We start from the raw sequence: 113,684 nt of genomic DNA, 5'->3' as shown, positions 1-113,684 counted from the left end.
AGGGCGCATAAAGCGGAACGCTTTATCCGCCATGCCCTCCTGCAATTACTTCATCGGCATCAACGAATCCGCCTCGCTGATCACCGCGTTGCCGGTCTTGCGCTCGAACAGGCACAGCTCGCGGCCCGGTTTGCCCTTCATGTGCTTCTGCGCATAGGTGCCACCAATCATCAGCGCCGTGTAGCCCACGCTGTCATCGAACAGCACCGGGGCGCCCAGCACCTTCTTGTTCTGCAGATGGCTCAGCGCCAGGCAGGCTTCGCGCTGCTGCTTGTCCTGCGCCTGCCAGGCCTGATCCGACGAGGCTTGCACGCTGCCGGCGAAGAGCGCGGCGAGCAGGGCGATGCGGGTGACTTTCATGGGGTTGCTCCTTCAACGAACGGGACCGAAAAGCGTCGATGGCCATTCTGACCACGCCAGGACGGCGAAAGTCTATGGCCTGTACCGACCACCAGCCTTTCCCTGGCGGCAAGGGCCGGCGTAGAATCCGGGGCATTCCTGCCATTTATCCCCCGGCGGGCCTGTGAGCCCCGGCCGAGCAGGCGGTGACCCCGCCAAGCCCCGCGCCGACCTCGCCCATGCAAGGCCATCTGCTGTTTGCATCCGGTGCGTACCGCGCTCACGATACGACTTAGAGTCCGCTCAAGGTCTCGCCGGCCAGCCCTACCCGCTGTACGCCGCCGCATAGAAGACCCGGATCGACTCCCACCGTGACCTGATGCGCAGGAACCTGTCATGCCCGATTACCGCTCGAAAACCTCCACCCACGGCCGCAACATGGCCGGCGCCCGTGCCCTCTGGCGCGCCACCGGGATGAAGGACGAAGACTTCAAGAAGCCGATCATCGCCATCGCCAACTCCTTCACCCAGTTCGTGCCCGGCCACGTGCACCTGAAGGATCTGGGCCAGCTGGTCGCCCGCGAGATCGAAAAGCACGGCGGCGTGGCCAAGGAATTCAACACCATCGCCGTGGACGACGGCATCGCCATGGGCCACGACGGCATGCTCTATTCCCTGCCGTCGCGCGAGATCATCGCCGACTCCGTGGAATACATGGTCAACGCCCACTGCGCCGACGCCATCGTCTGCATCTCCAACTGCGACAAGATCACCCCCGGCATGCTGATGGCCGCCCTGCGCCTGAACATTCCGGTGGTGTTCGTCTCCGGCGGCCCGATGGAAGCCGGCAAGACCAAGCTGGCCAGCCACGGCCTGGACCTGGTCGACGCCATGGTGGTGGCCGCCGACGACTCCTGCTCCGACGAGAAGGTCGCCGAGTACGAGCGCAGCGCCTGCCCGACCTGCGGCTCCTGCTCCGGCATGTTCACCGCCAACTCGATGAATTGCCTGACCGAAGCCTTAGGGCTTTCCCTGCCGGGCAACGGTTCGACCCTGGCCACCCACGCCGACCGTGAGCAGCTGTTCCTGCGCGCCGGCCGCCTGGCCGTCGAGCTGTGCCAGCGCTACTACGGCGAAGGCGACGAGTCCGTGCTGCCGCGCAATGTCGCCAGCTTCAAGGCGTTCGAGAACGCCATGACCCTGGACATCGCCATGGGCGGTTCGACCAACACCATCCTGCACCTGCTGGCCGCTGCCCAGGAGGCGGAGATCGCCTTCGACCTGCGCGACATCGATCGCCTGTCGCGCAAGGTGCCGCAGCTGTGCAAGGTCGCGCCGAACATTCAGAAGTACCACATGGAAGACGTGCACCGCGCCGGTGGCATCTTCTCCATCCTCGGCGAACTGGCCCGTGGCGGCCTGCTGCACACCGACGTACCGACCGTGCACAGCCCGAGCATGGCCGACGCCATCGCCGAGTGGGACATCACCCAGACCCAGGACGAGAAGGTCCACACCTTCTTCAAGGCCGGCCCCGCCGGCATCCCGACCCAGGTCGCCTTCAGCCAGAGCACCCGCTGGGACACCCTCGACGCTGACCGCGCCGAAGGCTGCATCCGCAGCGTCGAGCACGCCTACTCCCAGGAAGGCGGTCTGGCTGTGCTGTACGGCAACATCGCCCTCGACGGTTGCGTGGTGAAGACCGCCGGCGTGGACGAATCCATCCACGTGTTCGAAGGCCGCGCGAAGATCTTCGAAAGCCAGGACGGTGCCGTGAAGGGCATCCTCGCCGACGAGGTGAAGCCGGGCGACATCGTGATCATCCGCTACGAAGGCCCGAAAGGCGGCCCGGGCATGCAGGAAATGCTGTACCCGACCAGCTACCTGAAGTCCAAGGGCCTGGGCAAGGACTGCGCCCTGCTCACCGACGGCCGCTTCTCCGGCGGTACCTCGGGCCTGTCCATCGGCCACGCCTCGCCGGAAGCCGCCGCGGGCGGCGCCATCGGCCTGGTGCAGGACGGCGACAAGGTGCTGATCGACATCCCCAACCGCAGCATCAACCTGCTGGTCAGCGATGAAGAACTGGCCACCCGCCGCGCCGAGCAGGACAAGAAGGGCTGGAAGCCGGCTCAACCTCGCGCGCGCAAGGTGAGCACCGCACTGAAGGCCTACGCCCTGCTGGCCACCAGCGCCGACAAGGGCGCGGTACGCGACAAGGCGCTGCTGGACGGTTGAGTCTGGCGGTGACATGAAAAAGCCCGGCATTCGCCGGGCTTTTTTATTGCGCTCGGATCAGGACTTCGCGCATCCCCCTGTACCGGGCTTGATGCCCCGGTCTTCGTTGCAGATGGTGCCTGAAACCTCCCAGATCAGGTTCGCCTTGGTTCCGTCCTTGGGCTTCATTTCCAACAGCAGTTCTTTGCCGTCGCTATCGGTCGCGCGGGTGGTGACCTTGATCAGGCCGTCCTTCACTGAATATTCACCCTTGATGTTGCTGGTCTCATCGAAGTCTTTCGGGATTCCATAGGCTCCCGCGTCGCAACCGTTCACCGAACCCACATCAGCAACGCACAGTGCAACGGCCGTCTTCACGCTGGAGATCTCTGCCATCGCCGCTGCGGCTTTCGAGCGGGAGGAGTAATCCGAATACAGCGGCAACGAAACCGAAGCCAGAATCCCGATGATCGCCACCACGATCATCAGCTCAATCAGGGTGAAACCTTGTTGTTTGCGCATTTGCGTGTCCCTCGGGATTGAGCCGGAACCCCGAATGGCTCCGGATGCCTTCCAGTGAAGCCACGCCAGCGGGCCGACACACTCAGACGCGTCCGCGCACCCTGTTGAAAATTCAGCAGTTTTTTCCAGGCCGAAAGCCGCCGGGGTACCGCCACAGGGAGACGCCGTAGGAACCCTGCCTTCCCCATTCATCCCGACTTGCCTCATGGCACTGTGCGATCCCGCCACGGGCCAGTAAAATCGCGCTCTTTTTTCCCGGACCGCCGCCCATGAGCTCCCTCGAGAACCCGTCCGCCGCCAAGGACCAGCCCGACCTGGTCTACGGCCTGGAAGACCGCCCCGCCCTGCCCATCGCCCTGTTGGCGGCGCTGCAGCACCTGCTGGCGATCATCGTGCCCATCGTCACCCCCGGCCTGCTGATCTGCCAGGCGCTGGGCGTGTCGCCGCGCGACACCAACCTGATCGTGTCGATGTCGCTGGTCATCTCCGGCATCGCCACCTTCGTCCAGTGCAAGCGCTTCGGGCCGTTCGGCGCGGGCCTGCTGATCGTCCAGGGCACCAGCTTCAACTTCGTCGGCCCGCTGATCGCCGGCGGTGCGCTGATGGTGAAGAACGGCACCCCGGTGGAAGCGGTAATGGCAGCCATCTTCGGCGTGGTCATGGCCGGCTCCTTCGTGGAGATGGGCGTGTCGCGCATCCTGCCCTTCGTGAAGCGCCTGATCACCCCGCTGGTCACCGGCATCGTGGTGCTGATGATCGGCCTGACCCTGATCAAGGTCGGCCTGATCAGCATGGGTGGCGGCTTCTCCGCCATGGCCAACGGCACCTTCGCCAACGGCGAGAACCTGATGCTGTCGGGTCTGGTGCTGGCGATCATCGTCATCCTCAACCGCATCCCGGTGGTGTGGATGCGCAGCGGCGCCATCGTCATCGCCCTGGCCGTGGGCTACGCGCTGGCCGGCTACCTGGGCCGCCTGGACTTCACCGGCATGCACGAGGCGCCGGCCTTCCAGGTCCCGGTGCCGCTGCACTTCGGCCTGGGCTTCTCCTGGAGCCTGTTCATCCCGATGCTGGTGATCTACCTGGTGACCTCGCTGGAAGCCATCGGTGACGTCACCGCCACCAGCAAGATCTCCAAGCAGCCGGTCGAAGGCCCGCTGTGGATGCAGCGCATCAAGGGCGGTGTGCTGGTGAATGGCGCCAACTCGCTGCTGGCCGGTCTGTTCAACACTTTCCCCAGTTCGGTGTTCGCGCAGAACAACGGCGTGATCCAGCTGACCGGCGTCGCCAGCCGCCACGTCGGCCTGTGGATCGCCGCGATGCTCGTCGTGCTCGGCCTGTTCCCCAGCGTTGCCGGGGTGATCCAGGCGGTGCCCGAGCCGGTGCTCGGCGGCGCGGTGATGGTGATGTTCGGCGCGGTCGCCGCCTCGGGGATCAACATCCTCGCCGGCACCCACCTGGACCGTCGCGCACTGCTGATCATCGCCGTCAGCCTGGCGCTGGGCCTGGGCATCTCCCAGGTACCGGAGTTCCTCGCACACATGCCCCACGCGATCCGCAACGTGCTGGAGTCCGGCGTCGCCACCGGCGGTATCTGCGCCCTGCTGCTCAACTGGTTCCTGCCCGAGTCCGACGCCGTCAGGGCGTCGCACAACGACTGAACCGCCACGACGCCACCTTCGGGTGGCGTCGTCGTTTATGCTCCCCGGATGACCACTTCCCTGCGCATCGGCGTCATCGCCGACACCCACGGCCTGCTGCGCCCCGAAGCGGTGGCGGCACTGCAAGGCTGCGAACGCATCCTGCACCTGGGCGACATCGGCCCCGCCGCGCTGCTCGATCAGCTGCGCGAACTGGCGCCGCTGGACGTGGTGCGCGGCAACAACGACACCGACGACTGGGCTGCCGCCTTACCAGAAACGCTGCGGCTGGAGCTGGGCGGGCTGCGCCTCTACCTGATCCACGACCTCAAGCAACTGGCCATCGATCCGCTGGCCGAAGGCATCGACGTGGTGCTGGCAGGGCACTCGCACAAGCCGCTGAACGAAGTGCGCGACGGGGTGCTGTACCTGAATCCGGGCAGCGCCGGGCCGCGGCGGTTCAAGTTGCCGATTGCCTTGGCGATCCTGACCGTTCGCGAGGGTGAGGCCGAGGTGGAGATGGTGTCGCTGGTCTGAGCGTGACCTTGTAGGAGCGGGCCATGCCCCCGATCACGGGCATGGCCCGCTCCTACAGGTTGATCCTCAAGGCTCGAGCAGATGCGTGGCCAACTGCGCCACCGCCTCCTGCCGCTCACTCTTCTCGCCGCGCCGGCGGCCATTGAGGGCAGACCACTCCGGATGCGCCCGCGCCTTGCGCAGGGCCTCGGGCAACTTGCCCTCGCGCCACTGCTTGTCTTCGGGCGACTGCACCTGGATCGCTTCCACCGCCGCATGCCCGCGCGTCTGCAGGGCCGCCAGCAGTTGCCTCTGGCGCAGCGCCAGCAGGCGCAGCACGCTGTCATCCACCGACAGCTCGCGGCTGCCCTTGAGCTTGCCCAGCAGGCGCTGGCCGTAATGGCCGACGGTCTGCCAGGCGCCGCCGGCGATGGCGCCCAGCGCGGTGGCCGCGCCGAGGGTCAGGCCACCCACCAGCAGGTCGATTCCCGCGCCCGCCGCTGCGCCGGCCGCAACACCGCCACCGAGGCGAATGCCCAGCTGGCGCAGGGTTTCCGGGTTGAACAGGTCATCGCCCCAGCGCCCATCCAGCAGTGGCAGATCGGCAGCGCGGGCGTCGTCCTTGCGGAAGGCGTAGAGGCTGAGCAGCGCCTTCACGCAGCTGTCTTCGCGCTTGCGCACCTGATTGCGCAGCGCTTCGGTGGCGTCGCGCACCGCCGCGTCACCCGCGGGCACCAGCTGGCGGCAGGCGGCGACATCCACCAGCAGTTCGGCGATCAGTCGCGCCCCGGCTTCGCGGCGGGCGACGGCCTGGGCCTCGTGATCGGCCACCAGCCGGTCCAGCCGCGGGCGGGCGCGCTCCAGCAGCAGCGCCAGGCTTTCGTACAGGCGCCGCTCGCCATCCAGCGGCGGCGCCACGCTGTCGAAGCGCACCAGCGCATGCAGGCCCAGGCGGGACAGCGCCTCGCGCCACTGCTCCTCGCGGTGCTGCGGGCTGGCGACGAAATTCAGCACCGGCAGCAGCGGCCGCGCGCAGGCGGCAAGCACCGCCAGTTCGTCGCGGTACTTGGCCAGCACCGGCTCGCGGGCGTCGATCACATAGAGGCCGGCGTCGGAGGCGAGCAACTGGCGCAACACCTTGGCTTCCTGTTCGAAGCGGCCACGGGCTTCGCTGCCCTCCAGGAAGCGGCGCAGCTTCTCCGGGCCGTCCAGCCGTTCACCGGGGCGCTCCAGGCCGTCGAGGAAGTCACGCAGGGCGATGGCATCCTCCAGACCCGGTGTGTCGTACAGCTCCAGCAGCGGCTCGCCGTCCACCGACAGCCGCGCGCCTTCCACATGCCGCGTGGTGCTGGGGCGATGGGATACCTCGCCGAAGCCCACGTCGCGGGTCAGGGTGCGCAGCAGGGAGGTCTTGCCGACGTTGGTGTGGCCGACCACGGCCAGTTTCAGCGCATCAGTCATGCCCGGTCTCCAGCCAGCCCAGCGGCGACGCCGAGGTGTGCGGCAATTGCAGGCGCTCGATGCCGGCGTGCCAGTCGCCCAGACGCTCGGCGTCCAGCGCCTCACCGGCCGGCGCCTGCAACAGCCAGACGCGGGTGGCGGCGGCGCAGCGCGACAGTTCGGCGATCAGCGCCAGGGTGCCGCGATCCGGCGAACGCCGCGGGTCGCAGGCGATCACCAGGCGCGCCGGCGGGTAGCGGGTGAGTTGTTCCAGCAGGCGGCGGCGCTGAGCGCCGTCGTCGAGGTCGCCGGCATGGGCGATGCTTTCCGCCAGCTTCGGCGGCCAGCCGGGCCGGTCCAGCAGTTCGATGGACACCAGCACGGCGCCATCGGCGGTGGTCGCCGGGGCCTGCGCCTGCGGTTCGATCAGTTCGTCTGGCGCAGCATCGCTGACACCCAGGCGCTCGCTGGCCGGCATCAGACGTTCGCGCAGCAGGGCGTAGCCGGGCAGCGAGACATCCAGCGCCAGCTGCGCACGCCCGCGCTTCCAGCGCCACAGGCAGAGCAGCCACAGCGCGCCGCGCAGCATCACGCCGTACACCAGCAGGATGCCCACCAGCCAGCCGGCCCAGGCGTGGCGGGCGTTCTCGCTGGCCACCAGGGCGTCGCCGCTGGCTCGCACCAGGTCGGCATCCGGCTGCGGGAAGCCGAGCAGCGACGGCAGCGCGCCGAGGCCGTGGGTCAGGGCGATGAAGGTATCGCCGCCGAGGATGGTGGTCTCCCAGACGAAGCCATAGCGCCGCGTCGCCAGCAGCGCCAGCATCACCGCCAGCGCGCTGGCCAGGGCAACGAACCAGAGGCCGTGGACCAGCAGGCCGAGCGCCCAGCGCGAGAGCTTCTGCCGGTCCAGCAGCACCAGCAGCGCGGGCGCCAGCTGGGCGGCGTGGGCATCGCGGGCGAGCTTGCCGCTCAGCCACAACCACAGGCGACCGAGCGCACCGGCGGCCTCGCCGCCAGCGAAGAAGGCCATGGTCCAGCCGATCAGGGTTATCAGGTGCAGGCCAAGCAGGCTGGCCAGGGCCCAGAACACGTTGACCGGGCGCAGGCCGTCGCCGAGGGCGGCGAAGGCCAGGCCGCCACCGCTGCACAGTGCCAGCGCCAGCAGCAGGTACAGCGCCAGGCGCGAGCCCTGCACCCAGGTGCGCAGCGCGGCGCGCTGGCCGTCGCGCTCGGCGAGCAGCAGCGCGCGCTGTTGCAGGCGGCGGGCAAGGTCGCCGCCACTGACGATGGCGCGGCGGTTGGCTTCGCTGTCTTCCAGCGGGCCGACCTGCTCCTCGCGCAGGCGCACGGCCTCGCACAGCCACAGGGATTCGAGGGCGGAAGCGGGGGTTTCGCTCACGGGGTCTCCGACAGTCGGTACTCGGCACCAAGGATAACCGCTGCTCGCCGCTGCGTCCCGGCACCGCCGGTAACACCCGCTGGCGTCAACCAAACCAAGGGGGGGCTCTCGCCGTGCCCGACCAGCCTCACACTCGGAAAAAACAACAAGAATGAGGCCTCGCCATGCTGCGCTCGATGCTCAGTGCCTTGCCCCTGCTGCTGGCGGCCGCCAGCGCTGCCGCCGTGGAAACACCGCCGGTGCGTCCCTCCGACTGGGGCCCGGATACCCCGCTGATGCAGGCGGTGCCGCCGCGCGTGCTGGACGCCAACGTCAGCGCCCGACAGTCCGACAGCAACACCTCGCAACTGTGGATCAGCCACACCGACTTCCGCCTGCACGACGACATCGGCTTCTTCATCCGCAGGATGCTGATCCAGATGAGCCCGGTGGCCGGTGCGGGCACGCCGCTGATGCTCGACGACCCGAAGTCCATGGTCGCGCGCATCCAGGCCGGGGACATCTTCGTCGCCGACGCGACCCTCGCCAGCCTGCTCAACGAGGAGCTGCGCAACGCCAACGCACCGGTACGCAACCTCAGGCTCAGCACCCGCGCCGACGGCCAGGAGGTCCACGGCGAACTGCTGCGCAAGGGCCGCTGGCGGCCGCTGCGGATGGTCACCGGGATCGAGCAGGCCGGGCCGCTGAAGGTGGCGCTGGTGCCGCAGCGGATCTTCGTCGACGGAGTGGATGTCACCCCGTCGCTGACCGCCGCGTCCATCGAGATGTCCGAGGTGCTGCAACTGCACACCGCACACATGCAGCTGATCGGCAACCGCATCCTGGTCGACCTCGACGGCCTGTTCCCGCCACCGCGCCTGGACTTCACCGTCAGCCACCTGAAGCTCGCCGACGGCGGCATGGACCTGCTGCTGGGCAGCGACCTGGCCGAGTTGAAATGGCCACAGCTCAAGGCGCCGCAGAGCTACATGTTCATCGAGGGCGGCGACATCAAGATGGCGCGGACCATCCTGGTGAAGGCCTACGCGCTGTTCACCAGCCTGAGCCCCGACGCTCCGCTGCTGTTCAACCTCTACGACTACCGCCGCCAATTGCAGTACGGCGAAATCCGCCTGCGCGAGGACGGCATGGTGCACATCGCGGTCTCGCCGGTTAAGGCGCCCGCTCCGGAGGAGAAAGCCCTATGAGAACCCTCCTCGCCTCCCTGCTCTGCCTCGCACTGGCCGGCCAGGCCGTCGCCGAGAGTGCCATCGACAAGCAGCAACGCGAACTGGGCGTGCTGCGCCAGGGCTGGTTCCAGCAGACGCCGCCGGCGCCGGATTTCAAGGCCAGCCGTCCGGGCGGCCTGCGCGATTCCGGCCAGGACGGCGTGGGCATCCTGCTGAATAACGTGGACATGTACTTCCAGGGCAACATCGGCTTCCACAGCCCGCTGCTCAAGGGCTGGCTGGTGCCGCTCAAGGCCGGCGCGCCGATCGACTTCGATCGCCCGCAGGACATGCGCATCAACGTCTCCGAAGGCGAGGTGATCCTCAGCCCCGAGCAGCTCGGCAGCCTGTTCAACCAGCACATCCTCGCCTACCCGGAGACCATGCTGCGCGACTTCAGGCTGAGCATCGAAGGCGACCGCCTGCTGGTCTCCGGCGAGGTGCAGCCGCTGGGTGTCGGCCCCTGGCTGCCGCTGCGGCTCTCCGGTACGGTGAAGCTCGACGGCGACAACCTCGACTACCAGCCCGACAGCGTGAAGGTGCTCGGCGTGCCCAGCTACGGCGCCATGAGCCTGGTAGGCCTGCGCCTGGATTCGCTGGTGACCCTGGAGCGACCGGGCGCGGTGCTGCAGGACAACGTCATGCACCTGAACTACCACCAGGTCTTCCCGCTGGTGGGCATCGACGGCCGCGTCGAATCCACCTGGCTGGATGCCAAGGGCCTGCACCTGAAGTTCGCGCCGAAGGACGGCGCCGCCTCGCTGGCCTTCGAACCGCCGCGCCAGGCTGGGCAGTCCTACATCTGGCTGCAGTCGGGCGACCTGAAGATCTTCGAGATCCTCATCACCTACTCGCAGGTGCTGCTCAAGGCCGAGCGCGCGGACCAGACGCTGGCCTTCAACCTCAAGGACTACCGCAAGGTGCTGGCCACCGGCATCACCCAGGTCAACGAAGACGGCACCTTCTTCATGCGCGTTCCGCCCCCCGCCGGCCCCGCCGACGGCGAGCGACTGGTATCCTCTGGCAACGGGAGTTCCCGCTGATGTTCACCACTGGAGTCGAGATGACCCAAGCACTGCCCCTGGCGATGATCGCCGCCCTTGCCGAGAACCGCGTGATCGGCGTGGACAACCGCCTGCCCTGGCACCTGCCGCAGGACCTCAAGCACTTCAAGGCGATGACCCTGGGCAAGCCGGTGATCATGGGCCGCAAGACCTGGGACTCCCTCGGCCGGCCGCTGCCGGGCCGGCTGAACATCGTGGTGACCCGCCAGGCGGGCCTCACGCTCGAAGGCGCGGAAGTCTTCACCAGCCTCGACGCCGCCCTGGAGCGCGCCGAGCAATGGGCCAGGGACGAGGAAGCCGACGAGCTGATGCTGATCGGCGGCGCCCAGCTCTACGGCGAAGCCCTCGGCCGCGCCGAACGCCTCTACCTGACCCGCGTGGGCCTGAGCCCGGCCGGTGATGCGCACTTCCCCGAAGTGAACGAAAGCCAGTGGCACCTGGCGTCGAGCATCGAGCACGATGCCGAAGGCGAGACGCCGGCCTATGCGTTCGAGGTGTGGGAGCGCGCCTGAGTCCCAAGCCGCGCAACGAAAAACGCCGCCCCGGTTCCCCGGCGCGGCGTTTTTCTTTACTCCCGCATCAGAACGCGAAGTGCTCCGCGTCCAGCGCCATCAGGCAGCCCGCGCCGCCCAGCAGGGCCTCGCGGTGCATGCTGGCGCGCGGCAGGATGCGCTTGACGTAGAACTCGGCGCTGGCGAGCTTGGCGCGGTAGAAGTCCGCGTCACCCTCGCCGGCCGCCAGCTTCGCCTGGGCCACGCCAGCGGCTTGCAGCCAGAGACCACCGAGCAGCACATAGGAGCAGTACTGCAGGAAGTCCACCGAGGTGGCGCCGATTTCCTGTGGGTCGCGCTGGCAGGCGGCGATCACTTCGCTGGTGAGGCTGCGCCATTCCAGCAGGCGTTGGCGGACGGTTTCCGCGAGACCAGCCAGTTCAGTGCGCGCGCCGACGGTTTCGCAGACCGCCGCCAGTTCACCGATCAGCGCGTTCAGCTCGGTACCACCATCGCCCAGCAGCTTGCGGCGGATCAGGTCGAGCGCCTGGATGCCGTTGGTGCCTTCGTAGATCTGGGTGATGCGGCTGTCGCGCATCAGCTGTTCCATGCCCCACTCGCGGATGTAGCCGTGGCCGCCGTAGACCTGCACGCCGAGGCTGGAGACCTCCTGGCCGACGTCGGTGAAGAACGACTTGACGATGGGGATCAGCAGCGCCGCGCGCTTGCTCGCGGCCTTGCGGCCGTCCGCCTCGGGGTGGCCGTGCTCCAGGTCCAGCTCGCGGGCGCAGAGTGCGGAAATCATCCGGCAGCCCTCGGTGAGGGTCTTCTGGGTCAGCAGCATGCGCCGCACGTCCGGGTGGACAATGATCGGGTCGGCAGCCTTTGTCGGCTCGGCCGCACCGGTCAGCGCGCGCGATTGCAGGCGCTCGCGGGCATAGGCCAGCGCGCCCTGACAGGAGCGCTCGGCTATCCCTAAGCCCTGCAGGCCGACCTGGAAGCGCGCGTCGTTCATCATGGTGAACATGCACGCCAGGCCCTGGTTGGCCTGGCCGATCAGCCAGCCGGTGGCGCCGTCGAAGTTCATCACGCAGGTGGACGCGCCCTTGATGCCCATCTTGTGCTCGATGGCGCCGCAACTCAGGGAGTTGCGCGCACCCGGCGTGCCGTCGGCGTTGGCGATGAACTTGGGCACCAGCAGCAGGCTGATGCCCTTCACCCCGGCCGGTGCATCCGGCAGGCGCGCCAGCACCAGGTGGACGATGTTCTCGGAGAGGTCCTGCTCGCCGCCGCTGATGAAGATCTTGCTGCCGCTGACGCGGTAGCTGCCGTCCGCCTGCGGTTCGGCACGGGTGCGCAGCAGGGCCAGGTCGGTGCCGGCCTGGGGCTCGGTGAGGCACATGGTGCCGCTCCACACGCCGCTGACCATCTTCGCCAGGTAGTCGCGCTGCAGCTCCGCCGCGCCGTGCTTGTACAGCGCCAGGACCGCGCCTTCGGTGAGACCGGAATAGACACGGAAGGACAGCGAGGCGGCCATCAGCATCTCGTGGAAGCTGGCCGCAACCATCTGCGGGAAGCCCTGGCCGCCGAACTCGGTCGGGCCGGTCATGCTCGCCCAGCCGTTGTCGCAGTACTGCTGGTAGGCCTCGCGGAAGCCATCCGGGGTGGTGACTTCGCCATTGAGCAGGGTCGCGCCCTGTTCGTCGCTGTTGCGATTCAGCGGGGCGACCACTTCGCCGGTGTAGCGCGCGCCTTCTTCCAGCACGCCGTCGATCAGCTCGCGGTCGAGGCCATTGCCCAGCAGCTCGCAGTGGGCGCTGACGTCGAACAGCTCGTGGAGGACGAAGCGCATGTCGCGCAGGGGTGCCTGGTAACTCATGTTCAGTGCTCCTGTTTCACGTCGGCGAAGCGACCATTGGCGGCGGCCAGGCGCTCGATCAGCGCGGCCGGCTGCCAGTGCGCGCCGTGCTCGCCGGCCAGGTCACGCAGGCGCGCCAGCACGCTCTGCAGGCCCTGACTGTCAGCCCAGGTCATTGGGCCGGATTTGTCTTTCGGGAAGCCATAACCATTGAGGTAAACGGTGTCGATGTCGGCGCTGGTGGAGGCGATGCCTTCGTCGAGAATCTTCGCGCCTTCATTGACCAGCGCCAGCAGGCAGCGCTCGAGGATCTCCTCGGCGCCGATGTCGCGGCGGGCGTAGCCCAGACGCTCGGACTCGCGCAGCACCAGTGCGTCCACTTCCGGGTCGTGCTCAGCCTGGCGGCTGCCCGGCTCGTAGTGGTAGAAGCCGTTGCCGGACTTCTGGCCGAAGCGGCCCATCTCGCACAGGCGGTTGTCCACCTGCACGGTCGGCGCATCCTGGCCCTTGCCGGCCAGCTCGCGGGCGCGCCATTCGAGGTCAATGCCGACCACGTCGAACATGCGGAACGGCCCCATGGCGAAGCCGAAACCCTGGATCGCCGCGTCCACCTGATGCGGCAGCGAACCTTCGAGGATCAGCCGGCGCGATTCCTGGACGTACTTCTCCAGCATGCGGTTGCCGATGAAACCGTGGCAGTTGCCGGCCACCACGCTGACCTTGCCCATGCGCTCGCCCAGATCCAGGGCCGCTTCGAGCACGGCAGGAGCGGTCTTCGCGCCGCGCACGATCTCCAGCAGCTTCATGATGTGCGCCGGGCTGAAGAAGTGCAGGCCGAGCACCCGGGACGGCCGCGAGGTCACCGCGGCGATGGCGTCGACGTCCAGGTAGGAGGTGTTGGAGGCCAGGATGGCCGAAGGTTTCAGCACCGCATCCAGCTCGCGGAAGATCGACTGCTTGAGCTCCAGGTTCTCGTACACCGCCTCGATCACCAGGTCCACTTCGCGGATCGCCGCGTAGTTCGCCGCCTGGGAGATGCGCGCACGGCGGCGGGCGGCTTCAGCCTCGTCGATACGGCCCTGGCGCACATTGTGGGCGTAGGTGTCGGCCACCGCGCCAAGCGCCTGGGTGAGCATCTGCGGGTTGTTGTCCAGCCACAGGACCTGCACGCCGGCGTTCGCCAGGCACATGGCAATGCCCCGGCCCATGGTGCCGGCGCCGATGACGGCGGCGCTGGCGATGCGGATGTTCTGGCTCATGTTGTTCCTCTTGTCAGCCTGAAACGCTCGATTGAAGACCACACACCTTAGGGAAGGCAGTACTATTTTTGAAATTTTGAGTTGTGATAAGTGGCATTCAGCCGATGAATATGAATACGTTCGACCTCAACCTGCTGCGGGTGCTGGATGCGCTGCTGCGCGAACGCAACGTCTCGCGCGCGGCGGAACGCCTGTCGCTGAGCCAGCCGGCGGTGAGCAACGCGCTGAACCGCCTGCGTGAACTGCTCGATGATCCGCTGCTGGTGCGCGTCGGCCGGGCGATGCAGCCAACGCCACGGGCGCTGGAACTGGAAGCGCCGATCCGCGACGCCCTGCAGCGCATCGGCCAGAGCCTGGCCGGCGGCGACACCTTCGACCCCGCGCGCAGCCGCCAGCGCTTCACCCTGGCGCTGACCGACTATGTGGAAGCGCTGTGCATGCCGCCCCTGCTCGAAAGTCTGGGCAGCGCGGCGCCTGGCATGGGCCTGAGCATCCAGCACCTGACGCCGACGCTGCCGGCCGAAGCGCTGGACAAGGGCAATCTCGACCTGGTGCTGGGCCGCTTCGAAGAGCTGCCGGCGCGTTTCCAGCGTCGCCCATGGGCGAGCGAAACGCTGCGCCTGCTGGCCCGGCGGGGACATCCGCAGGTGGACGGTGGGATCGATCTGGAAACTTTCCTCGGCCAGCGGCACCTGTGGGTTTCCGGCGGGCAGACCAAGGGCATGGTCGACCAGTGGCTGGCCAGCCAGGGACTGAAACGGCAGATCGCCTACACCACGCCGAACTACCTGCAGGCGGCGCATCTGGTGGCGACCACGGATCTGCTGACGGTGCTGCCGACGCGGCTGGCGGCGCATTTCGCCCAACTGTTGCCGCTGCAGGTGCTGGAGCTGCCGTTCGACGTCGGGCAGTTCCACCTGGAGCTGGTCTATCTCGCCCAGCGCGAGCGGGATACGGCGTTGCAGTGGCTGATCGAGCGGATAGTGGATTCCGCTCCGGAATAACAGGAGGCACGCCATCCTACGAGGAGCAAAAGAAAACGCGCCCGGAGGCGCGTTTCATCGGGATCAGAAGCGATCGCGAACGATCGTCTCGTCCAGCGGCAGGCGGCCGATGCGCGGCCGGGCTTCCACCGCCTGTTTGCCCACGGCGATCATCAGGCCGATGGCATGGTTGGCCGGCAGGTTGATCAGCCTGGCCACCGCGTCGAAGTCGAAACCGACCATCGGCACGCTGTCCAGGCCGCGGCCGCGGGCGGCGAGCATCAGGGTCTGGGCCACCAGGCCGCTGCTGCGCATGGCTTCGTCGCGCTGGGTCTGCGGCTTGTCGCGGTAGTAGCCGTCGATGGCGCCGACCATGTAGTTCTTCACTTCCACCGGGGCGCCGTCCCACACGCGCTCGGCGTTCTGCTCCCAGCTGTCGACCTGCGCGCAGACGATCACCAGCATCGATGCGTCGGTCATCTGCACCTGGTCCCAGCCGGCTGCGCGAATCTGCGCACGCAGCTCGGGATCGCTGACCTCGACCAGCCGCACGTGCTGCAGGTTGAACGAGGTGGGAGCGAGCAGCGCCTGTTGCAGCAGGTCGTCCTTCTCCTCGCGGCTCATCACGTAGGAAGTGTCGAAACCACGAATGGAACGGCGGCTGCGGATGGCGTCTTCGATCAGCATGGAAAATCCTCTGGCTGGCATGGGCGGGAATGGCGCGCATGGTAAGCCGAGAGGCCGCCCCGTTGCAGAGCGGCGTATCGATAATGTTTATACGATTAGCTGATGGATCGAGCGCCCGCCGCCAATGACGGGCACTCCGAGGACTAGCTCTCCAGCGCTTCCACCGGTGCCGCCGCGGCCTGGCGCTGCCTGGGCGAGGTGAAGGCGAGATAGCCATCCTCGACCTTGCCGAAACGCAGCAGGGCGAGGTCGAGCGCGTAGTTCTGGTAGAGCTTCCAGGGCGTGCGGTCGCCCTGCTTGGGCATGCGGTCGGCGGCGCGCTGGATGTAGCCGGAATTGAGGTTGAGGAAGGGTTCTTCCTTCACCGACCCAGCGGTCTGGCGCGGCGTGCACTGGCGCATGCCGACGGCATCGAGGTGGTTGATCAGGCGGCAGAAGTACTCGCTGGAGAGGTCGGCCTTGAGCGTCCAGCTGGCGTTGGTGTAGCCGACGATGGCGGCGAGGTTGGGCAGATCGCGCAGCATGATGCCGCGGTAGCCCATGCTCTGGGTCACGTCGAACGGCTTGCCGTCGATGGCCAGCTCGGCGCCGCCGAACATCACCAGGTCCAGCCCGGTGGCGGTGACTATCACGTCCGCCTCCAGCACCTGCCCGGATTTCAGCAGGATGCCCTTCTCGGTGAAGCGCTCGATATGGTCGGTGACCACCGAGGCGCGGCCCTGGCGCAGGGCCTTGAACAGGTCACCATCCGGCACGCAGCACACGCGCTCATCCCACGGCTTGTAGCGCGGACTGAAGTGGCGCATGTCGAAATCCTTGCCCAGCTGCAGGTTCGCCAGCTTGAGCATCAACTTGCGCACCGCGCCGGGGAACGCCTTGGAGGCCATGAAGAAGATCATCTGCATGGTCACGTTGCGCGCCCGCGCCTGGCGGTACACCCATTTCTCCGGCAGGAAGTTGCGCAGGAAGTTGGAGATCGGGTCCTTCGCCGGCAAGGTGATCACATAGGACGGCGAGCGCTGCAGCATGGTGACGTGGGCGGCCTTGTCGGTCAGCGAGGGAATCAGCGTGACGGCGGTGGCGCCACTGCCGATCACCACGATGCGCTTGCCGCTGTAGTCGAAGTTCTCCGGCCACAGCTGCGGGTGGATGACCTGCCCGGCGAAGCTCTCGCGCCCAGCGAAGTCCGGGGTGTAGCCGGCGTCGTAGCGGTAGTAGCCAGTGCACATGAAGAGGAACTGTGCGCTCATGCGTACCGGCTCCGCCTCGTCGCCGCGCTGTACGACGAGGTTCCACCGCGCGCTGGCGCTGTCCCAGTCGGCCTTGAGCACGCGGTGGCGGTAGCGGACCTTGTCCTCCACGCGGTACTCGCGGGCGGTCTCGCGGATGTAGCTCAAGATCGACGGGCCGTCGGCGATGGCCTTGGGTTCGGTCCAGGGCTTGAAGTTGTAGCCCAGGGTGTACATGTCCGAGTCGGAGCGGATGCCCGGGTAGCGGAACAGGTCCCAGGTGCCGCCCATGGCCTCGCGGCCTTCGAGGATGGCGTAGGACTTGCCGGGGCACTGCTTCTGCAGGTGGCAGGCGGCGCCGATGCCGGACAGGCCGGCGCCGATGATCAGTACATCCAGATGCTCGGTGGACATGCGTGGGGGCTCCTTGCTGCAACGCCCGAGGGACTGTTGATGTTTCGGCGCGAGCCGCGTTGCCGCGACAAATCACGCCAGGCTAGACGCGGGACGCCGGCAATGGTGGTCCCTTGCCTAGTCCCGCAACGACGCATGGCGTGATTTGCCGCGCAACCCGAAGGGACGAAACCGAATTTTGCGCAGACCGCTCAACTCGGCAGGAAAAGGAAACACCACTACTGTAGTCGGCACTCCACCTGCGCGAAATTGGGTTTCGTCGCGGCCGTGGCGAAGCGTCAACAGTCCCTCACTCTAGGCGGGAATGCTCATTCCACACCCTACAAGGAGCCCCGCCGGCATCACGCCGACCTTTAGTCGTGCGTGGCGCCGGCGTCTTCAGGCGGTCACAGTTGCGCCTGTACCCAGTCGCGGACCTGGGCGTAGGGGTAGTCCTCCAGCGTCGCGTAGCCCGGCAGCGTGCGCGCCTTCATGCGGGTGAAGGCCGGCACGCTGATGCCGCAGAGGAAGCGCGTCACGCAGTCGGCGCTGGGCGCAAGGCCTCGGGCGCTGCGGTACTTCTCCAGGAAGGCGGCGCAGCGGCTGTGCAGCGACTGGCCGTCCAGCGCCGGCAGCGCGGGCGGCTCCGGCAGCCGGGCGACATGGCCGGCGCAGACCGAACAGTGCCCGCACTGGCGCGGCGCCAACTGGTCGCCGAAGTACTGGGCAAGGCGCCAGCTCAGGCACTCCGAGCTGCCCAGCAGCTCGAGCATGGCGCCGATGCGGGCGATCTCGCTTTCCTCGTGGCGCTTGAAGTAGCGGTGCAGCTCTTCGCTCAACTCATCCACAGAGAAGGAGGCATCGCGAACCGAGTAGACCTCGGTCATCTGCTTGCTCTCCAGCTCCACCCAACCGCGCTCCTGGAAGTAGTCCAGCGCCTTCACCACCCGCGCACGCTCGGCGCCGTGGCGGCTGTAGAGGGTGTCGAAATCCAGGGTCGCCCAGGTCCTCGCGCGGGCCGAGGTGGTGAGGATGGCGTCGACGAACTGCCGCCGCTCGCCCTGAAAATGACTCAGAAGCTCGGCGGAATCGATATTCAGTTTGTAGCGATATTCGGCGAAATAGGCGAAACGTGGGGCGATGATGCCGCGCAGCTCCAGCTGCACCAGCAGCGTCTTCAGCGGCAACTGGCGGATGTTCGACTGGTCCGACAGGGGCACCAGCATGGTTTCCCACTGGCCATTCGGCGCCTGGCGGATCTCTTCCAGTACGTTGCGGATACCCTCGCGCTCGGGCGTGTCGCCGTAGACGAAGTTCTCCAGCACGTTGAGGCTGTCCCGGTTGGCCAGCACCAGGCATTCCGAACGCTGGCCGTCACGCCCGGCGCGGCCGATCTCCTGGCTGTAGTTCTCCAGCGACTTGGGCAGGTCGTAGTGCACCACCTGGCGGATGTTGCTCTTGTCGATGCCCATGCCGAAGGCGATGGTGGCGACGATGCAGTTCAGCCGGCCTTCCATGAAGCGGCGCTGGATGCCCTCGCGCTCCGGGTGTTCCATTCCGGCGTGGTAGGCGCAGGCGGGAATGCCGCGTTCCGCCAGGTGCGCGGCGACTTCCTCGGCGGTCTTCTGCTGGGTGACGTAGACGATGGCCGGCTGCCCGGCGCGCTCGCCCAGCCACTGCACCAAGCGCGCGCGGCGGGCGGCGCTGGCTACCGGTTCCACCTGCAGGTCGAGGTTGGCGCGGTAGAAGCCGGTGGTGACCACGTCGGCTTCGGCGATGGCGAATTTGCTGCGCATGTCGGCGATCACCGCCGGCGTCGCGGTGGCAGTGAGCAGCAGCACCTGGGGGATGCGGAACTGCTTCTGGTAGTCCGGCAGCTTCAGGTAGTCGGGGCGGAAATTGTGGCCCCATTCGGAAATGCAGTGCGCCTCGTCCACCACCAGCAGGGAAATCGGCACCTCGCTGATGAAGTTGCGGAAGCGCTCGTTCTTCAGGCGTTCCACCGAGATCATCAGCACCTTCAGCTCGCCGCTGCGCGCACGGGCCATGGTCTGCGCGGTCTGCTCGCGACTCTGCGCCGAGTCGATGCTGGCGGCGGCGATGCCGTGGCGGGCAAGGAAGGCGAGCTGGTCCTGCATCAGCGCCAGCAGCGGCGAAATGACCAGGGTCAGGTGCGGCAGCAGCAGCGCCGGCAACTGGTAGCACAGCGACTTGCCCGAGCCGGTAGGGAAGATCGCCGCCGCCGAGCGCCCGGACAGCACCGCACTGACCGCCGCCTCCTGGCCAGGACGGAACTGGCGGAAGCCGAAGACGCGTTCGAGGGTGTCGTGCATGGGGATAACTCCTTTCATGGGCGTCCACCCAGCCTAGGAACTGCTTTTGTAGGAGCGAGCTTGCTCGCGAACCGGAGTTGGGCTGTTCGCGAGGCCGAACCCGTTCCCTACGGATAACGGCATTCCCTACATCCCTGTAGGTCACAAGCTCGCTCCTACGAAGAACACCTCAGAGCAGGACCGTTCCCAGGTGCAAATGAAAAAGCCGCCCGAAGGCGGCTCTTTCCAGAACGGACGCGCTTACAGCTGCGGGCCGGCGTTCTTGATGGCGTCGCTCACGTCGAACTTCTGGAAGTTGTCGATGAACTTGGTGGCCAGGCCCTTGGCGGCTTCGTCGTAGGCAGCCTTGTCTTCCCAGGTGTTGCGCGGGTTGAGCAGGACGGTGTCGACGCCCGGAACGGCCTTGGGCACGTCCAGGTTGATGATGTCCAGGTGCTCGGTCTCGGCGCCGATCAGAGCACCGCTCTGGATGGCGGCGATCACGCCACGGGTGGTCGGGATGTTGAAGCGCTTGCCGACGCCGTAGCCACCACCGGTCCAGCCGGTGTTGACCAGGTAGACCTTGGAACCGAAGGCCTTGATGCGCTTGATCAGCAGCTCGGCGTAGACGCCGGCCGGGCGCGGGAAGAACGGTGCGCCGAAGCAGGTGGAGAAGGTCGACTTGATGCCGCCGCCCGAACCCATTTCGGTGGAACCGACCAGCGCGGTGTAGCCGGACAGGAAGTGGTAGGCCGCCTGCTCATTGTTCAGGATCGACACCGGCGGCAGAACGCCGGTCAGGTCGCAGGTCAGGAAGATCACGGCGTTCGGCTCGCCGCCGAGGTTCTGCTCGGAACGCTTCTCGACGTTCTCCAGCGGGTAGGCCGCGCGGGAGTTCTGGGTCAGGCTGTCATCGGCGTAGTCCGGAGTGCGGTTTTCGTCGAGGACGACGTTTTCCAGCACGGCGCCGAACTTGATGGCTTTCCAGATGACCGGCTCGTTCTTCTCGGACAGGTCGATGCACTTGGCATAGCAGCCGCCTTCGATGTTGAAGACAACGCCTTCGCCCCAGCCGTGCTCGTCGTCGCCGATCAGGTAGCGGCTTTCGTCGGCGGACAGGGTGGTCTTGCCGGTGCCCGACAGACCGAAGAACAGGGTCACGTCGCCCTCTTCGCCGATGTTGGCGGCGCAGTGCATCGGCAGCACGTCTTTTTCCGGCAGCAGGTAGTTCTGCACGCCGAACATGGCCTTCTTCATTTCACCGGCGTAGCGCATGCCGGCGATCAGCACCTTCTTCTGGGCGAAGTTGAGGATCACGCAGCCATCGGAGTTGGTGCCGTCACGCTCGGGCACGCACTCGAAGTTGGCGACGTTGAGAACCTGCCACTCTTCGCGGCCGGCCGGATTGTACTGCTCGGGCTCGATGAACAGCGCGCGGCCGAACAGGTTCTGCCAGGCGGTGGCGGTGGTCATCTTCACGGCCAGGTAGTGGTCGTGGGCCGACCCTACATGGACGTGGGAAACGAAATGGTCCTGGGCGTCATTGAAGGCCTGGACACGGTCCCACAGGGCATCGAACTTGTCGGCCGGGAACGGACGGTTGATGGCGCCCCAAGCGATGGAATCCTTGCTGCCCGGCTCTTCGACGATGAAACGGTCGGCAGGCGAACGGCCGGTGCGGTGGCCGGTTTTCACCACGAGCGAGCCGTTGTCGGCGAGTTCGCCTTCGCCGCGGCGAATGGCTTCTTCCACCAGTTGGGCAACGCTGATATCGGTGTAAACGGCTTTATTGGCTTGCGTCATGTGGGTCCCCGTCGGCCGAAGCCGAGTCCTCCAAACATTGCGTAGTGACTTCTGATTCCCACTACCGCGGAAAAAAGTCGCGGGATTATGCCAGAAAAGAACTGTTCTCGTGCAGCCTCTGATCTGGCGAGAGCGCCATTGGTTCGGCTATCGGACAAATCGAAGCAATCAATGGCGGGTTTCTGACGGCGTCGCGCTTCCGCCGCCCGAGAACAACTGGGCGACGTCGGAGCCGTCGAAGCGATAGCGCTCATTGCAGAACTGGCAGTCGATGACGATCTCGCCATCTTCCTCGGCCAGCAGACGCTCGGCGTCTTCCTGCCCAAGACTGACCAGCGCATTGGCCGAGCGTTCCCGCGAGCAGCTGCAGCGGAACACCAGCGGCTGCGGATCGAACAGGCGCACGTCGTCCTCGTGGTACAGGCGGTGCAGCACGGTGGCGTTGGCCAGGCCCAGCAGCTCCTCGGCGGTGAGGGTATCGGCCAGGGTGCTGACGTGCTGCCAGCTGGCTTCGCGCGACTCGGCGTCGCGCTGGCGATCGGCCGGCAGTTGCTGCAGCAGCAGGCCACGGGCGCGACGGCTGTCGGCGTTGAGCCAGAAGCGGGTCGGCAGCTGTTCGGAAGTGGCGAAGTAGGTCGACAGGCAGTCGGCCAGGGTCGCGCCCTCCAGCGGCACGATGCCCTGGTAGCGCTTGCCGTTCTTCGGATCGACGGTGAGGGTCAGTACGCCCTCCGGCATCAGCTCCGGCAGGCCGGCGGTATCGCCGATGGCGTCTGCGTCGTAGCGAGCCAGGCCACGCACTTCGCGGTTGCTGGAGCATTCCACCATCAGCAGTGGCACGGCGCCGCTGGAGCGCGCCTGCAGCACCAGCAGGCCGTCGAACTTCAGGGTGCCGCACAGCAGCGCGGCGGCGGCTAGCATTTCTCCCAGCAACTGGGCGACCGGCTGCGGGTAGGGGTGCTTGGCCAGCACTTCGGCGAAGCTGCGGTCGAGCTCCACCAGCTCACCACGGACATCGGTGTTGTCGAACAGGAAACGCTGACTTTGATCGATCTGGGACATGCTGGGCACAACGCTGCGATAGGCACAAATAAATGACAAGTTGATGGCAAAGGCCTATAAAGCGCGCTTTGCAGCACCCACCCATATTCGGGTGGTTCCGTAAGGGGGTATCGATTTTATGGACAAAACCACGCCGTTCCAAGCCACCTGGTCCTGGAAGCCCTTTATCGCCTGCCACCTGATGGCGGTCGTCCTGCTCCTGCTGTGGCTCTGGGAGCCCACTCGCAGCGCGATGGACCTGTTCGATTTCAGCCTGTTCAGCCTGCTCAACCAGCCGCTGGCGACCAACGAAGCCTGGCGCCTGACCTGGGCGGTGGCGAGCACCCGACCGTTCGACCTGCTGGTGGGGGTGATCCTGCTGCTGCTGATGATCCGTGGCGACTGGATCTTCAAGGCGACCCAGGTCCGCGCGGCGACCTTCGGCTTTTTATGCGCGGCCGTCGTGCTGGTGGTGGTACGGATTCTCTATGCCAAGATCGCCCACAAGCTGGGCTGGCAGCACGCCAGCATCTCGACCCTGGCTCCGGACGCCGTTCGCCTGGAGCACTTCTTCCCGCAGTGGGAAGACACCCCCTTCGAGGTGAAGGACGAATCCGCCCGCAGCTTCCCCGGCGACCACGCCTCGGTGCTGCTGATCTGGGCGCTGTTCCTCACCCTGTTCGCCCGCACCGCCCTGCAGTGGGTCGTGATCTGGGGCCTGGCGCTGCTGTTCATGCTGCCGCGCCTGGTGGCCGGCGCGCACTGGGGCCAGGACGACTACATCGGCGGCGTGCAGATGGCCCTGGTGGCGCTGGCCTGGAGCTGCTTCACCCCGTTCGCCGCCAAGGGCAGCGCCGCGCTGGTGCGCTGGACCGACCCGCTGTTCCGCCTGGCGGCGAAGATTCCGCTGCTCAATCGCCTGAGCGTCGTCGCGGCCTGACGCGCGACCGATCCCGGCGAGGCGCCTGCGGCCCTCGCCGGTCGATCATTCCTGATCGCGGAAGCTGAACAGCTGACGGCGCTGTTTCTTGGTCGGCCGCCCGTCGGTCTGCACGCCCAGCGCGCCCGCCTTGCGCATGGCCGAAGCGTCCTCGCGGCGCTTCACGCTGTCGGTGGTTTCTTCATACAGAAGCTGTGCCTCGGGCGCGCCACGCCGCACCATGGACAGCGCCTTGACCACCACGGTGCGTTCGTCGAAGCCCGTGCGGATCACGTACTCCTCGCCGACCCTGGGCTCCTTGCCCGGCTTGCAGCGCTCGCCCCGGCAATGCACCTTGCCGCCGTCGATGGCTTCCTTGGCCAGGGAGCGGGTCTTGTAGAAGCGCGCCGCCCACAGCCACTTGTCCAGGCGAACCTTGTCGTCGTCTTTTTCGCTCACTTCACAACCTCGTCACGTGGGTCTGAGAGTGTACCCCGCGCCCCGCTGGCGGGGCACAAGCGGCCTGACTAGAATGCCGGCAAACGCCGGGGACACCAGCCTTGAAGACTTTCGACCAGCTGTCGGTAATTGGTCTGCGCGAATGGATCGCCCTGCCCGAACTGGGCATGGTCGGCCTGCGCGCGAAGATCGACACCGGCGCCAGCACTTCCAGCCTGCATGCCAGCGACATCGTGCCCTTCGAGCGCGACGGCCAGGCCTGGGTGCGCTTCGTCGCGCACCTGGGCACCCAGGTGCAGCGCCGCCATCGCTGCGAAGCACCAGTGGTGACGATGAAGACCATCAAGAGCTCCAACGGCCAGGCCCAGACCCGCTACGTGATCCGCACCCTGCTGGCCCTGGGCGACCGCGCCTGGTCGATCGAATTCACCCTGGCCTGCCGCAAGACCATGCGCTACCGCGTGCTGCTAGGCTCCAAGGCTCTGGTCCAGGGCCAGCTAGTGGTCAATCCCGGCCTGACCTACGTGCAAGACAAACCCCTCATCATGGTTCCCGCCACCCTTCCAGGTGATCAATGAAAATTGCTGTGCTGTCGCGCAATCCGCGCCTGTATTCCACCCGTCGGCTGGTAGAGGCCGGGCAGCAGCGCGGCCACGAGATGGTGGTGATCGACACCCTCCGCGCCTACATGAACATCGCCAGCCACAAGCCGCAGATCCACTACCGCGGCAAGCCGCTGGAAGATTTCGACGCGGTGATCCCGCGCATCGGCGCCTCGGTGACCTTCTATGGCTGCGCCGTACTGCGCCAGTTCGAGATGATGGGGGTGTTCCCGCTCAACGAGTCGGTGGCCATCGCCCGCTCCCGCGACAAACTGCGCTCGCTGCAACTGCTCTCGCGCAAGGGCATCGGCCTGCCGGTGACCGGTTTCGCCCACTCCCCCGATGACGTGCCGGACCTGATCGAGATGGTCGGTGGCGCGCCGCTGGTGATCAAGCTGCTGGAAGGCACCCAGGGTATCGGCGTGGTCCTCTGCGAGACGGAGAAGGCTGCCGAGTCCGTGCTGGAGGCCTTCATGGGGCTCAAGCACAACATCATGGTGCAGGAATACATCAAGGAGGCCGGCGGCGCCGACATCCGCTGCTTCGTGGTCGGCGACAAGGTCATCGCCTCGATGAAGCGCCAGGCCGCGGCCGGCGAGTTCCGCTCCAACCTGCACCGCGGCGGCAGCGCCAGCCTGATCAAGATCACCCCCGAGGAGCGCATGACCGCCATCCGCGCGGCCAAGGTGATGGGCCTGCACGTCGCCGGCGTCGACATCCTGCGCTCCAACCACGGGCCGCTGGTGATGGAGGTGAACTCCTCGCCGGGCCTGGAAGGTATCGAGACCACCACCGGCAAGGACATCGCCGGAGTGATCATCGAGTACCTGGAGAAGAATGGCGGGCCGCATCTGGCGCGCACCAAAGGCAAGGGGTGAGCCGGGGCTATTGCTTTTTGTAGGAGCGAGCTTGCTCGCGAACCTTCCCTCACTCCGCGCACCAAACGGCGGATAAAGCGTTCCGCTTTATTCGCCCTACGGGAGCGAGCCTCCTGTCTGCGTTGTCACGCTGAACCATTCGCGAGCAAGCTCGCTCCTAAGTTTTTCCTGATGTAATCGGAATCCATCCATGCCCGCACCCCGCCCCCACGCCGAACTCACCTGGTCGCCCATCGAGGGCCGCGTTGCGCTGGTTGCGCCGGCCTCGGCGATTGCCGAGGAGGTGCTGGAAGCCACCCTGCGCCAGCTGGAGGTTCAGGGCATCGACTACCACCTGGGCAAGCACGCCGACGCGCGCTATCGCTACCTGGCCGGCACGCCGGAGCAACGCCTGGAGGACTTCCACACCGCCTTCGAGCTGGATGACGTCAGCGCCGTCTGGTGCCTGCGTGGCGGCTATGGCTGTGGACAACTCATCCCGCAGCTGGACTGGCAGCGCCTCAGGGCCGCCTCGCCGCGCCCGCTGATCGGCTTCTCGGACATCTCCATCCTGCTCAGCGCCTTCCACCGCCAGGGCCTGCCGGCGATCCACGGCATGGTCGCCACCGGCCTTGGCCTGCAGCCGCTCGCCGCGCCCAGCGAGCAGCGTGAGCGCCTGGCGTCGCTGGCCTCGGTCAGCCATGTGCTGGCCGGCGGCCCCGGCAAGCTGGCGGTGCAGCATCTGGCGGGACCGAAGTCGGCCGTGGAGGGCGACCTGATCGGCGGCAACCTCACTGCACTGGCCTGCATGGCCGGCACCACGGGGGCGCTGTATGTGCCGGACGGCGCGATCCTGATCCTCGAAGACGTCGGCGAACCCTATTACCGCATCGAACGCAGCCTCTGGCAGCTGCTGAACAGCCTGGATGGCGCGCAGCTGGGTGCGATCTGCCTCGGCACCTTCACCGACTGCCCGCGCAAAGGCGTGGCCCACAGCCTGGAAGAAATCTTCGCCGAGTACGCCGCCCGACTGGGCGTGCCGCTCTACCACGGCCTGCCCAGCGGCCACGGCGCGCACAACCGGGCCTGGCCCTATGGGCGCCAGGCGGTTCTGGAAGGCAAATCCCTGCGCTGGGATTAGTGCGCGTCACGCGGCAGCAGCAGCCCCAACGGCAGGCAGACGCGCGCTTCCACGCCGCCGCCCTCGCGGTTGCGCAGTTCGATGCTGCCGCCGTGCTGTTCGGCAATACGCTTGACGATGGCCAGCCCGAGGCCCGTACCCTTGCCGCCGCGCGCTTTGTCGCCACGGAAGAAGGGGTTGAAGATGTTGTCCAGCTCCTGCGGATCCACGCCTGCGCCACGGTCCAGCACGCTGAGCACCACATAGGGCGCGCCACCGCCGCCGGCCACGTGAGCCGCGACTTCGACCTTGCCACCACCGTGGTTCAGGCCGTTCTCGATCAGGTTGCCGAGCAGGCGCTTGATCGATACACGACGGAAGCGGAACAGCGGCAGCGTCTCCAGGCACAGGCGCACGCGATTGCCGTTCTGGTTGAAGGCGTCGGCTACCTCGCGGATCAGGTCGGCGAGATCGCCCTCTTCCACCGATTCGTCGCGGCCATCGCGGATGAACGCGAGGAACTGGTCGAGGATGGCGTCCATGTCCTCGATGTCGCGGACCATGTCCTCGACCATCTCGCGGTCGCTGTCGGGCATCAGCTCCAGCGACAGGCGCAGACGCGTCAGCGGCGTCCGCAGGTCGTGGGAGACCCCCGCCAGCATCAGCTCGCGCTCGCGGCCGGCCTGCTCGACGTCATCGGCCATCTGGTTGAACGCGCGGTACACCTCGGCCATTTCGCTGGGCGTTTCCTGCCCCAGCGGCAGGCGCACGCTGCGCCCCTTGCCGAACTCGCGGGAGGCGAAGACCAGGCGCTTGAGCGGCTGGCTGAGCAGGCGCACGAAGATCCACGCCGCCGCAGTGGAGAGCAGGCCGATACCGAGGAACCAGCCCAGCACACTCCAGATCTGCTGGCCGCGCAGCGGATGCGGGTAGAGCGGTACGCCGATCCAGCCGTCACCCAGGGTCGGCGCACGGACCCAGAGCATCGACGGATGATGGATACGCAGACGGGTCTCGGTGTCGATGCCCAGCTCCATGCGCATCTGCCGCTGGAAGATCTCGGTGTACGGCCAGTGCACTTCCTCCGGCTGCCCCTGCTCGTGGGGCGCCCACTTCAGCCCAGCGGACTGGGCGATGGCCTCGCGCGATTTCTCGTCCGCCGCCCAGTAGGCACGCACGGTCAGCGCCGCGCCGTGGCTGTACTGGCGGTCGACCAGCATGTCTTCGTTCATCAGCAGGTAGACCAGGGTCAGCGCCTTGGAGAACAGCACGACGATGAGCACCAGCCAGAGGGTGCGGGCGAAGAAGCTTTGCGGGAACCAGAGGGGTGTTTTCAAAAAGGCGTTACCAGGAAGCACTGACCGTAGCAGGAGAGGTACCCGACTCTTGATCGCGAACCGAGCCGGCAGAGCCCCTCTCCCTAGCCCTATCCCTGAAGGGAGAGGGGACTGGATCGGCACCGGCTGAAACTGATGCGCCAGCCGGCACGGATAGCTCCCTCTCCCTTCAGGGAGAGGGCGGGGGGAGAGGGTATCGGGCTAACGCCGCCACTCTCCCCCAAGGGTTGAATCACTTGCGCGCAGCGCCATCCGGAACGAACACGTAACCCACGCCCCAGACGGTCTGGATGTAGCGCGGCTTGGACGGGTCGGGCTCGATCAGCCGGCGCAGGCGGGAAATCTGCACGTCGATGGAGCGCTCCAGCGCATCCCACTCGCGGCCACGGGCCAGGTTCATCAGCTTGTCGCGGGTCAACGGCTCGCGGGCGTGCTGCACCAGGGCCTTGAGCACGGCGAACTCACCGGTGGTGAGCATGTGCACTTCCTCGCCCTTCTTCAGCTCGCGGGTGGCCAGGTGCAGTTCGTAGTCGCCGAAGGTGACGATCTCGTCTTCGCCCGCCGGCGCACCCGGCACCAGCGGCGCCTGGCGGCGCAGCACGGCCTTGATCCGCGCCAGCAGCTCGCGCGGGTTGAAGGGCTTGGCCAGGTAATCGTCGGCGCCCTGCTCAAGGCCCGAGATACGGCTGGATTCATCGCCCTTGGCGGTGAGCATGATGATCGGGATCTGGTTGTTCGACTCGCGCAGGCGCTTGCATGCGGAGAGGCCATCCTCGCCGGGCATCATCAGGTCGAGCACCACCAGCTGGAACAGCTCGCGGGCCAGCAGGCGGTCCATCTGCTCGGTGTTCTCGACGGCGCGGACGCGATAACCCTGCTCATCGAGGAAGCGTTCCAGCAGACGGCGCAGGCGCGCGTCGTCATCGACCACGAGGATCTTTTCGCCTTCCGGCAGGGTGGCAGCGTTGCTCATGGAGACTCCCAGAATCTGATTCGGCGGGCATTATCGCCCAGCAGCCGCGCATCACGGCTTGTCCATTGTTAGCAGATTTTTCCCCGACCAGTCGCCCACCCGGTGAAATTGTCGCGGGTATAATGCGGCGCTTTTGCGGCGGGGCGTTGTCACAGGGCCTGTCGAATGACCGGGAAGCCCGGTCCAGATGCTCTTTTATGTACCTGTTCATGATCTTGCGAGCTAGAGCAGAACAAGGCGAGGACGGCTGAGAAAGCGGAGTTGACTGCAGTCAATGAGCATTTCTCAGTTGGCCTCAACGCAGTTATGCCGACGCGCAGCAGATCATGCGCCCCGTTTTCGATTGTCTTGTCAGGTGTATCCATGGACAGCATTAACACCCGTATCGCCGAAGAGCTTTCCGCACTGCCCTCCGGCCGCGTTCAACCGCAGCAGGTCGCCGCTGCCGTCGCCCTGCTCGATGAAGGCTCCACCGTCCCCTTCATCGCCCGTTACCGCAAAGAAGTCACCGGCAGCCTGGATGACACCCAGCTGCGCATGCTCGAAGAGCGCCTGCGCTACCTGCGCGAGCTGGAAGACCGCCGTGGCGCGATCCTCGCCAGCATCGAGGAACAGGGCAAGCTGACCCCGGAACTGGCCCGCGAGATCAAGCTCGCCGACACCAAGACTCGCCTCGAAGACCTCTACCTGCCCTATAAGCAGAAGCGCCGCACCAAGGGCCAGATCGCCCTGGAAGCCGGCCTCGGCGAGCTGGCCGACGCGCTGTTCAATGACCCGGGCCTGACGCCGGAAAGCGAAGCCGCGCGCTTCGTCGATGCCGAGAAAGGCTTCGCCGACACCCGCGCCGTGCTCGAAGGCGCCAAGTACATCCTCATGGAGCGTTTCGCCGAGGACGCCACCCTGCTGGACCGCCTGCGCGGCTTCCTCAAGGACAACGCCACCCTCACCGCACGCATGGTGCCGGGCAAGGAAACCGAAGGCGCCAAGTTCAGCGACTACTTCGAGCACGACGAGCCGCTCAAGAGCGCCCCGTCGCACCGCGCGCTGGCGATCTTCCGTGGCCGCAACGAGGGCATCCTCAGCGTTGCGCTGAAGGTCGGCGAAGAACTGCCGGGCACCTCGCACCCGTGCGAGATCATGATCGGCGAGCGCTTCGGCGTGTCCAACCAGGGCCGCGCCGCGGACAAGTGGCTGTCCGAGGTGGTGCGCTGGACCTGGAAGGTCAAGCTCTACACCCACCTGGAAACCGACTTGCTGGGCGAGCTGCGCGACGGCGCCGACGCCGAGGCGATCAACGTCTTCGCGCGCAACCTGCATGACCTGCTGCTGGCCGCCCCGGCCGGGCCGCGCGCCACCCTGGGCCTCGACCCGGGCCTGCGTACCGGCGTGAAGGTCGCCGTGGTCGATGCCACCGGCAAGCTGCTGGACACCGCCACCGTCTACCCGCACGTGCCGAAGAACCAGTGGGACCAGACCATCGCCGTGCTCGCCGCGCTGTGCGCCAAGCACCAGGTGGAACTGATCGCCATCGGCAACGGCACCGCCAGCCGCGAGACCGACAAGCTGGCCGCCGAGCTGATCAAGAAATACCCGGCGCTCAAGTGCACCAAGATCATGGTCAGCGAGGCCGGCGCCTCGGTGTACTCGGCGTCGGAACTGGCTGCGAAGGAATTCCCGGAGCTGGACGTGTCGCTGCGCGGCGCCGTGTCCATCGCTCGTCGCCTGCAGGACCCGCTGGCCGAGCTGGTGAAGATCGAGCCGAAATCCATCGGCGTCGGCCAGTACCAGCACGACGTGTCCCAGCTGCAGCTCGCACGCAGCCTGGACGCGGTGGTGGAAGACTGCGTGAACGCCGTCGGCGTGGACGTGAACACCGCCTCCGCTGCCCTGCTGGCGCGCATCTCCGGCCTCAACAGCACCCTGGCACAGAACATCGTCTCGCACCGTGACGCCAACGGCGCGTTCCGCACCCGCGACGACCTGCGCAAGGTCAGCCGCCTGGGCGACAAGACCTTCGAGCAGGCTGCCGGCTTCCTCCGCGTGATGAACGGCGACAACCCGCTGGACGCCTCCGCGGTGCACCCGGAAACCTACCCGCTGGTGCAGCGCATCGCCGCCGACACCGGCCGCGACGTGCGCTCGCTGGTCGGCGACTCGGGCTTCCTCAAGCGTCTGGACCCGAAGAAATTCACCGACGAACAGTTCGGCCTGCCCACCGTCACCGACATCCTCAAGGAGCTCGACAAGCCCGGCCGCGACCCGCGCCCGGAGTTCAAGACCGCCGAGTTCCAGGAAGGCGTCGAGAGCCTGAAGGACCTCAAGCCCGGCATGGTGCTCGAAGGCGTGGTGACCAACGTCACCAACTTCGGCGCCTTCGTCGACATCGGCGTCCACCAGGACGGCCTGGTGCACATCTCCGCGCTGTCGGAGAAGTTCGTCAAGGACCCGTACGAAGTGGTCAAGGCCGGCGACATCGTCAAGGTGAAGGTCATGGAAGTGGACATCCCGCGCAACCGCGTCGGCCTGTCCATGCGCATGAGCGACACCCCCGGCGAGAAGACCGAAGGCCCCCGCGGCGGCGGTCGTCCCGGCAACGGTGCACCGCGTGGCGAGCGCAGTGCCGCCCCGCGCCAGCAGGAGCAGGCCCCGGCGAACAACGCCATGGCCTCGCTGTTCGCCAACGCCAAGCAACTGAAGAAGAAGTAAGGAAGGTCCATGAGCGAGATGCCCGCCCGCGAGCTGATGATCAGCCGCTTCAGCGAAACCATCGGCGTGCAGCCGATCCGTGTCGCTGACGGCGAAGCCGAGGTGCTGCTGCCGATGGCCGAGCACCTGCGCAACCGCGGCAACGTCATGCATGGCGGCGCGCTCTTCACGCTGATGGACATGACCATGGGCCTGGCCTGCTCCAGCGCCCATGGTTTCGACCGGCAGAGCGTCACCCTGGAATGCAAGATCAACTACATCCGCGCGGTCGCCGAAGGCGAGGTGCGCTGTGTGGCGAAAGTCCTGCATGCCGGGCGCCGTTCGCTGGTGGTCGAAGCCGACATCCACCAGGGCGACAAGCTCGTCGCCAAGGGACAAGGCACCTTCGCCCAGCTGTAAATTGCCTCGGCGCAACTGACCTATGCTGTAGTCCGGAGCCCCCGAAAGGCGGGCACCGGCGCGGCGTCTCCCCAAACCAGGCGACCACGCCGGTTGTGTTCTCCCCTTGTAGACCGCCCAGTCCACCCCCATAGTGGGGCGATTGCCGTGTGAAGGACTTCCAACTTGAGCGACCAACTCTCCCGCCGCCTGGCCCTGCTTGGCGATGCCGCCAACCTGTCCCTGCTCACCCAGTGCCTGCACGGTATCGAGCGCGAATGCCTGCGCGTCGATGAACGCGGCAAGCTCGCCCTGACCCCGCACCCGCGCGTCCTGGGCTCGGCGCTGACCAACCCGCAGATCACCACGGACTACTCCGAGTCGCTGCTGGAGTTCATCACCCCGACCTCCACCAGCGTCGAAAAGACCCTGGACGAACTGGGCGACATCCACCGTTTCGCCAGCGGCAAGCTCGACGGCGAATACCTGTGGAGCCCGTCCATGCCCTGCGAGCTGCCGGATGAAGAGACCATCCCGATCGCCCGCTACGGCAGCTCGCACATCGGCCGGCTGAAGTACGTCTACCGCAAGGGTCTGGCCCTGCGCTACGGCAAGACCATGCAGTGCATCGCCGGCATCCACTACAACTTCTCCCTGCCCGAAGGCATCTGGGAGCTGCTGCGCGAGGAAGAAGGCAGCGAGAAGAGCGCGCGAGACTTCCAGTCACACCGCTACATCGCGATGATCCGCAACTTCCGCCGCTACAGCTGGCTGCTGATGTACCTGTTCGGCGCGTCGCCGGCGCTGGACGCCGGCTTCCTGCGCGGCCGCCCGCACGGCCTGGAAGCCTTCGACGAGCACACCCTCTACCTGCCCTATGCCACCAGCCTGCGCATGAGCGACCTGGGCTACCAGAACAACGCCCAGGCCGGCCTGACGCCCTGCTACAACGACCTCGACAGCTACATCGACAGCCTGCGCCGCGCGGTCAGCACGCCGTATGCGCCGTACGAAAAGGTCGGCACCAAGGTCGATGGCGAGTGGGTTCAGCTCAACACCAACATCCTGCAGATCGAGAACGAGTACTACTCGAGCATCCGCCCGAAACGCGTCACCTACACCGGCGAGCGTCCGATCCAGGCGCTGATGGCCCGTGGCGTGCAGTACGTCGAGGCGCGCTGCCTGGACATCAACCCCTTCCTGCCGCTGGGCATCGACGTCACCGAAGCCCGCTTCCTCGACGCCTTCCTGCTCTACTGCGCGCTTTCCGACAGCCCGCCGCTGGGCGGCTGCGAGTGCGGCTCGGCCACCAGCAACTTCCTCAAGGTGGTCAAGGAAGGTCGTCGCCCGGGCCTGAAGCTGGAACGCGGCGGCCAGCAGATCGAGATGAAGGAGTGGGCGGGCGCCCTGCTCGACGCCATCGCGCCGATCATCGACCTGCTCGACCGCGCCAATGGCAGCAGCCTGCACGCGCAGAGCCTGGCCGAGCAGCGCGCCAAGGTGGCCGACGCCGACCTGACGCCTTCGGCGAAGGTGCTGGAGGAAATGCGCGAACGTGGCGAGAGCTTCGAAGCCTTCGCCCTGCGCTACAGCCGCCAGCACGCCGAAACACTGCAGAGCGAATCCCTGTCGGCTGAAGAGCAGGCTCGCTTCGAGGGCATGGCCAGCCAGTCCCTCGCCGAACAGGCGGAGCTGGAGAAACAGCCCGAGGGCGATTTCGACACCTTCGTCGCCGCCTACCAGGCGAGCATCCTGGGCTTGATCAGCGTCTGAGTGCGCAGCCAGGTCGAACGAAAAAGAGGCCCGAGGGCCTCTTTTATTTTGCCTGCGCCACGGCGCCCGGCAGGAGCGCCTTACAGGGTCTTCTCGAACACCTGCGAGTTGCGCTGGTAGTTGTACAGCGACGCCCGCGCCGCCGGCAGGCGGTCCACGCTGCTGGGCTGGAAGCCGCGCTCGCGGAACCAGTGGGCGGTGCGCGTGGTGAGGACGTAGAGGGTCTTCAGGCCGAGGTTGCGCGCGCGCTGTTCGATGCGTTCCAGCAGGTCGTCGCCGCGGCCGCCGTGGCGGTACTCCGGGTTCACCGCCAGGCAGGCCAGCTCGCCCGAATCCGAATCGGCGATGGGATAGAGCGCCGCGCAGGCGATGATCAGCCCTTCGCGCTCGACGATGCTGAACTGCTCGATCTCGCGCTCCAGCACCTCGCGGGAACGGCGCACCAGGATGCCCTGCTCTTCCAGCGGGCGAATCAGCTCCAGCAGGCCGCCGACATCCTCGATGCCCGCTTCGCGCAGCTGCTCGAACTGCTCCTGGGCGACCAGGGTGCCGTTGCCGGTGCGGGTGAAGAGTTCGCTGAGCAGCGAGCCGTCTTCGGTGTAGCTGACGATATGGCTGCGCCGCACGCCCGCACGACAAGCCTGGGCGGCGGCGTCCAGCAGCTCGCCCTGGTAGCTCGCGCCCAGACGTTCCAGATGCGCCGGCACCTGCTGCGGGCGCAGCTCGCGCACCAGCTTGCCGGCGTCGTCCATCAGGCCGCGCTCGGCTCCATAGAGGATCAGCTTGTCCGCGCCCAGGTCGATGGCCGCGCGCATGGCCACGTCCTCGCAGGCGAGGTTGAAGATTTCCCCGGTGGGCGAATAGCCCAGCGGCGAGAGCAGCACGATGCTGCGCTCGTCGAGCTGGCGATTGATGCCCTTGCGGTCGATCCGCCGCACTTCGCCAGTGTGGTGGTAGTCGATGCCGTCGACCACGCCGATCGGCCGTGCGGTGACGAAGTTGCCGGCGGTCACGCGCAGGCGCGAGCCCTGCATCGGCGAGGCAGCCATGTCCATGGACAGGCGTGCTTCGATGGAAATGCGCAGGCTGCCGACGGCGTCGATCACGCAGTCCAGGGTCGGCGCGTCGGTGACCCGCAGGCCACGGTGGAAGCGCGGCGCCAGCCCGTGGGACGCCAGGCGCGCCTCGATCTGCGGGCGCGAGCCGTGCACCAGCACCAGGCGCACGCCCAGACTGTGCAGCAGCACCAGGTCGTGGACAATATTGCCGAAATTGGGGTCTTCGACGCCCTCGCCGGGGAGCATCACCACGAAGGTGCAGTCCCGGTGCGAATTGATGTAGGGCGAGGCGTGGCGCAGCCAGTTGACGTAGTCGTGCATTGCTTGAAAAGCCTGTCGTTCGAGTGGGCGGAAATCTGTCGGATGCGGCCGGAGCACGGCCAGGGGCGGCGCGGTTATCGTCGTCGCAGGAACATCGACAGGTTTCTCCTCTTGGATAGGTGGGGCCCGTTGTCGGGGCGCTCTACAGGCAACTCTTCATCAACAGTCGTTGCGGACCGCCGTACGGACTGCCCTTCATGAACTGCCTTTCATAGACAGTAATGACGGATCAGTCCGCGCAGCAGTTCCACGCATGGCTCGATGCGGTCGAGCTCGAGGTGTTCGTCCGGCTGGTGGGCGCAGGCGATGTCGCCGGGGCCCAGCACCAGGGTCTGGCAGCCGAGCTGCTGAAGATACGGTGCTTCGGTGCCAAAGGCTACCGCTTGTGCCGTGTGCCCGGTCAGACTTTCGGCCAGCCGCACCAGCTCGCTCTGCGCCGGCTCCTCGAAGGGCGGCACGGCGGGGAACAGCGGTGCGTAGTCGATCTTCACGGCGTGACGCTCGGCAACGGGTTTCAGGCGTTCGCGGATGGCCTGGCGCAGGACTTCGGGCTGCATGCCCGGCAGCGGGCGCAGGTCGAACTCCAGCGCGCACTGGCCGCAGATGCGGTTGGGGTTGTCGCCACCGTGGATGCAGCCGAGGTTGAGGGTCGGCTGCGGCACGCTGAACTGCGGGTTGTTGTACTCCTTCTGCCACTGGCCGCGCAGCCCCTGCAGCTCGCCCATCACCGCCTGCATCGCCTCCAGCGCGCTGCGCCCCAGGCTCGGGTCGGAGGAATGGCCGCTCTGCCCGAGGATGTCGATGCGCTCCATCATCACGCCCTTGTGCAGGCGGATCGGCTTGAGGTTGGTCGGCTCGCCGATCACCGCCGCACGCCCCAGCGGCCGCCCCGCCTCGGCCAGCGCGCGGGCGCCGGCCATGGAGCTTTCCTCGTCGCAGGTGGCGAGGATGATCAGCGGCTGCTTGAACGGCTGCTCCAGCAGCGGCAGCAGCGCTTCGATGGCCAGGGCGAAGAAGCCCTTCATGTCGCAGGAGCCCAGGCCGAACCAGCGCCCGTCGCGCTCGTCCAGGCCCAGCGGGTCGCTTTTCCACAGGGCTTCGTCGTAGGGCACGGTGTCGGTGTGCCCGGCCAGCACCAGGCCGCCGGGGCCGCTGCCCAGGGTCGCGACCAGGTTGAACTTGCCTGGCGACACCGGCTGCAGCTCACAGGCAAAGCCCAGGTCCACCAGCCAGTTGCCCAGCAGCTCGACCACCGGGCGGTTGGACTGGTCCAGCACAGGCTGGGTGCAACTGACCGACGGAAGCGCAATCAGCTCGGCGAAGCGTTGTTTCAGCGGCGGCAACGGCATGGCGTTCTCCAGAAGATGGACCCCACTATGGACCATGCGGGCGTGCGGTAAAACCTCGCGGCGCCCGGCAGGAACGCCGAAGTCCTGTAAACTGCATGACTTTGAAGTCTTTTTCGCGCCCGTCGTTCCGTCCGTCCTGCAACAGGTCGGGAAATCGGGCGCGGCCGCTCTGAACCGGACCCCGCCATGCAGAAAGAAACCGAAATCAAATTGCGCGCCAGTCGCGAGACCCTCGAAGCCCTGCGCGAGCATCCCGCGCTGAAGAAGCGCAACAAATCCGGCTGGGAGCCCCGCGAGCTGTTCAACCAGTACTACGACACGCCGGCCCGCGACCTGGCCCGCGCCCGCGTCGCCCTGCGCATGCGCAAGGACGGCGAGCAGTTCATCCAGACCCTGAAGACCCGTGGCCAGAGCGTCGCCGGCCTGTCCGAACGCAACGAGTGGGACTGGTACCTGGAGAAGAACAAGCTCGACCTGAAGAAGCTCGACGACCAGTGCTGGCCAGTCGCCCTGGCCGACCTGGACAAGAAGAGCCTGAAGCCGATCTTCAGCACCGACTTCACCCGCCAGCGCGCCGAGATCGCCTGGGGCCGCGGCAAGGCCAAGGTGGTGATCGAGGCCGCGCTGGACCTGGGCAAGGTCATCGCCGGCAAGCAGGAAGAAGAAATCTGCGAGCTGGAACTGGAATTGCGCCAGGGCGAGCCCGAGGCGCTGCTGGACCTGGCCATCGAACTGGCCGCGGACCTGGCGCTGATGCCCTGCGACATCAGCAAGGCCGAGCGTGGCTACCGCCTGTTCGATCCGGCCAGCTACAGCATCCAGCCCGACACCCAGAAGCTGCTGCATGAAACCCCGCTGGACGGCGCCTTCGCCGCGCTGTCCTGGTCGCTGCTGGGCAGCAGCCAGCGCCTGGCCGAGCAATACCGCTTCAACGGCCACTGGAGCCTGCTGGAAAGCTGGCTGCAGCAACTGGTGGACCTGCGCGCCCTGCTCGGCAGCCTCGGCCAGGCCGTCCCGCGCGCCACCACCCGCGAGCTGCGTGCCGCCCTCGACGCGCTGATTACCGACTGGCAGCCGCGCATCGAGCAGGGTCAGCACGACGAAAGCGTACGCCAGCAGATGCCGGCCGCCTTCCGCGAGGAACTGGCCAACCTGCGCTGGGGTCAGTTCTCCCTGAGCACCTCGCGCTGGCTGCTGGGCAAGGCCTGGACCAGCGAGCGCAACGAACGCGCCAATCGCCTGGGCGGCTCCGCCGTCGGCAAGTGGCTGCAGCGCACCCTGGCCGAAGAGGCCCAGGCCATGCCGCTGCAACGCGCCCAGCAACTGCCCGAGGTACTCGCCGACCAGCTGCCGCGCCTGCAGCGCATGCTGGTCTGGCTGCGCCTGGCGCGCGGCGTGCTGGAGCTGCCGGAAACCGACCGCCTGTACGGCGAACTGGCCAAGCTGCAGGAGCTGCTCGTCACTCCCGACGCCGAGGGGCGCCTGGATGCCCTCGCGGCCCAGGCCCATACTGTGCTGACCCTCAAGCCGTGGAAGGCGCTTTTGAAATAAGCTGGCTCGGCATCGCTGCGGGCCTGTGACCCGCCACTGGAAGTAGGGAGTCCGCATGTCCGTCTTTGCCCCATCCGCCCAGGACCATCCGCTCGATCTGGGCGACATCCTGCGCGAGCTGGTCACCCAGGGCCGCGTCGCCCAGGATGACGCCGAGCAGTGCCTGGCGATCCGCCGCAGCGCCGTGAAGAACCAGCAGCACCCGCTGGAGTTCCTCGCCGCGCAGCAGGTCGCGGACCGCCAGCGGCCGGGGCACAAGCTGGACCTGGACAGCCTGGTGAGGTGGCTGGCGGACTTTTCCGGGCAGCCCTACCTGCGCATCGACCCGCTGAAGATCGACGTCGCCGCGGTCACCCCGCTGATGTCCTACGCCTTCGCCCAGCGCCACCAGATCCTCGCGGTCGCAGTGGCGCCGGATGAAGTCACCATCGCCAGCGCGCAGCCGTTCGTGCACGCCTGGGAGAGCAACCTCACCCACGTGCTCAAGCGCCCGATCAGGCGCGTGGTCGCCAACCCGGTGGATATCCAGCGCTTCACCGTGGAGTTCTACCGCCTCGCCAAGTCGGTGACCGGCGCCAGTTCGCAGGACCAGAAGATCAGCGGCATCGGCAACTTCGAACAGCTGCTCAACCTGGGCGCCAGCGACCAGGAACCCGATGCCAACGACGCGCACATCGTCACCATCGTCGACTGGCTGTTCCAGTACGCCTTCCAGCAGCGCGCCAGCGATATCCACATCGAACCGCGCCGCGAGCAGGGTACCGTGCGTTTCCGCATCGACGGCGTGCTGCACAACGTCTATCAGTTCCCGCCGCAGGTCAGCATGGCGGTGGTCAGCCGCCTGAAGTCCCTGGGCCGGATGAACGTCGCCGAGAAGCGCAAGCCGCAGGATGGCCGGGTGAAGACCAAGACCCCCGACGGCGCCGAGGTGGAGCTGCGCCTCTCGACCCTGCCCACCGCCTTCGGCGAGAAGATGGTGATGCGTATCTTCGACCCCGAGGTGCTGCTCAAGAGCTTCGACCAGCTCGGCTTCTCTCCCGACGACCTGCGTCGCTGGGAAAGCATGACCAGCCAGCCCAACGGCATCATCCTGGTCACCGGGCCCACCGGTTCGGGCAAGACCACCACGCTCTACACCACGCTCAAGCAGCTGGCGACCGACGAGGTGAACCTCTGCACCATCGAGGACCCGATCGAGATGATCGAACCCTCGTTCAACCAGATGCAGGTGCAGCACAACATCGACCTGACTTTCGCCAGCGGCGTACGCGCCCTGCTGCGTCAGGACCCGGACATCATCATGGTCGGCGAAATCCGCGACCTGGAAACCGCCGAGATGGCGATCCAGGCAGCGCTCACCGGGCACCTGGTGCTCTCTACCCTGCACACCAACGACTCGCCCACCGCCATCACCCGTCTGCTGGAACTGGGCGTGCCCTATTACCTGATCCGTGCCACCGTGCTCGGCGTCATGGCCCAGCGCCTGGTGCGTACCCTGTGCCCGCACTGCAAGTCGCCGATGGAGCTGCACGAGGAGGACTGGCAGGAAGTCACCCGCCCGTGGAACGCCCCGCTGCCCACCGGTGCGCACCAGGCCGTCGGCTGTCTGGAGTGCCGCGATACCGGCTACCGCGGACGCGCCGGCGTGTACGAGATCATGCTGCTGAGCGAATCGCTGAAGGAACTGATCACCGCCGACACCGACCTCATCCCGCTGCGTCGCCAGGCCTTCAAGGAAGGCATGCGCAGCCTGCGCCTTTCCGGCGCGCAGAAGGTCGCAGCCGGCCTGACGACCATCGAGGAAGTCATGCGGGTCACCCCGCAAAGCGAGCAGAAATAGGCCGCAGGTCCGGCGCCTGAGGAAAACCCGCGTTCGCCTGCCGGACTTTCCTGCATGCCTGCCTGGCGTGCCGGTTACACTCGATCCATACACCCATTACCCAAGCAGACAAGGAGTCCCTCGCATGGAAATCGGCAGTGTTGCCCTGCTGTTCGTCATCCTCGCCATCGTCATCGTCCTCATGGGGTTCAAGGTCGTGCCCCAGGGTTTCGAATGGACCATCGAGCGCTTCGGCCGCTACACCGTCACCCTGAAGCCGGGACTGAGCATCATCATTCCGGTGGTGGACCGCGTCGGCCAGAAGATCAACATGATGGAGCGCGTGCTCGACGTGCCGCCGCAGGAGGCCATCAGCGCCGACAACGCCATCGTGCAGATCGACGCCGTGTGCTTCTTCCAGGTGGTCGACGCGGCACAGGCCGCCTATGAAGTGAGCGGACTGGAAAACGCCGTGCGCAACCTGGTGATGACCAACATCCGCACCGTGCTCGGCTCCATGGAGCTGGACCACATGCTCAGCCAGCGCGACGCGATCAACGAACGCCTGCTGCGCACCGTCGACGAGGCCACCGCGCCCTGGGGCCTGAAAGTCACCCGTATCGAGATCAAGGACATCAGCCCGCCGGCCGACCTGGTGGAGGCCATGGCCAGCCAGATGAAGGCCGAGCGCCTCAAGCGCGCGCAGATCCTCGAAGCCGAAGGCCGCCGCGCTGCGGAGATCCTCACCGCCGAGGGCAAGAAGCAGGCACAGATTCTCGAAGCCGAAGGCCTGCGCCAGTCGGCCTTCCTCGAATCCGAGGCCCGTGAGCGCCAGGCCGAAGCCGAAGCCAAGGCGACCCAGGTGGTCTCCGAAGCCATCGCCAGCGGCAACGTGCAGGCGATCAACTACTTCGTCGCGCAGAAGTACGTCGACGCCCTCGGCCAGCTGGCCAGCTCGAACAACAGCAAGATCGTGCTGATGCCGCTGGAAGCCAGCCAGGTGATCGGCGCGGTCGGCGGCATCGGTGAGATCGTCAAGGCCACCTTCGGCGAAACCAAGGGCCGTAGCTGATGGCCGCCTTTCTCCAGAACCTCGGTTTCTGGGACTGGCTGGGCCTGGGCATCGTCCTGCTGATCCTGGAAATCTTCGGTGCCGGCGGCTACCTGCTGTGGATCGGCATCGCCGCGGCGCTGACCGGCGTGCTGTCCTTCCTGCTGCCGGGGCTGGACTGGGTCTGGCAGTGCCTGGCCTTCGGCGTGCTGGCGATCCTCACCGCGCTGTACTGGTGGAACCACCAGCGCCTCAACAAGCGCCAGGCCGTCCCTTCCAGCCTCAACCGCCGCGGCAGCGAGCTGGTCGGCCGGCAATTCGCCCTGCATGACGCCATCGTCGGCGGGCGCGGCAAGATCCGCGTCGGTGACAGCGTCTGGCTGGTCAGCGGGCCGGACCTGCCGGTGGGCGCGCAAGTTCGTGTGACCGGACAGGATGGTGTTCTGCTGCTCGTCGAACCCGTCTGAAGGCAAGGCCGAACGGCGGATAACGTCGGGCGTTATCCGCCCTACGCTCTGGCCTACCCTGAACCTGTAGGAGCGAGGGGGACGCCTAGTCCTTGCTCGCGAACCAAAGCCCGCAGCGGGGCCTGTTCGCGAGCAAGCTCGCTCCTACGAAAAGCAAAAAAGCCGCCCGAGGGCGGCTTTTTCATTCAGGCGATGCTCAGCTCGCGGCCGACTGCGCCGGGGCGCGGCGGTAGGCCCAGACCATCAGCGCGATGCCGCCCAGGACCATCGGTACGCACAGCACCTGGCCCATGGTCAGCCAGCCCCAGGCCAGGTAACCCAGCTGGGCATCCGGCACGCGGACGAACTCGACGATGAAGCGGAAGATGCCGTAGCACAGCACGAACAGGCCGGACACCGAGGCGGTCGGGCGCGGCTTGCGGGTGAACAGCCAGAGCACGACGAACAGCGCCACGCCTTCCAGCGCGAACTGGTACAGCTGCGACGGGTGGCGCGGCTCCGGGCCGCCGGTGGGGAAGATCATCGCCCAGGGCACATCGGACACCTTGCCCCACAGCTCGCCGTTGATGAAGTTGCCGATACGCCCGGCGCCCAGGCCGATCGGCACCAGCGGCGCGATCAGGTCCATCAGCTGGAAGAAGCTCTTGTTGTTGCGCTTGCCGAACCACCAGGTGGCCAGCATCACGCCGATCAGCCCGCCGTGGAAGGACATGCCGCCCTTCCACACCTCGAAGATCAGCGTCGGGTTGGCGATGTACTCGTCCAGGTTGTAGAACAGCACGTAGCCCAGGCGACCGCCCAGGACCACGCCGCACGCCACCCAGAAGACCAGGTCGGAGAGTTTCTCCTTGGTCCAGGTGGGGTCGAAATCCTTCAGCTTGCGCGACGCCAGCAGCCAGGCGCCGCCGATGCCGATCAGGTACATCAGGCCGTACCAGTGGATTTTCAGCGGCCCGAGCGCAACGGCAACCGGGTCGATCTGTGGATAAGGCAGCATCCGCTACTCCTAATTAACTGGAACTCAGATCAGGAAACTCAAGCCCACGCTGAACAGCAGCAGGGCGAACAAACGCTTGAGCACCAGGGGTGGCAGGCGATGCGCCAGCCGTGCCCCGATGCGGGCGAAGAACATGCTGGTGACGGCAATGCCCACCAGCGCCGGCAGGTAGACGAAGCCCAGGCTCAGCTCCGGCAGCTTGTCGTTGTGCCAGCCGACGACGATGAAGGATATCGCGCCGGCGATGGCGATCGGCAGGCCGCACGCCGAGGAAGTCGCAACCGCCTGTTGCATGGAGACGCCACGCCAGGTCAGGAAAGGCACGGTCAGCGAGCCGCCGCCGATGCCGAAAATGGCCGAAGCCCAGCCCACCACGCCGCCGGCCACGCCCAGGCCGAAGCGCCCCGGCAGGTCGCGCGCGCCCTTGGGCTGCAGGCCCAGCGCCATCTGCAGCGACACCAGGATGGCGAAGGTGCCGATGATCTTCTGCAGCACCGGGCCCTGGATCTTCGACGCGGTAATCGCCCCCAGCGCGCTGCCGACCAGGATGCCGACGGTCATCCAGCCGAACACCGGCCAGCGCACCGCGCCACGGCGATGGTGCTCGATGATCGAATTGATCGAGGTGAAGACGATGGTCGCCAGCGACGTGCCGACCGCCATCTGGGTCAGTACGTCGGGCGAGAAACCGTGGGCACCGAAGCTGAACACCAGGGCCGGGACGATGATCAACCCGCCGCCGACGCCGAACAGGCCGGCGAGCACGCCAGCGCAGGCGCCAAGCACCAGGTAGAGCACGAACTCCATGGGCAACCTCGGGCAACAAAGCGGGCATGGTAGCCGAAGGCTCCCGGGCGCTCCAGCCACTCCGGGACATCGGCGGATGTTGATAGACTGCCGGAACACCACGGAGTTCGCCCCATGTGCCTGATCGTCTTCGCCTGGCGTCCCAGCCACGCCACGCCCCTGATCGTCGCGGCCAACCGCGATGAGTTCTACGCCCGCCCGACCCTGCCGCTGGCAGCCTGGGAGGAATACCCCGGCCTCTACGCCGGCCGCGACCTGGAGGCCGGCGGTACCTGGCTGGGCGTCGCGCCGGGCGGTCGTTTCGCCGCCCTGACCAACGTGCGCGACCCCGGCCAGCCGCTGGGCCCGCGCTCCCGTGGCGAGCTGGTGGCGGCCTTCCTGCAGGGCCGCCAGGCGCCCCTGGAGTACCTGCAGCACGTCGCCCGCCGCGCGACGGACTACAGCGGCTTCAACCTGCTGGTGGGCGACAGCGCGCAACTCTGCTACTTCAATCCCCGCGTCGGCCCGCCGGTGGCGGTGGCGCCGGGTGTGCACGGGCTCTCCAACGCCGCGCTGAATACGCCCTGGCCCAAGCTGCTGAATGCCCGCGACGGGCTGGAAGCTGCACTGGAGAGGCCGGACACCGGCTCACTGGTGGCGCTGCTGGCCGACAACCGCCAGCCCAGTGATGCGGAGCTGCCGGAAACCGGCGTCGGCATGGCCACGGAGCGCCTGCTCTCCAGCGTGTTCATCGCCAGCCCGACCTACGGCACCCGCGCCAGTACGGCGCTGATCGTCCACGCGGACGGCCGCCGCGAACTGCTGGAGCACAGCTTCGGCCCCAGCGGCGCACGGTTGGGAGAGGTGTCGTTGAACCTGTAGATCGCCGAGCTCGCTGCTCGGCGTCAGGCCTGGATGGTCGCCGCAGGGTTGATCACCCGGCCCAGCCCCAGATTGCGCAGGGCCAGGTGCAGCGAGCTGTGGATAACCTGCGGGTTGTCGAAGGTCATCAGTTGGCCGAGCAGTTCGCGAGAACGGGACAGGGTCATCTGGCGCAGCAGCCACTTCACCTTCGGCAGGTTGGTGGCGTTCATCGACAGCGAGTCGAAGCCCATGGCCATCAGCAGCACGGCGGCCGCCGGGTCGCCGGCCATCTCGCCGCAGATGCTCACCGGCTTGCCTTCGGCGTGTGAGTCATCGACCACCTTCTTCAGCGCCTGCAGCACGGCCGGGTGCAGGTAGTCGTAGAGGTCGGCGACGCGCGGGTTGTTGCGGTCCACCGCCAGCAGGTACTGGGTCAGGTCGTTGGAGCCGACCGAGAGGAAGTCCACCTGGCGCGCCAGCTCGCGGGTCTGGTACACGGCGGCGGGGATCTCCACCATCATGCCGATCGGCGGCATGGGGATGTCGACGCCTTCGTCGCGCACTTCGCCCCAGGCGCGGTGGATCAGGTGCAGCGCCTCTTCCAGCTCGTGGGTGCCGGAGATCATCGGCAGCAGGATACGCAGGTTGTCCAGGCCTTCACTGGCCTTGAGCATGGCGCGCGTCTGCACCAGGAAGATTTCCGGGTGGTCGAGGGTGACGCGGATGCCGCGCCAGCCGAGGAACGGGTTGTCTTCCTTGATCGGGAAGTACGACAGCGCCTTGTCGCCGCCGATGTCCAGGGTGCGCATGGTCACCGGCAGCGGATGGAAGGCGGAGAGCTGCTCGCGGTAGATGGCGAGCTGTTCCTTCTCGCTGGGGAAGCGGTCGTTGATCATGAACGGCACTTCGGTGCGGTACAGGCCGACCCCTTCGGCACCGCGCTCCTGGGCGCGCGCCACGTCGGCCAGCAGGCCGGTGTTGACCCACAGCGGCATGCGATGGCCGTCCAGTGTTTCGCAGGGCAGCTCGCGCAGTGCGGCCAGGCCCTTGCTCAGTTCCTTTTCTTCGGCGACCACTTCGCCGTACTGCTTGACCAGCTGCGGCGACGGGTTGGTGTAGATCTCACCGTGGTAGCCGTCGACGATCAGGTCGATGCCGTCGACCTTGGAATACGGCAGGTCGACCGCGCCCATGACGGTCGGGATGCCCATGGCACGAGCGAGGATGGCGACGTGGGAGTTGCCCGAACCGAGCACCGAGATCAGGCCCACCAGCTTGCCCTCGGGCACTTCGCCGAGCATGGCCGGCGACAGCTCCTCGCTGACGATGATGGTCTGGTCGGGGTAGGTCAGCGACTGCTTACGCTCTTCCTGGAGGTAGGCCAGGATGCGTCGGCCGATGTCCTTGACGTCGGAGGCGCGCTCGCGCAGGTAGGCGTCGTCCATCAGTTCGAAGCGCTGCACATGCTCCATGACCACCTGGCGCAGGGCGCCCTGGGCCCACTGGCCGGTGCGGATGATGCGTTTGACTTCGAGGCCGATGGAGGCGTCGTCGAGCATCATCAGGTAGACGTCGAACAGCGCCCGCTCTTCCTTGCGCAGCTGGGTCGCCAGCTTGCTGGAGAGGTTGCGCATGTCCTCGCGGACCGATTCCAGCGCCTGCTTGAAGCGCTCGACCTCGGCCTCGACATCGTCGATGGGTTTGTCCGGAACGACTTCGAGATCAGCCGGCGGCAGCACCACCACGGCCTTGCCCACGGCCACGCCGGGGGCGCCGGGGACGCCGACGAACTTGGCTTCGCTGATGCCCTTGCCCATCTTGCCCAGGCCGCGGATCGAGCCAGTGGCCTCGGCGTGGGCGATAACGCCGGCGAGCTGCGCGCTCATGGTGACGAGGAAGGCTTCCTCGCCCTCGTCGAACTGGCGCTTTTCCTTCTGCTGCACGACCAGAACGCCCATCACCCGACGGTGGTGGATGATCGGCGCGCCGAGGAAGGAGGCATAGCGTTCCTCGCCGGTCTCGGCGAAGTAGCGGTAACGGGGGTGTTCGGAGGCGTTCTCGAGGTTCAGCGGCTCTTCGCGGGTGCCGACCAGGCCGACCAGGCCCTCGTTGGGCGCCATGCTGACCTTGCCGATGGAGCGCTTGTTCAGGCCCTCGGTGGCCATCAGCACGAAGCGGTTGCTCTCCGGGTCGAGCAGGTAGACCGAGCACACCTGGCTGCCCATGGCCTCCTTGACCCGCAGCACGATGATGCCCAGCGCCGCCTTGAGGTCCTTGGCGGAGTTCACTTCCTGGACGATCTTACGCAGCGTGTTGAGCATGGCGTGGGGGTCTAACTCCTTGATCTTCGTGCTAGTCGCGCGCCAGCAGGCGCGGTGCCAATTCCTTCAGGGCCCGGCGGTAGACCTCGCGCTTGAAGGTCACGACCTGGCCCAGCGGGTACCAGTAGCTCACCCATTTCCAGCCGTCGAATTCGGGCTTGCCGGTGACATCCATGCGCACCCGGCTTTCCTCGCCGGTCAGGCGCAGAAGGAACCACTTCTGTTTCTGCCCGATGCACAGCGGCTGGCTGTTGGTACGCACCAGGCGTTGCGGCAGGCGGTATCGCAGCCAGCCCCGGGTGCAGGCGAGGATCTTGACGTCCTGCTCTTCCAGGCCGACTTCTTCGTTCAGTTCGCGGTACAGCGCTTCCTCAGGGGTTTCTCGGGCGTTGATGCCGCCCTGGGGAAATTGCCAGGCTTCCTGGTTGATGCGCCGTGCCCACAGTACCTGTCCGACATCGTTGCAAAGGATGATGCCGACATTGGGGCGAAAACCATCGGGATCGATCACGGCGGTACATCCTCGAAATCGCGTGTGCCCGCATTGTTCCACAAAGCTTGTGACAGCGGCAACGCGGGCTGCGGCGTCCTGTGCCGGGGGGGCAAAAGCCGTTACTCTAGGCGACTTTTCCGTATTGGCAACTGGCGGTAATCCATCGTGCGACTGGCTCTCTTCGATCTCGACAACACCCTCCTGGCCGGCGACAGCGACCACAGCTGGGGCGAATGGCTGTGCCAGCGCGCTCTGGTGGATGCCGGCGAGTACCAGGCGCGCAACGATGCCTTCTATGCCGACTACATGGCCGGCACCCTCGACGTGTTCGCCTACCAGGCCTTCACCCAGGCGATTCTGGGCCGCAACAGCCTGGACCAGCTGGACACCTGGCACCGCCAGTTCATGCACGACGTCATCGAGCCCATCGTCCTGGCCAAGGGTGAAGCCCTGCTGGCCGAGCACCGCGCCGCGGGCGACAAGCTGGTGATCATCACCGCCACCAACCGTTTCGTCACCGGGCCGATTGCCGCACGCCTGGGCGTGGAAACCCTGATCGCCACCGAGTGCGAGATGCTCGATGGCCTCTACACCGGTCGCACCTGCGACGTGCCGTGCTTCCAGGGCGGCAAGGTGACCCGCCTCAACCGCTGGCTCGAAGAGACCGGCCTGAAGCTGGACGACGCCTACTTCTACAGCGACTCGCGCAACGACCTGCCGCTGCTGGAACTGGTGGCCAACCCGGTGGCCGTCGACCCCGACGACACCCTGCGCGCCACCGCCACCGAGCGCGGCTGGCCGGTGATCAGCCTGCGCTAAGAGCCCACCATCCTGCGCTGAGGGCTCAGAAGCCCTTGTTGACCATCAGGTAGAAGATCGCCAGAAAGGCCAGAAACGCCGGCCAGCCCAGGGCGAACCACCAGCGCATATAGAGGAAGGCCCTGGGCGGCAACGCTGCAGCATCACGGTGCGCCGCCTCGGCCATGTCGCGCACGCGGATCTGCAGCCACACCACCGGCAGCCAGCAGGCGCCGGCGAACACGTAGAGCGCCAGGCTCCACAGCAGCCAGCCCGAACCCAGCGGCCAGCCGGCCATCTGCGCCATGGCGATGCCGCTCAGCGGCTGGAACACCGCCGTGGTGGCGATGAACAGCCAGTCGGCGGTGACCAGGTGGCGGAAGGTGATGCGGATGGCCTCCAGGTTGCCGCTGCGCCAGGCGCGCCAACTGTAGTAGGCCGAGCCCAGCCCGGTGCCGAACAGCAGCGTGGAGGACAGGATGTGCAGGGTCTTGAGCAGCAGGTAGAGGTTCACGCGGTGGGCATCACACCGGCTTGCTGATCATCAGCACCAGGATGGCGACCACGCACAACAGCGCGAGCGCGAAGAAGGCCAGGCCGAACTTCCACTGCCGGGCTGCACTGGCGCCGATCGGCTCGCCGCTGCTCTGCGCCAGCAGCGCCAGGTCGCGGATGCGCCACAGGCGTGTGGTGAACAGCAGCCAGAAGATCGTCGCGACGATCAACAGACAGGCACTGCCCAGCAGCCAGGTCTGGCCCAGCGGCCAGCCGACGGTCTGCACCATGCGATAACCGGTGACCGGCAGGCTGGCGACGCTGCCGGCCACCAGTACCCAGCCGATCAGGCCGATGCGCTGCAGCGCCTTGGCGATCACTCCGGCGTCGCCAGCACGCCAGCTGCGCCAGCCGTACCAGGCCAGGCCGATGATGGCCAGGAACGGCAGCACCGCGGCGATGCCGTGGAGGATGCGGAAGGTCTGCAGGCTTTCCATTTCAGGTCCCTGTGAAGAAGGCGGCGATCCGACAAGCCTAGCAGCAGTCGCGCCGCCCCTGCCCGCTCCTCAGCCGAGGAACAGGCGATAGGCCGGGTTGTCGGTCTCGTCCCAGTAGGGGTAGCCGATCTCTTCCAGCGCGGCCGCCACCAGGTGACGCTCGTCTTCCGGCACCTGCAGGCCTGCGACTACGCGACCGTCGGCGGCGCCGTGGTTGCGGTAGTGGAACAGGGTGATGTTCCAGCGCCCGCCCAGGCGATTGAGGAAGTTGAACAGCGCGCCGGGACGCTCGGGGAACTCGAAGCGGAACACCTGCTCGCCGGAGACCCGCGGCGAATGGCCACCGACCATGTGGCGAATGTGCAACTTGGCCAGCTCGTTGTCGGTCAGGTCCAGCACCGGGAAGCCCTGCTCCTGCAGCTGCTGCACCAGCGCCGCGCGCGGGTCGTTCTCCGGGTGCGTCTGCACGCCGACGAAGATGTGCGCTTCGCTGTCGGTGTTGTAGCGGTAGTTGAACTCGGTGATCTGGCGCTTGCCGATGGCCTCGCAGAAGGCCTTGAAGCTGCCCGGGCGCTCGGGGATGGTCACCGCGATGATCGCTTCGCGCTTCTCGCCCAGCTCCGCGCGCTCGGCCACGTGGCGCAGGCGGTCGAAGTTGATGTTGGCGCCCGAGTCGATGGCGACCAGGGTCTCGCCCTTCACGCCCTCGCGCTCGACGTACTTCTTGATCCCGGCCAAGGCCAGCGCGCCGGCGGGCTCGGTGATCGAGCGGGTGTCGTCGTAGATGTCCTTGATCGCCGCGCAGATCTCGTCGGTGCTGACGGTGATCACTTCGTCGACATGGTCCTTGCACAGCTCGAAGTTGTGCTTGCCGATCTGCGCCACGGCGACGCCGTCGGCGAACAGCCCGACCTGGCCGAGCACCACGCGCTCGCCGGCGGCCATGGCGGCCTGCAGGCAGTTGGAGTCGTCCGGCTCGACGCCGATGACCTTGATCTCCGGGCGCAGGTACTTCACGTAGGCGGCGATGCCGGCGATCAGCCCGCCGCCACCGACGGGCACGAAGATCGCGTCGATGCGGCCGGGGTTCTGGCGGAGGATTTCCATGGCCACGGTGCCCTGGCCGGCGATCACGTCCGGATCGTCGTAGGGGTGGATGTAGACGTAGCCCTTCTCTTCCACCAGCTTCAGCGAGTGCGCCAGGGCATCGGGGAAAGCATCACCGTGCAGCACGGCCTTGCCGCCGCGGGCGCGTACGCCCTGGACTTTCAGCTCCGGGGTGGTGCGCGGCATCACGATGGTGGCCTTGATGCCCAGCTCGCGGGCGGCCAGCGCCACGCCCTGGGCATGGTTGCCGGCGGAGGCGGTGACGACGCCGCGGGCCAGTTCTTCCGGGCTCAGTTGCGCCAGCTTGTTGTAGGCGCCGCGAATCTTGAAGGAGAACACCGGCTGCAGGTCTTCGCGTTTCAGCAGAATCTGGTTGCCCAGGCGCTCGGAGAGCTGGCGGGCGGGCTGCAGGGGCGTTTCCACGGCAACGTCGTAGACACGCGAGGTGAGGATCTTCTTGACGTAGTGTTCGAGCATCGGAAGGGCTATATCGGCGGCTTTTCGAGGAAGAGCGAGTCTACTCCAGCGGGCGCGGCGCGGGCCACCGAACAATCCGCGCGCAGATGACCGTAACAGTTGCCCGGCGGCGCAACACCGGCGCGCCCCGGGCCGCTATAATCCGCCCTTTCGACTATTCCCCGGCGCCGTTGCGCCCATCCAGGTAAGAAGACCCTCGCCATGAACCAGGATCAGCTCAAGCAGGCTGTGGCCCAGGCCGCCGTCGATCACATCCTTCCGCACCTCGACAGCAAGAGCATCGTCGGCGTGGGCACCGGCTCCACCGCCAACTTCTTCATCGACCTGCTGGCCCGGCACAAGGCCGAGTTCGACGGCGCCGTGGCCAGCTCCGAAGCCACCGCCCAGCGCCTGAAGGGCCATGGCATCCCGGTCTACGACCTGAACACGGTCAGCGAGCTGGAGTTCTACGTGGACGGCGCCGACGAGACCAACGAGCGCCTGGAGCTGATCAAGGGCGGCGGCGCCGCGCTGACCCGCGAGAAGATCGTTGCGGCCGTGGCCAAGGAATTCATCTGCATCGCCGACGCCAGCAAGCTGGTGCCGATGCTCGGCGGCTTCCCGCTGCCGGTGGAAGTCATCCCCATGGCCCGCAGCCATGTGGCGCGCCAGCTGGTGAAGCTGGGCGGCGACCCGGTGTACCGCGAGGGCGTGCTGACCGACAACGGCAACATCATCCTCGACGTGCACAACCTGCGCATCGACAGCTCGGTGCAACTGGAAGAGGCGATCAACAACATCGTCGGCGTAGTCACCAACGGCCTGTTCGCCGCACGCCCGGCCGACCTGCTGCTGCTGGGCACCGCCGAAGGCGTAAAGACCCTCAAGGTCTGACGCCACCCGGCGCCATCCGCCGGATGGCGCCTTCCAGGGCGCCTGCTGCCGTCTACGCTGGGATGACCCAGCCCTCCCGGAAGGAGATGCAGCATGGCCGCCAAGTACCATCTGAAGAAGGCCAGTGATGGCCAGTTCCACTTCAACCTGCACGCCAGCAACGGCGAGATCGTCCTGACCAGCGAGCTGTACAAGGCCAAGACCTCGGCTCACGAGGGGATCGATTCGGTCCGCAGGAACTCCCAGCGCGAAGGCGCCTTCGAGGTCAAGGTCGCCAGCAACGGCAAGCACTACTTCGTGCTCAAGGCCACCAACGGCCAGGTCGTCGGACAGAGCCAGATGTACGCCAGCAAGGCCACCGCCGATGCCGGCGTGGCAGCGGTGAAGCGCTATGCGGCGGATGCACCGATCAGCGATGACACCTAAGGCGGCGACATCTCGCGCTTCTTGAAGACATAGAAAAGATTGGGCTCGCTGACCAGATAAAGCGTGCCCTGGTCGTCCATGGCGATGCCTTCGGCCTGTGGCACGCCGCGCCGCAGCCCCTGCATGCCACGCAGCAGCGACAGCGAACTGACCGGTTCGCCGTCGGCGCTCAGCTCCAGCACCAGCCGCGATTCGTCGGAGAGTGCCAGCAGGTGCCCGCTGCGCTCGTCGTACTGCAGGCTGGAGAGGTCGCGGACGAACAGGTTGCGGTTGTGCTTGAGGTCCTCCACCACGTGCACCGCAATGGGCTGCTGCGACTGCTCGTAGGGGAAACCGCGCACCTCGTAGATGTGCACGGGATTGCGCTCCTTGGCGACGAACAGGCGCTTGCCCACCGAGTCATAGGCCAGCCCCTCGAAGCCGCTGTTGCCGCCGCGCCCCAGTGCCAGGGAGAGTTGCTGGGCGTCGTCGGCGTTCAACGCCTTGGTGTCGTCGCGCAGCTCCACACGAAGCAGGCGCTGGTGGGTTTCGTCGCTGATCACGTAGACATTGCGACTGATGTACTCGATGGCCTCCGTATCGCCGAAGCCATGCAGCTCGATCCTGCGCAGCAGCGTGCCTTCGAGCGACAACTCGACCAGCTCGTTGCGCTTGTTGGTAACGGTGAAGAGGGTCTGCCGGTCCGGGTCGTAGGTCAGCGCCGAGACATTCTCGTCCAGCCCCTTGATCGGTTGCGCCTCCAGTACCACGCGATAGTCGGGCAGCCAGATGGACTTCTCCTGCCACTCGGCTGCGTGGCGCCACTCGTTGAGCTTGAACCAGGCGCGTTCGTAGACCCGGAAGCTCTGGCCCAGTGCCAACAGCGAGGCCATGGCGAGCAACGCCAGCAGCACGATCAGACGGCGGGGCTTGAGCAGACGGCGCATGGAGGTCTCGGGGGAGTTGGCGTGGCAGATTGGCAGCAGCGGCTGAAGCCAAACTTAAAGGCCATCACGGGCTGCGGGCAGGCTAGAGTCAGGTTAGCGCAAGACTGTCCCATGTTTCTTTGGCAAGTGACGGCAAGAGGCGTATCGATGGCCCAGCAGCTGCTCCCTGAACAACGCCAGCAGGCGACCCTGCACACCGTGGTGCTGGCGACCGAGGTGCTGCACCACGCCGGCGTGCCACGGCCGAAGCTGCTCGAAGGCAGCGGCATCGGCGAGGCAGACCTGCTGACCCCGGAAAAGCTGATCACCCACGCGCAGGAACTGCGGGTCTTCGCCAATGCCCTGAACAGCCACCACGACCCGGCGCTGGGCCTCTACCTCGGCCTGCGCATGCATGTCTCGGCTTACGGCATCCTCGGCTACAGCATGCTTGCCAGCCGCACCCTGCGCGATGCGCTGCAACTGGCGCTGTCGTTCCCCGAACTGCTCGGCACCTACTTCCGCCTGGCACTGACTCCGCAGGGCGACGAAGTCCACCTGACCGCCGATGGCTACCGCTACGCGCCGGAGCTCACGGTGTTCAACACCGAGCTGTGCCTGACCTCGCTGCTGACGGTGATCCGCGACCTGCTCGGCGAGTCGGTGCGTCCGCGCCGGCTGCTGCTCGCCTATCGCCCGCCGCTGCACGCGGAGACCTACACCGAACGCCTGGGCTGCCCGGTGGATTTCGGCGCGCCCACCAGTGCGCTGTGCTTCAGCCCGGCGCTGCTGGACCGGCCGCTGCCGCTGGCCGATCCGGTCAGCTGCCACAACGGTGTGCAGCAGTGCCTGCGCATGAGCGCGATGCTCAGCGCCCGCGGCGACGTGATCGACCAGTTGCGCCAGCACCTGGCCAGCCACCTGCAGGACACCGCCAGTCTGGACACCGTGGCGCGCCACCTGCACCGCTCCACCCGCACCCTGCGCCGCCACCTGCAGCAGCAGAACACCAGCTATCAACAGGTGCTCGACGAGGTGCGCTTCGACCGCGCGCGGCAGCTGCTCAAGGACACCGACCTGCCGATCTACCTGATCGCCGAGCAATTGGGCTACAGCGAAACGGCCAGCTTCCGGCATGCCTTCCAGCGTTGGAGCGGAGCGAGTCCGAGTCTGTATCGGGGCTGAGGAGTGGGCCGGGAACACCCTCTCCCCAGCCCTCTCCCTGAAGGGAGAGGGAGTGTCCGAGTGACTCGGGCGCTCGCGCTCTCCTGACACCAGGGTTGCAAGCGGGGCACGTTGTTTCCCTTCACGCCGAATCAGTCCCCTCTCCCCTCGGAGCGGGGCGCGCAGCCAGGGTCAGGGAGAGGGAAGAGGCCCAGCCCAGGCACTGAAGCCTTCCGCTTCGCGAGCAAGCTCGCTCCTACGAAAAGCCTGAGAAACGACGCCCCGCTGGCGCCCGGAATCCTGCATTGCAGAGCGCATTTTCAACTTGGCCTGATTTATCCCTTATTGGCCTGATCTATCGTTCTGCGCATCCCGCGGCTTGGTCATTATCAATCCGCAGCTAGGTGAAACGGCCCTAGAAACCGTAAAACCTCAACAATAACAACTGCTTAACTGCATGGTACAAGCATGACCAGCGCGATCACCATCGAGCGGATATGCATGGAGTTCGGTACACCCGGACAAGGCCTCAAGGCCCTGGACGACGTGTCACTGGAAATCCGCGCCAACGAATTCTTCACCCTCCTCGGCCCGTCGGGCTGCGGCAAGACCACCTTGCTGCGACTGATCGCCGGCTTCGAACAACCCTCCTCCGGCAGCATTCGCCTGTATGGCGACGCGATGGAAGGCCTTCCGCCCTTCCGCCGCCCGGTCAATACCGTCTTCCAGAGCTACGCCCTGTTCCCCCACATGACCGTGGCGGAGAACATCGCCTTCGGCCTGGAAATGCAGGGCAAGCAGCGCAGCGACATCGACGCCACCGTGCAGAAGATGCTCGACCTGGTGCGCCTGCCCGACGTTGGCAAACGCCGCGCCGACCAGCTCTCCGGCGGCCAGCAACAGCGCATCGCCCTGGCCCGCGCCCTGGCCAGCCGGCCCAAGGTGCTGCTGCTCGACGAATCGCTGTCCGCGCTGGACCTCAAGCTGCGCAAGGAAATGCAGATCGAGCTCAAGCGCCTGCAGCATGAGACCGGCATCACCTTCATCTTCGTCACCCACGACCAGGAAGAAGCCCTGACCATGTCCGACCGCATCGCGGTGATGAGTCGCGGCAAGGTCATGCAGATCGGCACGCCCACCGAGATCTACGAGGCACCGGTCAACCGCCTGGTGGCCGACTTCATCGGCGAGACCAACTTCCTCGAAGGCGAATCCAGCGGTGACAGTGTGCGCCTGGCCGACGGCCAGACGCTGCCGGCCGCCACCACCCTGCCCGGCAAGGTGACCCTGGCGATCCGCCCGGAGCGCACCGAACTCGCGCAGGACGGCCAGCTCGAAGGCGTGGTGGAGAACATCGTCTACGTCGGCACCGACACCGTGTACCACCTCAATGTCGCCGGTCAGGGCGGCTTCCGGGTCCGTCAGCAGAACCGCGACGGCGCCCTTTCCACCCACGCGCCCGGCGCGCGGGTGCGGGTCCGCATTCCCGCCACCGCCATCCGGGTGCTGGCCGAATGAGTACACTGCGCGCACAAGCGGAACGCAAATCGCTGTTCAATCGCCTGGCCCTGACCAGCCCGGCAATGATCATGCTGATCGTGTTCCTGGTCCTGCCGCTGGGCATCATGTTCGCCGTGTCGGTCCAGGCGCCGGGGGACTACGGCGGCGTGAAGTGGGGCCAGCACACCGTCGAGGCCTACATCAACTTCCTCTGGGAACGCGATCTGGACGACAGCCTGGCGTTCAACGCCGACTACCTGGGCATCTTCCAGCGCTCGTTCTGGCTGTCGATCCTGACCACCATCGGCTGCGTGCTGATCGGCTTCCCCACCGCGCTGTACCTGGCGCTGCAGGACGAACGCCGGCGCAACCTGCTGCTGTTCCTGGTCACGGTGCCGTTCTGGACCAACCTGCTGGTGCGCGTCTACGCCTGGATGCTGCTGCTGCGCAACGGCGGGCTGATCGACGAGGGCCTGCACGGGCTGGGCTTTTCCAGTGCGTCGCTGGGCATCCTCTACACCGATAACGCGGTGATCATCGGCCTGCTCTACACCTACCTGCCGTTCATGGTCCTGCCCATCTACACCAGCCTGGAGAAGATGGACTGGCGCCTGGTGGAGGCGGCCTTCGACCTGGGCGCCAACCGCTGGAAGGCGCTGAAGCGGATCATCATCCCGCTGGCCATGCCCGGCATCGTCGCCGGCTGCATCCTGGTGTTCATCCCCTCGCTGGGCAGCTACATCATTCCCGAGCTGCTCGGGGGCGGTAAGTCGCTGATGATCGGCAACCTGATCCAGCTGCAGTTCGGCACGGCGCACAACTGGCCGTTCGGCGCGGCGCTGTCCTTCGCCCTGCTGGCCTTCGTGCTGCTGGCGATGATGATCTACAGCATGCGGTTCAAGCAGGGCGCGTCGGGAGGTCATCCATGAAGTCGGCCAACCCGCTCTGGCGGTTCACCGGGGTCCGGCCTGCCGCCTGGCTGTTCTTCGCCTTCCTCTACATCCCGATCTTCGTGCTGGTGGTGCTGAGCTTCAACAGCGGCCAGTCGGCCACGCTGTGGGAAAGCTTCAGCCTGAAGTGGTACTCGGTGGTCGCGGATGACCCGGAGATTCTGCGCGCGGCGAAGAACTCGCTGATCGTCGCCACTCTGGCCACCGTCGTCGCCACCACCCTGGCCACGCTCGCCGCGCTGGGCATGCGCGGTCGCTCGTTCCGCGGGCAGACGCTGATGAGCGGCGTGCTGGGCCTGCCGCTGCTGGTGCCGGAGATCGTCACCGCGGTGGCGACCCTGATGTTCTTCGCCTTCATCGGCCTGAAGCTGTCGCTGTTCACCATCCTGCTGGCGCACATCGTGTTCTGCATTCCCTTCGCCTACCTGCCGATCCGCGCCCGTCTCGAAGGCATGGACCCGCGGCTGGCGGAAGCGGCGGCGGACCTCTATGCCTCGCCGTGGAAGACCTTCTGGAAGGTGACCTTCCCCCTGCTGACGCCGGGAATCGTGTCCGGTGCGATGCTGGCGTTCATCATCTCGATGGACGACTTCGTCATCACCTACTTCGTCGCCGGCGCCGGGGCCACCACCCTGCCGGTGTACATCTTCAGCTCCATCCGCATGGGGATTTCCCCGAAGATCAACGCCATATCTTCAATAATACTGTTGATTTCCATCGCGTTCGTTGCGTTGTCGTACTACGTCGGCCAGCGTCGCCGCTGACCTCCTGCCGCCAAACAAAACAACATTGCAAGGAGCTTCACCGATGAAATTCCGCCGTACCCCCATCGCCCGCGCGCTCGTCGCCGCCAGCCTGCTGCTGGCCGGCAGCGCCCACGCCGACGGCACCCTGCACTTCGCCAACTGGTCCGACTACTTCCCGCCGGAACTGCTGAAGAAGTTCGAAAAGGACACCGGCATCCACGCCACCCTGGACTCCTACGACAGCAACGAGACCCTGCTGGCCAAGCTCAAGGCCGGCGGCGGCGCCTACGACGTGGTCGTGCCGTCGGACAGCTTCATCGAGATCTTCGTCAAGGAAGGCCTGCTGCAGAAGCTCGACAAGTCGCAACTGCCGAACCTGGCCAACCTGAAGGACAAGTTCAAGACCCTGACCTACGACCCGGGCCACGACTATTCCGTGCCCTACCTGTGGGGCACCACCGGCTACAGCTACGACAGCGCCAAGGTCCCCGGCGGCAAGCTGGATGAAAGCTGGAAGCCGTTCTTCGAGCCGCCGGCCGAGCTGAAGGGCAAGGTGGTGGCGCTCAACTCCATCGAGGAGCTGTACGCCCCGGCGTCCTACTACCTGGGCATCGACGAGTGCACCGAGGACCCGAAAGAGGCGGCGAAGATCCAGGACCTGCTGCTCAAGCAGAAACCGATGCTGGCCATGTACAACAGCGACGGCACCATCGAGCGCATGGCCGCCGGCGAAGTCTCCATGCACCAGCAATGGAACGGCGCCTTCCACCGCGCCCACGCCCAGCGCGCCAGCCTGGTCTACGTCTATCCCAAGGAAGGCGTGCGCCTGTTCATCGACAACCTGACCATTCCCAAGGACGCCACCAACATCAAGGAGGCCCACGCCTTCCTGAACTGGATGATGCAGCCTGAGAACATCGCCCTGGCCTCCAACTTCGCCAAGTACAACAACGCGATCGAAGGCTCGGACAAGTTCATGGACAAGGAGCTGTTCGACGACCCGGCGATCAACACCCCGGCCGACAAGCTGGATCGCCTGAAGCCCTTCAAGCTGTGCTCGCCCAAGGCGCTGCAACTGCGCTCCAAGGTCTGGACCAAGCTGAAGAAATGACCCGCAGGTCACCCGGCGCGGCGGTGCGCGCCGGGTGTCCCTGACAGCCAATTTGGCCATCTCGATCCCTTTTTGACCCTTTGCAGGGTTCTGCCCGGCACCCTGCGGTTGCTAGAGTCGGGCGGCTCGCGCAGGGAGCGGCTGGAAAGGCGGCCAGCCCTTGCACCATCACAGATGGCGCAAGGATTTCCCGAGGGAACGCGAGCGCGTTATCCACAAGAACAAATGCCCCGAGAACGCCCATGACCAGCTTTTGCGTCACCCTGCAGCACACACCCTCATTCCTCGCGCGTCGTCAGCGCTGCGGCTGAGCCGCAAGCCGACGACTTCAGGACGGCCACCGAACGCCGCCCGCCCGCAAGACACCCTAAAAATCGCGAGGATTCCCCCATGGCCAGCCAACACAGCGCCAGCACTGCGCCTACACCAAAGAACGCTCAACAAAGCACCCAACAGGGCACCGACGCCCGCCTGAAACGCGTCCTGGGCCTGCCCGCCCTGGTCTTCTTCGGCCTGGTCTACATGGTCCCGCTGACCATGTTCACCACCTACGGCGTGGTCACTGAAATGACCGGCGGCCGTACCGCCACCGCCTACCTGATCACCCTGCTGGCGATGCTGTTCACCGCAGCTTCCTACAGCTTCATGGTGCGCAAGTACCCGATTTCCGGCTCCGCGTACTCCTACACCAGCCTGAGCTTCGGCCCGGTGGTCGGCTTCCTGTCCGGCTGGTCGCTGCTGCTCGACTACCTGTTCCTGCCGATGATCAACTACCTGCTCATCGGCCTGTTCATGAACATCGCCTTCCCGGAAATCCCGGCGTGGATGTTCGTGGTCGCCTCCATCGCCCTGGTCACCGTGCTCAACGTGGTCGGCATCAGCCAGGTCGCCGGCATGAGCAACGTCATCGTCGGCGCGCAGCTGGTGTTCATCGTGGTGTTCGTGGTCATGTCGATCAAGAGCCTGGCCGGTGGCGCCGCCATCGACTTCAGCCTGCCCTTCGTCGGTGACGGCACCCAGCCCGGCTTCGCCCCGCTGATGGCCGGCGCTGCGGTGCTGTGCCTGTCGTTCCTGGGCTTCGACGCGGTCTCGACCATGGCCGAGGAAACCCGCGACGCCCGCCGCGACATCCCCCGCGCGATCATCATCACCACCGTCATCGCCGGCCTGATGTTCACCCTGCTGGCAATCATCAGCCAGCTGGTATTCCCCGGCAGCGTGTTCCAGAACGCCGACTCGGCGGCCAACGAAGTGATGCTCAAGGCCGGCGGCCAGTTCCTCGGCAACTTCTTCACCTCCGCCTACATCGCCGGCTGCATCGGCTCGGCGCTGGCGTCCCAGGCCTCGGTGTCGCGCATCATCTTCACCATGGGCCGTGACGGCATCCTGCCGCGCAGCCTGTTCGGCACCCTGCACGCACGCTTCCAGACCCCGGTCGTGGCGATCCTGGTGGTCTCCGCCGTGTCCCTGCTGGCGGTGGTGCTGGACCTGACCACCCTCGCCTCGATGATCAGCTTCGGCGCGCTGGTGGCCTTCTCCGTGGTCAACCTGGCGGTGATCCGCACCTACCTGGGCGTCGAGCGCCGTCGTGGTGCGAAGAACATCCTGGTGTACGGGGCTATCCCGTTCATCGGCCTGTGCCTGACCCTGTGGCTGTGGACCAGCCTCTCGCAGCTGACGCTGGTCGTCGGCCTGAGCTGGTTCGCGGTCGGCTTCGCTTATCTGGCGGTGCATACCGGCGGTTTCCGTCGCAAGGCACCGAGTGTGAATTTCGAGGAAAACGCCTGACGGCAGAGCTAACAAGAACCCAACGGGCGCCCGGAGGCGCCCTCAGGAGCGCGTGATGTTGACGATCTATACCGACGACCATCGCTTGCACCACGGTCAGCATGAGCTGATCGGCGGCCAGTTCACCCCCTGCTTCGAAAAGCCCAGCCGCGCCGACATGGTGCTGGACCGGGCCAAGGCGGTGAAACTGGGCGACATCCAGGCCCCGCGTGACTTCGGCCTGGAGCCCATCCTGAGGGTGCACAGCGAAGGCTTCGTGCGGTTTTTGCAGCACGCCTGGCGTGACTGGCTGGCCACCGGCCGGACCCATGACATGCTGCCGATCTGCTGGCCGACCCGCCGCCTGCGTCAGAAGGAGCCGGACAGCATCGACGGCCGCCTGGGCTACTACAGCCTGGACGCCGGCGCGCCGATCACCGCCGGCACCTGGCAGGCGGTGCTCAGCTCGGTGAACGTGGCAATGACCGGCCAGGCCGAACTGGCCAAGGGCGCGCGCTCGGTATTCTCCCTGTGCCGCCCGCCGGGTCACCACGCCTCGGCGGACTTCATGGGTGGTTACTGCTTCTTCAACAACGCGGCCATCGCCGCCCAGTCGATCCTCGACCAGGGCGCCAACCGCGTAGCCATCCTCGACGTCGACTACCACCACGGCAACGGCACCCAGGACATCTTCTACGACCGCGCCGACGTGCTGTTCACCTCGATCCACGGCGACCCGCGCTTCGAGTACCCCTACTTCCTCGGCTACGCCGACGAAAAGGGCCAGGGCGTGGGCGAAGGCTTCAACTTCAACTATCCGCTGGCCTCGGGCAGCGACTGGTCGGTGTGGAGCCTGGCGCTGCAGGCGGCGATCCGGCAGATCTCGGCGTACAAGCCGGACGTGCTGATCGTCTCCCTGGGTGTGGACACCTACAAGGAAGACCCGATCTCCCAGTTCAAGCTGGACAGCCCGGACTACCTGCGCATGGGCGAAGCCATCGGCAAGCTCGGCCTGCCGACGCTGTTCGTGATGGAGGGCGGCTACGCGGTGGAAGAGATCGGCATCAACGCGATCAACGTGCTGCAGGGTTTTGAAAGCATTGGGTGATGGGCTGGACAACCTGAAGGCACCCTCTCCCTGACCCTCTCCCTGAAGGGAGAGGGGACCGTTCAGCGCAGGAAGAAACCACAGTATCAGCCGGCACGAACTACTCCCTCTCCCTTCGGAGCGGGGCGCGCAGCCAGGGCGGGGGAGAGGGAACCACAGAGGCCTTCCAGCGAACCCTCAAGCACCAAAGAACAAAAAGCCGCACCGGAATTCCCGGCGCGGCTTTTTCATTGCAGCTGGATTACTGAAGGATTTCGACGCGATCCACGTCGATATCGGTGGCCTTCTGCTTGTGGTGGTCGACCTCACCGGTCAGGCGCACCTTGGTGTTCTCGGAGACCGAGGCACCGGCCGGCCAGTCGTCGTGGTCGATCTCGACCGGGATGCTGCCGGTGGCGTCCTTGAACTCGTAGTGCTCGCCGCCAATGCGCTTGGTGATCACACCTTCGAGCACCACCGGGGTGTCGTCGGCGGCGGACTGTGCCTGCTTGACCGTGGTGATCTGCGCGGCGGCGGCAGCGGGCTTGGCATCGCTGCCCGGGCCGGTGTAGCCGGCGGCCAGGGTCATGGTGGAGAACAGGCCAGCGGCAGCGATCAGGGGGAGATGACGAAGTTTCATGGAAGAGCCTCCTGCGGCGTTTTCGATGGGTTCAGCTTAGGGCCGGCGGCTGAAACCAGCCTGAATCCGGACTTAACCCAACCTTAAAGCCATCCGACCCGCACTCCCCCGCCCTGGATCAATCTGTCTTGGCCGCCTCGCGCTTGAACACGTAGAACAGGTCCGGCTCGCTGACCATGTAGATGGTGCCCTGCTCGTCGATGGCCACGCCCTCGGCACGCGGGATCTTCTGGTGCAGGCCGTTCAGCCCGCCGAGCAGGCTGATGAAGCTGACCGGCTCGCCCTTTTCGTCCAGCTCCAGCAACAGGTGCGACTCCGCCGACAGCACCAGGGTATGACCGGTGCGCGGGTCGATGCTCAGTGCCGAGACGTTGGTCATCAGCAGGTCGCTGGGCATTGGCTGCAGGGCGCCACTCAGGCTCGGCCCGCCATCGCTGGCCAGGCTGAACAGCGCCATCGGGTCACGCTCCTGGCCCAGCACCAGGCGATGCTGGCGCGGGTCCCAGGCGATGCCCTCGATGCCCTTGTTCTTCTTGCCGCGCGGCCCGAGGTCGAAGCTGGAGAGCTTCGCGGTGCTCAGCTCGCGGGTCTGCGGGTCGACGTGGAAGATGGTCAGGGAGTTCCGGCGCTCATCGGTCACGGCAATGTTGCCGTTCTCCAGCACCGCCACACCCTCGGGGTTCGACATGCCCAGCAGCGGGATCACCCGCAGCACGTCGCCGGTGAGCGACAGCTCGGCCAGCAGCGGCTTCTTGCCGGTAACGGTGAACAGCGTGCGGGTCACCGGGTTGTAGGCCAGATCGGAAGTCTCCTGCCCCTCGACGCCACCCTTGAGCGGCTTGGCCTGGATCACCGCCGTGTAGCCCGGCAGCCAGACGCTTTCCGAGCGCGCCTGGGCACTGGTGTCCTGCTCGCGCAACCAGAGGCGGGCGCGGTCATCCCAATGGAAGCGGGACGTCAGGTAGCCGAGCACGATGAGAACGAACACGAGGGCCAGCAGCAGCCAGCGAGGACGAAGAATGGACATGGTCATGACGACTCTTGTTGGTCTGCACGGCAAGGTGCCCCGCAACAAGCGAAGGCCGCACAAACGGCGGCCTTCGGCGGGACAACGGAGTTAAAGCACGCGGCTTTCGAAGCGGCTGGCGCCGGGAAGTTCCAGCACCACGTCACTGCCGCTCGTGAGCGGGCCGACGCCGACCGGAGTACCGGTGGACACCACGTCGCCCGGCTGCAGCGAGAAATGCCCGCAGATATGCTGGATCAGCGGCACGATGGGGTTGAGCATGTCGCGGCTGTTGCCGTCCTGGCGGACTTCGCCGTCGATCACCAGGCGGATGCCGATGTCGGTCGGGTCCGGGAAGTGGTCGGCGCTGACGAAGGGCGCCAGCACGAAGGCGCCGTCGAAGGACTTGGCCAGCTCCCAGGGCAGGCCCTTTTCCTTCAGCTTGGCCTGCACGTCACGCAGGGTCAGGTCCAGCGCCGGGGCGTAGCCGGAAATGGCGTCCAGCACTTCCTCGGTACTCGGCTTGCGCGACAGCGGTTTGCCGATCAGCACGGCGATTTCCGCCTCGTAGTGCACCGAACCACGATCTTCCGGAATGGCGAAGCCGCCGGCGTGGGAGACGGTGCAGGAACCGGGTTTGATGAACAGCAGCGGCTCGGTCGGTACCGGGTTGTTCAGCTCCTTGGCGTGCTCCGCGTAGTTGCGGCCGACGCAGACCACCTTGCCCAGGGTGAAATGGATCGGGGTGCCATCGACGTACTGATGCTGGTAACTCATGACCGACTCCTGAACGCATGGAAGAGATGATCCGCGCGGGGCTCGTGATCCCGTGCGGTTGCCCGCATCCTGCCGGCGCACGCGCCACTTCCTGTGACGCTGACGTGCGAAGGGCCGGCCCCTCTATCCAAAGAACCGGCCCTTCTGGATACAGCAGCTTATTCGGCGAAGATCTTGCCGGGGTTCATGATCCCGTTCGGGTCGAACACCGCCTTCACCGCCTTCATGTAGCCGATTTCAGCCTCGGAGCGAGAGTAACCCAGGTAATCGCGCTTGGTCATGCCCACGCCGTGCTCGGCCGAGATCGAGCCGTTGTACTTCTGCACGGTCTCGAACACCCACTTGTTGACGGTCGCGCACTTGGCGAAGAACTCGTCCTTGGTCAGGTTTTCGGGCTTGAGGATATTCAGATGCAGGTTGCCGTCGCCGATGTGGCCGAACCAGACGACTTCGAAGTCGGGGTAGTTGGCCGCGACGATGTCGTCGATGTCCTTGAGGAAGGCCGGAACCTTGCCGACGGTGACGGAGATGTCGTTCTTGTACGGCGTCCAGTGGGAGATGGTCTCGGAGATGTACTCGCGCAGCTTCCACAGGTTCTGCAGCTGCTGTTCGCTCTGGCTCATCACGCCGTCGAGGACCCAACCCTGCTCTACACAATGCTCGAAAGTCGCCAGCGCCTCGTTGGCCACTTCCTCGGTGCTCGCCTCGAATTCCAGCAGGGCATAGAACGGGCAGTCGGTCTCGAAGGCCGGCGGCACGTCGCCACGGGCCATGATCTTGGCCAGGGCCTTGTCGGAGAAGAACTCGAAGGCGGTCAGGTCCAGCTTGTTCTGGAAGGCGTGCAGCACCGGCATGATCGAATCGAAGTCCGGAGTACCGAGAACCATCGCGGTGAGGTTCTTCGGCTGGCGCTCCAGGCGCATGGTGGCCTCAACCACGAAGCCCAGGGTGCCTTCGGCGCCGATGAACAGCTGGCGCAGGTCGTAGCCGGTGGCGTTCTTGATCAGGTCCTTGTTCAGTTCCAGCAGGTCGCCCTTGCCGGTGACGACCTTCATGCCGGCCACCCAGTTGCGGGTCATGCCGTAGCGAATGACCTTGATACCGCCGGCATTGGTGCCGATGTTGCCGCCAATCTGGCTGGAACCGGACGATGCGAAGTCCACCGGGTAATACAGGCCGTGCTCTTCGGCGAAGGTCTGCAGCTGCTTGGTGATCACCCCCGGCTGGCAGACCACGGTGCGGTCGAATTCGTTGAATTCCAGCACCTTGTTCATGTAGTCGAAGGCCACGACCACTTCGCCATTGGCGGCGACAGCGGCGGCGGAGAGACCGGTACGGCCACCCGAGGGAACCAGCGCGACCTTGTGCTCATTGGCCCAACGGACGATGGCCTGGACCTGCTCGGTGCTCTTGGGGAAGGCGATCGCCAGGGGCGCCGGGGCGAAATGCTTGGTCCAATCCTTGCCATAGGTCTCGAGGGAATCGGCGTCTGTCAGCAGCTTCCCAGCATCCAGCAGGGGCTTGAGCGATTCGATCAGGGCGTCGCGGGTCATTGGAGGAACTCTCAAATGGTTCATGGTCGTCCTGAGAACAGCTCAGGTCGCAACCGGGCAAGGAAAAGGGAGAACATGCTAGCATACGCACCCCACGCAGATCGCCACCTGGCGCCAAGCTTGGCACCGGCCGGTCCGGCCTGAGCTGTTCAATTTCTCGCCACACTCCGGGACTACAGGTTCAAAGCAGATGAGCAAGACTTCTCTCGACAAGAGCAAGATCAAATTCCTTCTCCTTGAAGGCGTGCACCAGAACGCCGTCGACACCCTCAAGGCGGCCGGCTACTCCAACATCGAGTACCTCAAGACCGCACTGTCCGGTGACGAGCTGAAGGAAAAGATTGCCGATGCCCACTTCATCGGTATCCGCTCCCGCACCCAGCTGACCGAAGAAGTCTTCGACGCTGCCAAGAAGCTGATCGCCGTCGGCTGCTTCTGCATCGGCACCAACCAGGTCAACCTGAACGCGGCCCGCGAGCGCGGCATCGCCGTGTTCAACGCGCCCTACTCCAACACCCGTTCGGTCGCCGAACTGGTGCTGGCCGAGGCCATCCTGCTGCTGCGCGGCATTCCGGAGAAGAACGCCTCCTGCCACCGCGGCGGCTGGATCAAGTCCGCGGCCAACTCCTTCGAGATCCGCGGCAAGAAGCTGGGCATCGTCGGCTACGGCTCGATCGGCACCCAGCTCTCGGTCCTGGCCGAAGCACTGGGCATGCAGGTGTTCTTCTACGACACCGTGACCAAGCTGCCGCTGGGTAACGCCCAGCAGGTCGGCAACCTGCACGAGCTGCTCGGCATGTCCGACATCGTCTCGCTGCACGTACCGGAACTGCCGTCCACCCAGTGGATGATCGGCGAGAAGGAAATCCGCGCCATCAAGAAAGGCGGCATCCTGATCAACGCCGCCCGTGGCACCGTGGTCGAACTGGACCACCTGGCCGCCGCGATCAAGGACGAGCACCTGATCGGCGCCGCCATCGACGTGTTCCCGGTCGAGCCCAAGTCCAACGACGACGAGTTCGAAAGCCCGCTGCGCGGCCTGGATCGCGTGATCCTGACCCCGCACATCGGCGGCTCCACCGCCGAAGCCCAGGCCAACATCGGCCTGGAAGTGGCCGAGAAGCTGGTCAAGTACAGCGACAACGGTACCTCGGTTTCTTCCGTCAACTTCCCGGAAGTGGCCCTGCCGTCGCACCCGGGCAAGCACCGCCTGCTGCACATTCACGAAAACATTCCGGGTGTGATGAGCGAGATCAACAAGGTGTTCGCCGACAACGGCATCAACATCTCCGGCCAGTACCTGCAGACCAACGACAAGGTCGGCTACGTGGTGATCGACGTCGACGCCGAGTACTCGGACCTGGCGCTGGAGAAGCTGCAGCACGTGAACGGCACCATCCGCAGCCGCGTTCTGTTCTAAGCGCTGCCCGGTGGCAAGAAAAAAGGAGGCTTCGGCCTCCTTTTTTCATGCCTGGGGAAAGATCACTTCACGTTGACGGTGATCTTTTGCGACTCCACCGGCGGGTCGAACGGCACGTGGTTCTTGTCGCCCACCAGCAACTGCAGGGTGTGCTTGCCCGGCGGCAGGGTCACCTGGGTCTCGGTCTGGCCCTTGCCGAAGTGCTTGATCTGGTCGGTCATCGGCAGCGGCATGTTCATCGCCGGCTGCTCCTTAAGGTCGATCAGCAGGTGGTGGTGGCCGGTGGCCGGCGCATCCACGCCCGCTGGCGCGACCCCCATGCCCTTGAGGCCGAATTTGACGGTGAAGGTCTTGTCCACCGTGGCCCCGTCGGCCGGCTCGATGAAGTACACCTTGGCGCCTTCCGGGGCCGGGGTGCGCGGGATTTCCGCGGCGATGGCGGAAGTACCGGCAAGCAGCGCGACAAGGCCGAGGCAAGGCAGCATGGTTCTCATGTTCTTCTCCTTCTACATGGAAATCGAAAAGGCGAAGGTCCCGCTCAGGCCGGCCCCGCTTTTCCGCATGGAACGGACAAGCATAGGCGCCAGGGCGTCAGGCTCAAGGGAAATAGTGCGTCTTCGAGTGTCGGCGGCCGCTCTAGCCTCCGGCTTCCAGCCCGGCCAGACAGACAGCGGCGGCGTCCAGCTCTTCCTCACTGAACACCAGCACGCCCATGCGTTTGAGGGCAGCAGCGGTGACGCCTTCGCCGGCAACCTTCTGGCCGCTGAAGCTGCCATCGTAGTTCTCGCGGTTGCCGCAGGAAGGGCTGCGCGCCTTGAGCACCGCCAGGCGGATGTCGTGACGGCGCACCAGCGCCATGGCTTCCTCGGCACCGAGCAGGAAGGCGTCGCTGACGTCCTCGCCTTCCACCGTCATCACCGGGCGGGCGCGCTCCAGCACCGCCATGCCCTGGCCGCCAGGGATCTCCGCCGGGGCGCGGGGCGTCGGCAGGCCGCCGGCGACCTCCGGACACAGCGCCACCACCCGCCCCTGGTCCAGCCAGCGCGAGAGCAGGTCGAACGGCCCGTGCGCGCCGCCGTCGTAGCGGACGCGATGGCCAAGCAGGCAGCGGCTGACGAGAACCTTCTGCATAGGCGAATCACTCCCTTTTGGAAGGGGACAGACTAGCCGCTCGCCGTTTGCCGGTCACGCCGGGTAACGCAACTTCCATCGGCGCGTCTGTCGCAACAGGTTTCCGACCCGCCGAAAGTCGGGTCCTTGAGCGGCGCGCCGGTCGTCGGCAGCCAGCGGTGCCGGCCCCGAGCACAACCTTCGACGGGAACAGCCGTCCGGCACTGGCTGCCCGGCAGGCCGCCACCCAGACTCGCGCATCGGCCAATCGCCATGGAGCCCTCGTCATGCCTCGTCTCTTGCTCTGCACCGCCACCTTCGCCGCACTGTCCTATCTGCCGCTGGCCTTCGCCGAACTCCAGGCGCTGGACAACGAGCACCTGGGCGCCGTCACCGGCCAGGACGGCATCAGCATCCGCGCCGACGTGCTGGCACACATGGACAGCGTGGCGTGGAGGGATGACGGCGGCAGTGTCTCGCTGCGCAACGTATTCATCGACAACGGTTGCGTAAGTGCCGGCGACTGCCCCGACGGGCGTGGCGGCAGCCTGCCCTACGGGCCTGCGCAGCTGGGCCTGAGCCTGCCGATCTTCGGCATCGAGCAGCCGACTCTGCAGGTGGACGTGGTGCAGGGCGCCGGCGGCCAGCAGCAACTGGCACTCACCCTGCCCGACCTGACCACCATCAACCAGCAGCTCAACGCCAGCGGGCTGCCGTCGCAGACCATCCGCCTGCGCGTGGCCGGCGACCTCTACGTGGGCGGCGGCAAGCTGGGAAGTATCGAAGTGCGCGACATCCAGGACATCAGCGGCACCCTGAAGATCTGGGGCCACTGACCCCTTCGGGGTTCAGCGCAGGGCGTCGCCACGGCGGCGGAACCAGCCGGTGAGAGACAGGCGCTCATGGGTGGCCGGCAGTACCTCATGGGGGAACTCGGCGGAGAGGAACACCACCAGCCGGCCAGCCAGCGGCGGCAGATCCAGCGTCCGTTCGTCGGGCAGGTACATCCGCAATTCGCCGCCCTGCGCTACCGGCCAGTCGCGGTTGAGGTAGAACACCACGGAGAGGGTGCGACGATCATCATCGCGAAAGCGGTCCAGGTGCTTCTGGTAGAACGCCCCCGGCGGATAAAGCGCGAAATGCCCTTCGAAGTCCTCCAGCCCCAGGTACAGCGAGCGATTGATCTGCTGGCGCAGCGCGTCCAGCGCACCCAGGTAGAGGTCGCAGGCCTCGGACTGGCCGGGCTCGAGCCACTGGATGCGGTCGCCGCGAACCCCTTCGCGCACGGCCTGCCCGTCACCCCGGCCGATGGCGGCGGCAGCCAGCTTGCCGGCCGCGTCGCGGGCACGGCATTCCGTCGCCAGCTGGGCGATCAGGGCGTCGGGAAGGAAGGCGTCCTGCTGCGACCAGCCCTTGTCGGCGAGGTCATCCACAATGCGACGCAGGACGGGAGAATCGGCGTCGAAATACATCGCGCATTGTAACGTCCGGCGCCAGTGTCTCGACAAGCGGGGCAAGCCTTGCCGACAATAGCCCCCGGCGAGTGAACCCTGCCGCCCAAAAGGAGTTGCAATGCGCGTACTGCTGGCCCTCACCCTTCTTGTACTGGGCATGCCTGCCCTGGCCGACAACTACCAGCGCCTGTACCAGGCCGCCGGCTGGCCGGAACAGCGAGCGCACTTCAATGACGCCCTGCACGCCGCGCAGAAGCGCTACCAGGGCAACCTGCCGCCGGCGCTGTACCAGACGCTGGTGGACAACAGCAACCAGCGCTTCGCCCCCGCCGACATCGATCAGCGCGCCCTCAACGGCCTGCGCCAGAACCTGCCGGACAGCACCGCGGCGGTGAACTTCTTCGAATCCCCACTGGGCCGCAAGGTCGCCGGCGCCGAGACCCTGGCCACCCGCAGCGACCAGCTGCAGAAATACGCCAACGGCCTGCCGCGCCAGCAGGCCAGCAATGAGCGCCAGCAGATCGTCCACCGCCTGAGCCAGATTCTGCCGGCCCGCGAGGCAGGCGCCGAAGTCAGCCTGGCGCTCGCCAGCGTGGCGGCCGACAGCCTCAGCCAGATGCTCCCCGGCCTGCTCGGCGGCGGCACCACCCAGGGCATGCTCGAAGGCCAGCGGCAGAAGCTGATGAGCCAGATCGGCGCCGATCTCGACAATACCCTGCTGTACGTCTATCGCGGCCTGAGCGATGCCGAGCTGGGCCAGTTCGCCGACTTCAGCGAATCACCGGCAGGGCGCAATTACTATCGTGCCGCCCTGGCGGCCCTCAAGGCGGGTTTGGCGGCGCCTGCCGGGGGCGAGTGACCAGAATTTTCTGACACTGCTTGCGGACCACTCCGAGGAACGTCCCCCCTAGAATGGCACCCGCTGTACAGAGGGTGGCGCCTGAGGATCATGGCGCAAGGAGTGAAGGACACACCCTCGACTACAGCGGCTCCCGCTTTCGCGCCATCCCCGCTACGCCATCCGCTCGCTGAGAAAATCGAAGTAACGCCTGCGCAACGTCTCGCTCTCGTTCGCCAGGTGATGCCGCGCGCCAGTGAGCAGCAGGCATTCGATCTTCTCGAACTTGTCTTCCAGCACCTTCAGGTTGTAGCGCCAGTCCACTGTCTCGTCGGCGTCGCCCTGCACCACCAGCAGGCTCTGCGCGCCGTGGCCAGCCGCCTCGATGCGCGGAATCCAGCGCGCCAGCGCACCAACCCAGGCCGTGGGCAGGATCTTCGGCTGCAGCGGATCACGGTCGCGCAGGAAGGAAAGGAATTCGGCGTCGTTGGAGTTCTCGCTGAAGCGCCGCGGGATCGAGTCCACGAAGGGCCGCAGCATCTGGTAGCTGAACTTCGACCAGCCCCAGGCTCGCGGTCGCACCAGCGGCGCCAGCAGGATGGTGCGACCCAGCTCCGGGCGTGGAGCGCCGGTGAGCAGGTAGTCCAGCAGGATCGCCCCGCCGGTGCTCTGCCCACAGAGATGCCAGGGTTGCGGCAGGTCCAGCGCCTGGGCCTGGCCCAACAGCGCACCCAACACCACCTGGTATTCGGCGAAGTCGCCGATGCTGGCGGCAGCCCCGCCCGACAGGCCGTGCCCCGGCAGATCGCAGGCCAGCACCGCGAAGCCCATGCCCAGCGCCCAGTCGATCACGTGGCGGTACAGGCCCATGTGGTCATAGTAACCGTGCAGCAGCACCACGGTGCCGCGCGCCAGCACCGGTCGCCAGTACTGTGCGGCGATCTGGTAGCCACCAGCCTCGAAGGTCCCCAGCCGACTCTGCAGGCCCGGATGGCGGACGTGCAGGTCCAGGCCGTAGAAGTGCTGGTACAGCGCGATGCCGACCTCGTTCGCCTCTGCGGTCAGAGGTCGCAGCAGGCTGCGCAGCAGATCGGGCTGGAAGGCTTCAGGCATGGGCATTTCGCTTCTGGCAGGCGGGTGGACAAGAGCGCGTGCGGCAGCGGGATATTCTGCCGCGCCCGCCCCCGTGGCAAGCTTGTCGGCTATCTTACCGACTCTGTCACTGGTCGCCGTCATGTCCTCACGCCGAAAATCGCTGCTCACCTGGCTGATCGCCGCGCTCTGTCTGGGCGCGCTGCTCGCCACCTACTGGTGGTACGAGAACCGCTTCATCCGTCCGTTCAGCCATCAGCCGCAGCTGTTTTCCGGCGACCACCTGATGCTGCCCGCGCAGCTGGCCGGTCCCGGCAAGATCCGCCTGGTGCATTTCTGGGACCCGGCCTGCCCGTGCAACGTCGGCAACCAGCAGCACCTCGCCGAGCTGATCCAGCGCTTCGGCCCGCAGGGCGTGGAATTCTTCGCCGTGCAGAAGCCCGGCAGCCGCGGCCACCTGCCCGACACGCTGGGCGCCATGCGTGCGCTGGATTCGCTGCCCGGCGCCGAGCAACTGCCCGCCAGCCCTGCCGTGGCGATCTGGGATGCCCAGGGCCAGCTGGCCTACTTCGGCCCCTACAGCGAAGGCGCCGTATGCACCTCGGGCAACAGCTTCATCGAGCCGATCCTTGACGCCCTGGTGGGCGGCCGCCAGGTCAACGCGACCCATACGCTGGCCGTGGGCTGCTATTGCCCCTGGGAAGGCACGAAGCACTGAGCCGCATCAACGAAGCCGACGGCCAATCCGTGACTACACTTGGAACGCCGGCCCATAAAGGGCCGTTCGCCACCAAGGAGCTTTTCGCATGCGTCTTCCTTTCGCCCTCGCCTTCTGCGCCGTTGTCTCCACCGGGCTGGTCCTGCCGCTGGCCGCCCACGCCGAAGATGCCCCCAACAGCAAACAGGTGATGGAACAACACAAGCAGGCCATCAACAACCGCATCGCCGACATCGACTACAAGCGCAAGCGCATCGTCGAAGCCAACATGAAGCTCACCCCGCAGGAAACTGAGAAGTTCTGGCCGATCTACAACAGCTACCGCACCGAGGCGGACAAGCTGAGCAAGCAGACCCTGGCGATCATCATCGACTACGCCAACAGCTATAACACCGGTTCGGTGAGCAACGACGACGCGGCCAAGCTGCAGAAGCAGGTGCTGGAGCTGCAGGACGATCGTCAGGAACTGAAGGAGAAGTACCTCAAGCGCATCGCCAAGGAAGTCTCGCCGCAGCGCGCCCTGCGCTTCCTGCAGGTCGAAGACCAGCTCGACGCCATGGCGCTGCTGGAAGTCAGCCGCGAAATCCCGCTGGCCGAGTAAGCCTCAGCCTTCGGTGCCGCCCTGCAGCCGCTGGCGATAGCGCTCGGGCGGCACCGAATACCAGCGCTTGAATGCGCGATAGAATGGCGACAGCTCGGCAAAACCACAGGCCCGCGCCACCTCGCGGATCGCCTCGCCCTGCTCCAGCAACTGCGCGGCACGCTGCCGACGCACCTCCTCCCGTACTTCCCTGAACGTCTGCGCCCGGCTCGCCAGGTTGCGCTGCAGCAGCCCCGGCCGCACGCCCAGCTCGCGAGCGCAGCTTTGCAGGGTGCATTGCTCCTCCCCCAAGCGTATGGCGATCAGGTAACGCAGGCGGTTGAGCAGGTCGTTCTCGTCGAGTGTCCCCAACTGCTCCCGCGCGTGCTCGGTGAGCAACCGGTGCAGCACCGGGTTGCCGGTGCGTGACGGCCGGGCCATTTGCGCGCGATCGAACAGCAGGGCGTCATTGGCCTTGCCGAAGCTTGGCGTCAGGCCGAACAGCCGCCGGTGCTCGCTCAATCGGCGCGGCTGCGGATGGCGGAACTCGATGGCCTGGACGCGGAATTCATCGTCGGTGATCAGCGCCAGCAGCTTGAGGAACAGCAGCATCAGGCACTCCATCTGCTGGCGCAGATTGCTGGTACCCAGGTAGTTGAGGTCGAGGATCAGCCGCACCTGCTCGCCCTCCTCGCGCATCTGCGCGGCGAAACCGCCGGAGAGGATGTGCTGGAAGCGCAGGAAGCTGTGCAGCGCCTCGCGCAGGTCGCTGCTGGCCATCAGCAGGTAGCCGACCACGTCCAGCAGGCGCGGCTTCATCGCCTCGCCCAGGTGCAGGCCGATATCGGCGTCGCCGGTAATTTCGTCAAGGGTCGTCCAGAACAATGGCGCATCGTCGTGGACCAGACGACCGCTCTGCGCCGGCGGCGGCAGGCGCACCTTCTGCAGGGCCTGACGGTAGATGTCGGTGGGGTCGAAGCCCAGCACCGACAGCGCCTCGTACAGCTGGCGGCGCAGGGTGGCGGACTGGGTCAGCGCCGGGGTGGCGGGGAAGTTCAGCTCGGGGGCGGCCATGGTCACTCCTGGGATTGACCGGAGAATTCCAGCAGCGAGACATTTGGTCAATGAGCGACGAGCGGTATCCACTGCAGAATCGCCGCATAACAACAAGGAGTTGCCGCATGAAACGCACTTTGACTGTCCTCGCCGTCGTTGTCGCCGCTACCGCGGCGGGTGCCGGCTGGTACCTGCACGGCAAGCAGCCGCTACGCGACGGACAACTGCCCCTGGCGGGCCTGGCCAGCGAAGTCACGGTTCGCTATGACGAGCGCGGCGTGCCGCACATCAAGGCCGGCAGCGAAGAGGACATGTACCGGGCAATCGGCTACGTCCACGCCCAGGACCGCCTGTTCCAGATGGAAATCCTTCGTCGCCTGTCCCGTGGCGAACTGGCCGAGGTGCTCGGACCCAAGCTGGTGGACACCGACCGCATGTTCCGCAGCCTGCGCATCCGCGACCACGCCGCCGAATACGTGGCCAAACAGGACAAGAACTCCCCGGCCTGGAAGGCGCTGGTCGCCTACCTCGATGGCATCAACCAGTTTCAGGACAGCCACCCGCGCCCGGTGGAATTCGACATCCTCGGCATTCCCAAGCGCGCCTTCACTCCCGAAGACACCGTCAGCGTCGCCGGCTACATGGCCTACAGCTTCGCCGCTGCCTTCCGTACCGAGCCGGTGCTGACCTACGTGCGTGACGAGCTGGGCGCGGACTACCTGAAGGTCTTCGACCTCGACTGGCACCCTGAAGGCGTGATGACGCCCAAGGCCCTGGCCGCCGCCGACTGGCAGGACCTGAGCGCCATCGCCCGGCTGAGCCACGCCGCGCTGGAGAAGGCCGGCCTGCCGCAGTTCGAGGGCAGCAACGCCTGGGCTGTCTCCGGCAGCCGCACCAGGAGCGGCAAGCCGCTGCTGGCGGGCGATCCGCACATCCGCTTCGCCGTACCGGCGGTCTGGTACGAGATGCAGGCCAGCGCGCCGGGCTTCGAGCTGTACGGCCACTACCAGGCGCTCAACCCCTTCGCCTCGCTCGGCCACAACCTGCAGTTCGGCTGGAGCCTGACCATGTTCCAGAACGACGACGTCGACCTGATCGCCGAGAAGGTCAACCCGGACAACCCCAACCAGGTCTGGTACCACGGCCAGTGGGCCGACCTGAAGAGCGAGGAGCAGAGCATCGCGGTGAAGGGCGAGGCGCCGGTGAAGATCACCCTGCGCAGTTCACCCCACGGCCCGCTGGTCAACGACGCGCTGGGCACCGCCGCCGGCAAGACGCCTGTGTCCATGTGGTGGGCCTTCCTGGAAACCCAGAACCCGATCCTCGACGCCTTCTATGAGCTGAACCGCGCCGATACCCTGCCCAAGGCGCGCGCCGCTGCCTCGAAGATCCAGTCGCCGGGCCTCAATGTGGTCTGGGCCAACGCCCGTGGCGACATTGGCTGGTGGGCCTCTGCGCAGCTGCCAGTGCGCCCGGACGGGGTCAACCCGAATTTCCTCCTCGACGGCACCAGTGGCCAGGCCGACAAGAGCGGCTTCTATCCCTTCAGCGAGAACCCGCAGGAAGAGAACCCGGCGCGCGGCTATATCGTCTCCGCCAACTTCCAGCCGGTGCCGGCCAACGGCCGTCCGGTGCCGGGCTACTACAACCTTCCCGATCGCGGCCAGCAGCTGAACAAGCGCCTGTCCGACGATTCGGTGAAGTGGGACCTGCAGAACAGCCAGGCGCTGCAACTGGACACCTCCACCGGCTATGGCCCGCGCTTCCTCAAGCCGCTGCTGCCGATCCTGCGTGAGGCCGCCGCGACCGACGAAGAGAAGGCGCTGGTGGAGAACCTGGCCAACTGGCAGGGCGATCACCCGCTGGATTCGGTCACCGCCACGGTGTTCAACCAGTTGCTCTACCAGGTGGCCGACGGCGCCATGCGCGACGAGATGGGCGACGCCTTCTTCGACAACCTGCTGTCCACCCGCGTGCTCGACGTGGCCCTGCCACGCCTGGCCGCCGACGAGAGCTCGCCGTGGTGGGACAACCGCAAGACACCGCAGAAGGAAACCCGCGCCGATATCGTCAAGGCCGCCTGGAAGGACAGCCTGGCGCACCTGCGTGCCACCCTCGGCCAGGACTCGAAGCAGTGGCAATGGGGCAAGGCGCATACCCTCACCCACAGCCACCCGCTGGGCCAGCAGAAGCCGCTGGACCGCCTCTTCAACGTCGGTCCATTCGCCGCTCCTGGCGGCCACGAGGTGCCGAACAATCTGTCCGCCCGCGTCGGCCCGGCGCCCTGGCAGGTGGTCTACGGCCCGTCCACCCGTCGCCTGATCGATTTCGCCGATCCGGCCCACAGCCTGGGCATCAACCCGGTGGGGCAGAGTGGCGTGCCCTTCGACAAGCACTACGACGACCAGGCCGAGGCCTACATCGAAGGCCAGTACCTGCCGCAGCACTACGACGACAACGAAGTGAAGGCCAACACCAAGGGCATCCTGCGACTGATTCCCGTGCGTCGCTGAAACGCCCGGGACAGGATTCACCCGGAAATGAAAAACCCCGCCTCGGCGGGGTTTTTCATGGGTGCTTGTAGAGAGTGTTGCGGGAGATGCCGAAGCTCCCTGGCGCTTTATTTCCCCAAGGGATAACGATCGGGGTGTTGTATTGGGCGCCGTCTCCCGCACGGAGTGCCATAAGGCGTCACTGGAAGTTTGCCGGCGACACGATCCGGTCCTGGTTCGGGGGGTGACCGGAAAGCGCTACCGAACGCTTAGAGCGTAGTTGGCAATCGGCCGGGAGCGAGCCTTTGCGACCCACGGTTTTTTCCGATAAACCCCGTACTTCCAAGCACTTCGGAATAACGTGTGAGCAAAAAAACACGGGCCACCCGAAGGTGGCCCGTGGTTCGACAATCGCCGGATACTACCGGCCGACAAGACGGCGTCAGGCGGTGGCTGTCGAACCCTTCTGCCAATCGGTCGCGTTGGACTCCATGGCTTCCTGGATCGCACGCTTGCGACGCTCCTCGGCCTGGCGGGTGAAGTACCAGGCGAAGAAGGTGAACAGCGAAACGGTCAGCAGGATCAGGCTGGCTACGGCGTTGATCTCCGGCTTCACGCCCAGGCGCACGGCGGAGAACACTTCCATCGGCAGGGTGGTGGAGCCAGGACCGGACACGAAGCTGGCCAGTACCAGGTCATCCAGCGACAGCGCGAAGGACATCATGCCGCCCGCCGCCAGCGACGGGGCGATCATCGGGATGGTGATCAGCATGAACACTTTCCAGGGCTTGGCGCCCAGGTCCATGGCCGCTTCCTCGATGGACAGGTCCAGCTCACGCAGGCGTGCCGACACCACCACTGCCACGTAGGACGAGCAGAAGCTGGTGTGGGCGATCCAGATGGTCACGATGCCGCGTTCCTGCGGCCAGCCGATCAGCTGGGCCATGGCGACGAACAGCAGCAGCAGCGACAGACCGGTGATCACCTCGGGCATGACCAGCGGCGCGGTGACCATGCCGCCGAACAGCGTACGGCCACGGAAGCGCGGGATGCGGGTCAGCACGAAGGCCGCCAGGGTGCCCAGGGCCACCGAGGAGATCGCGGTGTAGCAGGCGATCTCCAGCGAGCGGAACACCGAACCGACCAGCTGTTGGTTGTCCAGCAGGCCGACGTACCACTTCACCGACCAGCCGCCCCACACGGTCACCAGCTTGGAGCCGTTGAACGAGTAGATGACCAGGATGATCATCGGCACGTAGATGAAGAGCAGGCCCAACACCAGCATGATGTTGGAGAACGACCAACGCTTGTTCATACCTTGCCCTCCAGCTCTTTAGCCTGGTTCTTGTTAAAGAGGATGATGGGGATGATGAGGATGGCCAGCATCACCACGGCAAGGGCGGAAGCCACCGGCCAGTCACGGTTGTTGAAGAACTCCTGCCACAGCACCTTGCCGATCATCAGGGTCTCCGGGCCGCCGAGCAGTTCCGGGATCACGAACTCGCCCACCGCCGGGATGAACACCAGCATGCAGCCGGCGATGATGCCGTTCTTGGACAGCGGGACGGTGATCTTCCAGAAGCTGGTGAAGCTGCGCGCGCCGAGGTCGGACGCGGCTTCCAGCAGGCTCATGTCGTGCTTCACCAGGTTGGCGTAGAGCGGCATGACCATGAAGGGCAGGTACGAGTAGACGATACCGATATACACCGCGAAGTTGGTGTTCAGGATCGTCAGCGGCTCGTTGATGATGCCCAGCCACATCAGGAAGCTGTTGAGCAGGCCATTGTTGGACAGGATGCCCATCCAGGCGTACACGCGGATCAGGATCGCCGTCCAGGTCGGCATCATGATCAGCAGCAGCAGCACGGTCTGCATTTCCTTGCTGGCGCGGGCGATGGCATAGGCCATCGGGTATCCGATGAGCAGGCACAGGAAGGTGCTGATCGCCGCCATCTTCAGCGAGCCCAGGTAGGCGTCGATGTAGAGCGGGTCATCCGTCAGCATCAGGTAGTTGCCCAGGTTCATCACGACCTGGAGCGTCTGGTCGGCGTACTGGAACACTTCGGTGTACGGCGGAATGGCCACGTCTGCGGCTGCCAGACTGATCTTCAGCACGATGGCGAAGGGCAGCAGGAAGAACAGGAACAGCCAGAAGAACGGCACACCGATCACGGCATGCCGGCCGTTCGGCAGGCGTTTCATGAGCGATTTGCTGATGTTCATGATTGCAGTACCACACCGCTGTCGTCGTACCAGCTGATGTAAACCGGCTGGTCCCAGGTCGGGCGCGCCACGTGGCGCTCGGCGTTGGCCATGAAGGCCTGGACGATGAAGCCGGAGGCCAGCTTGATGTAGTACACCGAGTGACCGCCCAGGTAGGCGATGTCGTGGACGGTGCCCTGGGCGACGTTGAAGCCTTCGTGTTCGAGGTTTTCCGGCTTCTGCGCGCTGACCATGACCTTTTCCGGACGCAGCGCGTAGGTCATGCGCTTGTTCTCGGCACGGGTGCTGATGCCGTGGCCGATGTAGATCGGGTTTTCCAGCTGCGGGCAGGCGATGACCGCGTGGTCCTGCAGGTCCTCGACGATCTCGCCGTCAAACAGGTTGACGTTGCCGATGAACTCGCAGATCAGGCGGCTGGCCGGCGTCTCGTAGATGTCCATCGGGCTGCCGATCTGTTCGATGCAACCCAGGTGCATGATGGCGATGCGCTGGGCCATGGTCATGGCCTCTTCCTGGTCGTGGGTCACCATCACGCAGGTCACGCCCACGCGCTCGATGATCTCCACCAGTTCCAGCTGCATCTGCGAACGCAGTTTCTTGTCCAGCGCGCCCATGGGCTCGTCGAGCAGCAGCAGCTTCGGACGCTTGGCCAGGGAGCGGGCCAGGGCCACGCGCTGACGCTGGCCACCGGAGAGCTGGTGCGGCTTGCGCTTGGCGTACTGGGTCATCTGCACGAGCTTGAGCATCTCGTCGACGATCTTGTCGATCTCGGCCTTGGGCAGGCCGTCCTGCTTCAGACCGAAAGCGATGTTCTGCGCCACGCTCATGTGAGGGAACAGGGCGTAGGACTGGAACATCATGTTGATCGGCCGCTCATAGGGCGGCAGGTCGGTAATGTCCTGGCCATCGAGGAAGATGCGACCTTCAGTGGGACGCTCGAAACCAGCCAGCATGCGAAGCAGGGTCGACTTGCCCGAACCCGAACCACCCAGCAGGGCGAAGATCTCGCCTTTCTTGATGTCCAGGGACACGCTGTCCACAGCCAGCGTTTCGTCGAACTGCTTGCTGACCCGGTCGATTTTTACCAGAACCTCTTTAGGCTTCTGGTCGCCACTCAAGGCTTTCTTGTAGGCACCGGAGGCTATTGCCATTACCACAACTCCCAAATCATAGAGGCCCGGCCCCCGCGGCCGGGCATGCTTGGTATTACAGGGCTGGCGCAGTTTACGTGCGCCGGAGAGCCTTCATAGGGCAGCTCCGACGCTCCGTGCCCGCGCGGACGGATTTGGGGAAAACCGTCTTACTTGCCCGACTTGATCTTGGTCCAGGAACGGGTCATGAGGCGCAGGATCTTCGGCGGCAGCTCATGCTGCACGAAGAGTTTGTCGAGAACCTCCTGGGATGGGTACACCTCAGGATTGTTGCGCACGGACTCATCCATGAATTCGCCAGCCTTGGGGTTCGGGTTGGCGTAACCGACGTAATCGCTGACCTTGGCGATCACTTCGGGTTTGAGCAGGTAGTTGATGAACGCGTGGGCCGCCTTCGGGTTCGAGGCATCCTTCGGCACGGCGAGGATGTCGAACCAGAGGTTGGCGCCTTCCTTGGGAATGGCATAGGCGATGTTCACGCCCTTGCCGGCTTCCTTGGCGCGGTTGGCGGCCTGGAATACGTCACCGGAGAAACCGGCCGCAACGCAGATGTTGCCGTTGGCCAGGTCGGAGATGTACTTGGAGGAGTGGAAGTAGGTGACGTACGGACGCACCTTCATCAGCTTGTCCTCCACCTTCTTGTAGTCATCCGGGTTGGTGCTGTTGGGGTCCAGCCCCATGTACTTGAGCACAGCCGGCATCATTTCGTCGCCCGAATCAAGGAAGGCGACGCCGCACTGGCTGAGCTTCTTCATGTTCTCGGGCTCGAAGAGGACGGCCCACGAATCGATCTTGTCGACACCCAGCACGGCCTTGACCTTCTCGACGTTGTAGCCGATGCCGTTGGTGCCCCACAGGTACGGCACGCCGTACAGGTTGCCCGGGTCGTTGGCCTCGAGCTGCTTCATCAGGTGCGGATCGAGGTTCGACCAGTTCGGCAGCTGGCTCTTGTCCAGCTTCTGGAACGCGCCGGCCTTGATCTGGCGACCGAGGAAGTGGTTGGACGGCACGACCACGTCATAGCCGGTGCGACCGGCCAGCAGCTTGCCTTCCAGGGTTTCGTTGGAGTCGAAGACGTCGTACACCGGCTTGATGCCGGTTTCCTTCTCGAAGTCGGCGAGGGTGGTTTCGCCGATGTAGTCCGACCAGTTGTAGATATGGACGGTCTGTTCCGCCTGGGCCAGCGAAGTCAGGCCGAAGACGGAGACTGCAGCGATCAGGGTTCTGCGGAAGGGAATGTGCACACGTGAGTCCTCTCGTTGTTTTTGACTACTTCGGTCGGTTGCTGCCGGGGTTTCGACGGCCGGTCCGTGGATAGCGCCGAACCCATCATCAGCACGAGAGCGCCGGGGCTTGCGCAGCCATTCCACCGATGGAAGCTGTTTGTTGCTGCCGGTAGCGGGCGGGGGAGAACACTCCCCCGCCGCTGTCCCGGTACATCCGCTGCCGCGCCAGGCGGCAGCGACTACCCGATTACTTGCCGGACTTGATGGTGGTCCAGCTGCGGGTCATCAGACGCTGGGTCTTCGCCGGCAGGTCCGGGAAGGCATACAGCTTCTTCATGGTTTCCGGAGTCGGATACACGCCCGGGTCGTTGCGGATCGCGTCGTTCACCATCGGGGTGGCCGCGGCGTTGCCGTTGGGGAACTGCACGACGTTGGTGATCTCGGACATGACCGCCGGCTCGAGCAGGAAGTTGATCCACTTCAGCGCGGCTTCCTGGTTCTCGGCGTCCTTCGGAATGGCGACGGTGTCGAAGAACGCGCCGGCACCTTCCTTCGGAATGTTGTACTTCACAGTGACCTTGTTCTTGGCTTCTTCAGCGCGGGACTTGGCCTGGTACACGTCACCCGAGTAACCGATAGCCACGCAGATGTTGCCGTTGGCGATGTCGGAAATGTACTTGGAGGAGTGGAAGTAGGAGACGTACGGACGAATCTTCAGGAACAGTGCTTCGGCTTCCTTCAGCTCTTTCGGGTCCTGGCTATCGGGCTTGTAGCCCAGGTAGTGCAGGGCGGCCGGGAGCATTTCGGTCGGCGAGTCGAGGAAGCTGACGCCGCAGGCCTTCAGCTTCTGGATGTTTTCCGGCTTGAACACCAGGTCCCAGGAGTCCACCGGGGCGTTGTCGCCCAGCGCGGCCTTGACCTTGTCCGGGTTGTAGCCGATGCCGATGGTGCCCCACATGTAGGGGATCGCGTACTGGTTGCCCGGGTCGCTGATCTCCAGGGTCTTCATGATGTCCGGGTTCAGGTTCTTCCAGTTCGGCAGCTTGGACTTGTCCAGCGGCGTGTACACGCCAGCCTTGATCTGCTTGGCCAGGAAGGAGTTGGACGGCACCACGATGTCGTAGCCCGACTTGCCGGCCAGCAGCTTGGCTTCCAGCACTTCGTTGCTGTCGTAGACGTCGTAGACGACCTTGATTCCGGTTTCCTTGGTGAACTTGTCGACCGTGTCCGGCGCGATGTAGTCCGACCAGTTGTAGACGTGCAGCACCTTGTCATCTGCCTGCGCCATACCAGCCACAGCGCCTGCCAGCGTTACAGCGAGCAGGGATTTGCCGAAGGTCTTGAACATGCGGGTAGCTCCGTTTGTTTTTTTGATGTTCCGGGTGGCGTGGACATCTCCTTCCGTCACCACCCGGTGAGCCTGGCCAACGCACAGGCGCAGTCTGTCAAAGGTCTGGTGAAAGACTCAAGACAGAACGGCTGCGGCGGTTTGATCGAGGCACTTGCGCGCCAGGGTGATCAGGTCATCGATCTGCGATTTCTCGATCACCAGCGGCGGCGAGATAATCATAGTGTCTCCCACCGCGCGCATGATCAGACCGTTGCGGAAGCAGTGCTCGCGGCACAGCATCCCGACACCCTTGCCTTCGAAGCGCTCGCGGGTCTTCTTGTTCTTCACCAGCTCCAGTGCTGCCACCAGGCCTACCCCGCGGGCTTCGCCTACCAGGGGATGGTCGGCCAGCTCTTGCCAGCGCTGCTGCAAATACGGTGCCGTTTCGTTCTTCACGCGCTCGACGATCTTCTCTTCGCGCAGGATGCGGATGTTCTCCAGCGCCACCGCAGCGGCTACCGGGTGACCAGAGTAAGTGAAGCCGTGGTAGAACTCCCCACCCTCATTCAGGGTATGGACGATCTCGTCGCGAACGATCACGCCGCCCATGGGGATGTAGCCGGAGGTCAGGCCCTTGGCGATCGGCATCAGGTCCGGGGCGTTGCCGAAGTACTGGCTGCCGAACCATTCGCCGGTACGGCCGAAGCCGCAGATGACTTCGTCGGCGATGAACAGGATGTCGTACTTGGCGAGGATCTCGCGGATCTTCGGCCAGTAGGTCTTCGGCGGAATGATCACGCCGCCCGCGCCCTGCAGGGGCTCGGCGATGAAGGCGGCGACCTTGTCTTCGCCAACCTCGAGAATCTTCTTCTCCAGCTGCTCGGCAGCCCAGACGCCGAACTCTTCCGGGTCCATGTCGCCGCCTTCGCCGAACCAGTAGGGCTGGGCGATGTGTTCGATGCCGGGGATCGGCAGGTCACCCTGCTCGTGCAGCGCCTTCATGCCGCCCAGGCTGACGCCGGCGACGGTGGAGCCGTGGTAGCCGTTCCAGCGGCCGATGACCACCTTCTTCTGCGGCTGGCCCTTGATGGTCCAGTAGTGGCGGACCATGCGCAGCACGGTGTCATTGGACTCCGAGCCGGAGCCGGTGAAGAACACGTGGTTCATGCCTTCGGGGGCGATGTCGGCGATGGCCTTGGACAGTTCCAGCACCGGCGGGTGGGCGGTCTGGAAGAACAGGTTGTAGTAGGGCAGTTCCTGCATCTGCTTGTAGGCGACTTCGGCCAGTTCCTTGCGACCGTAGCCGACGTTCACGCACCACAGGCCAGCCATGCCGTCGAGGATCTTGTTGCCCTCGCTGTCCCACAGGTACACGCCTTCGGCCTTGGTGATGATGCGTGCACCCTTCTCGTTCAGCTGCTTGTAGTCGGTGAACGGAGCCAGGTGGTGATCACGGCTGAGCGCCTGCCAGTGTTGGGTGTTGGCGCTGGTCTGGTTAGTCATCTTGGTAAAACCTCTTTTCTAAGAAACACGGGGCCCGGCCACGCGCCGGACCCCACGCCGATCAGACAGAAAGCAGGAGGAACTCGCGCTCCCAGGAACTGATTACTCGCTTGAAGTTCTCGTGCTCGGCGCGCTTCACCGCGACGTAGCCCCGAATGAACTTGTCACCCAGGTATTTCTCCAGGGTCTTGCTGCCTTCCATGCATTCCAGGGCGGCTTCGATGGTCAGCGGCAGGCGCAGGTTACGCCGTTCGTAGCCACGGCCTTTGACCTGGGCACTGGGTTTGAGGCCTTCGACCATGCCGATGTAGCCGCACAGCAGGCTGGCCGCCAGCGCCAGGTACGGGTTGGCGTCGGCACCGGCCAGGCGGTTCTCCACGCGGCGGTTGTCCGGGGTGGAATCCGGCACGCGCAGGCCCACGGTGCGGTTCTCTTCGCCCCACTCCACGTTCACCGGCGCCGAGGTGTCGGGCAGGAAGCGGCGGAACGAGTTGACGTTCGGGGCGAACAGCGGCAGCGCCTCGGGGATCAGCTTCTGCAGGCCACCGATGTGGTGCAGGAACAGCTCGCTCATGCTGCCGTCGGCGTTGGAGAAGATGTTCTTGCCGGTCTTGAGGTCGACGATGCTCTGGTGCAGGTGCATGGCACTGCCCGGCTCGCCGGTCATCGGCTTGGCCATGAAGGTGGCGGCGACGTTGTGCTTGAGGGCGGCCTCACGCATGGTGCGCTTGAACACCACGATCTGGTCGGCCAGGTCCAGGGCATCGCCGTGACGGAAGTTGATCTCCATCTGCGCGGTGCCTTCTTCATGGATCAGGGTGTCCAGATCCAGGCCCTGCAGTTCACACCAGTCGTACATGTCCTCGAACAGCGGGTCGAATTCGTTCGCCGCGTCGATGGAGAAGGACTGGCGACCGGTTTCCTGGCGACCGGAACGGCCGATCGGAGCCTGCAGCGGGTAGTCGGGGTCGTCGCTGCGCTTGGTCAGGTAGAACTCCATCTCCGGCGCCACGATCGGCTTCCAGCCCTTGTCGGCGTAAAGCTGGAGGACGCGCTTGAGCACGTTGCGCGGCGACAGCTCGATGGGGTTGCCCAGCTTGTCGTAGGTGTCGTGGATGACCATCGCAGTCGGCTCGATGGCCCAGGGGACGAGGAACACGGCATTCTCGTCCGGGCGGCAGACCATATCGATGTCGGCCGGGTCCAGCAGATCGTAATAGATGTCGTCTTCGACGTAATCACCGGTCACGGTCTGCAGGAGAACACTCTCCGGCAGGCGCATGCCCTTCTCGTTGAGGAATTTCGCGGTCGGCGCGATCTTGCCCCGGGCAATCCCGGTCAGGTCGGCGATCATGCATTCCACTTCGGTGATCTTGCGTTCTTTCAACCAGCCGCTCAGCTGGTCTAACTTGCTAGTCATAAAGACCTCAGGGTTTGAGAGCCCGGCCCCAACGCCGGACTCAGCGGTTCCCCGCCCTCTTGCCGCAGGCTTTGCCGAATGCCTGGAAGATAGCGAGATAGTTGGGGTTCGTTTCGACCTGCCATTCCGGATGCCACTGCACCCCGACGGCAAAGGCCGCACCTTCGACGGAGAAGGCTTCAACCAACCCGTCAGGCGCCAGAGCTTCTACACGAAGGCCGGGCGCCAGACGATCAACGCCCTGGCCGTGAATAGAGTTGACCTGGAACTGCGAGGGTAGCCCGATACCGGCGAAAACGCCGCCCGGCTGCACATCGACGACGTGCCGCAGACCATATTGGATTTCGATCGGCTCACCGGCGGGTTCGCGGTGGTCCATCAGGCCTTCGACTTCGTGCACCTTCTGGTGCAGCGAACCGCCGAAGGCGACATTCATTTCCTGGAAGCCACGGCAGATGCCCAGCACCGGAATCCCGGCCGCGACGGCGCGGCGGATCAGCGGTAGCGTCGTACTGTCGCGCTCGGGATCATGAGGGGTGCCTGCAATGCTGGCGGAGCCACTATAATGATGGGGTTCGACGTTCGACGCCGAGCCTGTGAAGAGCAGGCCGTCGAACGCGGCCAACATGTCTTCCTGGTCGATGGCATCGCCCAGGGAGGGAATGATCAAAGGAATGCCCGAGGCCCCGGAGATCAGCGCTCTGAGGTATTTGTCGCCAGCAACATGGTAGGGTTTGGAACCGATCTGCTTGAGGCAGGCGGACACGCCGATTAACGGCAGGCGAGACATGGGACACCCGTGTTTGTAAGTGTTATGGGCTTGAGGCCGAGCTTAGCCTTGTTCATTTTTTTACACAATAGCCATGTAAAAAATCAAACACGCCCCACTGAACAGCCCGCCGGCCAAGGCTCTCCGCTCATCAAAAGCGGCTCGAAACGCCCCAAAAACGGCCCATCACGACCGATGCGCCCCACTTTGGTGCGACATTGACAACCCTTGCCAATTCGGATTGACTCACACCTCAGCTTTCGAATGATTGAAATTTTTAACAATAAAGGTGTTACATCATGTCGGTACCCCAGAGTGCCGTGTCGCTCGAAGAAGCGAGTGAGTTCCTGAAGGAACACCCCGAGGTCCAATTCGTCGACCTCCTTATTGCAGACATGAATGGTGTGGTCCGCGGCAAGCGCATCGAACGCACCAACCTGCCCAAAGTCTATGAGAAGGGCATCAATCTCCCCGCCTCTCTCTTCGCTCTCGACATTACCGGCTCCACCGTAGAAAGCACCGGCCTCGGCCTGGACATTGGCGACGCGGATCGCGTCTGTTTCCCAATCCCCAACACCCTCTCCATGGAACCCTGGCAGAAGCGCCCGACCGCGCAGCTGCTGATGACCATGCACGAGATGGAAGAGCGCACGCCGTTCTTCGCCGACCCGCGTGAAGTGCTGCGTCAAGTAGTGCAGAAGTTCACCGACATCGGCCTGACCATCGTCGCGGCCTTCGAGCTGGAGTTCTACCTGATCGACCAGGAGAACGTGAACGGCCGTCCGCAGCCGCCGCGCTCGCCGATCTCCGGCAAGCGTCCGCAATCGGTCCAGGTCTACTCCATCGACGACCTCGACGAGTACGCCGACTGCCTGCAGGACATCATCGACGGCGCCCGCGCCCAGGGCATTCCGGCCGACGCCATCGTCAAGGAAAGCGCCCCGGCCCAGTTCGAAGTCAACATGCACCACGTTGACGACGCCCTGAAGGCCTGCGACTACGCCGTCCTGCTCAAGCGCCTGATCAAGAACGTCGCCTACGACCACGAGATGGACTCGACCTTCATGGCCAAGCCCTACCCGGGTCAGGCTGGCAACGGTCTGCACGTGCACGTCTCGCTGCTCGACAAGGACGGCAAGAATATCTTCACCAGCGAGGATCCCGAGCAGAACGCCGCGTTGCGCCACGCGATCGGCGGTGTGCTCGAGACCCTGCCAGCGTCGATGGCGTTCCTCTGCCCGAACGTCAACTCGTACCGCCGTTTCGGTTCGGCGTTCTTCGTGCCGAACGCACCGAGCTGGGGCCTGGACAACCGTACCGTTGCCCTGCGTGTGCCGACTGGAGCGCCGGAAGCGGTGCGCCTGGAGCACCGCGTCGCCGGCGCCGACGCCAACCCGTACCTGCTGCTCTCGGCAGTACTGGCCGGCGTCCACCACGGCCTGACCAACAAGGTCGAGCCGGGCGCGCCGATCGAAGGCAACGCCTACGAACAGCTGGAACAGAGCCTGCCGAACAACCTGCGCGATGCATTGCGCGAGCTGGACGACAGCGACGTGATGAACAAGTACATCAGCCCCGAGTACATCGACATCTTCGTCGCGTGCAAGGAGCATGAGATGCAGGAGTTCGAATATTCGATCTCCGACCTCGAGTACAACTGGTACTTGCACACCGTATAAGTGGTAAACGAAACGCCGGCCCTCGTGCCGGCGTTTCCTTGTGCCTCTGGCACACCCGGGGAACTGCGATACCGCAACAGCGAGGAGGGGCGCTGAGGCGAGCCACATCCGTCGTTCCTTCCTGCTCGCGATGTCTCCATCCGCCCGCCCGGGCGTCCATCGCGTCTGTCGTGTCTTTGCTGTCGCGCTATCGAGCGGCGAATGAATGCCGCATCCGCTGATTACGTGGTTCATTCAGGGAGATCGCCAATGCCACGCCTGTACGCCTTGATTCTGATGCTGTTGTGCCCGCTGTCCGCCTGGGCCGACCAGGTCATCCGCGTCTACAACTGGAACGACTACATCGCCCCCGAAGTGCTCAAGGACTTCGAGAAGGACACCGGCATCCGGGTCGAGTACACGACCTACAGCACCGCCGAAGAGGTCAAGAAGGCCCTGGAGAGCGGCGAGAAATTCGACGTCGCGGTGCCCTCGCACAACGACCTGCCGGCGCTGATCCGCGACAAGCGCATCCAGGCGCTGGACTTCAGCAAGCTGCCCAACCGCAGCCACCTCGACACCCAGCTGCTGAGCAAGCTGGCCGCCGTCGACCCCAACAACCAGCACGCCGTGCCCTACCTGTGGGGCGCCGTGGGCCTGGCGATCAACGAACCCGAAGCGGAGAAGGCCTACGGCGGCAAGCTGCCCGAAAGCTGGAGCGTCATGTTCGACCCGCAGCAGAGCCAGCGCCTGAAGGCCTGCGGCATGAGCCTGCTGGACGCACCCGACGAAGCCTTCTCGGTGCTGATGAACTACCAGGGGCGCAACTTCGCCCGCAGCGCCCCGTCGCAGATCCGCCGCGCCGGCGAGGTGCTGGCCGAGCTGCGCCCGAACCTGCGCTACATCGACAGCGAGCGCTACATCCAGGATCTCAACGCCGGCAAGCTGTGCGTCGCCATGGCCTGGGTCGGCGATGCCCTGGGCGCGGCCAACGCCGGCCAGCCGGTGCGTTTCGTGGTGCCGCAGGAAGGCTCGGTGCTGTTCATCGACAACCTGGTGATCCCCACGGCCGCCGAGCACCCGGACCTGGCGCTGAAGTTCATCGACTACCTGATGCAGCCCAAGGTCGCCGCGCAGATCACCGCCGCTACCCTCTATCCCAACGGCAACAAGGACTCCGCACAGTTCCTCGACGCCGCCCTGCGTGACCAGCCGGGCCTCTACCCGGACCAGGAGACCAAGCGTCGCCTGTTCGCCCTGGAAACCGCGCCGGAGAAGACCGCCCCGGTCATCACCGAAGTCTGGGAGAAACTGCGCGCCGGCGGCAGCTGACTTGCCGAGCACCCCGGAGCTGGCGTCCAATAGCCGCCCAGCTCCGGAGGTCGTCATGCCCACCCCCTCGCCCACTCGCAAGCCCCGCGCCAGCAGCCAGGCACGCATCGCCGTGATCCTCGAGGCCGCCCGCGCGCTGCTGGCCGAGAGTGGCGCGGCGGGCCTGTCGATCTACGCGGTGGCCGAGCGTGCGGAGATCCCGCCCTCCTCCGTCTACCACTTCTTTCCCAGCGTGCCGGCCCTGCTGCAGGGGCTGACCAGCGACGTCCACGCCGCCTTCCGCGCCTGCCTGGAACAACCGGTCGACCACGCCGCCCTGCGCGACTGGCGCGACCTCGCACGGCTGGTCGAGCAGCGCACCCTGGCGGTGTACGCCGTGGACGCCGCCGCGCGCCAGCTGATCCTCGCCAGCCACGGCCTCGCCGAAGTCACCCAGGCCGACAGCCAGCACGACGTGCAACTCGGCCGAGCCATGCGCGAGCTGTTCGAACGCCACTTCGAACTGCCGCCGCTGCCGCAGGACATCGAAGTCTTCAGCCTCGCCATCGAGCTGGGCGACCGCGTCTACGCCCTCTCCGTGCAGCGCCACGGGCAGATCACCGGGCGCTTGGCCGAAGAAGGCATGCGGGTGATCGACGCCTACCTGTCGCTGTACCTTCCGCCCTGCCTGCCGAAGCGCCCCGCCCCTCTCAGTTAATCGATTTTTATCCGATAAATATCCGGACGAATGGGCTAAATATTTCAATCCCGCCCTTCATAAACCGATTTTTATCGGATATAAATTCTCCCAGCTGGGAGCACTCCGACGCGATGAGAAGACAGGCGACCTATACTGGCCCTCCTGCAACGCTCGACGGCGACGACCTCCCGAATGACACAACCCACTCCGTAGGATGGCTGGAGCGCAGCGATACCCCTCGATGGCTATCCGCCTCCCCCTCCACGAAGCACACACCAAGGACCGCCCCATGACCACGCTGACCAGCACTCCCCGCGCCGATGGCTTCCGCATGCCGGCGGAATGGGAACCCCAGACCCAGACCTGGATGGTCTGGCCCGAGCGTCCGGACAACTGGCGCCTGGGCGGCAAGCCCGCGCAGGCTGCCTTCAGCGCCGTGGCCCGCGCCATTGCCCGCTTCGAGCCGGTGACCATCGGCGTTTCCGCCGGCCAGTATGAGAACGCCCGCGCCCAGCTGGCGGACGCGGCCAACATCCGCGTGGTGGAAATCAGCAACGACGACGCCTGGGTGCGTGACACCGGCCCGACCTTCGTGATCAACGACAAGGGCGACGTGCGCGGCGTGGACTGGACCTTCAACGCCTGGGGCGGCCTGGAAGGCGGCCTGTACTTCCCGTGGCAGCGCGACGACCAGGTGGCGAGCAAGATCCTCGGCATCGAGCGCACCGACGGCTACCGCACCGAAGGCTTCGTGCTCGAAGGCGGCTCCATCCACGTGGACGGCGAAGGCACCCTGATCACCACCGAGGAATGCCTGCTCAACCACAACCGCAACCCGCACATGAGCCGCGAAGAAATCGAGGCCGTGCTGCGCGAGCACCTGGCCATCGATACCGTGATCTGGCTGCCGGACGGCCTGTTCAACGATGAGACCGACGGCCACGTCGACAACTTCTGCTGCTACGTGCGCCCGGGCGAAGTGCTGCTGGCCTGGACCGACGATCAGAACGACCCGAACTACGAGCGCTGCCAGGCCGCCATGCGCGTGCTGGAAACCGCCCGCGACGCCAAGGGTCGCCAGCTGACCGTGCACAAGATCATCATCCCCGGCCCGATCCACGCGACCGAAGCCGAGTGCGAGGGCATCGACCTGGTGATCGGCACCCAGCCGCGCGATCCGTCGATCCGCCTGGCCGGCTCCTACGTCAACTTCCTGATCGTCAACGGCGGCATCATCGCCCCGCGCTTCGATGACCCGGCGGACGCCGAGGCCGAAGCGACCCTCAAGCGCATCTTCCCCGAGCATGAGATCGTCATGGTCCCGGGGCGCGAGATCCTCCTGGGCGGCGGCAACATCCACTGCATCACCCAGCAGCAGCCGGCGCCGCAGAAGCGCTGATCCGCTGAAGACAAAAAGGCCGTCGCTCCCAGCGGAGCGACGGCCTTTTTCATTACCCGAAACCTGTAGGAACAGGCCACGCCCGTGACCGCGGACAAAGTCCGCGCCCCCGGATGCCCGAACGCCGTGAGCCCTGCTCACGGATCGCGGGCATGGCCCGCTCCTGCAGAAGTGGCAGCGTTACAGCAAGGGCACGCTGTAGCTGACGATCAGGCGGTTCTCGTCCTGGTCGCGCTGGCTGGCGGAGCCCGGCGTGCTGGCTGCCGGCAAGCCACTGCGCAGCGACGCGTTCTTCCAGGCAAAGCCCAGGTTCTTCAGCGCGCCGTCCTGGATGGTGTAGCCCAGGCTGATATCGCGCTCCCACTCGGTCTGCTTGCCGTAGGCGGTGTCGATGTTGTCGCCACGCAGGTAGACCGTCTGGAAGTTCAGGCCCGGCACGCCCAGTGCGGCGAAGTCATAGCCGTAGCGTGCCAGCCAGGTCCGCTCGCCGGCGTGCTGGAACTTGCCGATCTGCACGTCGGTGATCAGGTAGGACGAAGCACCATCGCCGTCGTTGATGAACGGGAAGTCGCTGTCGCCGCTGAGGCTCTGGTGGCCGATGCCAAAGCTGTGGCCCTGCAGGCTATAGGTGAACAGGCCGCTGAACGCCCGGTTGTCCACCTCGCCGCGGGTCACGCCGTTGCCGTAGTAACCGGTGGTGGCATAGAACGGATCATGGCTGCCGTTCTGGCCGTCACTGCTGCTGTGGAAGTAGCGCAGGTCGCTCTTCAATGTGCCCACACCCAAGTCCCAGTTATGCTGCAGACCGAGGAAGTGCTGCTTGTAGAAGTCCTTCAGATTGCCGTAGTAGTACTGGAGCGTGGTGTCCTCGTTGATCCGGTAGTCGGCGCCGCCGTAGTAGAACTTGTTGGTGTACTGGGCGTACTGCGACTTGCCGCCGGCGTTGGCCCCGGCAATCGACAGGCCCTGGTCGGAGTTGCTCGAGTTACGCCCCTTCATGTGCTCCAGCTGGCCGACGACGAAGGTCAGGTCCTTGAACTCGTTGGACGTGACCTGCCCACCGCTGAAGGTCTGCGGCAGCAGGCGACCATCGTTGTAGGTCACCACCGGCAGCTTGGGCTGCAGCGTGCCGTAGCGCAGTTCGGTCTCCGAGACCTTGGCCTTGCCGGTCAACCCCAGGCTGGCGAAGTCGTCCACCGCGCGGCCGTGGCTGTCGGTGGGAAACGCGATGCCGCCCAGGTTGCTGCTGTCCGGGTTGTAATGCTTGCCCTTGCCGCTATCGAGCTTGACGCCCAGCAGGCCCAGCGCATCCACACCGAGCCCCACCGTCCCCTGGGTAAAGCCGGAGGCATAGTTGAGCATGAAGCCCTGCCCCCACTCTTCCTGCTTGCTCGGCGCGGCGGAGCCGTTGCGGTTGTCCTGATTGATGTAGAAGTTGCGCAGGCCGAGGCTGGCCTTGCTGTCTTCGATGAAACCATCGGCGACGGCCGATTGGGCCAGACCGACGGTAGCGATAGCCACGGCCAGGCTCGAGCGTTTGAGTGTGCGGTAATGCATGACGATTCCCCATGACATGTTCGTGAGTACGTCATCGGGCCTGCGGCACAGGGCGCCCGGGCTGGATGACGACAGTGTTGATCACGACGGAGTGGGGAGGGCAATGAACGGCGATCAAAGCGAAGGAAACATTGATGGTCGATCTGCGCCGCCTTTTTCCTTCCATGGCTGGCCGGGAGCGCTCGCTCACCGAGGCGCCTCCCGAATGACACTCGCTTTGTCACTCGTCACCGGAAGGCCTGCTCGATGCCTCTCCCGCCGGTCCGCGCGACCGGCGTCACGATAGGAGCAAGACAGGCCAGCGCGCGTCGGAGAACTCCCAGCCCGGGGACCTGTTGCGCAAACTTTGACCAGGTTCACGCCTGGATTTTCAGACACCCACGAGCCACGTCGGACGTGAATGGGAAGTCTCCGATTGCGGCAGGAAGAACGCCGAGTGATAGCAGGAAATTTCGTCCGAAATGGCGCGCTGGCTGCGTACTCGCGCGCCATGAAAAAAGCCGCCGCCTCTGGCGAGGACGGCGGCTCTGCACCAGCCCGGAGAGATTACAGCAGCGGGATGGTGTAGCTGACGATCAGGCGGTTCTCGTCCTGGTCACGCTGGGTCGCGGTGCCCGAGCCGGTGGTCGGCAGGCCGCTGCGCAGCGCAGCGTTCTTCCAGGTGAAACCCAGGCCCTTGAAGGTGCCATCCGGGATCACGTAGGCCAGGGAGATATCACGCTCCCACTCGCTCTTGTCGCCGTACTTGGTGTCGATGTTGTCGCCGTGCAGGTACAGGGTCTGGAAGGTCAGGCCCGGCAGGCCTGCCTGGGCGAAGTCGTAGCCGTAACGGACCTGCCAGGTGCGCTCGCCGGCACGCAGGAACTTGCCGATCTGCACGTCGGTGATCAGGTAGGCAGTGGCACCGTCGCCGTTGTTGATGAACGGGAAGTCGCTGTCACCGCTGAGCTGCTGGTAGCCGGCGCCGAAGCTGTGGCCGCTGACGGTGTAGGTGAACAGGCCGCTCCAGGCGCGGTTGTCGACTTCGCCCTTGGTCACGCCGTTGCCGTAGTAACCGCTGGTGTAGAAGTTCTTGTCGTGCCCGTTCTTGCCGTCATCGCTGCTGTGGAAGTAACGCAGGTCGCTCTTGAGCACGCCCGGGCCGATCGCCCAGTTGTGCTGCAGGCCGAGGAAGTGCTGTTTGTAGAAGTCCTGCAGGTTGCCGTAGTAGTACTGCAGCGTCAGGTCCTTGGTCAGCTTGTAGTCGGCGCCGCCGTAGTAGAACTTGTTGACGAACTCGCCGGTGCGCGCGTTGTTGGCACCGGCGATGGACAGCCCCTCGTTGTTGCTGGAGCTGCGGCCCTTCATGTGTTCCAGCTGACCGCCGAGCAGGGTCAGGTCCTTGAACTCGTTCGAAGTGACCTGGCCACCCTCGAAGGTCTGCGGCAGCAGGCGACCGTCGTTGTAGGTCACGACCGGCAGCTTGGGCAACAGGGTGCCGTACTGCAGCACGGTGCTGGAAACCTTCACCTTGCCGGTGGCGCCCAGGTGGGAGAAATCGTCCACCGCGCGACCGTCACCATCGGTGGGGAAGACAGTACCGGAAAAACTCGAGCTGGTCGGGTTGTAATGTGTGCCCTTGCCGCTGTCCAGGCGCACGCCCAGCAGGCCCAGGGCGTCGACGCCGAAGCCCACGGTGCCTTCGGTGAAGCCGGAGGTGTAGTTGAGCAGGAAGCCCTGGCCCCACTCTTCCTGCTTGCTCGGCTCGGCGGTGCCGTTGCGGTTGTCGCTGTTGATGTAGAAGTTGCGCAGGGTCAGGTTGGCCTTGCTGTCTTCGATGAACCCGCCAGCGACGGCGGATTGGGCGAGGCCTGCGGCAGCGATGGCGAGCGCGAGGCCCGATGGCGTGAGAGTGCGGCGTTTCATTGGAATTTCCCCATTTTATTGATCTTGGAAAGCAGGCCATTCAAGGCGACCACTGGCTCCAGCGGAGCCCGACCGAACGGCAGGCAGCGGCCACGGCGTGTCAGGCACGCTCGGCATGCGGTCATTCGGCGGTGTACGGCGCTCCCCTATACGGGGTTCGAGCGCGGGCAGGCAGGCGGGAGGGCAGCAGAAGAATGGAATGGCATGGATCGGATCTCGTGTCTTGTTGTTGTGGCAATGCGCGCGGCATGCGTCTGTGGCTAGGCAATCCCCAGGCCAACCGGCCTTACCTGCCTGACATGCCAGCCATTTCCGACACTCAGAACAATCTGCAAGCAAATCCCTTCAGAAAAATCAGCGGAAAACCGCCACGAACCCCCTCCAGCCTGGCGGATAACCGCCATCCCTTTCGCTGTCACGGCAACGCTGGGGGCCAAGATAAAAGAAGCTCTATAAATCAAAAAAGAATTAATTATTACTATGTAATTTCTTTTTGGAATATATGGTGGCGCGCCGAATGACCGGCGCTACCTCCCTGAGGAGGTTCCCAGTTCGTATGAAATGGCTGATCAATCGGAAGCGGCGTAAGGACTTGGTCCGAACGGCCTGACGTCGGGCAAAAAAAACCCGCCAGCGCTGCAACGCGGGCGGGTTCGGGACCCTGTGCTAGGGGAAGGTCCCAAAGGAGAGCGGCGGGGTGGAGTCCGCCTAGGAGTGGTGCGTCCCTGCACCCGATGGCGGCGATGATGGCCACCACCCGGTGCGGAGTCGATTCCCGCGATCCACCTGCGACGGTGGGAAAAGTCCCCAACGTCGCAGGCATTGCCGGAGAGTGCGGGGTGCGATCAGTTGCCGCCGACGGCGGCGCTGGTGCTGATGATGTTGGCCGACGGCAGCAGCTGGCTGATGAAGCGGTTCCAGCGGGTGATGTTGGCCGGGCCGATGAACACCACGTCCTGCGGCTGCATGGCGAACTCCTTGGCCAGGGCATAGGCGGTCGGGCGCTTGGCTTCCAGGTGGAAGACCTGGGCCTGGAAGGTGCCCGGCGCGGTGCCGGCGACCGGTTGCGGGTTGCCACGAATGACATAGACCGAGTCGCCGTCGGAGGTTTCCGGGGCCAGGCCGCCGGCATTGCCGAGCACTTCGAGCAGGGACAGGCCGGTGGTGCGGTAGGTGACTACCTGCGGACGTTCCACCTCACCCACCACGTAGACCTTCTTGCGGTCGTTGTAGGGCAGATGGATCTGGTCGCCGGTCTTCAGGTAGATACCGCTCAGGGTCGAACCGGAACGGTTCAGCGCGTCGACGTCTAGCACGTACTCGCGGCCATCACGCTTGAGCACCAGACCGGACAGGTCCGCTTCGCCGGTGATCACGCCGGCCTTGCTGACTGCCTGCACCAGGGTGGTCGGGGTGTTGTTCAACTCGACCTGCCCGCCATTCTGGAAGGCCCCGGAAAGCACCACGTGCTGGCTGGCATAGCGCAACACGGTGACGTCCACCTGCGGATCGACGATGCCCTTGTTCCCCAGCCGCCGGGCCAGGCTCGAACGCAGCTGCGCCGGGGTTTGCCCTTCGGCACGTACCACGCCGGCATAGGGGAAGAAGATGTTGCCGTCAGCACCGACCACGCGGCCGTTGGCTTCCATCTGCTGGGTCGAGCCGGGGCTGGTCAGCTCCGGGTGGTCCCAGACGGTGACCAGCAGCACGTCGCCGCCGCCGATCACGTAGTCCGACTGCGGCGGACGGTAGTTCAGCAGCTCGGCGGGGACACCGGGCTTGGCGGCGAAGTCGGCCTCCTGGCGTTGCAGCACCTGGGGCGTGATGGGCACGAGGGTGATGTTCATCCCCTCTTTCCTGGCCTCTTGCTGGATATCGGAATCCGTCATGTGCTGACCGGGGGAGAACACGCAGCCTTGTAGCGCCAGACTGCCGACTACAAAGCTGAAAGCGAGCAGGTTTTTCATGGCAATCCTTCCTTGAAGCTTGTGTGGAGACTCAATAGGCATTGCGGTGTACGAAACCCTTGAACAGGGTCAGCAAGACGATCTTCAGGTCCCACCAGACGGACCAGTTCTCGATGTAGTCCAGATCGAACTCGATGCGTTTCTGCATCTTCTCCAGGGTGTCGGTTTCGCCACGCCAGCCGTTCACCTGGGCCCAGCCGGTAATGCCCGGCTTGACCTTGTGACGCAGCATGTAACGGCTGACCTGACGCCGGTATTGCTCGTTGTGCGCCACGGCGTGGGGGCGTGGGCCGACCACGGACATGTCGCCGAGCAAGACGTTGAAGAACTGTGGCAATTCATCCAGCGAGGTGCGCCGCAGGAAGGCGCCCAGCGGGGTGATGCGGCAATCGTTGCGCGAGGCCTGGGTGACGGCGGCACCGTCCTCCATGACCGTCATGCTGCGGAATTTCCAGACGCGGATCGGCCGGCCATCCATGCCGTAGCGGGTCTGGCGGAAGAGCACCGGGCCGCGCGAGGTGAGCTTCACGGCCACCGCGATGAACAGCATGGGCACGGCTATCAGCAGCAGGATCAACGAGGCCAGCACCACGTCCTCGATGCGCTTGAGCACGGCGTTGGGGCCGTCCATGGGCGTGTCGAAGATACTGATGGTGGCCAGCCCGTTGATGCTCTCGCTGCGCGCGTGCAGCAGGTCGAACATGAACAGGTCGGGGATCAGGTAGACCGATACTGTGGTGTCGGAGAGCTCGCGGATCAGCTCGTTGAGCAGTGGCTCGCGGGACAGCGGCAGGGTCAGGTAGACCTTGTCGATCTGCCCCGAGCGGGCCGCCTCGATCAGCGCCAGGCGATCGCCTTTCACCGGTACCCGTTCGCCCAGCTCCATCTGCTGCGGGCGGTCGTCGTAGAAGCCGACCAGGCGCAGGCCCATCCAGGGCGCGGCGAGGATCGTCTCGGCCAGTCGCGCGCCTACTTCGCCGGTGCCGTAGATGGCCACGTTGCGGCTGTTGAAGCCGTGGCGACGGGCGACGCGCAGCAGCATGCGGATGGCCAGGCGGTAGCCGCCCATGATCAGCAGGGCCGCGGCGAACCACCCCAGGCGCCGGGGCTCTTCCAGCTCCACGTGGCGCAGCGAGATGTCCAGCAGCAGCACGGCGAAGAACGCCAGCGACCAGTACAGGGTGACGCTCAGCGATTCGCGCAGCAGCGATTCGCCGCGCCAGGAGCCGTACAACTGGTTCAGCTCGCCGAGCCAGTGGAACAGCATCACGCAGAGCAGCACCGAGACCCAGATCTGTGCGTCCAGCACGCCGTTGCCGGCGCTGAGCAGGACCACCCCGGTGAGCACGATCACCAGGATGTCGCTCAGCCGATGTGCCAGCGAGATCAGCGACTGGTGTGCGCGCAGGATTCCTTTCGTCTTGTTGGGCATGATGACCTCACGACTGCCGGCGTCGCTCCTGGCGCCGCTGCAACGCAGTCCGTTATCGGGCGCAGTGCCGGCCAGCCCTCCACGGGCTCGCCGGGTGCGGGTTCACTGTCGCTTGTCCAGCAGCAGTTGCTGCAGGTAGCGGCCATAGCCGGTCTTGCTCAGGCGCTCGGCCTGCAGCGCCAGCGTCGTCTCGCTGAGCCAGCCCTGCTGGAAGGCGATTTCCTCCAGGCAGGCGACTTTCAGTCCCTGGCGTTCCTCGATGGTCTGCACGAAATGCCCGGCCTCCATCAGCGACTCGTGGGTGCCGGTGTCCAGCCAGGCGAACCCGCGACCGAGCAGGCTGACGTGCAGTTCGCCCAGCTCCAGGTAGAGGTTGTTGATGTCGGTGATTTCCAGCTCGCCACGGGCCGAGGGGCGGATCTGGCGGGCCATTTCCACCACGCGGTTGTCGTAGAAATACAGACCGGTGACGGCATAGTTCGAACGCGGCACGCGGGGTTTTTCCTCGATGGAAAGCACCCGGCCTGCGTCGTCGAACTCGACCACGCCGAAGCGCCCCGGGTCCGCCACCTGGTAGCCGAACACCGTGGCGCCCCGGGTCCGCGCTGCAGCTTCGCGCAGGGTTTCGGTGAAGCCCTGGCCGTAGAAGATGTTGTCTCCCAGCACCAGGCACACCGGGTCGTCGCCGATGAATTGCGCACCGATCAGGAAGGCCTGCGCCAGGCCATCCGGCGAGGCTTGCACGGCGTATTGCAGGCGCACCCCGAACTGCTCGCCGTCGCCCAGCAGGGCGCGGAAGTTCGGCAGGTCAGTGGGCGTGCAGATCAGCAGGATGTCGTCGATGCCGGCCAGCATCAGCACCGACAGCGGGTAGTACACCATCGGCTTGTCGTAGATCGGCAGCAGCTGCTTGGACACGCCCAGGGTGATCGGATGCAGGCGCGTGCCGGAGCCGCCGGCGAGGATGATGCCCTTCATGATCTGCCTCCTTGCTTGGCAATCTGTTCGGCGTCGAAGCGCGCCGGATAGTCCGAGCGCTCGGTCAGAAAGGTGTCGATCAGGCTGGAGAGCCGCAGGGCGGAGATGTCCCAGGAGTAGCGCAGGACGTTCTCCTGTCCCAGGCGGCGCAGGTCGGCGCGCAGCTTGTGGTCGAGCAGCACGCGGCGCAGGGCCGCAGCAATGCCGGGCGGATCGAGGGGGTCGAAGTACAGCACCGAGTTGCCCAGCACTTCAGGAATCGAGGCACTGCTGGCGGCCGCCACCGGGCAGCCGCAGGCCTGCGCTTCCAGCGGCGGGATGCCAAAGCCTTCATACAGCGACGGGAAGGCGAAGACGGCGGCGTTGCGGTACTGCTCGATCAACTGGTCGTCGTCCAGCCGGCCCAGCCAGCGCACCCGGTCGCCCTGCCCGCTCTGCTGCAGTTGCGCATCGACGAAGCTGCGGTTGGCGGCGCCGACAATGCGCAACTCCACGTCCAGCTCGCCGAGCAGACGGAACGCTTCGATCAGCCGGGAGAAGTTCTTGTGCGACGCCGGCGAGGACACCGCCAGTACATAGGGACGCTCGAGCAGTGTCGGCTCGAGGCCGGTGCAGAACTCGGCGGACACCGCATTGGCGATCACATGGATGCCCTTGGGATCGATGCCGTAGTGCGAGGCGATCTCCCCGCGGGAGAACTCGCTGACCGTGACCTGCGCCAGCGAGCGACGCAGCATCAGCGGAATCATCAGGCGGTACAGCGCCCGGAACTTCCAGGAGAAGCTTTCCGGATGGCGTACGTAGGTGATGTCGTGGTGCGTGACGACCTGCTTCGAATAAGCCAGCGGCGCCGTGCTGCACAACGAGACCAGCAGCGGCCGGCCGTGACGGGCCAGCCACAGCGGCAGGTCGATCTGCTCCCAGAGGTGCCCGCTGCGCTGGCCGATCTGTTCGACACGGAGCTGGCTGGCGATTTCCGGGCGGAGGATTTCACCGGGCGGCGCGACGAAGTGCAGGTCGCTGCGCAACCGCGCCAGCGACAGCGAAATCTGCTCGGCGAAGCGCTGCACACCACTCACTTGCTGGGTGAGAAAACGCGCGTTGATCACGATCATGGGTGTTCTCCGCGATGGAGTCAGCGCAACGACAGTTGCGGGGCCGACGCGCTGCGCACCAGGGTGGGCGACTCGTCGATGCGGATGCTGGCCTGGCAGTCGCCGCCGCCTGCGGGGCATTGCCAGGGCAGCGGCCGGCCCTCGCGGCGGGCGATCCCCTCGACGGCGTCCAGGCGCCAGAGGGTGTCGCTGCTGCCGGGCTTGCTGGTGATGTTCAGGGTCTGCTCGTGGCCCAGGGTCCAGGCCACCAGGATTTCCTCGCTGGCCTTGGCGAAGCGCAGCAGGTAGACGTTCGGGTCCTCGTTCGGCACGCGACCGACGAAGCGGTAGCGGCCGATGATGTCGGCGATGCTGGCCATCGCGTGGTAGGCCGGCTTGGGCTGGCCGCTGGCGGTGAGCAGGCCGAAGTTGTGCTCCATGTCCGTGCGGTCGATGCCATCGTCCACCAGGTCGTACCACCAGGCCCCCTTCACGTTCGGCAGGCTGCGGACCAGCACGTAGGCGCGGGCCAGGTAGGCGGCCTGGCGCTCGCGGCTGATACCGCAATCGCCTTCGTGGGCGGGCCAGCTGAACTCGGTGAAGTACAGCGGGACCGGTTTGCCGGCGGCGTTTTCCAGCTTCTGGTTGACGCCCTGGAACCAGTTCAGCCACGCCTCGGGGGTGGACATCTCGCGCTCGCAATACACCGACGGATGCAGCGAGATACCGTCGACAACGTCGAGCACGCCGCCACCGGCGATGCGCTCGGCAAAGCCCTGGCGAATGCCCTTGAGGGTGACGGCCCCGGCAAGGATCCTGGCCTGCGGGTCTTCCTCGCGGATCACCTTGGCGGCCGCGCGTACCAGGGTCAGGTAGTCGTCGCTGAAGTCCTTGTCGGTGGCGTTTTCCGAGTCCCACTCGTTCCACACTTCGTAGTAGGCGACCTGCCCCTTGAAGCTGCGCACCACGTAGCGCACGTAACGCAGGTAGCCCTCGCGGGAGGCGTCGTCGCGCGGCTTGGCGTTGCCGTAGAACTGGTTCTCGTTGCCCAGGATCAGCAGCGTGTCTATCCCCAGGCTGCGGGTGCTGCGCAGCTGCGCGCGCCAGGCGGCATCGATGGACAGCTTGCCCGGCTCGCGCTCGACGCTGGACCAGTAGGCGTCGTCGCGGAATGACAGGATGCCGGCCTCGCGGGCCAGGCGATTGATGCCGTCGCGGTTGCCTGCGCGGATGTTCTGGTGGGTGCTGGCGCCGACGATGAACTCCGCCGGGCCGAGGTTTTCCACGGGCGCTTCCTTGGCCATGCTGGAGGGCGACTGCAGCAGCCCGCCGATCAGCAGCACGCAGGCCAGCAGGCTGAGCATGCCGCCCTGCAGGCGCAGGGTGCGCGGCGCCGGCTGCGGCGCGGTCTCGCCCGGCAGGCGCAGGGCGCGGCCGATGGCCAGGCCGAGGAACAGGCTGGGAATCGGCGACTCGAGCACGTCGCTGGTCCAGGCAATGAGCAGAATGCAGTAGGCGATGCCGAGCAGCGCGCGGGCTTCGCGGCCGGGCTGGCGTTGCAGGCGCATCAGCATCGGCACTGCCAGCAGGTACAGGGCGAGGCCGGCGACGCCGAACAGGCACCAGAGGTAGAGCAGCGAATTGTCCGCCACCGCCAGCTGCTCGACGCCGAAGATCGGGAAGGCCGCGTAGGCGCTGCCGGTCATGCCCAGCCCGGCGCCGGTGTAGATCCAGCCGTTGTAGTCCATCACCTTGATCAGGTTCGGCCAGGTGTTGACCAGGCGATCCACCATCGAACCCATCAGGTTATCGCCGGTGGCACTGGCCAGGTACGGGTCGACCTGCGCGTACAGGCCGTACAGCGGCAACAGCAGCGCGCCGAGCACCACCAGCAGCGCGGCCAGCAGGAACAGCAGGCGCTGGCGGCTGAAGCTCATCACCAGCAGCGCGAAGACGAACGCGCCGGCGGAGGATTTGTTGGTGGTCAGCACTATGCCCACCAGCGCCACCAGGTAGATCAGCCCGCGCACCGGCAATGACAGGCGGAACGAGCCCAGGTAAAGGCTGAACACCGCCAGCATCATCGCCAGGCTCGAGGACATCCGCGAGAAGCCGGCGATGCGGTCCAGACCGTAGGCACTCCAAGAGCGGTTGCCGCTGATCTCGACGCCGCCCATGGAGTAGCTGTAGCCCTTCCACGGCACGTTGATCAGCATGTCCAAAGCGATGCCGGCAAACGACGCGAGCAGGCAGAAGGCGATGATCCAGCCCACCGCCTTGCGGTGCATTTCCAGGTACGGGCCGCAGAGCAGGCCGAACAGCAGCGGCGCGTAGATGAACACGGCGAAGAAGCCGCTCTTGAACTCGGCGCCGTGCAGCCGGCCGAGCAGCAGCGAAGCCGCCGCGAGGATCAGCAGCAGCCACAGGCCGCGCTGCTGCGGACGGGTGAACAGCTCCCAACCCACCGCGACGATGCAGGCCACCTTGGGCAGGTAGACGATGGCCGACAGGCCGGCCTGATCGGTGTAGAAGCGCAGCGCGCCGTTGAAGGTCTCCACCAGCAGCAAGGCCACCAGCACCCCGAGCGCCAGCAAGGAGCGGTCGAAGGTCACACGCCGGTCGACCTCAAAGCGTGGATACGGGGATTGCAGTTCCATGCTGGACTCCGCGGGTAAGCAGGGTGTGGCGCAGGATGGCTTCGTATTCGTCGAGCATCCGCTCCAGGCTGAGCATCGGTGCCACGACCTCACGGGCGCGCGAGGCCAGGCGCTGGCGCAGCGCCGGGTCGCGCACCAGGCGCTCGATGGCGTCGCCCAGCGAGTCGCTGCGGGCGGGCGAGCAGAGCAGGCCGTTGATTTCGTCCAGGACGATCTCCGTCAGGCCGCCCATGCGCGAGGCGATCACCGGCAGGTGGTGGGCGCAGGCTTCCAGCGCCACCAGGCCGAAGGACTCCGGTGACAGGCTGGGTACTACGGCAACATCGATCTCACTGAAGAACTCGGCCGCCTTGCGGTAGCCGACGAAGTGCACGCGCTGGGGATCGGCGAGGGACTTCAGCTGGTTCACGTAGCTGCTCTCGCCCCGTCCGGCAATCAGCAGCGAGGCCTCCTCGCCGCGCGCCTGGAACTGCTCGATCAGCCACTCCACGCCCTTGTTCGGGGTCAGCGCGCCGATGAAGCCGAAGCGCAGCGGGCGACGCCCGTTAGCCGGCGGCGCGACGGGCACCTCCGCCATCGGCGAGCCGTTGTAGACCACATGGCTCTGGCTGCCGGCGAAGTACCCGGCATCGAGCAGCGCATTGAGCTGGTAGCGGCTGACGCCGACCACCGCATCGACTTCGCTCGATGCCGATGCATGGGAGCGCCGCAGCAGCGCACAGGACGTGCACTGCTGCTCGCAGTGCCGGCCCTTGTGGAAGCGCACGCCGCGCGGGCAGGTCAGGTACTGGTCGTGAAGTATCTGGACCAGCGGCAGGCCGGCGTCGCGGATCGCATCCCAGGCGGAGATCGACCAGCCCGACAGGTTGTGGCAGACCACCACGTCCGGTTCGACCTCTGCCAGCACCTTCGCCAGCACATTGCGCATGCTGCGGTTGTAGCGGTCCAGCCCGTGCCAGGCGAGGCGCTGCAGCGTGCCGTGATTCTGTTCGTCGAAGGGCCAGTAGAGATTGCGCAGGCCGGCGCGCAGTATCGCCACACCGTTCAGCGTCTCGCGCTGCAGGCCCGCGTCCGGTCCGGTGCACAGCACCTGTACATCGTGGCCACGCCGGCGCAGACCTTCGGCCATGTGCTGCAGCATGACTTCCGTCCCGCCGCCGATGTGCGGGGCGTAGAGGGTGTTGAGCAGCAGCAGTCTCATAGCGGGTAGGCCCGGTTCATGCCGAGCGCGCCGGCCTCGCCGTCACGGATCGCCTGCAGCAGCAACGCCAGGCGGCTCTCGCGCTGGTGACGGCGGGCGAAGAAGTGCAGCAGGCGGATGAACAGCCAGCGGTTGAAGCGGTACATCAGCGGCGAGGTGACCCACAGGTTCTTGTCGAACCAGGCCTGGTTGCGCGCGGCATAGTAGGCGCGCAGGTCGGAGCTGCCGAGCAGGTAGGTCTCGTAGATGTTCGAGGTGCGCTGCTTGATGTTCCAGGAGTGCTCCAGGTCGTCCAGGCCGGCCTCGGGCACCAGGTAGAGGTGCCCGCCCAGGGCGCCGATGCGGAAGGTGTACTCGGTGTCGTCGGCGTAGAGCACCAGGTCGCGGCGCGGCAGGCCGATGCGGCGGAACAGGTCGGCGTGCCCGAGCAGGCCGCCGTAATAGGCGAACGGCAGCTCCAGCAGCGGCTGCGCCGGGCGCGGCTTCGGCCTGCCCCAGGGCGTGCGGCGCCAGAGCTTGTAGGGCAGCTGGCGGACGTGGAAGCCGAAGTAGCTGGAACGCGGCGGCGCGATGAAGCGGGTCGGCACGCCGGAGGCAACGTCGGCCTGGTGGGTCGGGCGGAAGCCGAGCACGGCGGTGTTGTCGGCGCCATGGCGCAGTGCGCAGTCGATCAGGCGTTGCTTGAGCAGGGGGAAGGAGCCCGGCGTCGGCGCGTTGTCGTCATCCATCAGCCAGATGAAATCGCAGCCGGTCTTCAGCGCCGCCTCGATGCCGACGGCGTAGCCATTGGCCGAGCCGGTATTGCTGTCCAGCTCGATGACCTGCACGCGGTTGGGCCAGAGCATGAACAGCTGATCGAGCTCCGCCACGGAGGCGTTGCTGACGACGATGGCGCGGGTGATGTCCTTCTCGCGGAAGGCGCGGGCCAGCAGCTCCTCCAGGTACTCCAGGCGATCGCCATAGGTCAGCGTCACCAGTACGGTCGATCCATTCATCTTGCCACTCCTCCTTGCACTTGCCCTTGTGATCGCCGGCCTGCTCAGGCGCGCCAGCCGTCGTTGCCGCTCAGCGCCGAGAGCTGGCTGAGCGGGACCCGGATGCGTTGTTCGCGTTGCAGCAGGTTGAGCAGGATCAGGGCGCGTTCGGTGCCGTCGTCACAAAGGAAGATGGCCTCGACTTCGCATTCGCCGGAGCACTTCAGGCGCACTACCTGGCCTTCGTGGAAGCTGCTGGTGGGCCGCTCGGGCATCGCCGCCAGACGCTGGCGGATGCCCTCCACCAGCTCGTCGGCCACCGCCAGCGGCTGCGCGCCGAAGCTGACGATGCGCGCCACGCCACGGGTGGAGCGGATCGGGAACCAGTTGTCGTGCTGCTGATCGAGGCGGATGAACAGATAGCCTGGGAACAGCGGCTGCGGGCGGCTGCCCTGCTTGACCAGCGGGCGGTAGCAGGAGAAGCCCTGGCGGCCGAGGTTCTCCTCGGCGCGCAGTTCCTGGTGCGGTTTGGTCTGGATCAGGTACCAGCGGTACTGCGCGGCTTGCAGGCCAACGCTGACAGCGGAATTCATGATTCGTACTCCCCGAGAAGATCGGTCGAGGGAGCGGGTCGCTCCAGGGTGTAGCGGCCTAGCAACCGCTGCATCTCGTCCGGTGGGTTGAACATCAGCACGTCGATGATCGACAGGCTGGGGACGAAATCCGGGCTGAACTGGGGGTAGCTCAGCTCGTCCATGCGCAGGAACTGCAGCTCCAGGCCATGGGCCTGGAACACTTCGGGCGAGTACAGGTGGCGGCCGCCCTCCGGGTTGAGGTAGATGTCGCCGCCGCTCTGCTTCACCGCCTCGATCAGGCGCTGGTCACGGCCGATGTCCTCGGCCAGCTCCAGCTCCGAGGCACGCACCATCGGCGTATCGACACCGAGGTAGTCGCAGATACGGCGGATCGAGTGCTCGGCGAAATGCGACAGGTTGCGCTCGGGGTGCTCGAGGATTTCCTCCAGCAGCGGCATCACCTGCTCGTAGCACGGCGCGCGGTGGTAGGCATGGCGAATGGTGTGCAGCAGGCGGCGGTTGTTCTGCTGCATCTCCTCGCTCAGCCGTCGTTCATTGATCGCCTGGGTCTGCGAGCCCTGTTCCAGCGGAAAGCTGAACTGCCAGACCTTTCCGCCGACCAGCAGGCGGTTGCGGTTGATCCAGCCGCGCCGGGTGTACTGCAGGCTGTCGCCGAGGATGAACAGACCACTGGCGGCGATCAGCTGGAAGTACCCCAGGTAGGGGAACAGGTACGGCTGCATGAGGCTGACGATATGGACCATGACTGCATCCCTTCCCTATTCCGTTCTCAGTCCTTGGCGTCGTAGCGGTAGGCGTAGGCGCCGTAGTCGTAAGCCGCCGTCGAGGCCTTGCGCTTCACCCCGTTGAGGATCGCGCCCTGCAGGTGGATGCCGCTCTGCCCCAGACGCCGCTGCGCGGTGTCGATCTCGCTCGCCGGGCTCTGGCCGAAGCGGGTCACCAGCAGGCAGATACCGCACAGCCGACCGACCAGCGCGGCATCGGTCACCGCCAGCACCGGCGGGGTGTCGACTATCACCAGGTCGTACATCGACGAGGCATCGCGCAGCAACTGGGCGAAGTTGTCGTGCATCAGCAGCTCGGACGGGTTGGGCGCGGCGAAACCGCAGGAGATGAAGTCCAGCTCCGGCACCTCGGTGGGCAGGATCACTTCGCTCAGCGGACGGTGCGAACTCAGCGCGTCGGACAGGCCGTGGCGCGGGGTCAGGCCGAACACCCGGTGCAGGTAGCCCTTGCGCATGTCGGCGTCGATCAGCAGGGTGCGCAGCCCCGATTGCGCGACGATGGCCGCGAGGTTGCTGGAGACGAACGACTTGCCGGCGCCCGGCGCCGGGCTGGTGAGCATCACCACGTTGTTGCGCGCTTCGAGCAGGGCGAAATGCAGGTTGGTGCGCAGGCTGCGGATCGCCTCGTTGGCCAGGTCGCCGGGGGTGGACGCTGCCAGCAGCTTGGGCGTGTGGCCGAGGATGTCGCTCTTGCGCTCCTTCTCCAGACGCTCCTGTTGCCGCGAATACGGCACCGCGGCGAGTACCGAGAGGCCCAGTTGTTCGATCGCCTCGGGGTTCTCCACGCCACGGTAGAAGGCCTGGCGCAGGAACAGGATGCCGAGGGCGACGCAGAAGCCGAGCAGGGTGGCGAGCAGCACGATGACCTTGCGCATCGGCTTGGCCGGTTGCTCGACGTTGGCCTGGGCGGTGTCGATCACCCGTACGTTGCCGATGGTGCCGGCACGGATGATGTCCTGCTCCTGGGCCTTGTTCAGCAGGCTGGTGTAGGTCTGCCGGGTGACCTGCATGTCACGGGACAGGCGCAGCAGTTCCTGCTGGGTGGCCGGCAGGGTCTGGATGCGTTTCTGCAGTTGCGCCTTGCGGTCCTCCAGGCTGCTCATCTGCTTGAGCAGGGCCTGGTACAGCGGGTGGGTCGGCGTGTACAGGCGGTCGTACTCGGCGCGCTTGAGCTTGAGCTCGGAGAGCTGGTTGTCGATGCCCACCACCTGGTCCAGCACGCCGCGGGTCTCGACGCTGATATCGGCAGACTTGGCGGTGGTCTGGTAGGCGTTGTAGGCAGCTTCGGCCTTCTCCAGATCCATGCGTACCACCGGCAGCTGCGAGCGCAGGAACTGCAGGCGCTGGGACGCTTCGGCGGAGCTGCGTTCGACGTTCTGCAGCACGTAGAGGTGGCTGATCTTGTCGAGGATACGGTCAGCCTGCAGCGGGTCCGGGTCCTCCAGGGTCATGTAGATGATCCCCGAGTCCTTGCCCGCCTCGGCCACCTTGAGCAGCTTCTGGTAATTCAGAGTGGTGGTCAGCAGACGGTTCTTGGCGACGATGAACTCGGTGCCGGGCCGCGCCACCAGCTCATCCACCTCGATGCTGAAGCCCTTCTCCAGCACCGGCTTCTTCAGCTCGCCACGCAGGATCAGCTGGCCGTCGGCGTTGAGCAGGTGATAGGCGTCGCCACCGTCGGCGACCAGGGTCAGCGGCTCGCCCAGGTATTCCTCCGGAACATCGAGAGAGAACACCTTGATCTGCTCGCCGCCCCAGCCATAGGCGCCCATGCCCAGCAAGGGCGCGGCGAGAGTCTGCCCGGCCTCCGGGTGGTAGCGCCGGGCCAGGTAGTCACCGACCAGCGGCAGGCGCTTGGGTCTGGCGACGATGTCGAGCTTGAGCAGCTCGACCGCCTTGCCGAGCACCGCGCGGGATTTCAGCAGCTCGATCTCGGTGGAGGCGATCGACACCGAGTCGGGACGGTTGATCACCTCCGGCGTGCCGTTGAGGCCATTCTTCTTCTGCTCGATCTGGATCATCGCGCCGGAGACATAGATCGGCGTCGCGACCACCGCATAGAAGAGACCGAGCACGGCGAACAGGCCGGTGACGGCGAGGATCATTTTCTTGTGATCGAACAGCAGGCGCAGCAGGCCGGCGACGTCGATGCGCGTGTCCTGGTGGGTTTCCAGGTGTGATTGGGGCATGACACTCATGGACTTCCATCCTCCATTGAGGTGGCGCGGCTCAGCGCGCCGAAATCGGGTTCAGCCGCTTGAGCAGGTTGGCGCTGTGGTTGCCGATCAACAGCAGGAAGGCCTGCACCTTGCGCATGGGCGAAACGGCAGCCATGGACATCCGGCAGACCTGCATCAGGAAGTACTCGTTGAGCTCCTGATTGCCCAGGCGCTGGTAGTAGCGCGACAGGCAGTAGTAGGTGTGCAGGGTCATCTGCTGCTGCACGCGGTCGGCCTGCATGGAGAAGATCCCGCCCTGGTGCACGCGGTAGGCCGCCGGGCGGATTTCCTCGATGAAACGGCCCTTGCCGAAGGCGCCCAGCAGCGACCACCAGCACAGGTCGACCATGCGCGTGGTGCGCAGCTCCTCGGGCATCTCGGTGAGGACATTGCGGAAGCAGGTGGTGAGGGTGGAGATCGGCCGGGCCTTCTGCAGGTCCAGGCGGCTGGCGTCGCGGCGGTACTTGCCGGTGAGCTGACGGGGCTTGATCACACCGTCTTCGTTGTAGGTATAGGCGTCGTGGTAGGTGATCACGTAGTCCGGGTTCTGCTCCAGGAAGTCGACCTGGATCTGCAGCTTGCGCGGGTCGGTCCAGTAGTCGTCGCCTTCGCAGTAGGCGATGTAGCGGCCGCGGCATTTCTTGAACACCGGCAGGCCGTGGGAGACGCCCTTGGAGTACTGGTTTTCCTTGTGGAAGATCGGCTTGATGATGTGCGGGTAGCGCGCCGCGTAGTCGGCGATCAGCTCGCTGGTGCCGTCGTTGGAGGCATCGTCGTTGACCAGCACTTCAAAGCGGAAGTCGGTGACCTGCTCGAGGAAGCTGTCCAGGGTGCGGCCGATGTAGTTCACCTGGTTGTAGGCCAGGCAGACGATGCTCAGCAGAGGCTTGGGGTCTTCCGGCCAGTTGGAGAGGATCTGCAGCTCGGAGCGGATATCCATGTCTAGACACTCGGCTTGTGGGACGGTTTGAACAGGCGCAGCAAAGCCGGGGCAGAGCCCACGCCCACGAGGAACAGGGTGATCAGGCCGCATACGGCCAGCGCGGCCAACAGCCACAGGCGCTCGCCGGAACGGGCCAGCAGCGCGTAGAAGGGTTCGCTGAGCAGCAGACCGGCGGCGCTGAGCGCGGCGATCTGCAGGGTGTCGCGCAGCCACGGGCCATGCAGGCCGGGAGCGAAGGCGCGGTGCACGATCGCCGGCCAGATCAGGAACGATGCCAGGCGCAGGCCGAACCAGCACAGCGCCACGCCGAACACGCCGTAGAGGTAGGCGCTGGCGATCACCAGCGGCACGGTCACCAGGGTGGAGATGACGCTGTACCAGACGTGCATGCGCAGCAGACCGTGGGCGTATTGCAGGTAGAACTGGAAGCTGGCCACCGCCAGCAGGCCGGAGCCGAGTACGTACCAGGCCAGGATCGGCCGGCACCAACTGGCGGCCACGGCATCGCCGCTCCAGGCCAGGACCAGGTCATGACCATGAGCGGCGATCACCGCGACCATCGGGAACAGCAGCACACAGACGAAACGGTTCGCCTTCAGATAGAGCTGCTGCATGTCTTCGTGACGTTGTTCGGCGACCAGCACGGTCATGCGCGGCAGCAGCGACTGCGCCAGCGGATTGACCAGCGTGAGAATGCCGCCGGAAATCAGCGCCACCAGGGAGAAGTAGCCGTACTGCTGCAATGGCAGCAGGTTCGACAGCAGGACCTTGTCCAGCTGGGTGAGCACAATCCACAGGCAGGAGCTCAAGGACATGCCCAAGGCAAAGGGCAGCACCGGGCGCACCGAGTCCCGGCAGAAACGCGTCAGCAGGCGCACGTCCATCCACAGGTAGGCCTTGCCGCCCAGCAGCAGCGCCTCGATCAGCGACACCGCGACCTGGAACTGGAAGAACACCAGTGGATCCTGGCTGACCTGCGCTACCAGCAGCAGGCCGCCGAAGTAGCGCAGGGTGGTGATGAACACGTTCACCGCGTTGATGAAACCGTGCAGCTCCTGTCCCTGCAGCGCGCTGCGGTACAGGGTGGCGTACAGCCGCAGGGCCACCAGCAGGCCCATCAGGCTGATGCACTGGGCGACCAGCTCGGGCGAGAGTTGCTGCACGTTGAGCCACTGCCCGGCGACCCAGCTGCTGCCGCCCCAGACCGCCAGACTGCTGAGCACGGTCAGCGGCAGCAGGATCAGCTCGAAGGAACGCAGCAGGCGGGCCTGGGCCTGGTCTTCGCCACTGACCCCGCGGCCGTGGGCAACCTGGCGCACCAGCGCCGGCGACAGGCCCATGTCGAGCAACAGCAGCCAGCTCTGCAGCACCGCGAAGAAACCGATCAGGCCGTAGGCCTCGGCCCCGAGGTGGCCGAGGTAGAACGGCTGGATCAGGATGCCGATGACGATGGCGTACGCCTGCCCTGCGTAATTGAGCAGGGTATTGCGGACCATCGACAGCGAGCGTGCGGTGCGCATGATCGTCCCCTTACACCGCGACGGCGACGCGGCCGCTTTCCAGCAGCAGCACTTCGATCACCGCGCGCTGGATCTCCTGCGGCAGGCCCGGGTACAGCGGCAGGCAGAGGATGCGCTGGCTCAGCTCGCGGGACAGCACTTGCGGCACCTGCGGGGCGAGGTAATCGAGGGTATCCAGCGACGGGTAGAAGTAGCGCCGCGGGTTGACCCCGATCTCGTTCAGCGCGCTGCGCACGCGCAGCACCTGGGCTTCGTCGCGCAGGCCGATGGGGTAGTAGCTGTTGTTCAGCCGCGCGTAGCTCTCGCTGGCCTGCAGGTCGTAATAGCCACTGAGCGCTGCGGTGTAGCGGGCGGCGATCTCCTCGCGCTGGGCGAGGATGCTGTCGATCTCGTCGAGCACGCACAGGCCCATGGCGGCGGAGAACTCGTTGAGCTTGGCGTTGATCCCCAGACCGACGATCTGGTCGACGCCGGCGATGCCGAAGTTGCACATCAGGCGGATCTGCTTCGCCAGCTCGTCATCGGAGGTGACGATGGCGCCGCCCTCGATGGTGTGGAACAGCTTGGTGGCGTGGAAACTGAGGGTGGTGGCGTCACCCCAGGCCAGCACCGAACGGTCGCGGTAGCGCGAACCGAAGGCATGGGCGCCGTCGTAGATCACTTTCAACTGGTTGCGCTGGGCCACCGCCTGAATCTCCTCCACCGCACAGGGATTACCGAACACGTGGGTGGCGACGATGGCGGTGGTATCCGGCGCAAGGCTGGCTTCGATGCGCGCAGGGTCGAGGTTCCAGGTCCGCGGGTCGATGTCGGCGAAGCGCGGGCGGATGCTCTCCCACTGCAGCGTGCTGCTGGTGGCAACGAAGCTGAAGGGGGTGGTCACGGCACTGCCGGTCACGCCCAGGGCCCGGTAGGCCACTTGCAGGGCGATGGTGCCGTTGTTGGTCAGGATCACATGGCGAACGCCGAAGTAGTCCTGCAGGCGTTCTTCCAGTTCCGTGACGAAGGGGCCGTGGTTGGTGATCCAGCCGGAGGCATAGATCTGTTCCACATAGGCCTTGAACTTGTCCAGGTTGCCCAGGTAGGTCTTGGTCACATTGATCACGGTCGCATCCCTCAGTTGGATGGAAAGTCCGTTAGCTGTCGAGCCGGCGCGCGCCGCTCAACCCAGTGCCGACAGCGCGAAGGGCGCGTCGTCGATGCCGGTGTGGCGGTGGTCTTGAGAAGCTTGCTCGGCCTGCGTTGCGCGGCTGGCCAGGTGCTCCTGCAGGGCCTCGATGACCCGGCCGCTGGCGTCGTTGTGGAACTGCCAGACGCCGTAGATGCGGCTGTCGAAGGAGCGCTCGCTGCCCAGCATCGGGTTGGCCGCCAGGCCAGACCCCAGGCCGAAGCTGTAGAGGCCGGGAATCGGCCGGCCGGTGTGGTCGCGCAGGCAGCCGGCGGCGTCGGAGTCCAGCCCACCCTTGCTCTCGCGCACCTGCAGGGGCTCGCCGTTGGCGCGGCGCAAGGCCGGCAGGCACGGCTGGTAGCCGATGGCCTGGACGAACACACCGTCGTCGCTGCAGCACTGTTCCAGCCGCTCGCGCACGGCGGGTGAGCGATCTTCCAGGCACAGCAGCTCCACCTTCACCCGGGTGCCGCTGACCACACCGCGGGAGAGCACGTCGGTGCCGACCTGGTGGGCGCGGTAGCGCAGGCCACCGGAGCGGTTGACCCGACCGGACACCGGGCAGACGTCCATGCCCTCGTCCACCCCGTAGCCGGCTGCGCGAGCCTCATCGACGCTCTCGAAGAACAGCCGGATCGGCGCGCGGTGCAACAGGGTGATCTGTTCCAGGCCCAGGCAGTCCAGGGCACAGGCAAGGTTGTCGAGGATCGAGAAGGCGCTGTGGGAACCACCGACCACGGTGAAGCGGGTCCCCGGGGACACCCGGTCGCCGAACAGCTCCACCAGCTCGGCGGCGTTCAGGCTCAGCAGCGCGTCGGAGGAGTACACCGTGGGACCGCCATGGGAGAGGTGCAGGTCCTGCTCGGCCAGGCTCCAGTTCAGGTACTCGCGGTTCTGCCGGCCGCCCAGGTTCATCACCAGCGCGCCTGCGTCGATCTGCAGGGTGTGGGAGCCACTGCGCAGCGCCAGCTGGAAGCTGCCGTCGTCCAGTGCGGTGATCTTTTCGATGCGTGTACCCAGTGCCACTTCGACACCCAGGTGCTCGGTGACATAGCGCATGAACAACGTCGAGGCATGCGCCAGCAGCTCGCCCACCTGGGTGAGCAGCGGCGCGCCATGGGGATCGTTCTGCAGGGCGCGGAACGCCTGGGAATGCGCCAGCGGCGCAAAGATCGGCAACAACGCCGGATCGCGCAGGCAGTCGAGGAACACATCGCCCACCGAGTTGGCGGTGATGTGGTAATCCCCCAACCGGCCACGGCCAACCGCCAAGGCAGCATCCACAACGAGCAGGCCATCGCGGGCGAGACTCGCCAGCGCGCCGGTCTTGTAGGCGTTGAACAGGAAGCCCATGCCTGCCGGGCCGGCGCCGCCGACCACACAGGCATAGTTGGAACGAAGCGATTGCTCGGCCATCAGCCTTGACTCCCTGCGCGGCGGAGCGCGCGGCTCTCGTGAGGCCGGCGCTGTCGGCCGGCAGGGTGGCGGCGTTCGCGCCGGAATTCCGTCACTCGCGGCGCAGCCGCCGTCGCTCGGGCCTTCCTCGGGAAGGTCGCGGGAGTCAGTTCGGAATGGACGGCGAACGCCGGCAGAAGAACTTCGGCATGCAGTCGAAGTTGCTGTTTCAAGAATGAAACGAGGGCTGTCTGGCACGGCTGTATTTCAGGTGCAAGTTCATTCTTGTTACACCCTGAAGAACGGACATAACAAAATTTCGAACTAACGAAAGCAGCTCGACTGAACTTTTTATTAACGCCTCGGGGAATGGCGTCAAACTCCCGCAGTTTCACCGACGAAACACTTCCCGCCCGGGAAGCGTCGCTCTTTTTGCTTGTTTCAACGACGCGATAAGTGCCGTCGCTTTCCATTGTTTCAGCGGCCATCGTCACTCACTCCAGTCCAGGAGGTGCTCTACGCCGGGCCAAATTGAAAATCCGAAGACAAGGCTACCGCCCGAGTTCGAATGACCCGATTCGATTAACGACAATCAACTGTTCGTCCCTGGAGTGGCCGTTACTATTCGCTGGGCAAAGCTACCGCCCCTCGGCCAAGTTCCGAAAATCTGGAAAAACAAAAAGCAAAAATCTATCGCGCTTCCGCAGCGAGAGGCTGGCGAAAGTTGTCAGGCAGCGATAGGAAAATGACAGGAAGAAGAGGTGGCAGAATCTTCCATGACCTTACTGCTCGTGCGACTGCTCCCTGAGGTGTCTCATCCGGACACCACACGATATTGCTATGTGGATAGTAATAGTGGGGGGGATGAAGGCATGTCAACGTAGGAAGCATTCCTACGCCGGGATTCCGACAGAAGGCAAATCACACTTAATAAGTCATTGATTTTTAAAGCGCCATAAAGCCGACACAGGCATTTTGACAGCAGAAACATACAGCCCCGAATCTGCGAGAAAGGGATTAATCAGAAAGTAGTAATGTTTCCGCCGCGGACAGGCTGGAGTGTTTCATCCCTGAACAATGCGATCCTTGCCGGTGCGTTTCGCCTGATACAGCGCCGCATCGGAACGGCTGTAGAGCGCGGAAAGATTCTGGTCATCAGGCTGTAGCAGAGTCAGCCCCTGGCTGATGGTGACGCTGAAGAAATGCTCGGCCTCGTTGAAGCGCAGACGCTGCACTTCCCGCTGCAGACGCTCGCCGATCTGCCGCGCCATGTTCTCGTCGCAACCGGGCAGCAGCACGGCGAACTCCTCGCCGCCAATACGGCCGAACAGGTCACCGCGACGCAGCGCACCGGCCCCGCTCTGG

The 113,684-nt window shown here is 65.6% G+C and carries 97 protein-coding genes (1 of these 97 cut by a window edge); 39 read left to right on the top strand and 58 right to left on the bottom strand.

Annotation, left to right across the window (positions count from 1 at the left end):
• Window positions 1–45: 45 nt before the first annotated feature.
• Complete coding sequence (locus J2T47_RS14315; RefSeq protein WP_253447778.1) at window positions 46–360, bottom strand: hypothetical protein; 315 nt, start codon at window positions 358–360, stop codon at window positions 46–48.
• A gap of 375 nt (window positions 361–735) precedes the next feature.
• Here J2T47_RS14315 and ilvD point away from each other — a divergent pair, with 375 nt between their 5' ends.
• On the top strand, window positions 736–2,574 hold the full coding sequence (gene ilvD / locus J2T47_RS14310) for a dihydroxy-acid dehydratase (protein WP_138213799.1): 1,839 nt from the start codon (window positions 736–738) through the stop codon (window positions 2,572–2,574).
• A 57-nt stretch (window positions 2,575–2,631) separates the two neighbouring features.
• On the opposite strand, the gene J2T47_RS14305 is transcribed toward ilvD, so the two are convergent.
• Window positions 2,632–3,075, bottom strand: a complete 444-nt coding sequence (locus tag J2T47_RS14305; RefSeq protein WP_301295528.1) for a pilin — start codon at window positions 3,073–3,075, stop codon at window positions 2,632–2,634.
• Window positions 3,076–3,344: 269 nt separating this feature from the next.
• Between J2T47_RS14305 and J2T47_RS14295 the strand changes: the two genes are divergently transcribed.
• Both J2T47_RS14295 and J2T47_RS14290 read left to right on the top strand, forming a co-directional pair.
• On the top strand, window positions 3,345–4,736 hold the full coding sequence (locus J2T47_RS14295; protein ID WP_253447775.1) for a nucleobase:cation symporter-2 family protein: 1,392 nt from the start codon (window positions 3,345–3,347) through the stop codon (window positions 4,734–4,736).
• A gap of 48 nt (window positions 4,737–4,784) precedes the next feature.
• The gene (locus J2T47_RS14290; protein ID WP_253447772.1) at window positions 4,785–5,252 is read left to right on the top strand and encodes a metallophosphoesterase family protein; all 468 of its coding nucleotides are present in this window, start codon (window positions 4,785–4,787) and stop codon (window positions 5,250–5,252) included.
• A 66-nt stretch (window positions 5,253–5,318) separates the two neighbouring features.
• Here the strand turns inward: J2T47_RS14290 and J2T47_RS14285 are convergent, their stop codons facing one another.
• Both J2T47_RS14285 and J2T47_RS14280 read right to left on the bottom strand, forming a co-directional pair.
• On the bottom strand, window positions 5,319–6,692 hold the full coding sequence (locus tag J2T47_RS14285) for a GTPase/DUF3482 domain-containing protein (RefSeq protein WP_253447769.1): 1,374 nt from the start codon (window positions 6,690–6,692) through the stop codon (window positions 5,319–5,321).
• The gene (locus J2T47_RS14280; protein ID WP_253447766.1) at window positions 6,685–8,070 is read right to left on the bottom strand and encodes a DUF2868 domain-containing protein; all 1,386 of its coding nucleotides are present in this window, start codon (window positions 8,068–8,070) and stop codon (window positions 6,685–6,687) included. The genes J2T47_RS14285 and J2T47_RS14280 overlap by 8 nt, the downstream gene beginning before the upstream one ends.
• A gap of 164 nt (window positions 8,071–8,234) precedes the next feature.
• Here J2T47_RS14280 and J2T47_RS14275 point away from each other — a divergent pair, with 164 nt between their 5' ends.
• From J2T47_RS14275 to J2T47_RS14265, 3 genes are read left to right on the top strand one after another with little or no spacing between them, the layout of a single operon-like run.
• On the top strand, window positions 8,235–9,257 hold the full coding sequence (locus J2T47_RS14275; RefSeq protein ID WP_253447763.1) for a hypothetical protein: 1,023 nt from the start codon (window positions 8,235–8,237) through the stop codon (window positions 9,255–9,257).
• Window positions 9,254–10,321 carry a hypothetical protein gene (locus J2T47_RS14270; RefSeq protein WP_253447760.1) on the top strand — a complete coding sequence of 356 codons (1,068 nt, stop codon included), beginning with the start codon at window positions 9,254–9,256 and terminating at the stop codon, window positions 10,319–10,321. The genes J2T47_RS14275 and J2T47_RS14270 overlap by 4 nt, the downstream gene beginning before the upstream one ends.
• 20 nt (window positions 10,322–10,341) lie before the next feature.
• Window positions 10,342–10,854: a dihydrofolate reductase gene (locus J2T47_RS14265; protein WP_253448163.1), complete on the top strand. Its 513-nt coding sequence runs from the start codon at window positions 10,342–10,344 to the stop codon at window positions 10,852–10,854.
• Window positions 10,855–10,921: 67 nt separating this feature from the next.
• Here J2T47_RS14265 and J2T47_RS14260 read toward each other — a convergent pair whose 3' ends face one another.
• On the bottom strand, window positions 10,922–12,712 hold the full coding sequence (locus J2T47_RS14260; protein ID WP_253447757.1) for an acyl-CoA dehydrogenase C-terminal domain-containing protein: 1,791 nt from the start codon (window positions 12,710–12,712) through the stop codon (window positions 10,922–10,924).
• Between the two features lie 2 nt (window positions 12,713–12,714).
• A complete protein-coding gene (locus tag J2T47_RS14255) occupies window positions 12,715–13,950 on the bottom strand; it encodes a 3-hydroxyacyl-CoA dehydrogenase (RefSeq protein WP_253447754.1) in 1,236 nt (411 codons plus the stop codon).
• A gap of 104 nt (window positions 13,951–14,054) precedes the next feature.
• Between J2T47_RS14255 and J2T47_RS14250 the strand changes: the two genes are divergently transcribed.
• Complete coding sequence (locus tag J2T47_RS14250) at window positions 14,055–14,954, top strand: LysR family transcriptional regulator (RefSeq protein ID WP_253447751.1); 900 nt, start codon at window positions 14,055–14,057, stop codon at window positions 14,952–14,954.
• Between the two features lie 63 nt (window positions 14,955–15,017).
• On the opposite strand, the gene J2T47_RS14245 is transcribed toward J2T47_RS14250, so the two are convergent.
• From J2T47_RS14245 to hslO, 5 genes are all read right to left on the bottom strand, one after another.
• Window positions 15,018–15,620 (bottom strand): nitroreductase family protein, encoded by a 603-nt coding sequence (locus tag J2T47_RS14245; RefSeq protein ID WP_253447748.1) that lies wholly within the window; start codon window positions 15,618–15,620, stop codon window positions 15,018–15,020.
• Between the two features lie 143 nt (window positions 15,621–15,763).
• Window positions 15,764–17,263, bottom strand: a complete 1,500-nt coding sequence (locus tag J2T47_RS14240; RefSeq protein ID WP_253447745.1) for a flavin-containing monooxygenase — start codon at window positions 17,261–17,263, stop codon at window positions 15,764–15,766.
• 386 nt (window positions 17,264–17,649) lie between these two features.
• Complete coding sequence (locus J2T47_RS14235; protein ID WP_253447742.1) at window positions 17,650–19,575, bottom strand: RecQ family ATP-dependent DNA helicase; 1,926 nt, start codon at window positions 19,573–19,575, stop codon at window positions 17,650–17,652.
• A gap of 240 nt (window positions 19,576–19,815) precedes the next feature.
• Complete coding sequence (locus J2T47_RS14230) at window positions 19,816–21,357, bottom strand: phosphoenolpyruvate carboxykinase (protein WP_253447739.1); 1,542 nt, start codon at window positions 21,355–21,357, stop codon at window positions 19,816–19,818.
• Between the two features lie 168 nt (window positions 21,358–21,525).
• Complete coding sequence (gene hslO / locus J2T47_RS14225; RefSeq protein WP_253447736.1) at window positions 21,526–22,419, bottom strand: Hsp33 family molecular chaperone HslO; 894 nt, start codon at window positions 22,417–22,419, stop codon at window positions 21,526–21,528.
• 118 nt (window positions 22,420–22,537) lie between these two features.
• Between hslO and J2T47_RS14220 the strand changes: the two genes are divergently transcribed.
• Window positions 22,538–23,338 carry a phosphatase PAP2 family protein gene (locus J2T47_RS14220; protein ID WP_253447733.1) on the top strand — a complete coding sequence of 267 codons (801 nt, stop codon included), beginning with the start codon at window positions 22,538–22,540 and terminating at the stop codon, window positions 23,336–23,338.
• A gap of 45 nt (window positions 23,339–23,383) precedes the next feature.
• Here the strand turns inward: J2T47_RS14220 and J2T47_RS14215 are convergent, their stop codons facing one another.
• Complete coding sequence (locus J2T47_RS14215; protein ID WP_253447730.1) at window positions 23,384–23,776, bottom strand: RNA-binding S4 domain-containing protein; 393 nt, start codon at window positions 23,774–23,776, stop codon at window positions 23,384–23,386.
• Window positions 23,777–23,943: 167 nt separating this feature from the next.
• On the opposite strand from J2T47_RS14215, the gene J2T47_RS14210 reads away from it, so the two are divergent.
• From J2T47_RS14210 to J2T47_RS14200, 3 genes are all read left to right on the top strand, one after another.
• Window positions 23,944–24,354: an ATP-dependent zinc protease gene (locus tag J2T47_RS14210; RefSeq protein WP_253448160.1), complete on the top strand. Its 411-nt coding sequence runs from the start codon at window positions 23,944–23,946 to the stop codon at window positions 24,352–24,354.
• Entirely contained in the window at window positions 24,351–25,256 is a 906-nt protein-coding gene (gene rimK, locus J2T47_RS14205) for a 30S ribosomal protein S6--L-glutamate ligase (protein ID WP_045215639.1), read from the top strand. The genes J2T47_RS14210 and rimK overlap by 4 nt, the downstream gene beginning before the upstream one ends.
• A 190-nt stretch (window positions 25,257–25,446) precedes the next feature.
• Window positions 25,447–26,376, top strand: coding sequence for a S66 peptidase family protein (locus J2T47_RS14200; RefSeq protein ID WP_253447727.1), 930 nt, complete (start codon window positions 25,447–25,449; stop codon window positions 26,374–26,376).
• Here J2T47_RS14200 and J2T47_RS14195 read toward each other — a convergent pair.
• Both J2T47_RS14195 and ompR read right to left on the bottom strand, forming a co-directional pair.
• Entirely contained in the window at window positions 26,373–27,692 is a 1,320-nt protein-coding gene (locus J2T47_RS14195) for an ATP-binding protein (RefSeq protein ID WP_253447724.1), read from the bottom strand. The genes J2T47_RS14200 and J2T47_RS14195 overlap by 4 nt on opposite strands.
• A gap of 232 nt (window positions 27,693–27,924) precedes the next feature.
• Complete coding sequence (gene ompR, locus J2T47_RS14190; RefSeq protein WP_024762186.1) at window positions 27,925–28,665, bottom strand: osmolarity response regulator transcription factor OmpR; 741 nt, start codon at window positions 28,663–28,665, stop codon at window positions 27,925–27,927.
• A 363-nt stretch (window positions 28,666–29,028) separates the two neighbouring features.
• Between ompR and J2T47_RS14185 the strand changes: the two genes are divergently transcribed.
• The 3 genes from J2T47_RS14185 (at window position 29,029) to gshA (ending at window position 33,522) form a co-directional block, all read left to right on the top strand.
• On the top strand, window positions 29,029–31,371 hold the full coding sequence (locus J2T47_RS14185; protein ID WP_253447721.1) for a Tex family protein: 2,343 nt from the start codon (window positions 29,029–29,031) through the stop codon (window positions 31,369–31,371).
• A gap of 36 nt (window positions 31,372–31,407) precedes the next feature.
• Window positions 31,408–31,770, top strand: a complete 363-nt coding sequence (locus J2T47_RS14180; protein ID WP_405307451.1) for a PaaI family thioesterase — start codon at window positions 31,408–31,410, stop codon at window positions 31,768–31,770.
• A 165-nt stretch (window positions 31,771–31,935) separates the two neighbouring features.
• On the top strand, window positions 31,936–33,522 hold the full coding sequence (gene gshA, locus J2T47_RS14175) for a glutamate--cysteine ligase (RefSeq protein WP_253447718.1): 1,587 nt from the start codon (window positions 31,936–31,938) through the stop codon (window positions 33,520–33,522).
• 80 nt (window positions 33,523–33,602) lie between these two features.
• Here the strand turns inward: gshA and argA are convergent, their stop codons facing one another.
• Window positions 33,603–34,901: an amino-acid N-acetyltransferase gene (gene argA, locus J2T47_RS14170; protein WP_253447716.1), complete on the bottom strand. Its 1,299-nt coding sequence runs from the start codon at window positions 34,899–34,901 to the stop codon at window positions 33,603–33,605.
• 209 nt (window positions 34,902–35,110) lie between these two features.
• Entirely contained in the window at window positions 35,111–36,250 is a 1,140-nt protein-coding gene (gene argE / locus J2T47_RS14165) for an acetylornithine deacetylase (RefSeq protein WP_253447713.1), read from the bottom strand.
• 186 nt (window positions 36,251–36,436) lie between these two features.
• Here argE and J2T47_RS14160 point away from each other — a divergent pair, with 186 nt between their 5' ends.
• The 4 genes from J2T47_RS14160 to J2T47_RS14145 all read left to right on the top strand — a co-directional run bounded on the left by J2T47_RS14160 (window position 36,437) and on the right by J2T47_RS14145 (window position 41,138).
• Window positions 36,437–37,801 carry a CYTH domain-containing protein gene (locus J2T47_RS14160; protein ID WP_253447711.1) on the top strand — a complete coding sequence of 455 codons (1,365 nt, stop codon included), beginning with the start codon at window positions 36,437–36,439 and terminating at the stop codon, window positions 37,799–37,801.
• Between the two features lie 55 nt (window positions 37,802–37,856).
• Window positions 37,857–39,641 carry a GspE/PulE family protein gene (locus tag J2T47_RS14155; RefSeq protein WP_253447709.1) on the top strand — a complete coding sequence of 595 codons (1,785 nt, stop codon included), beginning with the start codon at window positions 37,857–37,859 and terminating at the stop codon, window positions 39,639–39,641.
• A gap of 124 nt (window positions 39,642–39,765) precedes the next feature.
• On the top strand, window positions 39,766–40,692 hold the full coding sequence (locus tag J2T47_RS14150) for an SPFH domain-containing protein (RefSeq protein WP_081515277.1): 927 nt from the start codon (window positions 39,766–39,768) through the stop codon (window positions 40,690–40,692).
• Window positions 40,692–41,138 carry an NfeD family protein gene (locus J2T47_RS14145; protein WP_253447707.1) on the top strand — a complete coding sequence of 149 codons (447 nt, stop codon included), beginning with the start codon at window positions 40,692–40,694 and terminating at the stop codon, window positions 41,136–41,138. Before J2T47_RS14150 ends, J2T47_RS14145 begins: the two co-directional genes overlap by 1 nt.
• A 196-nt stretch (window positions 41,139–41,334) precedes the next feature.
• Here the strand turns inward: J2T47_RS14145 and lgt are convergent, their stop codons facing one another.
• Together lgt and J2T47_RS14135 are read right to left on the bottom strand one after the other, a co-directional pair.
• On the bottom strand, window positions 41,335–42,135 hold the full coding sequence (lgt, locus tag J2T47_RS14140) for a prolipoprotein diacylglyceryl transferase (RefSeq protein ID WP_253447705.1): 801 nt from the start codon (window positions 42,133–42,135) through the stop codon (window positions 41,335–41,337).
• Window positions 42,136–42,159: 24 nt separating this feature from the next.
• Window positions 42,160–42,942, bottom strand: a complete 783-nt coding sequence (locus J2T47_RS14135; protein WP_253447703.1) for a sulfite exporter TauE/SafE family protein — start codon at window positions 42,940–42,942, stop codon at window positions 42,160–42,162.
• 114 nt (window positions 42,943–43,056) lie between these two features.
• Here J2T47_RS14135 and J2T47_RS14130 point away from each other — a divergent pair, with 114 nt between their 5' ends.
• Window positions 43,057–43,803 carry an NRDE family protein gene (locus tag J2T47_RS14130; RefSeq protein WP_253447701.1) on the top strand — a complete coding sequence of 249 codons (747 nt, stop codon included), beginning with the start codon at window positions 43,057–43,059 and terminating at the stop codon, window positions 43,801–43,803.
• 23 nt (window positions 43,804–43,826) lie between these two features.
• Here the strand turns inward: J2T47_RS14130 and ptsP are convergent, their stop codons facing one another.
• Together ptsP and J2T47_RS14120 are read right to left on the bottom strand one after the other, a co-directional pair.
• Window positions 43,827–46,106 carry a phosphoenolpyruvate--protein phosphotransferase gene (gene ptsP / locus J2T47_RS14125; protein ID WP_253447699.1) on the bottom strand — a complete coding sequence of 760 codons (2,280 nt, stop codon included), beginning with the start codon at window positions 46,104–46,106 and terminating at the stop codon, window positions 43,827–43,829.
• Between the two features lie 31 nt (window positions 46,107–46,137).
• A complete protein-coding gene (locus tag J2T47_RS14120; protein WP_017520843.1) occupies window positions 46,138–46,617 on the bottom strand; it encodes an RNA pyrophosphohydrolase in 480 nt (159 codons plus the stop codon).
• Between the two features lie 147 nt (window positions 46,618–46,764).
• On the opposite strand from J2T47_RS14120, the gene J2T47_RS14115 reads away from it, so the two are divergent.
• Window positions 46,765–47,418: an HAD family hydrolase gene (locus J2T47_RS14115; protein ID WP_253447697.1), complete on the top strand. Its 654-nt coding sequence runs from the start codon at window positions 46,765–46,767 to the stop codon at window positions 47,416–47,418.
• A 25-nt stretch (window positions 47,419–47,443) separates the two neighbouring features.
• Here the strand turns inward: J2T47_RS14115 and J2T47_RS14110 are convergent, their stop codons facing one another.
• The 3 genes from J2T47_RS14110 to ilvA all read right to left on the bottom strand — a co-directional run bounded on the left by J2T47_RS14110 (window position 47,444) and on the right by ilvA (window position 49,973).
• Entirely contained in the window at window positions 47,444–47,911 is a 468-nt protein-coding gene (locus tag J2T47_RS14110; RefSeq protein ID WP_253447695.1) for a DUF2269 family protein, read from the bottom strand.
• 10 nt (window positions 47,912–47,921) lie between these two features.
• Window positions 47,922–48,389 (bottom strand): DUF2269 domain-containing protein, encoded by a 468-nt coding sequence (locus J2T47_RS14105; protein ID WP_253447693.1) that lies wholly within the window; start codon window positions 48,387–48,389, stop codon window positions 47,922–47,924.
• Between the two features lie 69 nt (window positions 48,390–48,458).
• Window positions 48,459–49,973 carry a threonine ammonia-lyase, biosynthetic gene (gene ilvA / locus J2T47_RS14100; RefSeq protein ID WP_253447691.1) on the bottom strand — a complete coding sequence of 505 codons (1,515 nt, stop codon included), beginning with the start codon at window positions 49,971–49,973 and terminating at the stop codon, window positions 48,459–48,461.
• A gap of 201 nt (window positions 49,974–50,174) precedes the next feature.
• Between ilvA and rpiA the strand changes: the two genes are divergently transcribed.
• Both rpiA and J2T47_RS14090 read left to right on the top strand, forming a co-directional pair.
• Complete coding sequence (rpiA, locus tag J2T47_RS14095) at window positions 50,175–50,846, top strand: ribose-5-phosphate isomerase RpiA (RefSeq protein ID WP_253447689.1); 672 nt, start codon at window positions 50,175–50,177, stop codon at window positions 50,844–50,846.
• Between the two features lie 93 nt (window positions 50,847–50,939).
• Entirely contained in the window at window positions 50,940–51,272 is a 333-nt protein-coding gene (locus J2T47_RS14090; protein WP_253447687.1) for a YegP family protein, read from the top strand.
• Here J2T47_RS14090 and J2T47_RS14085 read toward each other — a convergent pair.
• Window positions 51,269–52,198, bottom strand: a complete 930-nt coding sequence (locus tag J2T47_RS14085) for an SdiA-regulated domain-containing protein (protein WP_253447685.1) — start codon at window positions 52,196–52,198, stop codon at window positions 51,269–51,271. The two genes, J2T47_RS14090 and J2T47_RS14085, sit on opposite strands and share 4 nt — an antisense overlap.
• Window positions 52,199–52,345: 147 nt before the next feature.
• On the opposite strand from J2T47_RS14085, the gene J2T47_RS14080 reads away from it, so the two are divergent.
• From J2T47_RS14080 to J2T47_RS14050, 7 genes are all read left to right on the top strand, one after another.
• Window positions 52,346–53,362, top strand: a complete 1,017-nt coding sequence (locus J2T47_RS14080) for an AraC family transcriptional regulator (protein ID WP_253447682.1) — start codon at window positions 52,346–52,348, stop codon at window positions 53,360–53,362.
• A gap of 447 nt (window positions 53,363–53,809) precedes the next feature.
• Window positions 53,810–54,859 (top strand): ABC transporter ATP-binding protein, encoded by a 1,050-nt coding sequence (locus J2T47_RS14075; protein WP_253447679.1) that lies wholly within the window; start codon window positions 53,810–53,812, stop codon window positions 54,857–54,859.
• Window positions 54,856–55,770 (top strand): ABC transporter permease, encoded by a 915-nt coding sequence (locus tag J2T47_RS14070; protein WP_253447677.1) that lies wholly within the window; start codon window positions 54,856–54,858, stop codon window positions 55,768–55,770. The genes J2T47_RS14075 and J2T47_RS14070 overlap by 4 nt, the downstream gene beginning before the upstream one ends.
• Window positions 55,767–56,555 (top strand): ABC transporter permease, encoded by a 789-nt coding sequence (locus J2T47_RS14065; RefSeq protein WP_045215587.1) that lies wholly within the window; start codon window positions 55,767–55,769, stop codon window positions 56,553–56,555. Before J2T47_RS14070 ends, J2T47_RS14065 begins: the two co-directional genes overlap by 4 nt.
• Before the next feature lie 43 nt (window positions 56,556–56,598).
• Window positions 56,599–57,648: an ABC transporter substrate-binding protein gene (locus J2T47_RS14060; protein WP_253447674.1), complete on the top strand. Its 1,050-nt coding sequence runs from the start codon at window positions 56,599–56,601 to the stop codon at window positions 57,646–57,648.
• A gap of 390 nt (window positions 57,649–58,038) precedes the next feature.
• A complete protein-coding gene (locus J2T47_RS14055) occupies window positions 58,039–59,436 on the top strand; it encodes an APC family permease (RefSeq protein ID WP_253447671.1) in 1,398 nt (465 codons plus the stop codon).
• 55 nt (window positions 59,437–59,491) lie between these two features.
• A complete protein-coding gene (locus tag J2T47_RS14050; protein ID WP_017520827.1) occupies window positions 59,492–60,523 on the top strand; it encodes a histone deacetylase family protein in 1,032 nt (343 codons plus the stop codon).
• A 241-nt stretch (window positions 60,524–60,764) separates the two neighbouring features.
• Here J2T47_RS14050 and J2T47_RS14045 read toward each other — a convergent pair whose 3' ends face one another.
• The 4 genes from J2T47_RS14045 to J2T47_RS14030 all read right to left on the bottom strand — a co-directional run bounded on the left by J2T47_RS14045 (window position 60,765) and on the right by J2T47_RS14030 (window position 64,478).
• Window positions 60,765–61,142 carry a NirD/YgiW/YdeI family stress tolerance protein gene (locus J2T47_RS14045; RefSeq protein ID WP_253447668.1) on the bottom strand — a complete coding sequence of 126 codons (378 nt, stop codon included), beginning with the start codon at window positions 61,140–61,142 and terminating at the stop codon, window positions 60,765–60,767.
• Window positions 61,143–61,260: 118 nt separating this feature from the next.
• On the bottom strand, window positions 61,261–62,175 hold the full coding sequence (locus J2T47_RS14040) for an SdiA-regulated domain-containing protein (protein WP_253447665.1): 915 nt from the start codon (window positions 62,173–62,175) through the stop codon (window positions 61,261–61,263).
• An 84-nt stretch (window positions 62,176–62,259) separates the two neighbouring features.
• A complete protein-coding gene (locus J2T47_RS14035) occupies window positions 62,260–62,925 on the bottom strand; it encodes a fumarylacetoacetate hydrolase family protein (RefSeq protein ID WP_253447662.1) in 666 nt (221 codons plus the stop codon).
• 158 nt (window positions 62,926–63,083) lie between these two features.
• The gene (locus J2T47_RS14030; protein WP_138213750.1) at window positions 63,084–64,478 is read right to left on the bottom strand and encodes an FAD-binding oxidoreductase; all 1,395 of its coding nucleotides are present in this window, start codon (window positions 64,476–64,478) and stop codon (window positions 63,084–63,086) included.
• Between the two features lie 190 nt (window positions 64,479–64,668).
• On the opposite strand from J2T47_RS14030, the gene serA reads away from it, so the two are divergent.
• Window positions 64,669–65,898, top strand: a complete 1,230-nt coding sequence (gene serA, locus J2T47_RS14025; protein ID WP_081515253.1) for a phosphoglycerate dehydrogenase — start codon at window positions 64,669–64,671, stop codon at window positions 65,896–65,898.
• Between the two features lie 62 nt (window positions 65,899–65,960).
• On the opposite strand, the gene J2T47_RS14020 is transcribed toward serA, so the two are convergent.
• The gene (locus tag J2T47_RS14020; protein WP_253447659.1) at window positions 65,961–66,392 is read right to left on the bottom strand and encodes a DUF4399 domain-containing protein; all 432 of its coding nucleotides are present in this window, start codon (window positions 66,390–66,392) and stop codon (window positions 65,961–65,963) included.
• A 142-nt stretch (window positions 66,393–66,534) separates the two neighbouring features.
• Window positions 66,535–67,029 (bottom strand): DUF523 domain-containing protein, encoded by a 495-nt coding sequence (locus J2T47_RS14015; protein ID WP_045215561.1) that lies wholly within the window; start codon window positions 67,027–67,029, stop codon window positions 66,535–66,537.
• A 266-nt stretch (window positions 67,030–67,295) separates the two neighbouring features.
• Here J2T47_RS14015 and J2T47_RS14010 point away from each other — a divergent pair, with 266 nt between their 5' ends.
• Window positions 67,296–67,844 carry a DUF6160 family protein gene (locus J2T47_RS14010; RefSeq protein ID WP_253447656.1) on the top strand — a complete coding sequence of 183 codons (549 nt, stop codon included), beginning with the start codon at window positions 67,296–67,298 and terminating at the stop codon, window positions 67,842–67,844.
• A gap of 12 nt (window positions 67,845–67,856) precedes the next feature.
• Here the strand turns inward: J2T47_RS14010 and J2T47_RS14005 are convergent, their stop codons facing one another.
• Window positions 67,857–68,480, bottom strand: coding sequence for a 2OG-Fe(II) oxygenase (locus tag J2T47_RS14005; RefSeq protein WP_253447653.1), 624 nt, complete (start codon window positions 68,478–68,480; stop codon window positions 67,857–67,859).
• 100 nt (window positions 68,481–68,580) lie between these two features.
• Between J2T47_RS14005 and J2T47_RS14000 the strand changes: the two genes are divergently transcribed.
• Window positions 68,581–69,321, top strand: a complete 741-nt coding sequence (locus J2T47_RS14000) for a hypothetical protein (protein WP_253447649.1) — start codon at window positions 68,581–68,583, stop codon at window positions 69,319–69,321.
• 153 nt (window positions 69,322–69,474) lie between these two features.
• On the opposite strand, the gene J2T47_RS13995 is transcribed toward J2T47_RS14000, so the two are convergent.
• A complete protein-coding gene (locus J2T47_RS13995) occupies window positions 69,475–70,413 on the bottom strand; it encodes an alpha/beta hydrolase (protein ID WP_253447646.1) in 939 nt (312 codons plus the stop codon).
• A gap of 121 nt (window positions 70,414–70,534) precedes the next feature.
• On the opposite strand from J2T47_RS13995, the gene J2T47_RS13990 reads away from it, so the two are divergent.
• Window positions 70,535–71,110 (top strand): DUF6436 domain-containing protein, encoded by a 576-nt coding sequence (locus J2T47_RS13990; RefSeq protein ID WP_253447643.1) that lies wholly within the window; start codon window positions 70,535–70,537, stop codon window positions 71,108–71,110.
• An 88-nt stretch (window positions 71,111–71,198) separates the two neighbouring features.
• Window positions 71,199–71,711 (top strand): transcriptional regulator, encoded by a 513-nt coding sequence (locus J2T47_RS13985; protein WP_253447639.1) that lies wholly within the window; start codon window positions 71,199–71,201, stop codon window positions 71,709–71,711.
• 3 nt (window positions 71,712–71,714) lie between these two features.
• Here J2T47_RS13985 and J2T47_RS13980 read toward each other — a convergent pair whose 3' ends face one another.
• On the bottom strand, window positions 71,715–72,764 hold the full coding sequence (locus tag J2T47_RS13980) for an AraC family transcriptional regulator (RefSeq protein ID WP_253447636.1): 1,050 nt from the start codon (window positions 72,762–72,764) through the stop codon (window positions 71,715–71,717).
• Window positions 72,765–72,871: 107 nt separating this feature from the next.
• Here J2T47_RS13980 and J2T47_RS13975 point away from each other — a divergent pair, with 107 nt between their 5' ends.
• Window positions 72,872–75,259 (top strand): penicillin acylase family protein, encoded by a 2,388-nt coding sequence (locus J2T47_RS13975; protein WP_253447633.1) that lies wholly within the window; start codon window positions 72,872–72,874, stop codon window positions 75,257–75,259.
• 421 nt (window positions 75,260–75,680) lie between these two features.
• Here the strand turns inward: J2T47_RS13975 and J2T47_RS13970 are convergent, their stop codons facing one another.
• The 8 genes from J2T47_RS13970 to J2T47_RS13935 all read right to left on the bottom strand — a co-directional run bounded on the left by J2T47_RS13970 (window position 75,681) and on the right by J2T47_RS13935 (window position 84,881).
• Window positions 75,681–76,553, bottom strand: coding sequence for an ABC transporter permease subunit (locus J2T47_RS13970; RefSeq protein WP_024762146.1), 873 nt, complete (start codon window positions 76,551–76,553; stop codon window positions 75,681–75,683).
• The gene (locus J2T47_RS13965) at window positions 76,550–77,431 is read right to left on the bottom strand and encodes an ABC transporter permease subunit (RefSeq protein ID WP_253448157.1); all 882 of its coding nucleotides are present in this window, start codon (window positions 77,429–77,431) and stop codon (window positions 76,550–76,552) included. Before J2T47_RS13965 ends, J2T47_RS13970 begins: the two co-directional genes overlap by 4 nt.
• Before the next feature lie 26 nt (window positions 77,432–77,457).
• The gene (locus J2T47_RS13960; protein WP_015479458.1) at window positions 77,458–78,612 is read right to left on the bottom strand and encodes an ABC transporter ATP-binding protein; all 1,155 of its coding nucleotides are present in this window, start codon (window positions 78,610–78,612) and stop codon (window positions 77,458–77,460) included.
• A gap of 149 nt (window positions 78,613–78,761) precedes the next feature.
• Window positions 78,762–79,829: a polyamine ABC transporter substrate-binding protein gene (locus J2T47_RS13955; RefSeq protein WP_138214269.1), complete on the bottom strand. Its 1,068-nt coding sequence runs from the start codon at window positions 79,827–79,829 to the stop codon at window positions 78,762–78,764.
• A gap of 256 nt (window positions 79,830–80,085) precedes the next feature.
• A complete protein-coding gene (locus J2T47_RS13950; RefSeq protein ID WP_253447630.1) occupies window positions 80,086–81,186 on the bottom strand; it encodes a polyamine ABC transporter substrate-binding protein in 1,101 nt (366 codons plus the stop codon).
• A 117-nt stretch (window positions 81,187–81,303) separates the two neighbouring features.
• Window positions 81,304–82,671: an aspartate aminotransferase family protein gene (locus tag J2T47_RS13945; RefSeq protein WP_045215532.1), complete on the bottom strand. Its 1,368-nt coding sequence runs from the start codon at window positions 82,669–82,671 to the stop codon at window positions 81,304–81,306.
• Between the two features lie 61 nt (window positions 82,672–82,732).
• Window positions 82,733–84,091 carry a glutamine synthetase family protein gene (locus tag J2T47_RS13940; protein ID WP_081515238.1) on the bottom strand — a complete coding sequence of 453 codons (1,359 nt, stop codon included), beginning with the start codon at window positions 84,089–84,091 and terminating at the stop codon, window positions 82,733–82,735.
• A 40-nt stretch (window positions 84,092–84,131) separates the two neighbouring features.
• The gene (locus J2T47_RS13935) at window positions 84,132–84,881 is read right to left on the bottom strand and encodes a gamma-glutamyl-gamma-aminobutyrate hydrolase family protein (RefSeq protein WP_253447627.1); all 750 of its coding nucleotides are present in this window, start codon (window positions 84,879–84,881) and stop codon (window positions 84,132–84,134) included.
• A 278-nt stretch (window positions 84,882–85,159) separates the two neighbouring features.
• On the opposite strand from J2T47_RS13935, the gene J2T47_RS13930 reads away from it, so the two are divergent.
• From J2T47_RS13930 to aguA, 4 genes are all read left to right on the top strand, one after another.
• Window positions 85,160–86,539, top strand: coding sequence for a glutamine synthetase family protein (locus J2T47_RS13930; protein WP_024762139.1), 1,380 nt, complete (start codon window positions 85,160–85,162; stop codon window positions 86,537–86,539).
• Window positions 86,540–86,788: 249 nt separating this feature from the next.
• Window positions 86,789–87,850 (top strand): polyamine ABC transporter substrate-binding protein, encoded by a 1,062-nt coding sequence (locus tag J2T47_RS13925; protein WP_253447624.1) that lies wholly within the window; start codon window positions 86,789–86,791, stop codon window positions 87,848–87,850.
• Between the two features lie 55 nt (window positions 87,851–87,905).
• Entirely contained in the window at window positions 87,906–88,547 is a 642-nt protein-coding gene (locus J2T47_RS13920; RefSeq protein ID WP_253447621.1) for a TetR/AcrR family transcriptional regulator, read from the top strand.
• A 271-nt stretch (window positions 88,548–88,818) separates the two neighbouring features.
• Window positions 88,819–89,928, top strand: coding sequence for an agmatine deiminase (aguA, locus tag J2T47_RS13915; protein WP_253447618.1), 1,110 nt, complete (start codon window positions 88,819–88,821; stop codon window positions 89,926–89,928).
• Between the two features lie 180 nt (window positions 89,929–90,108).
• Here the strand turns inward: aguA and J2T47_RS13910 are convergent, their stop codons facing one another.
• The 17 genes from J2T47_RS13910 to J2T47_RS13830 all read right to left on the bottom strand — a co-directional run.
• Window positions 90,109–91,485 (bottom strand): OprD family porin, encoded by a 1,377-nt coding sequence (locus J2T47_RS13910; protein ID WP_253447615.1) that lies wholly within the window; start codon window positions 91,483–91,485, stop codon window positions 90,109–90,111.
• Window positions 91,486–92,031: 546 nt separating this feature from the next.
• Entirely contained in the window at window positions 92,032–93,390 is a 1,359-nt protein-coding gene (locus J2T47_RS13905) for an OprD family porin (RefSeq protein ID WP_253447612.1), read from the bottom strand.
• An 845-nt stretch (window positions 93,391–94,235) separates the two neighbouring features.
• Window positions 94,236–95,357 (bottom strand): polysaccharide biosynthesis/export family protein, encoded by a 1,122-nt coding sequence (locus J2T47_RS13900; protein WP_253447609.1) that lies wholly within the window; start codon window positions 95,355–95,357, stop codon window positions 94,236–94,238.
• A 31-nt stretch (window positions 95,358–95,388) separates the two neighbouring features.
• On the bottom strand, window positions 95,389–96,789 hold the full coding sequence (locus J2T47_RS13895; RefSeq protein ID WP_253447606.1) for an undecaprenyl-phosphate glucose phosphotransferase: 1,401 nt from the start codon (window positions 96,787–96,789) through the stop codon (window positions 95,389–95,391).
• Between the two features lie 102 nt (window positions 96,790–96,891).
• Entirely contained in the window at window positions 96,892–97,767 is an 876-nt protein-coding gene (gene rfbA, locus J2T47_RS13890; RefSeq protein ID WP_253447603.1) for a glucose-1-phosphate thymidylyltransferase RfbA, read from the bottom strand.
• On the bottom strand, window positions 97,764–98,882 hold the full coding sequence (locus J2T47_RS13885) for a glycosyltransferase family 4 protein (RefSeq protein WP_253447600.1): 1,119 nt from the start codon (window positions 98,880–98,882) through the stop codon (window positions 97,764–97,766). Before J2T47_RS13885 ends, rfbA begins: the two co-directional genes overlap by 4 nt.
• A 20-nt stretch (window positions 98,883–98,902) precedes the next feature.
• Window positions 98,903–101,518, bottom strand: coding sequence for a GH39 family glycosyl hydrolase (locus J2T47_RS13880; protein WP_253447597.1), 2,616 nt, complete (start codon window positions 101,516–101,518; stop codon window positions 98,903–98,905).
• Complete coding sequence (locus J2T47_RS13875; RefSeq protein WP_253447594.1) at window positions 101,487–102,719, bottom strand: glycosyltransferase family 4 protein; 1,233 nt, start codon at window positions 102,717–102,719, stop codon at window positions 101,487–101,489. Before J2T47_RS13875 ends, J2T47_RS13880 begins: the two co-directional genes overlap by 32 nt.
• Entirely contained in the window at window positions 102,716–103,714 is a 999-nt protein-coding gene (locus J2T47_RS13870) for a glycosyltransferase (protein WP_253447591.1), read from the bottom strand. The genes J2T47_RS13875 and J2T47_RS13870 overlap by 4 nt, the downstream gene beginning before the upstream one ends.
• Before the next feature lie 44 nt (window positions 103,715–103,758).
• Window positions 103,759–104,286 carry a transcription/translation regulatory transformer protein RfaH gene (gene rfaH / locus J2T47_RS13865; RefSeq protein WP_253447588.1) on the bottom strand — a complete coding sequence of 176 codons (528 nt, stop codon included), beginning with the start codon at window positions 104,284–104,286 and terminating at the stop codon, window positions 103,759–103,761.
• Window positions 104,283–105,032, bottom strand: a complete 750-nt coding sequence (locus tag J2T47_RS13860) for a WbqC family protein (RefSeq protein ID WP_253447586.1) — start codon at window positions 105,030–105,032, stop codon at window positions 104,283–104,285. Before J2T47_RS13860 ends, rfaH begins: the two co-directional genes overlap by 4 nt.
• A 26-nt stretch (window positions 105,033–105,058) precedes the next feature.
• Window positions 105,059–107,272 carry a polysaccharide biosynthesis tyrosine autokinase gene (locus J2T47_RS13855; RefSeq protein ID WP_253447582.1) on the bottom strand — a complete coding sequence of 738 codons (2,214 nt, stop codon included), beginning with the start codon at window positions 107,270–107,272 and terminating at the stop codon, window positions 105,059–105,061.
• A gap of 31 nt (window positions 107,273–107,303) precedes the next feature.
• On the bottom strand, window positions 107,304–108,233 hold the full coding sequence (locus J2T47_RS13850) for a glycosyltransferase family 2 protein (RefSeq protein ID WP_253447578.1): 930 nt from the start codon (window positions 108,231–108,233) through the stop codon (window positions 107,304–107,306).
• 2 nt (window positions 108,234–108,235) lie between these two features.
• Window positions 108,236–109,756 (bottom strand): lipopolysaccharide biosynthesis protein, encoded by a 1,521-nt coding sequence (locus J2T47_RS13845; RefSeq protein ID WP_253447575.1) that lies wholly within the window; start codon window positions 109,754–109,756, stop codon window positions 108,236–108,238.
• Between the two features lie 10 nt (window positions 109,757–109,766).
• Entirely contained in the window at window positions 109,767–110,861 is a 1,095-nt protein-coding gene (locus tag J2T47_RS13840) for a DegT/DnrJ/EryC1/StrS family aminotransferase (RefSeq protein WP_253447572.1), read from the bottom strand.
• A 57-nt stretch (window positions 110,862–110,918) separates the two neighbouring features.
• On the bottom strand, window positions 110,919–112,340 hold the full coding sequence (locus J2T47_RS13835; protein ID WP_253447569.1) for a hypothetical protein: 1,422 nt from the start codon (window positions 112,338–112,340) through the stop codon (window positions 110,919–110,921).
• A 1,043-nt stretch (window positions 112,341–113,383) separates the two neighbouring features.
• A protein-coding gene (locus tag J2T47_RS13830; RefSeq protein ID WP_253447566.1) for a GGDEF domain-containing protein crosses the window boundary here: on the bottom strand, window positions 113,384–113,684 show its 3' portion. It continues 671 nt past the right edge of the window; 301 of the gene's 972 nt are visible here — the last part of the coding sequence; its start codon lies off the right edge, out of view; it ends in the stop codon at window positions 113,384–113,386.

This window comes from Pseudomonas nitroreducens (assembly GCF_024170165.1).
Lineage (GTDB): Bacteria > Pseudomonadota > Gammaproteobacteria > Pseudomonadales > Pseudomonadaceae > Pseudomonas > Pseudomonas nitroreducens_C.
Note: the sequence above shows the minus strand (reverse complement) of the source record. Positions and strands in the feature narration are given on the sequence as shown.

Bases quoted from the DNA above. Each gene is read 5' to 3' on its own strand.
- J2T47_RS14315 (WP_253447778.1), bottom strand. From the start codon at position 360: ATGAAAGTCACCCGCATCGCCCTGCTCGCCGCGCTCTTCGCCGGCAGC.
- ilvD (WP_138213799.1), top strand. From the start codon at position 736: ATGCCCGATTACCGCTCGAAAACCTCCACCCACGGCCGCAACATGGCC.
- J2T47_RS14305 (WP_301295528.1), bottom strand. From the start codon at position 3,075: ATGCGCAAACAACAAGGTTTCACCCTGATTGAGCTGATGATCGTGGTG.
- J2T47_RS14295 (WP_253447775.1), top strand. From the start codon at position 3,345: ATGAGCTCCCTCGAGAACCCGTCCGCCGCCAAGGACCAGCCCGACCTG.
- J2T47_RS14290 (WP_253447772.1), top strand. From the start codon at position 4,785: ATGACCACTTCCCTGCGCATCGGCGTCATCGCCGACACCCACGGCCTG.
- J2T47_RS14285 (WP_253447769.1), bottom strand. From the start codon at position 6,692: ATGACTGATGCGCTGAAACTGGCCGTGGTCGGCCACACCAACGTCGGC.
- J2T47_RS14275 (WP_253447763.1), top strand. From the start codon at position 8,235: ATGCTGCGCTCGATGCTCAGTGCCTTGCCCCTGCTGCTGGCGGCCGCC.
- J2T47_RS14270 (WP_253447760.1), top strand. From the start codon at position 9,254: ATGAGAACCCTCCTCGCCTCCCTGCTCTGCCTCGCACTGGCCGGCCAG.
- J2T47_RS14265 (WP_253448163.1), top strand. From the start codon at position 10,342: ATGACCCAAGCACTGCCCCTGGCGATGATCGCCGCCCTTGCCGAGAAC.
- J2T47_RS14260 (WP_253447757.1), bottom strand. From the start codon at position 12,712: ATGAGTTACCAGGCACCCCTGCGCGACATGCGCTTCGTCCTCCACGAG.
- J2T47_RS14255 (WP_253447754.1), bottom strand. From the start codon at position 13,950: ATGAGCCAGAACATCCGCATCGCCAGCGCCGCCGTCATCGGCGCCGGC.
- J2T47_RS14250 (WP_253447751.1), top strand. From the start codon at position 14,055: ATGAATATGAATACGTTCGACCTCAACCTGCTGCGGGTGCTGGATGCG.
- J2T47_RS14245 (WP_253447748.1), bottom strand. From the start codon at position 15,620: ATGCTGATCGAAGACGCCATCCGCAGCCGCCGTTCCATTCGTGGTTTC.
- J2T47_RS14240 (WP_253447745.1), bottom strand. From the start codon at position 17,263: ATGTCCACCGAGCATCTGGATGTACTGATCATCGGCGCCGGCCTGTCC.
- J2T47_RS14235 (WP_253447742.1), bottom strand. From the start codon at position 19,575: ATGCACGACACCCTCGAACGCGTCTTCGGCTTCCGCCAGTTCCGTCCT.
- J2T47_RS14230 (WP_253447739.1), bottom strand. From the start codon at position 21,357: ATGACGCAAGCCAATAAAGCCGTTTACACCGATATCAGCGTTGCCCAA.
- hslO (WP_253447736.1), bottom strand. From the start codon at position 22,419: ATGTCCCAGATCGATCAAAGTCAGCGTTTCCTGTTCGACAACACCGAT.
- J2T47_RS14220 (WP_253447733.1), top strand. From the start codon at position 22,538: ATGGACAAAACCACGCCGTTCCAAGCCACCTGGTCCTGGAAGCCCTTT.
- J2T47_RS14210 (WP_253448160.1), top strand. From the start codon at position 23,944: ATGGTCGGCCTGCGCGCGAAGATCGACACCGGCGCCAGCACTTCCAGC.
- rimK (WP_045215639.1), top strand. From the start codon at position 24,351: ATGAAAATTGCTGTGCTGTCGCGCAATCCGCGCCTGTATTCCACCCGT.
- J2T47_RS14200 (WP_253447727.1), top strand. From the start codon at position 25,447: ATGCCCGCACCCCGCCCCCACGCCGAACTCACCTGGTCGCCCATCGAG.
- ompR (WP_024762186.1), bottom strand. From the start codon at position 28,665: ATGAGCAACGCTGCCACCCTGCCGGAAGGCGAAAAGATCCTCGTGGTC.
- J2T47_RS14185 (WP_253447721.1), top strand. From the start codon at position 29,029: ATGGACAGCATTAACACCCGTATCGCCGAAGAGCTTTCCGCACTGCCC.
- J2T47_RS14180 (WP_405307451.1), top strand. From the start codon at position 31,408: ATGATCAGCCGCTTCAGCGAAACCATCGGCGTGCAGCCGATCCGTGTC.
- argA (WP_253447716.1), bottom strand. From the start codon at position 34,901: ATGCACGACTACGTCAACTGGCTGCGCCACGCCTCGCCCTACATCAAT.
- argE (WP_253447713.1), bottom strand. From the start codon at position 36,250: ATGCCGTTGCCGCCGCTGAAACAACGCTTCGCCGAGCTGATTGCGCTT.
- J2T47_RS14160 (WP_253447711.1), top strand. From the start codon at position 36,437: ATGCAGAAAGAAACCGAAATCAAATTGCGCGCCAGTCGCGAGACCCTC.
- J2T47_RS14155 (WP_253447709.1), top strand. From the start codon at position 37,857: ATGTCCGTCTTTGCCCCATCCGCCCAGGACCATCCGCTCGATCTGGGC.
- J2T47_RS14150 (WP_081515277.1), top strand. From the start codon at position 39,766: ATGGAAATCGGCAGTGTTGCCCTGCTGTTCGTCATCCTCGCCATCGTC.
- J2T47_RS14145 (WP_253447707.1), top strand. From the start codon at position 40,692: ATGGCCGCCTTTCTCCAGAACCTCGGTTTCTGGGACTGGCTGGGCCTG.
- lgt (WP_253447705.1), bottom strand. From the start codon at position 42,135: ATGCTGCCTTATCCACAGATCGACCCGGTTGCCGTTGCGCTCGGGCCG.
- J2T47_RS14135 (WP_253447703.1), bottom strand. From the start codon at position 42,942: ATGGAGTTCGTGCTCTACCTGGTGCTTGGCGCCTGCGCTGGCGTGCTC.
- J2T47_RS14130 (WP_253447701.1), top strand. From the start codon at position 43,057: ATGTGCCTGATCGTCTTCGCCTGGCGTCCCAGCCACGCCACGCCCCTG.
- ptsP (WP_253447699.1), bottom strand. From the start codon at position 46,106: ATGCTCAACACGCTGCGTAAGATCGTCCAGGAAGTGAACTCCGCCAAG.
- J2T47_RS14105 (WP_253447693.1), bottom strand. From the start codon at position 48,389: ATGGAAAGCCTGCAGACCTTCCGCATCCTCCACGGCATCGCCGCGGTG.
- ilvA (WP_253447691.1), bottom strand. From the start codon at position 49,973: ATGCTCGAACACTACGTCAAGAAGATCCTCACCTCGCGTGTCTACGAC.
- rpiA (WP_253447689.1), top strand. From the start codon at position 50,175: ATGAACCAGGATCAGCTCAAGCAGGCTGTGGCCCAGGCCGCCGTCGAT.
- J2T47_RS14090 (WP_253447687.1), top strand. From the start codon at position 50,940: ATGGCCGCCAAGTACCATCTGAAGAAGGCCAGTGATGGCCAGTTCCAC.
- J2T47_RS14085 (WP_253447685.1), bottom strand. From the start codon at position 52,198: ATGCGCCGTCTGCTCAAGCCCCGCCGTCTGATCGTGCTGCTGGCGTTG.
- J2T47_RS14080 (WP_253447682.1), top strand. From the start codon at position 52,346: ATGGCCCAGCAGCTGCTCCCTGAACAACGCCAGCAGGCGACCCTGCAC.
- J2T47_RS14075 (WP_253447679.1), top strand. From the start codon at position 53,810: ATGACCAGCGCGATCACCATCGAGCGGATATGCATGGAGTTCGGTACA.
- J2T47_RS14070 (WP_253447677.1), top strand. From the start codon at position 54,856: ATGAGTACACTGCGCGCACAAGCGGAACGCAAATCGCTGTTCAATCGC.
- J2T47_RS14065 (WP_045215587.1), top strand. From the start codon at position 55,767: ATGAAGTCGGCCAACCCGCTCTGGCGGTTCACCGGGGTCCGGCCTGCC.
- J2T47_RS14060 (WP_253447674.1), top strand. From the start codon at position 56,599: ATGAAATTCCGCCGTACCCCCATCGCCCGCGCGCTCGTCGCCGCCAGC.
- J2T47_RS14055 (WP_253447671.1), top strand. From the start codon at position 58,039: ATGGCCAGCCAACACAGCGCCAGCACTGCGCCTACACCAAAGAACGCT.
- J2T47_RS14050 (WP_017520827.1), top strand. From the start codon at position 59,492: ATGTTGACGATCTATACCGACGACCATCGCTTGCACCACGGTCAGCAT.
- J2T47_RS14045 (WP_253447668.1), bottom strand. From the start codon at position 61,142: ATGAAACTTCGTCATCTCCCCCTGATCGCTGCCGCTGGCCTGTTCTCC.
- J2T47_RS14040 (WP_253447665.1), bottom strand. From the start codon at position 62,175: ATGACCATGTCCATTCTTCGTCCTCGCTGGCTGCTGCTGGCCCTCGTG.
- J2T47_RS14035 (WP_253447662.1), bottom strand. From the start codon at position 62,925: ATGAGTTACCAGCATCAGTACGTCGATGGCACCCCGATCCATTTCACC.
- J2T47_RS14030 (WP_138213750.1), bottom strand. From the start codon at position 64,478: ATGACCCGCGACGCCCTGATCGAATCGCTCAAGCCCCTGCTGGATGCT.
- serA (WP_081515253.1), top strand. From the start codon at position 64,669: ATGAGCAAGACTTCTCTCGACAAGAGCAAGATCAAATTCCTTCTCCTT.
- J2T47_RS14020 (WP_253447659.1), bottom strand. From the start codon at position 66,392: ATGAGAACCATGCTGCCTTGCCTCGGCCTTGTCGCGCTGCTTGCCGGT.
- J2T47_RS14015 (WP_045215561.1), bottom strand. From the start codon at position 67,029: ATGCAGAAGGTTCTCGTCAGCCGCTGCCTGCTTGGCCATCGCGTCCGC.
- J2T47_RS14010 (WP_253447656.1), top strand. From the start codon at position 67,296: ATGCCTCGTCTCTTGCTCTGCACCGCCACCTTCGCCGCACTGTCCTAT.
- J2T47_RS14005 (WP_253447653.1), bottom strand. From the start codon at position 68,480: ATGTATTTCGACGCCGATTCTCCCGTCCTGCGTCGCATTGTGGATGAC.
- J2T47_RS14000 (WP_253447649.1), top strand. From the start codon at position 68,581: ATGCGCGTACTGCTGGCCCTCACCCTTCTTGTACTGGGCATGCCTGCC.
- J2T47_RS13995 (WP_253447646.1), bottom strand. From the start codon at position 70,413: ATGCCTGAAGCCTTCCAGCCCGATCTGCTGCGCAGCCTGCTGCGACCT.
- J2T47_RS13990 (WP_253447643.1), top strand. From the start codon at position 70,535: ATGTCCTCACGCCGAAAATCGCTGCTCACCTGGCTGATCGCCGCGCTC.
- J2T47_RS13985 (WP_253447639.1), top strand. From the start codon at position 71,199: ATGCGTCTTCCTTTCGCCCTCGCCTTCTGCGCCGTTGTCTCCACCGGG.
- J2T47_RS13980 (WP_253447636.1), bottom strand. From the start codon at position 72,764: ATGGCCGCCCCCGAGCTGAACTTCCCCGCCACCCCGGCGCTGACCCAG.
- J2T47_RS13975 (WP_253447633.1), top strand. From the start codon at position 72,872: ATGAAACGCACTTTGACTGTCCTCGCCGTCGTTGTCGCCGCTACCGCG.
- J2T47_RS13970 (WP_024762146.1), bottom strand. From the start codon at position 76,553: ATGAACAAGCGTTGGTCGTTCTCCAACATCATGCTGGTGTTGGGCCTG.
- J2T47_RS13960 (WP_015479458.1), bottom strand. From the start codon at position 78,612: ATGGCAATAGCCTCCGGTGCCTACAAGAAAGCCTTGAGTGGCGACCAG.
- J2T47_RS13950 (WP_253447630.1), bottom strand. From the start codon at position 81,186: ATGTTCAAGACCTTCGGCAAATCCCTGCTCGCTGTAACGCTGGCAGGC.
- J2T47_RS13945 (WP_045215532.1), bottom strand. From the start codon at position 82,671: ATGACTAACCAGACCAGCGCCAACACCCAACACTGGCAGGCGCTCAGC.
- J2T47_RS13940 (WP_081515238.1), bottom strand. From the start codon at position 84,091: ATGACTAGCAAGTTAGACCAGCTGAGCGGCTGGTTGAAAGAACGCAAG.
- J2T47_RS13935 (WP_253447627.1), bottom strand. From the start codon at position 84,881: ATGTCTCGCCTGCCGTTAATCGGCGTGTCCGCCTGCCTCAAGCAGATC.
- J2T47_RS13930 (WP_024762139.1), top strand. From the start codon at position 85,160: ATGTCGGTACCCCAGAGTGCCGTGTCGCTCGAAGAAGCGAGTGAGTTC.
- J2T47_RS13925 (WP_253447624.1), top strand. From the start codon at position 86,789: ATGCCACGCCTGTACGCCTTGATTCTGATGCTGTTGTGCCCGCTGTCC.
- J2T47_RS13920 (WP_253447621.1), top strand. From the start codon at position 87,906: ATGCCCACCCCCTCGCCCACTCGCAAGCCCCGCGCCAGCAGCCAGGCA.
- aguA (WP_253447618.1), top strand. From the start codon at position 88,819: ATGACCACGCTGACCAGCACTCCCCGCGCCGATGGCTTCCGCATGCCG.
- J2T47_RS13910 (WP_253447615.1), bottom strand. From the start codon at position 91,485: ATGCATTACCGCACACTCAAACGCTCGAGCCTGGCCGTGGCTATCGCT.
- J2T47_RS13905 (WP_253447612.1), bottom strand. From the start codon at position 93,390: ATGAAACGCCGCACTCTCACGCCATCGGGCCTCGCGCTCGCCATCGCT.
- J2T47_RS13900 (WP_253447609.1), bottom strand. From the start codon at position 95,357: ATGAAAAACCTGCTCGCTTTCAGCTTTGTAGTCGGCAGTCTGGCGCTA.
- J2T47_RS13895 (WP_253447606.1), bottom strand. From the start codon at position 96,789: ATGCCCAACAAGACGAAAGGAATCCTGCGCGCACACCAGTCGCTGATC.
- rfbA (WP_253447603.1), bottom strand. From the start codon at position 97,767: ATGAAGGGCATCATCCTCGCCGGCGGCTCCGGCACGCGCCTGCATCCG.
- J2T47_RS13885 (WP_253447600.1), bottom strand. From the start codon at position 98,882: ATGATCGTGATCAACGCGCGTTTTCTCACCCAGCAAGTGAGTGGTGTG.
- J2T47_RS13880 (WP_253447597.1), bottom strand. From the start codon at position 101,518: ATGGAACTGCAATCCCCGTATCCACGCTTTGAGGTCGACCGGCGTGTG.
- J2T47_RS13875 (WP_253447594.1), bottom strand. From the start codon at position 102,719: ATGAGACTGCTGCTGCTCAACACCCTCTACGCCCCGCACATCGGCGGC.
- J2T47_RS13870 (WP_253447591.1), bottom strand. From the start codon at position 103,714: ATGAATGGATCGACCGTACTGGTGACGCTGACCTATGGCGATCGCCTG.
- rfaH (WP_253447588.1), bottom strand. From the start codon at position 104,286: ATGAATTCCGCTGTCAGCGTTGGCCTGCAAGCCGCGCAGTACCGCTGG.
- J2T47_RS13860 (WP_253447586.1), bottom strand. From the start codon at position 105,032: ATGGTCCATATCGTCAGCCTCATGCAGCCGTACCTGTTCCCCTACCTG.
- J2T47_RS13855 (WP_253447582.1), bottom strand. From the start codon at position 107,272: ATGAGTGTCATGCCCCAATCACACCTGGAAACCCACCAGGACACGCGC.
- J2T47_RS13850 (WP_253447578.1), bottom strand. From the start codon at position 108,233: ATGGATATCCGCTCCGAGCTGCAGATCCTCTCCAACTGGCCGGAAGAC.
- J2T47_RS13845 (WP_253447575.1), bottom strand. From the start codon at position 109,756: ATGCGCACCGCACGCTCGCTGTCGATGGTCCGCAATACCCTGCTCAAT.
- J2T47_RS13835 (WP_253447569.1), bottom strand. From the start codon at position 112,340: ATGGCCGAGCAATCGCTTCGTTCCAACTATGCCTGTGTGGTCGGCGGC.